General features: G+C 57.1%; 106 protein-coding genes, 5 tRNA genes and 1 pseudogene (2 of these 112 only partly in view). 67 read left to right on the top strand and 45 right to left on the bottom strand.

All coding sequences use genetic code 11. The annotated features are described in order from the left end of the window. The 6 genes from AC1DVE_RS03330 to gltX form a co-directional block, all read right to left on the bottom strand. Nucleotides 1–192, bottom strand: partial view of a TetR/AcrR family transcriptional regulator gene (locus AC1DVE_RS03330; RefSeq protein WP_008050839.1) — the 5' end (the start) only. The gene continues 348 nt to the left of window position 1, outside the view; 192 of the gene's 540 nt are visible here — the first part of the coding sequence; the start codon lies at nt 190–192; its stop codon lies beyond the left edge, outside the window. Nucleotides 193–376: 184 nt separating this feature from the next. Beyond that, nucleotides 377–452 (bottom strand) — tRNA-Glu (locus tag AC1DVE_RS03325). An 80-nt stretch (nt 453–532) separates the two neighbouring features. Next, a tRNA-Ala gene (locus tag AC1DVE_RS03320) sits at nt 533–608 on the bottom strand. Between the two features lie 53 nt (nt 609–661). Beyond that, nucleotides 662–737 (bottom strand) — tRNA-Glu (locus tag AC1DVE_RS03315). 79 nt (nt 738–816) lie between these two features. Next, nucleotides 817–892 (bottom strand) — tRNA-Ala (locus tag AC1DVE_RS03310). A gap of 202 nt (nt 893–1094) precedes the next feature. Then, complete coding sequence (gene gltX / locus AC1DVE_RS03305) at nt 1095–2576, bottom strand: glutamate--tRNA ligase (protein ID WP_223454270.1); 1482 nt, start codon at nt 2574–2576, stop codon at nt 1095–1097. Nucleotides 2577–2806: 230 nt separating this feature from the next. Between gltX and AC1DVE_RS03300 the strand changes: the two genes are divergently transcribed. Beyond that, a complete protein-coding gene (locus AC1DVE_RS03300) occupies nt 2807–3895 on the top strand; it encodes an HlyD family secretion protein (RefSeq protein WP_477783743.1) in 1089 nt (362 codons plus the stop codon). Continuing rightward, nucleotides 3885–5435 carry an MDR family MFS transporter gene (locus AC1DVE_RS03295; protein WP_263287350.1) on the top strand — a complete coding sequence of 517 codons (1551 nt, stop codon included), beginning with the start codon at nt 3885–3887 and terminating at the stop codon, nt 5433–5435. Before AC1DVE_RS03300 ends, AC1DVE_RS03295 begins: the two co-directional genes overlap by 11 nt. Nucleotides 5436–5620: 185 nt before the next feature. On the opposite strand, the gene uvrB is transcribed toward AC1DVE_RS03295, so the two are convergent. Continuing rightward, entirely contained in the window at nt 5621–7636 is a 2016-nt protein-coding gene (uvrB, locus tag AC1DVE_RS03290; RefSeq protein WP_223535176.1) for an excinuclease ABC subunit UvrB, read from the bottom strand. On the opposite strand from uvrB, the gene AC1DVE_RS03285 reads away from it, so the two are divergent. From AC1DVE_RS03285 to AC1DVE_RS03275, 3 genes are all read left to right on the top strand, one after another. Then, on the top strand, nt 7635–7811 hold the full coding sequence (locus AC1DVE_RS03285; protein ID WP_223454265.1) for a hypothetical protein: 177 nt from the start codon (nt 7635–7637) through the stop codon (nt 7809–7811). The two genes, uvrB and AC1DVE_RS03285, sit on opposite strands and share 2 nt — an antisense overlap. Nucleotides 7812–7972: 161 nt before the next feature. Further along, nucleotides 7973–9169, top strand: coding sequence for an amino acid aminotransferase (locus tag AC1DVE_RS03280; RefSeq protein ID WP_008050829.1), 1197 nt, complete (start codon nt 7973–7975; stop codon nt 9167–9169). Between the two features lie 134 nt (nt 9170–9303). Next, nucleotides 9304–9513 (top strand): hypothetical protein, encoded by a 210-nt coding sequence (locus AC1DVE_RS03275; protein WP_150672795.1) that lies wholly within the window; start codon nt 9304–9306, stop codon nt 9511–9513. On the opposite strand, the gene AC1DVE_RS03270 is transcribed toward AC1DVE_RS03275, so the two are convergent. Further along, nucleotides 9510–9740 carry a hypothetical protein gene (locus AC1DVE_RS03270; RefSeq protein WP_007978659.1) on the bottom strand — a complete coding sequence of 77 codons (231 nt, stop codon included), beginning with the start codon at nt 9738–9740 and terminating at the stop codon, nt 9510–9512. The genes AC1DVE_RS03275 and AC1DVE_RS03270 overlap by 4 nt on opposite strands. A 227-nt stretch (nt 9741–9967) precedes the next feature. On the opposite strand from AC1DVE_RS03270, the gene AC1DVE_RS03265 reads away from it, so the two are divergent. From AC1DVE_RS03265 to AC1DVE_RS03250, 4 genes and pseudogenes are all read left to right on the top strand, one after another. Further along, nucleotides 9968–10043: transfer RNA gene (locus AC1DVE_RS03265), tRNA-Asn, on the top strand. Nucleotides 10044–10205: 162 nt separating this feature from the next. Further along, complete coding sequence (locus AC1DVE_RS03260; RefSeq protein ID WP_477783742.1) at nt 10206–11528, top strand: tyrosine-type recombinase/integrase; 1323 nt, start codon at nt 10206–10208, stop codon at nt 11526–11528. Between the two features lie 908 nt (nt 11529–12436). Next, nucleotides 12437–12586: pseudogene (locus tag AC1DVE_RS03255) on the top strand (integrase domain-containing protein); the annotation flags it as partial. Nucleotides 12587–12703: 117 nt separating this feature from the next. Continuing rightward, the gene (locus tag AC1DVE_RS03250) at nt 12704–12889 is read left to right on the top strand and encodes a ribbon-helix-helix protein, CopG family (protein ID WP_077185744.1); all 186 of its coding nucleotides are present in this window, start codon (nt 12704–12706) and stop codon (nt 12887–12889) included. Between the two features lie 69 nt (nt 12890–12958). On the opposite strand, the gene AC1DVE_RS03245 is transcribed toward AC1DVE_RS03250, so the two are convergent. Then, nucleotides 12959–14614, bottom strand: coding sequence for a SulP family inorganic anion transporter (locus AC1DVE_RS03245; RefSeq protein WP_223454259.1), 1656 nt, complete (start codon nt 14612–14614; stop codon nt 12959–12961). 141 nt (nt 14615–14755) lie between these two features. Here AC1DVE_RS03245 and AC1DVE_RS03240 point away from each other — a divergent pair, with 141 nt between their 5' ends. From AC1DVE_RS03240 to AC1DVE_RS03215, 6 genes are all read left to right on the top strand, one after another. Then, nucleotides 14756–14986: a hypothetical protein gene (locus tag AC1DVE_RS03240; RefSeq protein WP_223454257.1), complete on the top strand. Its 231-nt coding sequence runs from the start codon at nt 14756–14758 to the stop codon at nt 14984–14986. Nucleotides 14987–15010: 24 nt separating this feature from the next. Continuing rightward, a complete protein-coding gene (locus tag AC1DVE_RS03235; RefSeq protein WP_223532615.1) occupies nt 15011–15196 on the top strand; it encodes a hypothetical protein in 186 nt (61 codons plus the stop codon). A 411-nt stretch (nt 15197–15607) separates the two neighbouring features. Beyond that, nucleotides 15608–16852 (top strand): malic enzyme-like NAD(P)-binding protein, encoded by a 1245-nt coding sequence (locus AC1DVE_RS03230; RefSeq protein WP_223454252.1) that lies wholly within the window; start codon nt 15608–15610, stop codon nt 16850–16852. 363 nt (nt 16853–17215) lie between these two features. Further along, nucleotides 17216–17977 carry a YoaK family protein gene (locus AC1DVE_RS03225; protein WP_223454251.1) on the top strand — a complete coding sequence of 254 codons (762 nt, stop codon included), beginning with the start codon at nt 17216–17218 and terminating at the stop codon, nt 17975–17977. A gap of 217 nt (nt 17978–18194) precedes the next feature. Beyond that, entirely contained in the window at nt 18195–19025 is an 831-nt protein-coding gene (locus tag AC1DVE_RS03220) for a universal stress protein (protein WP_477783741.1), read from the top strand. Between the two features lie 546 nt (nt 19026–19571). Continuing rightward, the gene (locus tag AC1DVE_RS03215) at nt 19572–20171 is read left to right on the top strand and encodes an isocitrate/isopropylmalate family dehydrogenase (RefSeq protein ID WP_223542945.1); all 600 of its coding nucleotides are present in this window, start codon (nt 19572–19574) and stop codon (nt 20169–20171) included. 116 nt (nt 20172–20287) lie between these two features. Here the strand turns inward: AC1DVE_RS03215 and map are convergent, their stop codons facing one another. Both map and AC1DVE_RS03205 read right to left on the bottom strand, forming a co-directional pair. Further along, nucleotides 20288–21046 (bottom strand): type I methionyl aminopeptidase, encoded by a 759-nt coding sequence (map, locus tag AC1DVE_RS03210; RefSeq protein WP_223454247.1) that lies wholly within the window; start codon nt 21044–21046, stop codon nt 20288–20290. Nucleotides 21047–21451: 405 nt separating this feature from the next. After that, nucleotides 21452–21682 carry a hypothetical protein gene (locus tag AC1DVE_RS03205; protein ID WP_150641276.1) on the bottom strand — a complete coding sequence of 77 codons (231 nt, stop codon included), beginning with the start codon at nt 21680–21682 and terminating at the stop codon, nt 21452–21454. 375 nt (nt 21683–22057) lie between these two features. Here AC1DVE_RS03205 and AC1DVE_RS03200 point away from each other — a divergent pair, with 375 nt between their 5' ends. Then, nucleotides 22058–22192: a hypothetical protein gene (locus tag AC1DVE_RS03200; RefSeq protein WP_263287630.1), complete on the top strand. Its 135-nt coding sequence runs from the start codon at nt 22058–22060 to the stop codon at nt 22190–22192. Between the two features lie 680 nt (nt 22193–22872). Here AC1DVE_RS03200 and AC1DVE_RS03195 read toward each other — a convergent pair. After that, nucleotides 22873–24390, bottom strand: a complete 1518-nt coding sequence (locus AC1DVE_RS03195; protein WP_223454245.1) for a nucleobase:cation symporter-2 family protein — start codon at nt 24388–24390, stop codon at nt 22873–22875. Nucleotides 24391–24645: 255 nt separating this feature from the next. Here AC1DVE_RS03195 and AC1DVE_RS03190 point away from each other — a divergent pair, with 255 nt between their 5' ends. Both AC1DVE_RS03190 and AC1DVE_RS03185 read left to right on the top strand, forming a co-directional pair. Further along, the gene (locus AC1DVE_RS03190; RefSeq protein ID WP_223454243.1) at nt 24646–24927 is read left to right on the top strand and encodes a BrnT family toxin; all 282 of its coding nucleotides are present in this window, start codon (nt 24646–24648) and stop codon (nt 24925–24927) included. Between the two features lie 3 nt (nt 24928–24930). Next, entirely contained in the window at nt 24931–25236 is a 306-nt protein-coding gene (locus AC1DVE_RS03185; RefSeq protein ID WP_223454242.1) for a BrnA antitoxin family protein, read from the top strand. A 55-nt stretch (nt 25237–25291) separates the two neighbouring features. Here AC1DVE_RS03185 and AC1DVE_RS03180 read toward each other — a convergent pair whose 3' ends face one another. Continuing rightward, the gene (locus tag AC1DVE_RS03180; protein ID WP_223454240.1) at nt 25292–26122 is read right to left on the bottom strand and encodes an arylamine N-acetyltransferase family protein; all 831 of its coding nucleotides are present in this window, start codon (nt 26120–26122) and stop codon (nt 25292–25294) included. Between the two features lie 273 nt (nt 26123–26395). On the opposite strand from AC1DVE_RS03180, the gene AC1DVE_RS03175 reads away from it, so the two are divergent. After that, complete coding sequence (locus AC1DVE_RS03175; RefSeq protein ID WP_223454238.1) at nt 26396–26734, top strand: hypothetical protein; 339 nt, start codon at nt 26396–26398, stop codon at nt 26732–26734. 35 nt (nt 26735–26769) lie between these two features. Here the strand turns inward: AC1DVE_RS03175 and AC1DVE_RS03170 are convergent, their stop codons facing one another. Together AC1DVE_RS03170 and AC1DVE_RS03165 are read right to left on the bottom strand one after the other, a co-directional pair. After that, nucleotides 26770–28176 carry a DUF1254 domain-containing protein gene (locus tag AC1DVE_RS03170; RefSeq protein WP_477783740.1) on the bottom strand — a complete coding sequence of 469 codons (1407 nt, stop codon included), beginning with the start codon at nt 28174–28176 and terminating at the stop codon, nt 26770–26772. 112 nt (nt 28177–28288) lie between these two features. Then, nucleotides 28289–29860, bottom strand: coding sequence for a sensor domain-containing diguanylate cyclase (locus AC1DVE_RS03165; protein WP_223454234.1), 1572 nt, complete (start codon nt 29858–29860; stop codon nt 28289–28291). Between the two features lie 213 nt (nt 29861–30073). Here AC1DVE_RS03165 and AC1DVE_RS03160 point away from each other — a divergent pair, with 213 nt between their 5' ends. Next, entirely contained in the window at nt 30074–30541 is a 468-nt protein-coding gene (locus AC1DVE_RS03160) for a hypothetical protein (RefSeq protein ID WP_223454232.1), read from the top strand. A 128-nt stretch (nt 30542–30669) separates the two neighbouring features. Here AC1DVE_RS03160 and AC1DVE_RS03155 read toward each other — a convergent pair whose 3' ends face one another. Beyond that, nucleotides 30670–32424, bottom strand: coding sequence for a L,D-transpeptidase family protein (locus AC1DVE_RS03155; RefSeq protein ID WP_477783739.1), 1755 nt, complete (start codon nt 32422–32424; stop codon nt 30670–30672). An 81-nt stretch (nt 32425–32505) separates the two neighbouring features. On the opposite strand from AC1DVE_RS03155, the gene AC1DVE_RS03150 reads away from it, so the two are divergent. The 6 genes from AC1DVE_RS03150 (at nt 32506) to AC1DVE_RS03125 (ending at nt 38161) form a co-directional block, all read left to right on the top strand. After that, the gene (locus AC1DVE_RS03150; protein WP_223533396.1) at nt 32506–33207 is read left to right on the top strand and encodes a murein L,D-transpeptidase catalytic domain family protein; all 702 of its coding nucleotides are present in this window, start codon (nt 32506–32508) and stop codon (nt 33205–33207) included. Between the two features lie 107 nt (nt 33208–33314). Further along, a complete protein-coding gene (locus tag AC1DVE_RS03145) occupies nt 33315–35021 on the top strand; it encodes a copper resistance system multicopper oxidase (protein ID WP_477783738.1) in 1707 nt (568 codons plus the stop codon). A 10-nt stretch (nt 35022–35031) separates the two neighbouring features. Further along, nucleotides 35032–35919 (top strand): copper resistance protein B, encoded by an 888-nt coding sequence (locus AC1DVE_RS03140; RefSeq protein WP_477783737.1) that lies wholly within the window; start codon nt 35032–35034, stop codon nt 35917–35919. Nucleotides 35920–35971: 52 nt separating this feature from the next. After that, a complete protein-coding gene (gene copC / locus AC1DVE_RS03135; RefSeq protein ID WP_477783736.1) occupies nt 35972–36355 on the top strand; it encodes a copper homeostasis periplasmic binding protein CopC in 384 nt (127 codons plus the stop codon). 3 nt (nt 36356–36358) lie between these two features. After that, nucleotides 36359–37294, top strand: coding sequence for a copper homeostasis membrane protein CopD (gene copD, locus AC1DVE_RS03130; RefSeq protein WP_477783735.1), 936 nt, complete (start codon nt 36359–36361; stop codon nt 37292–37294). A gap of 105 nt (nt 37295–37399) precedes the next feature. Beyond that, nucleotides 37400–38161, top strand: coding sequence for a transporter substrate-binding domain-containing protein (locus tag AC1DVE_RS03125; RefSeq protein ID WP_223538045.1), 762 nt, complete (start codon nt 37400–37402; stop codon nt 38159–38161). A 70-nt stretch (nt 38162–38231) separates the two neighbouring features. On the opposite strand, the gene AC1DVE_RS03120 is transcribed toward AC1DVE_RS03125, so the two are convergent. After that, nucleotides 38232–38453, bottom strand: coding sequence for a hypothetical protein (locus AC1DVE_RS03120; protein ID WP_477783734.1), 222 nt, complete (start codon nt 38451–38453; stop codon nt 38232–38234). 312 nt (nt 38454–38765) lie between these two features. Further along, nucleotides 38766–39248 carry a cupin domain-containing protein gene (locus AC1DVE_RS03115; RefSeq protein WP_223454527.1) on the bottom strand — a complete coding sequence of 161 codons (483 nt, stop codon included), beginning with the start codon at nt 39246–39248 and terminating at the stop codon, nt 38766–38768. A gap of 272 nt (nt 39249–39520) precedes the next feature. Between AC1DVE_RS03115 and dusA the strand changes: the two genes are divergently transcribed. Then, nucleotides 39521–40516 (top strand): tRNA dihydrouridine(20/20a) synthase DusA, encoded by a 996-nt coding sequence (dusA, locus tag AC1DVE_RS03110; protein WP_477783733.1) that lies wholly within the window; start codon nt 39521–39523, stop codon nt 40514–40516. Nucleotides 40517–40570: 54 nt separating this feature from the next. Here the strand turns inward: dusA and AC1DVE_RS03105 are convergent, their stop codons facing one another. Then, nucleotides 40571–41404: an undecaprenyl-diphosphate phosphatase gene (locus AC1DVE_RS03105; protein ID WP_477783732.1), complete on the bottom strand. Its 834-nt coding sequence runs from the start codon at nt 41402–41404 to the stop codon at nt 40571–40573. A gap of 525 nt (nt 41405–41929) precedes the next feature. On the opposite strand from AC1DVE_RS03105, the gene AC1DVE_RS03100 reads away from it, so the two are divergent. The 4 genes from AC1DVE_RS03100 (at nt 41930) to AC1DVE_RS03085 (ending at nt 45905) form a co-directional block, all read left to right on the top strand. After that, nucleotides 41930–42670, top strand: a complete 741-nt coding sequence (locus AC1DVE_RS03100; RefSeq protein ID WP_477783731.1) for a winged helix-turn-helix domain-containing protein — start codon at nt 41930–41932, stop codon at nt 42668–42670. 29 nt (nt 42671–42699) lie between these two features. Beyond that, nucleotides 42700–43443, top strand: a complete 744-nt coding sequence (locus tag AC1DVE_RS03095) for an EAL domain-containing protein (protein ID WP_477783730.1) — start codon at nt 42700–42702, stop codon at nt 43441–43443. Between the two features lie 34 nt (nt 43444–43477). Next, nucleotides 43478–44164 (top strand): winged helix-turn-helix domain-containing protein, encoded by a 687-nt coding sequence (locus tag AC1DVE_RS03090; RefSeq protein WP_477783729.1) that lies wholly within the window; start codon nt 43478–43480, stop codon nt 44162–44164. A 346-nt stretch (nt 44165–44510) separates the two neighbouring features. After that, nucleotides 44511–45905: an undecaprenyl-phosphate glucose phosphotransferase gene (locus AC1DVE_RS03085; RefSeq protein ID WP_477783728.1), complete on the top strand. Its 1395-nt coding sequence runs from the start codon at nt 44511–44513 to the stop codon at nt 45903–45905. Between the two features lie 676 nt (nt 45906–46581). Here AC1DVE_RS03085 and rfaH read toward each other — a convergent pair. After that, nucleotides 46582–47112, bottom strand: coding sequence for a transcription/translation regulatory transformer protein RfaH (gene rfaH / locus AC1DVE_RS03080; RefSeq protein ID WP_223535068.1), 531 nt, complete (start codon nt 47110–47112; stop codon nt 46582–46584). 629 nt (nt 47113–47741) lie between these two features. On the opposite strand from rfaH, the gene AC1DVE_RS03075 reads away from it, so the two are divergent. The 22 genes from AC1DVE_RS03075 to AC1DVE_RS02970 all read left to right on the top strand — a co-directional run bounded on the left by AC1DVE_RS03075 (nt 47742) and on the right by AC1DVE_RS02970 (nt 71154). Further along, complete coding sequence (locus tag AC1DVE_RS03075; RefSeq protein WP_223534905.1) at nt 47742–48182, top strand: low molecular weight protein-tyrosine-phosphatase; 441 nt, start codon at nt 47742–47744, stop codon at nt 48180–48182. 37 nt (nt 48183–48219) lie between these two features. Then, nucleotides 48220–50445, top strand: coding sequence for a polysaccharide biosynthesis tyrosine autokinase (locus tag AC1DVE_RS03070; protein ID WP_223534909.1), 2226 nt, complete (start codon nt 48220–48222; stop codon nt 50443–50445). Between the two features lie 511 nt (nt 50446–50956). Beyond that, nucleotides 50957–52291 carry a UDP-glucose dehydrogenase family protein gene (locus tag AC1DVE_RS03065; RefSeq protein ID WP_477783727.1) on the top strand — a complete coding sequence of 445 codons (1335 nt, stop codon included), beginning with the start codon at nt 50957–50959 and terminating at the stop codon, nt 52289–52291. Between the two features lie 110 nt (nt 52292–52401). After that, on the top strand, nt 52402–53700 hold the full coding sequence (locus tag AC1DVE_RS03060; RefSeq protein ID WP_477783726.1) for a lipopolysaccharide biosynthesis protein: 1299 nt from the start codon (nt 52402–52404) through the stop codon (nt 53698–53700). 685 nt (nt 53701–54385) lie between these two features. Further along, nucleotides 54386–55120 (top strand): hypothetical protein, encoded by a 735-nt coding sequence (locus tag AC1DVE_RS03055; RefSeq protein WP_477783725.1) that lies wholly within the window; start codon nt 54386–54388, stop codon nt 55118–55120. Nucleotides 55121–55252: 132 nt separating this feature from the next. Then, complete coding sequence (locus tag AC1DVE_RS03050; RefSeq protein ID WP_223534917.1) at nt 55253–56446, top strand: glycosyltransferase; 1194 nt, start codon at nt 55253–55255, stop codon at nt 56444–56446. Then, nucleotides 56443–56982 carry an acyltransferase gene (locus AC1DVE_RS03045; RefSeq protein WP_223534919.1) on the top strand — a complete coding sequence of 180 codons (540 nt, stop codon included), beginning with the start codon at nt 56443–56445 and terminating at the stop codon, nt 56980–56982. The genes AC1DVE_RS03050 and AC1DVE_RS03045 overlap by 4 nt, the downstream gene beginning before the upstream one ends. 22 nt (nt 56983–57004) lie before the next feature. Beyond that, nucleotides 57005–57559 carry an LbetaH domain-containing protein gene (locus AC1DVE_RS03040; protein WP_223534921.1) on the top strand — a complete coding sequence of 185 codons (555 nt, stop codon included), beginning with the start codon at nt 57005–57007 and terminating at the stop codon, nt 57557–57559. Continuing rightward, the gene (locus AC1DVE_RS03035) at nt 57559–58515 is read left to right on the top strand and encodes a glycosyltransferase family 2 protein (RefSeq protein ID WP_477783724.1); all 957 of its coding nucleotides are present in this window, start codon (nt 57559–57561) and stop codon (nt 58513–58515) included. The genes AC1DVE_RS03040 and AC1DVE_RS03035 overlap by 1 nt, the downstream gene beginning before the upstream one ends. A gap of 61 nt (nt 58516–58576) precedes the next feature. Further along, nucleotides 58577–59698 carry a GDP-mannose 4,6-dehydratase gene (gene gmd, locus AC1DVE_RS03030; RefSeq protein WP_223534928.1) on the top strand — a complete coding sequence of 374 codons (1122 nt, stop codon included), beginning with the start codon at nt 58577–58579 and terminating at the stop codon, nt 59696–59698. Nucleotides 59699–59700: 2 nt separating this feature from the next. After that, nucleotides 59701–60678: a GDP-L-fucose synthase gene (gene fcl / locus AC1DVE_RS03025; protein ID WP_477783723.1), complete on the top strand. Its 978-nt coding sequence runs from the start codon at nt 59701–59703 to the stop codon at nt 60676–60678. Further along, the gene (locus AC1DVE_RS03020) at nt 60678–61886 is read left to right on the top strand and encodes a WcaI family glycosyltransferase (protein WP_477783722.1); all 1209 of its coding nucleotides are present in this window, start codon (nt 60678–60680) and stop codon (nt 61884–61886) included. Before fcl ends, AC1DVE_RS03020 begins: the two co-directional genes overlap by 1 nt. 3 nt (nt 61887–61889) lie before the next feature. Next, entirely contained in the window at nt 61890–62360 is a 471-nt protein-coding gene (locus AC1DVE_RS03015) for a GDP-mannose mannosyl hydrolase (protein ID WP_223534934.1), read from the top strand. 28 nt (nt 62361–62388) lie between these two features. Beyond that, nucleotides 62389–63798, top strand: a complete 1410-nt coding sequence (locus AC1DVE_RS03010; protein WP_317848693.1) for a mannose-1-phosphate guanylyltransferase/mannose-6-phosphate isomerase — start codon at nt 62389–62391, stop codon at nt 63796–63798. A gap of 476 nt (nt 63799–64274) precedes the next feature. Next, nucleotides 64275–64568 (top strand): hypothetical protein, encoded by a 294-nt coding sequence (locus AC1DVE_RS03005; protein ID WP_477783721.1) that lies wholly within the window; start codon nt 64275–64277, stop codon nt 64566–64568. Between the two features lie 87 nt (nt 64569–64655). Continuing rightward, complete coding sequence (locus AC1DVE_RS03000; protein WP_477783720.1) at nt 64656–65768, top strand: polysaccharide biosynthesis/export family protein; 1113 nt, start codon at nt 64656–64658, stop codon at nt 65766–65768. A 13-nt stretch (nt 65769–65781) separates the two neighbouring features. Next, on the top strand, nt 65782–66441 hold the full coding sequence (locus AC1DVE_RS02995; protein ID WP_317848694.1) for a YjbF family lipoprotein: 660 nt from the start codon (nt 65782–65784) through the stop codon (nt 66439–66441). Beyond that, nucleotides 66438–67205 carry a capsule biosynthesis GfcC family protein gene (locus tag AC1DVE_RS02990; protein ID WP_411741676.1) on the top strand — a complete coding sequence of 256 codons (768 nt, stop codon included), beginning with the start codon at nt 66438–66440 and terminating at the stop codon, nt 67203–67205. Before AC1DVE_RS02995 ends, AC1DVE_RS02990 begins: the two co-directional genes overlap by 4 nt. Further along, nucleotides 67202–69280 carry a YjbH domain-containing protein gene (locus AC1DVE_RS02985; protein ID WP_477783719.1) on the top strand — a complete coding sequence of 693 codons (2079 nt, stop codon included), beginning with the start codon at nt 67202–67204 and terminating at the stop codon, nt 69278–69280. The genes AC1DVE_RS02990 and AC1DVE_RS02985 overlap by 4 nt, the downstream gene beginning before the upstream one ends. Continuing rightward, nucleotides 69277–69666, top strand: coding sequence for a VanZ family protein (locus AC1DVE_RS02980; protein ID WP_223534956.1), 390 nt, complete (start codon nt 69277–69279; stop codon nt 69664–69666). The genes AC1DVE_RS02985 and AC1DVE_RS02980 overlap by 4 nt, the downstream gene beginning before the upstream one ends. 122 nt (nt 69667–69788) lie before the next feature. Next, a complete protein-coding gene (galU, locus tag AC1DVE_RS02975) occupies nt 69789–70622 on the top strand; it encodes a UTP--glucose-1-phosphate uridylyltransferase GalU (protein ID WP_223462655.1) in 834 nt (277 codons plus the stop codon). 70 nt (nt 70623–70692) lie between these two features. Beyond that, on the top strand, nt 70693–71154 hold the full coding sequence (locus AC1DVE_RS02970) for a phosphohexomutase domain-containing protein (protein ID WP_223543411.1): 462 nt from the start codon (nt 70693–70695) through the stop codon (nt 71152–71154). Nucleotides 71155–71278: 124 nt separating this feature from the next. On the opposite strand, the gene AC1DVE_RS02965 is transcribed toward AC1DVE_RS02970, so the two are convergent. Next, on the bottom strand, nt 71279–71776 hold the full coding sequence (locus AC1DVE_RS02965) for a hypothetical protein (protein WP_477783718.1): 498 nt from the start codon (nt 71774–71776) through the stop codon (nt 71279–71281). A gap of 116 nt (nt 71777–71892) precedes the next feature. After that, the gene (locus tag AC1DVE_RS02960) at nt 71893–72267 is read right to left on the bottom strand and encodes a hypothetical protein (protein WP_223533367.1); all 375 of its coding nucleotides are present in this window, start codon (nt 72265–72267) and stop codon (nt 71893–71895) included. Between the two features lie 469 nt (nt 72268–72736). Between AC1DVE_RS02960 and tal the strand changes: the two genes are divergently transcribed. Further along, the gene (gene tal, locus AC1DVE_RS02955) at nt 72737–73663 is read left to right on the top strand and encodes a transaldolase (protein WP_150758837.1); all 927 of its coding nucleotides are present in this window, start codon (nt 72737–72739) and stop codon (nt 73661–73663) included. Nucleotides 73664–73909: 246 nt separating this feature from the next. Here tal and rssC read toward each other — a convergent pair whose 3' ends face one another. From rssC to AC1DVE_RS02940, 3 genes are all read right to left on the bottom strand, one after another. Beyond that, a complete protein-coding gene (rssC, locus tag AC1DVE_RS02950) occupies nt 73910–74392 on the bottom strand; it encodes an anti-sigma factor antagonist RssC (protein ID WP_008003418.1) in 483 nt (160 codons plus the stop codon). Next, on the bottom strand, nt 74392–75573 hold the full coding sequence (rssB, locus tag AC1DVE_RS02945; RefSeq protein WP_056722032.1) for a two-component system response regulator RssB: 1182 nt from the start codon (nt 75571–75573) through the stop codon (nt 74392–74394). The genes rssC and rssB overlap by 1 nt, the downstream gene beginning before the upstream one ends. A gap of 388 nt (nt 75574–75961) precedes the next feature. Next, nucleotides 75962–76651, bottom strand: a complete 690-nt coding sequence (locus AC1DVE_RS02940; RefSeq protein WP_223454447.1) for an MlaA family lipoprotein — start codon at nt 76649–76651, stop codon at nt 75962–75964. Between the two features lie 191 nt (nt 76652–76842). Between AC1DVE_RS02940 and AC1DVE_RS02935 the strand changes: the two genes are divergently transcribed. Together AC1DVE_RS02935 and AC1DVE_RS02930 are read left to right on the top strand one after the other, a co-directional pair. Next, nucleotides 76843–77463: an HAD superfamily inactivated hydrolase PcrP gene (locus AC1DVE_RS02935; RefSeq protein WP_223533366.1), complete on the top strand. Its 621-nt coding sequence runs from the start codon at nt 76843–76845 to the stop codon at nt 77461–77463. 112 nt (nt 77464–77575) lie between these two features. Then, nucleotides 77576–77839: a DUF4404 family protein gene (locus AC1DVE_RS02930; protein ID WP_008053327.1), complete on the top strand. Its 264-nt coding sequence runs from the start codon at nt 77576–77578 to the stop codon at nt 77837–77839. Nucleotides 77840–78026: 187 nt separating this feature from the next. Here the strand turns inward: AC1DVE_RS02930 and queF are convergent, their stop codons facing one another. Next, a complete protein-coding gene (gene queF / locus AC1DVE_RS02925) occupies nt 78027–78857 on the bottom strand; it encodes an NADPH-dependent 7-cyano-7-deazaguanine reductase QueF (protein WP_223534966.1) in 831 nt (276 codons plus the stop codon). A 61-nt stretch (nt 78858–78918) separates the two neighbouring features. Further along, a complete protein-coding gene (copI, locus tag AC1DVE_RS02920; protein WP_477783717.1) occupies nt 78919–79455 on the bottom strand; it encodes a copper-resistant cuproprotein CopI in 537 nt (178 codons plus the stop codon). 155 nt (nt 79456–79610) lie between these two features. Here copI and AC1DVE_RS02915 point away from each other — a divergent pair, with 155 nt between their 5' ends. Further along, complete coding sequence (locus AC1DVE_RS02915; protein ID WP_223534970.1) at nt 79611–80291, top strand: heavy metal response regulator transcription factor; 681 nt, start codon at nt 79611–79613, stop codon at nt 80289–80291. Then, nucleotides 80291–81640: a heavy metal sensor histidine kinase gene (locus AC1DVE_RS02910; RefSeq protein WP_477783716.1), complete on the top strand. Its 1350-nt coding sequence runs from the start codon at nt 80291–80293 to the stop codon at nt 81638–81640. Before AC1DVE_RS02915 ends, AC1DVE_RS02910 begins: the two co-directional genes overlap by 1 nt. A gap of 123 nt (nt 81641–81763) precedes the next feature. Here AC1DVE_RS02910 and AC1DVE_RS02905 read toward each other — a convergent pair whose 3' ends face one another. From AC1DVE_RS02905 to AC1DVE_RS02895, 3 genes are all read right to left on the bottom strand, one after another. Next, nucleotides 81764–83008 (bottom strand): lipoprotein-releasing ABC transporter permease subunit, encoded by a 1245-nt coding sequence (locus AC1DVE_RS02905; protein WP_223454458.1) that lies wholly within the window; start codon nt 83006–83008, stop codon nt 81764–81766. 63 nt (nt 83009–83071) lie between these two features. After that, nucleotides 83072–83755 (bottom strand): lipoprotein-releasing ABC transporter ATP-binding protein LolD, encoded by a 684-nt coding sequence (gene lolD, locus AC1DVE_RS02900; protein WP_173677889.1) that lies wholly within the window; start codon nt 83753–83755, stop codon nt 83072–83074. Nucleotides 83756–83762: 7 nt separating this feature from the next. Further along, nucleotides 83763–85013, bottom strand: coding sequence for a lipoprotein-releasing ABC transporter permease subunit (locus AC1DVE_RS02895; protein ID WP_223454460.1), 1251 nt, complete (start codon nt 85011–85013; stop codon nt 83763–83765). 94 nt (nt 85014–85107) lie between these two features. On the opposite strand from AC1DVE_RS02895, the gene AC1DVE_RS02890 reads away from it, so the two are divergent. Beyond that, a complete protein-coding gene (locus tag AC1DVE_RS02890; protein ID WP_223454462.1) occupies nt 85108–85689 on the top strand; it encodes a PilZ domain-containing protein in 582 nt (193 codons plus the stop codon). A 14-nt stretch (nt 85690–85703) separates the two neighbouring features. Then, nucleotides 85704–86426 (top strand): glycerophosphodiester phosphodiesterase, encoded by a 723-nt coding sequence (locus tag AC1DVE_RS02885; protein WP_223454464.1) that lies wholly within the window; start codon nt 85704–85706, stop codon nt 86424–86426. Nucleotides 86427–86468: 42 nt separating this feature from the next. Here AC1DVE_RS02885 and sthA read toward each other — a convergent pair whose 3' ends face one another. From sthA to AC1DVE_RS02870, 3 genes are all read right to left on the bottom strand, one after another. Further along, complete coding sequence (gene sthA / locus AC1DVE_RS02880; protein ID WP_223454466.1) at nt 86469–87863, bottom strand: Si-specific NAD(P)(+) transhydrogenase; 1395 nt, start codon at nt 87861–87863, stop codon at nt 86469–86471. 207 nt (nt 87864–88070) lie between these two features. After that, nucleotides 88071–89087 (bottom strand): FAD:protein FMN transferase, encoded by a 1017-nt coding sequence (locus AC1DVE_RS02875; protein ID WP_477783715.1) that lies wholly within the window; start codon nt 89085–89087, stop codon nt 88071–88073. Between the two features lie 193 nt (nt 89088–89280). After that, complete coding sequence (locus AC1DVE_RS02870; protein ID WP_223454470.1) at nt 89281–90744, bottom strand: glyceraldehyde-3-phosphate dehydrogenase; 1464 nt, start codon at nt 90742–90744, stop codon at nt 89281–89283. Nucleotides 90745–91108: 364 nt separating this feature from the next. Here AC1DVE_RS02870 and mfd point away from each other — a divergent pair, with 364 nt between their 5' ends. Genes mfd through AC1DVE_RS02855 form a run of 3 tightly spaced genes read left to right on the top strand, consistent with a single transcriptional unit; the run spans nt 91109 to nt 97852 of the window. Next, complete coding sequence (mfd, locus tag AC1DVE_RS02865) at nt 91109–94558, top strand: transcription-repair coupling factor (protein WP_477783714.1); 3450 nt, start codon at nt 91109–91111, stop codon at nt 94556–94558. Between the two features lie 10 nt (nt 94559–94568). Beyond that, nucleotides 94569–95147: a CsiV family protein gene (locus AC1DVE_RS02860; protein WP_223454474.1), complete on the top strand. Its 579-nt coding sequence runs from the start codon at nt 94569–94571 to the stop codon at nt 95145–95147. Nucleotides 95148–95158: 11 nt separating this feature from the next. Then, on the top strand, nt 95159–97852 hold the full coding sequence (locus tag AC1DVE_RS02855; RefSeq protein ID WP_477783713.1) for an SNF2-related protein: 2694 nt from the start codon (nt 95159–95161) through the stop codon (nt 97850–97852). Between the two features lie 144 nt (nt 97853–97996). Here the strand turns inward: AC1DVE_RS02855 and AC1DVE_RS02850 are convergent, their stop codons facing one another. From AC1DVE_RS02850 to AC1DVE_RS02840, 3 genes are all read right to left on the bottom strand, one after another. After that, nucleotides 97997–98734, bottom strand: a complete 738-nt coding sequence (locus AC1DVE_RS02850) for an S-methyl-5'-thioinosine phosphorylase (RefSeq protein ID WP_214381989.1) — start codon at nt 98732–98734, stop codon at nt 97997–97999. Between the two features lie 12 nt (nt 98735–98746). Further along, nucleotides 98747–99757, bottom strand: coding sequence for a beta-N-acetylhexosaminidase (gene nagZ / locus AC1DVE_RS02845; RefSeq protein ID WP_223454478.1), 1011 nt, complete (start codon nt 99755–99757; stop codon nt 98747–98749). 158 nt (nt 99758–99915) lie between these two features. After that, nucleotides 99916–100623: a TetR/AcrR family transcriptional regulator gene (locus AC1DVE_RS02840; RefSeq protein ID WP_150724705.1), complete on the bottom strand. Its 708-nt coding sequence runs from the start codon at nt 100621–100623 to the stop codon at nt 99916–99918. A 229-nt stretch (nt 100624–100852) separates the two neighbouring features. Between AC1DVE_RS02840 and lexA the strand changes: the two genes are divergently transcribed. Beyond that, nucleotides 100853–101461 (top strand): transcriptional repressor LexA, encoded by a 609-nt coding sequence (lexA, locus tag AC1DVE_RS02835; protein ID WP_223454480.1) that lies wholly within the window; start codon nt 100853–100855, stop codon nt 101459–101461. A gap of 10 nt (nt 101462–101471) precedes the next feature. Further along, complete coding sequence (gene sulA / locus AC1DVE_RS02830) at nt 101472–101948, top strand: SOS-induced cell division inhibitor SulA (protein WP_223454483.1); 477 nt, start codon at nt 101472–101474, stop codon at nt 101946–101948. 93 nt (nt 101949–102041) lie between these two features. Here sulA and AC1DVE_RS02825 read toward each other — a convergent pair whose 3' ends face one another. The 7 genes from AC1DVE_RS02825 to AC1DVE_RS02795 form a co-directional block, all read right to left on the bottom strand. Further along, on the bottom strand, nt 102042–102275 hold the full coding sequence (locus tag AC1DVE_RS02825; protein WP_223532593.1) for a hypothetical protein: 234 nt from the start codon (nt 102273–102275) through the stop codon (nt 102042–102044). A 94-nt stretch (nt 102276–102369) separates the two neighbouring features. Beyond that, a complete protein-coding gene (locus AC1DVE_RS02820) occupies nt 102370–102894 on the bottom strand; it encodes a DUF6586 family protein (protein ID WP_223454485.1) in 525 nt (174 codons plus the stop codon). Between the two features lie 158 nt (nt 102895–103052). Further along, on the bottom strand, nt 103053–105680 hold the full coding sequence (topA, locus tag AC1DVE_RS02815) for a type I DNA topoisomerase (protein WP_477783712.1): 2628 nt from the start codon (nt 105678–105680) through the stop codon (nt 103053–103055). 114 nt (nt 105681–105794) lie between these two features. Beyond that, nucleotides 105795–106031: a DUF1653 domain-containing protein gene (locus AC1DVE_RS02810; RefSeq protein ID WP_007986363.1), complete on the bottom strand. Its 237-nt coding sequence runs from the start codon at nt 106029–106031 to the stop codon at nt 105795–105797. A gap of 99 nt (nt 106032–106130) precedes the next feature. Then, entirely contained in the window at nt 106131–107306 is a 1176-nt protein-coding gene (gene fadA / locus AC1DVE_RS02805) for an acetyl-CoA C-acyltransferase FadA (protein ID WP_008023006.1), read from the bottom strand. Nucleotides 107307–107335: 29 nt separating this feature from the next. Beyond that, entirely contained in the window at nt 107336–109483 is a 2148-nt protein-coding gene (gene fadB / locus AC1DVE_RS02800; RefSeq protein WP_223454488.1) for a fatty acid oxidation complex subunit alpha FadB, read from the bottom strand. A gap of 624 nt (nt 109484–110107) precedes the next feature. Further along, nucleotides 110108–110545: a hypothetical protein gene (locus AC1DVE_RS02795; protein ID WP_223454490.1), complete on the bottom strand. Its 438-nt coding sequence runs from the start codon at nt 110543–110545 to the stop codon at nt 110108–110110. A gap of 104 nt (nt 110546–110649) precedes the next feature. Between AC1DVE_RS02795 and AC1DVE_RS02790 the strand changes: the two genes are divergently transcribed. Continuing rightward, nucleotides 110650–111093, top strand: a complete 444-nt coding sequence (locus tag AC1DVE_RS02790; protein WP_477783711.1) for a universal stress protein — start codon at nt 110650–110652, stop codon at nt 111091–111093. 119 nt (nt 111094–111212) lie between these two features. On the opposite strand, the gene AC1DVE_RS02785 is transcribed toward AC1DVE_RS02790, so the two are convergent. Further along, nucleotides 111213–113132 carry an ATP-binding cassette domain-containing protein gene (locus AC1DVE_RS02785; protein ID WP_223454493.1) on the bottom strand — a complete coding sequence of 640 codons (1920 nt, stop codon included), beginning with the start codon at nt 113130–113132 and terminating at the stop codon, nt 111213–111215. Between the two features lie 215 nt (nt 113133–113347). Here AC1DVE_RS02785 and AC1DVE_RS02780 point away from each other — a divergent pair, with 215 nt between their 5' ends. Further along, nucleotides 113348–115276 (top strand): transglycosylase SLT domain-containing protein, encoded by a 1929-nt coding sequence (locus tag AC1DVE_RS02780; protein WP_223454495.1) that lies wholly within the window; start codon nt 113348–113350, stop codon nt 115274–115276. Nucleotides 115277–115341: 65 nt separating this feature from the next. On the opposite strand, the gene AC1DVE_RS02775 is transcribed toward AC1DVE_RS02780, so the two are convergent. Next, nucleotides 115342–115343, bottom strand: partial view of a Fic family protein gene (locus tag AC1DVE_RS02775; RefSeq protein WP_477783783.1) — a 2-nt sliver only. It continues 1066 nt past the right edge of the window; only 2 of the gene's 1068 nt are visible here; its start codon lies beyond the right edge, outside the window — the gene reads right to left on this strand; only part of the stop codon is in view: it crosses the right edge, with 2 bases visible at nt 115342–115343.

Below are 115343 nucleotides of genomic sequence, written 5' to 3'. Positions count from 1 at the left end.
ACCGAGCAATTGCCTGAACGCCTCGAGCATCATCGCGTCCTTGCTTTCGAAGTGGGCGTAGAAGCCGCCGACCGTCAGGCCCGCTGCACCCATCACTTCGCCCACACTTGGCTCGGCCGGGCCGCGCTGAATCAGCGCTGCGCTGGCAGCCTTGAGGATGCGTTCGCGGGTTTGAGCTTTTTTATCGTTCATCGTTGCCTCCGAATATTACGACTGAAATATTATTCTCATAATAAATTTTAGCAAGTCATGGATGTGACCGCTGGTCTGAAGAACAGTTTTTTTGGAAATGGAGGAATTTGGCCAAACGCCAGACAAACAAAAGGGCCATTCAATAATTGAATGACCCTTATAAATCCCGCAGAGCGGGTAATCGTGGCGTCCCCTAGGGGACTCGAACCCCTGTTACCGCCGTGAAAGGGCGGTGTCCTAGGCCACTAGACGAAGGGGACACAAACCCTTCTATACAACTGATCAGTGCTGAGAGCTGATCGATTCAAGGCCGGTGTGGCCAGACCTTGAACTGTAAAATTGGTGGAGCTAAGCGGGATCGAACCGCTGACCTCCTGCATGCCATGCAGGCGCTCTCCCAGCTGAGCTATAGCCCCGGATTTTTCGCCTCGCGGCGGAGCGACATCTTGCAACATCGCTTCTGTAAAACTGGCGTCCCCTAGGGGACTCGAACCCCTGTTACCGCCGTGAAAGGGCGGTGTCCTAGGCCACTAGACGAAGGGGACGCAAACCCTTCTATACAACAGACCAACGCTGAGTGTTGATCGCTTCAAGGCCGGTGTGGCCAGACCTTGAAGTGTAATTTGGTGGAGCTAGACGGGATCGAACCGTCGACCTCTTGCATGCCATGCAAGCGCTCTCCCAGCTGAGCTATAGCCCCTCATCGTTGATGTCATCGCTGAGGACGGGGCGAATCTTAAGGGCGTATCGAAAGCCTGTCAAACTTATTTTTGAAAAATTTCAAAATTTTTTGTCGGCATAACAATCACTTACCGCCCTTCCCCCATAAATTCGGGGGAAAACGCCGGAGGACAGGAACAAAAGATCCCGGCCTCCGACGGCTACCGCAGAGTCAGGCGTGCTCAGGCGATAGCGCCCAGCAGCTTTTCCCACTCTTTGTTTTCTTTCTTCGACACGCCGCCCAGCAGGTCAATGGCCTGGCGCAGACGGAAACGGGTCAGGTCCGGCCCGAGGATTTCCATCGCATCGAGCACCGACACCGAACTGGCCTGGCCGGTGATCGCAGCGAACATCAGCGGCATGGCATCACGCAGCTTCAGCTCCAGGGATTCGACCACCGCCTGAATGGTCGCGGTGATGCTGTCCTTCTCCCACTGACGCAGGCTTTCGAGCTTCCACAGGATCAACTGCATCAACTGGCGGACCTGATCGCCCGAGAGCTTCTTGGATTCGAACAGCTTGGCATCGGGGTTCACGCCACCGGCAAAGAAGAACCCGGCCAGCGGTGCCACCTGGCTGAAGGTTTCGACGCGGCCCTGCACGTGCGGCGCGATCTTCATCATGTATTCGGAATTGAACGCCCACTTCTGCACGCGCGTGGCGAACTCTTCCACCGGCAGGTCACGCAGCCATTGGCCGTTGAGCCACGACAGTTTCTCGATGTCGAAGATCGGCCCGCCGAGGGACACGCGCTTGAGATCGAAGTTGTCGACCATTTCCTGCAACGAGAACTTCTCGCGCTCGTCCGGCATCGACCAGCCCATGCGGCCCAGGTAGTTGAGCATCGCTTCCGGCATGAAGCCCATGCGCTCGTAGAACGTCACCGAGGTCGGGTTCTTGCGCTTGGACAGCTTGCTCTTGTCCGGGTTACGCAGCAGCGGCATGTAGCACAGCTCCGGTTGCTCCCAGCCGAAGTACTCGTACAGCAGGATCAGCTTCGGTGCCGATGGCAGCCACTCTTCGCCGCGCAATACGTGGGTGATGCCCATCAGGTGGTCGTCGACCACGTTGGCCAGGAAGTACGTCGGCAGGCCGTCGGTCTTCATCAGGACTTGCATGTCCATGCGGTCCCACGGGATTTCAACGTCGCCACGCAGCATGTCCGGCACCACGCAGACGCCTTCGCTCGGTACTTTCATCCGGATGACGTGGGGCTCACCAGCCGCCAGGCGACGGGCAACTTCTTCCTTGGACAGCAGCAGCGCGCGGCCGTCGTAACGCGGGGTTTCACCGCGAGCCATCTGCTCGGCGCGCATCTGGTCCAGCTCTTCGGCGGTGCAGAAGCACGGGAAGGCATGGCCGAGCTCCACAAGCTGCTGGCAATACTTCTGATAAATATCGCCGCGCTCGCTTTGACGGTATGGACCGTGCGGGCCGCCGACGTCCGGGCCTTCGCTCCAGTCGATCCCCAGCCAGCGCAAGGCGTCGAAAATCTGCTGTTCGGACTCGCGGGTCGAACGCAGTTGGTCGGTGTCTTCAATCCGCAGGATGAACTCACCGCCGTGCTGCTTGGCAAAGCAGTAGTTGAACAAGGCAATGTAGGCGGTACCTACGTGGGGATCCCCGGTAGGCGATGGCGCGATGCGAGTGCGGACGGTGGTCATGGCATGTCTCGAAAAGAATAAAAGCGAAGTTCAAACAAGGCGCGAATGGTAACAGGCGACACCCGCCCGGCTCCAGTGAACAGGGCATTTAAGCCAAGGTTGCGTCTCTAACGCCCGTATGGCGCAGTGAATGGCCGAATATCAGCCGATGGCATTTACCGCTTATCAGCTGTATGACAGATTTGCCTGCTGATAACTTCTCTTACAATTTCTCGACTACAGTTTGCCTCATGCCTGCCCAACTCAAGCGTCGCCTGTCCTTTTTCCTGCTGATCATCCTGTTGATTGCCGGGGGCCTGTTCGCCCACTGGTTCTTCAAGGGGCGCTTTTATGAAAGCACCGACAACGCTTATGTCCAGGGCGAGATCACCCGTGTGTCGAGCCAATTGGGCGCGCGCATCGATCAGGTATTGGTGCAGGACAACCAGCATGTCGAGAGAGGCCAGTTGCTGGTCAAACTCGAAGGCGACGACTTCCGCCTCGCCGTCGACCGTGCCAACGCGACCCTCGCCACCCGCGAGGCCGAACGCCTGCAAGCCCAGAGCAAACTGACCCAGCAGGCCAGCCTGATTGCCGCCAGCGAAGCGCAAGTCGCGTCCAGCCAGGCCAGCCTCGGTCGCTCGCAGATCGACCTGACCCGCGCCGAGACCTTGCGCAAACCCGGCTATGTCTCGGAAGAACGCGTGACCACCCTCTCCGCCGAATCCCACATCGCCCGCTCGCAAGTGGCCAAGGCCCAGGCGGACGCGCAAAGTCAGCGTCAGCAAGTCAACGCACTGAACGCCGAGATCAAACGCCTTGACGCGCAGATCGCCAATGCCAAAACCGACCTGGCCCAGGCCGAACTGAACCTGACCCGCAGCGAAATCCACGCGCCAATCAGCGGTCTGATCGGCCAGCGAGCAGCCCGCGAAGGCCAATACGTGCAGGCCGGCGCTTACCTGTTGTCGATCGTGCCGGACGAAGACATCTGGATTCAGGCCAATTTCAAGGAAACCCAGATTGGCCACATGCAGCCCGGCCAGGAAGCCGAACTGACCTTCGACGCCTACAACGACACCCCGATCAAAGCCCGGGTCGACAGCCTGTTCGCCGCCTCGGGTGCGCAGTTCAGCCTGTTGCCGCCGGACAATGCCACGGGCAACTTCACCAAAGTCGTACAACGGATTCCGGTAAAACTGACCTTCGCCGCGGACAATCCGCTGCGCGGCAAGATCCGCCCGGGCATGTCGGTCACCGCCAAGGTGAACATCAAGGACGCCCCTGAAGATGTCATCCCCAAAGTGAGCCACAAAGACGCCCCTGACGATGGCCGGTGATCAACTGATCCGCCCGGTCGGCGAACCGACCCGGCGGGACTGGATTGCGGTGATGAGCGTGATGCTCGGTGCGTTCATGGCGGTGCTGGACATCCAGATCACCAACTCCTCGCTCAAGGACATCCAGGGTGCGCTGTCGGCGACCCTGGAAGAAGGCTCGTGGATTTCCACCTCGTACCTGGTGGCGGAAATCATCATGATCCCGCTCACCGCCTGGCTCGTGCAGTTGCTGTCGGCCCGGCGCCTGGCGGTGTGGGTGTCCCTCGGATTCCTGGCCGCGTCCCTGCTCTGCTCCATGGCGTGGAGCCTGGAAAGCATGATCATGTTCCGCGCCCTGCAAGGCTTTACCGGTGGCGCGCTGATTCCGCTGGCGTTCACCCTGACCCTGATCAAGCTCCCGGAACACCACCGCGCCAAAGGCATGGCCATGTTCGCCATGACCGCCACCTTCGCGCCCTCCATCGGCCCTACTCTTGGTGGCTGGCTGACCGAGAACTGGGGCTGGGAATACATTTTCTACATCAACATCCCGCCCGGCCTGATCATGATCGCCGGCCTGATGTACGGCCTGGAGAAAAAAGAAGCCCACTGGGAGTTGCTGAAAAGCACCGATTACGCCGGCATTCTCACCCTCGGCGTCGGGCTTGGTTGCTTGCAGGTGTTTCTGGAGGAAGGCCATCGCAAGGACTGGCTGGAGTCGAACCTGATCGTGACCCTGGGCAGCATCGCGCTGGTCAGCCTGATCAGCTTTGTGATCGTGCAGTTTTCCAAACCCAATCCACTGATCAATCTCGGCATCCTCGGCAACCGCAACTTCGGGTTATCCAGTATTTCCAGCGTCGGGATGGGGGTCGGGCTGTACGGCTCGATCTACCTGCTGCCGCTGTACCTGGCGCAGATCCAGAACTACAACGCCCTGCAGATCGGTGAAGTGATCATGTGGATGGGCGTGCCGCAACTTTTCCTGATCCCGCTGGTGCCCAAGTTGATGAAGTTCGTCTCGCCGAAATGGCTGTGCACGCTGGGCTTCGGGCTGTTCGGGTTGGCGAGTTTCTCTTCGGGCGTGCTGAACCCGGACTTTGCCGGGCCGCAGTTCAATCAGATCCAGATCATCCGCGCCCTGGGCCAACCGCTGATCATGGTGACCATCTCGCTGATCGCCACCGCCTACATCCTGCCCCAGGATGCGGGATCGGCCTCGAGCCTGTTCAACATCCTGCGCAACCTCGGCGGCGCCATCGGCATCGCCCTGCTCGCCACGCTGCTGGATGCACGGACCAAGGTTTACTTTGACTACTTGCGTGAATCCATCGTGCCGAGCAATCCGCAGGTGGCCGAACGGATCGCCTCACTGGCTGATCGGCTGGGCAATGAAACGGCAGCACTGGGCAAACTCAGCGAGATCGCCCACCAACAGGCGTCGATCATGGCCTATAACGATGCGTTTCATTTTGTCGGGATTGCGCTGGGGATCAGCATGGTGGCGGTGTTGCTGACCAGGAAGTTGCCGGAGGGGTTGAAGGCGGGTGAAGCACACTGATATCGAGTCATACACAACATTGTGGCGAGGGGGCTTGTCGGATCGCCGCACCGCCCCGCTCGGCTGCGCAGCAGTCGCAAATCCGGCACACTCGATAATCCTGATCGACCGAGCCAAATAGCCTTAGGGCCGCTTCGCAGCCCAACGGGGGCAAGCCCCCTCGCCACAGGGACCGCGTTTCAATTTCAGACCGTCAACAACCGCTCACGCAACTTGGCAACCTCGTCGCGCATCTGCGCCGCGGCCTCGAACTCCAGGTCTCGGGCGAGCTGGTACATCTTCTCTTCCAGGGCTTTAATGCGCTTGGCGATCTCGCCCGGCGAGCGCAGTTCGGCTTCGTACCGGGCGTTTTCCTCGGCGGCCTTGGCCATGCCTTTGCGCTTCTTGCTGCGCGAACCGGGCACGGTGGCGCCTTCCATGATGTCGGCAACGTCCTTGAACACGCCTTTGGGGGTGATGCCGTTGGCCAGGTTGAAGGCGATCTGCTTGTCGCGACGGCGCTCGGTTTCGCCGATCGCGCGTTCCATGGAACCGGTAATGCGGTCGGCATACAGAATCGCCCGGCCATTGAGGTTACGCGCCGCCCGACCGATGGTCTGGATCAGCGAGCGCTCGGAACGCAGGAAACCTTCCTTGTCGGCATCGAGGATCGCCACCAATGAGACCTCCGGCATGTCCAGGCCTTCGCGCAGCAGGTTGATCCCCACCAGCACATCGAAGGTGCCGAGGCGCAGGTCGCGGATGATCTCGACCCGCTCCACGGTGTCGATGTCCGAGTGCAGATAGCGCACACGCACGCCGTGATCCGCCAGATAGTCGGTCAAATCCTCGGCCATGCGCTTGGTCAACGTGGTGACGAGCACCCGCTCTTCCAGAGCGACGCGCTTGCTGATTTCCGACAGCAAATCGTCGACCTGGGTCAGTGCCGGGCGGATCTCGATTTGTGGGTCCACCAGCCCGGTCGGGCGCACCACCATGTCAATGACGCGCCCGGCGTGCTCGGCTTCGTAGTTGCCCGGGGTCGCCGAGACGAAAATCGTCTGCGGGCTGATGCTTTCCCACTCATCGAAACGCATCGGCCGGTTGTCCAGGGCCGAAGGCAGGCGGAAGCCGTATTCGACCAGGGTTTCCTTACGCGAGCGGTCGCCCTTGTACATGGCGCCAACCTGCGGAACGCTGACGTGGGACTCGTCGATCACCAGCAAGGCATCGGCCGGCAGGTAATCGTAAAGGGTTGGTGGCGCCGCGCCGGCTTCACGACCAGACAGATAGCGCGAGTAGTTTTCGATGCCGTTGCAGTAACCCAGTTCGAGGATCATCTCCAGATCGAAACGGGTGCGCTGCTCCAGGCGCTGGGCCTCCACCAGTTTGTTGTTGGAGCGCAGGTATTCCAGGCGCTCCTGCAATTCCACTTTGATGCCTTCGACCGCGCCCATCAGGGTTTCCCGTGGCGTCACGTAGTGGCTCTTCGGGTAGAAGGTGAAGCGCGGCAGTTTACGAATGACTTCGCCGGTCAGCGGATCGAACGCCGACAGGCTTTCCACTTCATCGTCGAACAGCTCGATGCGGATCGCCTCGAAATCGGATTCCGCCGGGTGGATATCGATCACATCGCCGCGCACGCGGAAGGTCGCACGGGCAAAATCCATGTCGTTGCGGGTGTACTGCAGGTCGGCCAGGCGGCGCAGCAATTCGCGCTGATCGAGCCGGTCGCCGCGATCCACGTGCAACACCATCTTCAAGTAGGTTTCCGGGCTGCCCAGACCGTAGATGCAGGACACCGTGGTGACGATGATCGCGTCCTTGCGCTCGAGCAATGCCTTGGTTGCGGACAATCGCATCTGTTCGATGTGGTCGTTGATCGAGGCGTCTTTCTCGATGAAGGTGTCCGAGGACGGCACATAGGCTTCCGGCTGGTAGTAGTCGTAGTAGGAAACGAAATATTCCACCGCGTTGTTCGGGAAGAATGCCTTGAACTCCCCGTACAACTGCGCCGCCAGGGTCTTGTTCGGCGCCAGCACCAGGGTCGGGCGCTGCACCTGGGCGATCACGTTGGCGATGCTGAAGGTCTTGCCCGAGCCGGTCACACCGAGCAGCGTCTGGTGCGCCAGCCCGGCTTCGATACCCTCGACCATCAGGCGGATGGCTTCCGGCTGATCGCCGGCGGGCTCGAAGCGGGTGACTAGCTGGAATTCAGACATGAAATACCTCTGGATCACTCTTGCCGGTAAAACCGGCACGAACGAGAAAGACCGCAAACGACCGACTGTCGCCCGAAGAAAAAACTGGATTGTGCTCAATGTGGAGCCGATTGCCAGCGCTTTCAAGGCAAACGTCCTACATCACGCAAAACCTTTGCCGACGCCATTCGACTAACGGTCGATAAATAATCGGAAAAACTTACCCGAAATGCTGATTCGCCTGTCGCCAGCCATCGCCGATGGCCTCTATACTAGCTCCCCGTTTGTGCACCGCTCTAGTGCATTCGGCTGGAGCGCGACACGTCCCTCCACTCTCCATTCAGAGCCGCCGCAATAATGAGCCTGTTCTCCGCTGTCGAAATGGCACCACGCGATCCAATCCTGGGCCTCAACGAAGCATTCAACGCCGATACCCGGACCAACAAAGTCAACCTGGGGGTCGGTGTTTACTGCAACGAGGAGGGGCGAATTCCACTCCTGCGCGCCGTTGTCGAAGCCGAAACCATTCGCGCCGCTCAACACGTATCCCGTGGCTACCTGCCAATCGACGGCATCGCCGCCTACGACCAGGCCGTGCAGAAATTGCTGTTCGGCAATGATTCGCCGCTGATCGCCGCTGGCCGCGTCATCACCACCCAGGCCGTTGGCGGTACTGGCGCACTGAAAATCGGTGCCGACTTCCTCAAGCAACTGCTGCCGAACGCCGTCGTGGCGATCAGCGACCCGAGCTGGGAAAACCACCGCGCACTGTTCGAAACTGCCGGTTTCCCGGTACAGAACTACCGTTACTACGACGCCGCGACCCACGACGTGAACCGTACCGGCATGCTGGAAGACCTGAATGCGCTGCCAAACGGCTCGATCATTGTGCTGCACGCCTGCTGCCACAACCCGACCGGCGTGGACCTGAGCCCGGCGGACTGGAAAAACGTCCTGGAAGTCGTTAAAGCCAAAGGCCACGTGCCATTCCTCGACATGGCGTATCAAGGTTTCGGCGATGGCATCGACGAAGACGCCGCTGCCGTACGCCTGTTTGCTGAATCGGGCCTGACTTTCTTCGCTTCCAGCTCGTTCTCCAAGTCGTTCTCGCTGTACGGCGAGCGCGTGGGTGCCCTGTCGATCGTCAGCGAATCGAAAGAAGAAAGCGCGCGCGTGCTGTCGCAAGTCAAACGCGTGATCCGCACCAACTACTCCAACCCGCCGACCCACGGTGCCAGCGTTGTCGCTGCCGTACTGAACAGCCCGGAACTGCGCGCCCAGTGGGAAGCCGAACTGGCCGAAATGCGCTTGCGCATTCGTGGCATGCGCACCCAGATGGTCGACCTGCTGGCACAAAAAGCGCCTCAGCGCGATTTCAGTTTCGTCGGTCGTCAGTGCGGCATGTTCTCCTACTCCGGCCTGACGGTTGAACAAGTTCACCGTCTGCGCAACGAGTTCGGCATCTACGCCCTGGACACCGGCCGCATCTGCGTGGCTGCGCTGAACCAGAGCAACATCAAGGTTGTGACGGACGCTATCGTCCAAGTCATCTGATTACGCCTTGACCTGAAAACGGGAAGCCACTGGCTTCCCGTTTTTTATTTGTTGCAGATTAATCTCAAAGCGCTGGCTCTGCCCTCTAAACTCCACAGGCTTGTATACACCCTGGAATTCCTGCGAGAACCCACATGAAAAACGATGACCTGCGCGCCGACCGCGATGACCTGGATGACCTGGATCACTTCACCCCCCGCGCCCCGACAAAACGCGGCAATAACCTGGTGATGCAGGTGGCCGCCGGTGTGTTTCTCGGCGGCCTGGCCCTGTGGCTGGTGCAATTGGGTGCCACAGCGCTCTACGCCAAACTGATGCTTGCCACGATTACCTTCGGCGGTTAGGCCAGTTCGGTCGCACGCTGGCTGGCAGCGTCGTCGTAGGCGACATACAGCGATTCAGCGACCTGGCTCTTGATCGCTTTAGTGCTTTCCAGGCCAAGGACAAAACCTTCGGCCTTGCCGCCAGCACGGTTCAATGCTTCAGCGGTGCCGGCCTGTGTGATGGCGTCGAACAACTTTTCGGCGTGGGGGCCGACACCTTTGGGCAGGCTGATCTGCGAGATGCTCATGGGTGCACCCCGTGGTGTCGAGGGGTGAGGGTCAAATGATTCATGGCGCGTACCTTTTCGGCGAATGGCCGGCAGCGCGTGTCACCACTTCCGGGCGGCCATGGTAGACCTCTGGGGCGATCCTGGTAACCGCCAATCGCCGCTAAACCACCGCCCGTCCCGATGATTCGCTCCAATTGTTATTCGGTGCTTGACTTCTCTTTTTGAATCAGTAAGATACGCGCCATTCCGCGATAGCTCAGTTGGTAGAGCAAGTGACTGTTAATCACTGGGTCCCTGGTTCGAGTCCAGGTCGTGGAGCCAGACAAGGTTCCAGAGAAGGCTTTCAAAATCTCTGAAACCCCCGAAAAACCCGCCTTCTGGCGGGTTTTTTCGTTTTGGCGTTCTCTCGGATTCCGGTGGGTACCAGCCATTTTAAGGGTAGAGTTTGGGATAAAGGTCAGTTCGATAAAAGGGAGTACCCTTATGTCGCGCACTACTGCTCCACTCTCCGACGCCGCTTGCCGTTCGGCCAAGCCCACCGACCGCGCCTACAAGCTTTTCGACGGCGACGGCCTTTACCTTCTAGTCCAACCCAATGGCCGCAAAGGCTGGCGTCTCAGATACGTCAAACCTGATGGCCGGGAAGGACTGACCTCGTTCGGCAACTACCCCATCGTTGGCCTCGCCGATGCGCGCCGCAAGCGCTTGGAGGTCAAGCGAATGCTGGCGGATGGCATTGACCCCATAGGAGCCAAGAACCAAGCCAAGACGGACGCTCTGATCAAAGGCCGCACCTTTGAAAGCGTTGCCCTCGGCTGGCACATGGAAATGTCAGCCAAGTGGGCACCGGACTATTCCAAGACAGTGATGAGTCGCCTCAAAACTCACCTCTTCCCGCTGATCGGCGCCCGCGCCATTGTCGATCTGGATACCCACGACCTTATGCGGCCCCTGGACGCGATTAAGAAGCGCGGCACGATAGACATTGCTTTAAGGGTACAAAACTATCTGCAGAGCATCATGCGCGAGGCAAAGCGCCTCCGGCTTATCACCGTAAACCCTGCTTACGACCTCGTAGGCTCGATCAAAGCCTCGCGGGTCGTCCACCGCCCCGCCTTATCCTTATCGCGCTTGCCTGAATTGCAGGAACGGATCGACACCTATAAAGGCCGCGCACTTACCCGGCTGACGGCCTTGCTGTCGCTGCACGTGTTTGTACGCTCCAGCGAGCTGCGCCTCGCCCGCTGGAGCGAGTTCGACCTCAAACGTGGCGTCTGGGAAATACCCGACACGCGACCAGCGTTGGAAGGCGTACCCTTTTCCACAAGGGGTACGAAGATGGCCGGCGATATCCATCTTGTACCCTTATCGCCGCAAGCGATCGCCCTGCTCGAGCAGATCCACGCAATCACAGGCAAATTTGACTTGGTGTTCGCAGGCGATACCAAATCTTGGAAACCAATGTCCGAAAACACGGTGAACAGCGCGCTTCGGAAGATGGGGTACGACACCAAATCCGAGATCTGTGGGCATGGGTTTCGTTCGATGGCCTGTAGCGCACTGATCGAGTCAGGTTTGTGGACGGACACAGCCATCGAGCGGCAGATGAGCCACAAGGAACGCAACAACGTCCGCGCCGCTTACATCCACAAGGCCGAGCTCATCGAGGAGCGCAGGCTGATCATGAACTGGTGGAGTCGCTACCTTGAGACTAATCAGGAGGAGCATGTCAGCCCACGCGAATTCGCCAATCAGACGGGTGCGAACGTCTCTCGACTAAAAGCAAAACGTGGCGCAACTGAGTAAGCGCTCGATCCTCATATCTCAGTGATCCGCTTGTCCACGCGGGTCCATCCAAACAGGGCTGCAAAGCCGCCCTGTTTGGATGGACCTCACTTAAAAAATCTAAAGCCCACGCAATTGTCTGTGGAGAACCACTGATTTCCATTAGTGGATAATTTCATCCACAGCCGCAGAACTCCCGAAAATTCGAGCCTTGACCCGAAATCTCCACAAGCATAGAAAAGGTCGGGCAAAGCGCTGTCGTTGACAGCAACCCAGGTAGCCAGAACCTTTAAGGCTACGCCACACCGTGGTGGTTCTCCCAAAGTGCGATTAGCGTCCGGCGGCTCGCACGATCACAGCGATGTGATGGATGCCTACTTCTAGCAGAGTGCCCACTGCGGCAATTCACACCCCTTCCTAGCTGTTCTGCAGCAACTTATCCACTTGGCCATTTCATGCCCCAATCTGCGCCCGTCTCTTTCTTCCGGAAAGAGACGGGCGCTCCTACCACTGCTGCAGCCCAACTCGTACAAGGCATTGCGGCAATCCCCCTCGTGACAATCGGCGTGACAAACACCGAAGTCACCAACAACAGCGATGCAGATGATGGTGCCGCAGCCCACGGAATGGACTGCACCTGACTGACAGTCAGGTATGCCCCGATCATCGCATCACTGCCTTCACCTGACTCAGGATCTCGCGGCGCCGGTCTCGTCAGCCAATGCAGCCTCCACCCGCCCACTTCTGCGGAAGTGTTCAGGAGGTCAGATCATGAGATGCCCAAGCTCCCGGTCGTAAAGAGCCGCCAGTCCCGCGTAGTGGACAACCCTCACAGGTCGCAGGGGCCTTGATCCCTGATAACACTCAACATTCTTGGCGGGCTGACGTGGGGAAGGTTTTAAAGGTTTGGCTTTGAGAGGAGTTTGATCATGGCATTGGTAGGTAAACGTGACGGGCGCAATTTAGGCTATGGCCAGCAACTGAGCTATGCCGGACCGCAGGCGTTGCGCGGTCTGTTTGGCGGCGGGCATTACGGCACGGTCAAGGCGCACAGTGATCGCTGGGAGGCGTTTGTTCAGTGCCACCTTTTGACCACGGCCAATCTAGCTAGCAGTAGCGAACCTAACCGGTGACAAATGAATGCCCGGCTATTATAATTTGATTATCATCGACCGATTTAGGGTACAGGCAATCCCATGGAAAATAAGACTGCACGATTAACTGTGCTCATTGATCCCGTCAAGAAAAAAGCACTTGAGGAGCTTTGTGCGTCTCAGGATCTGACGCCTTCTCAGGTTGTTCGTCAGCTTATTCGGGACTACCTAGAGACGCATGGCGTGTCCTACTCGACCAAAAGCAGAATTGCAGCCAATGGCAAGTGATTCGTCTGCGCATGAGCGGGCACGACGAATGCCTGCTCATCGCTCCTTCTTAGCCTACTGCCCCCCTCTCTAGCCTTGGGTCTTGTCGATGTCGACATAACTGCCCAGTGCGCCACTGAAGTCGGCATGATAATGCTCTGAGCCGAGCGCCTGAAGAATCCCTGCCCTGTCGAGCTTGCCGAGGACTTTCTCGTTGGCTTCACACAACTTCACGACGATGCTGCGCTTGCGCAGCTGCTCAATGACTTCGAGCAGCGTTTGTAAGCCAGTGATATCCATGAACGGCACTCGCTTTAGTCGAATAATCAAAGTCCCAGGATCGGTGTGTGTTTGAGCCAAAACGCGCTCAAAGGTTTCTGCTGCGCCAAAGAAGAGAGGCCCCTCAATGGTGTAAACCAAAATACCGGGGGGAAGATGTACATGCCCATTCATACGCAACTCTACCTCCAGCTCTTTTTCAACCATTAGCTGAATCTCCACAGAGGACGCCATCCGGCGCATAAATTGCAGCATGGCGAGAATGACCCCAATGTTCACCGCAATCGCCAGATCACTGAAAACAGTCAGGCTGAAGGTAATTAACAGGATGGCAACGTCGGCTTTTGGGGCTCGTTTGACCATGTGTTTGAAGTGCTTCAGTTCGCTCATGTTGTAAGCGACCACGAATAAGATCGCAGCCAACGCACACAGCGGGATATCCGCAGCCAAAGGCGCCAAGAAGACGATCAGTAGAATCAAAGTGAGGGCGTGTGCAAAACCCGCGATTGGACTGTTGCCACCATTGCGGATGTTGGTTGCTGTTCGAGCGATCGCGCCTGTTGCAGCAAAGCCACCAAACAGAGGAGTGACCAGGTTAGCAATGCCTTGTCCGATTAACTCCTGATTGGAGTCATGTTTGGTACCGGCCATCCCGTCGGCGACAATAGCAGACAATAGCGACTCGATAGCCCCAAGCATCGCGATTGCAAACGCAGGGCCAATCAACTCAATGACCTGCGGCAGCGTTATTTCGGGAAGGCCAATTTTGGGAAGTCCTTGGGGAATTCCTCCAAATGCATTCCCGATCGTGGCCACGCCGTCGAATTGAAAATAAGAATGCAACGCCGTCACAACGACCATAGCAATCAGGGGGCCTGGGACACGCCTTACGCCTGGTATTTTAGGTGCGAGTATCACCAACGCCAGGCTCAAGGCCGCTAACAGCGTCGTGGGCACATGTAGGCTGGGTAGGGCCTGAATGAGGTGCCACAGCCGCTCGTGGAAATGATCACCACTGATTTTCGGCAAGCCCAAAAAGTCTTTCCATTGCCCGACCCAAATGATCACCCCGATACCAGCGGTGAATCCCACAATCACGGGATCAGGGATGAACTTGATGAGTGCGCCAAGCTTGGTGATACCGAGCAGTAATAAAATGGCCCCGGCCATCATTGTTGCGATCTGCAAGCCATCCACACCGTACTTGGCCGTCACGCTGGCCAAAATGACGATGAACGCCCCAGTTGGGCCGGCAATCTGAAGCCGGCTTCCGCCGAACAGCGAAACCAGCAAGCCACCCACAATGGCTGTGTAGATCCCTTGTTCCGGTTTGACGCCTGAGGCGATGGCAAATGCCATGGCCAACGGCAGCGCCACGACGCCGACGATGACGCCTGAGACGATATTTCGAAGCCAATGCTCGCGCCCTAACAAGCCCGCTTTCCAAGCTTCTCGTATCGCAATCATGACTAGCCTCGCTCTGGTGGCATGTGCATACTATTTACACTTAGTGATAATAGCAAAGCAATTGACCTAGCCTCGGTACGACACCAGCGACGCTGTAGATTCGGTGCTCAGAGAGCTAAACCATATGCCCGGAGACCCCGCATGAAACGCGAAGACGTCAAAACCAAACACGGTGAAGGCATGCACTTCGACACGCATGTGATAGCCAACCCAGCCAACACGCACGAGTGGATCATTCTTTTCAAAAAGGATGCAGGAAGAAGCTATTTTCTGGTCAATGACCAAGAGGAGATTGAGTCATTTGGACGCCTCGATGAGCTGATCCATGAGCTTCGCGAGCTGGGTATCAAGTCCGCCGAAGTTCATTTCTGATAGTTGCATTCAGGGAGTTTGACCATGTCAGTAAAAATTGAGCATCTGTCCGGTCAAAGCGAAGAGCTTTGGTCTGTTTGTTTCGGTAGCCGCAGCATTCAATTTCGTACCGAGCAAGGGGTGAAGGACTATGCGGCCACACTTAAAGAAAGAATCGACGCACCGCATACCTTTCCGCGAGTTCACCACGCTCCCAACCCAGACCACTGATCAACGCTGATCTGGACTTAATGACCCACGCAGTGGCCCCTACGCAGCTGGGCCACGGACTCACGCAATTGTCGAAGCACGCGGATCAAATCCAAGAAGCGATGAGAAATCTCTGAGTTCCGATGTGCCGCGCTTAGGGCGTGGCACATCGGGGCATTCGAACGCGCAAAAAAATGGCCACACGAGGTGGCCTAAGACGGGTTCAAGCATAGGAGGATCTCTATTGACCAAGAAATACAGGCCCGCCCTGAAGTCTTAGGGCCAATAGAGTTGGTCCGCTGGCTGACAAACCCCTTCATCAGCAGCGTTCAAGCCGGCAATTTGACCCTGGTCTGTGGGTCAGGATCTCGTTGCCTTGCATTATAATAGTGTTAACATGGCATTGTAATCAACGTCTAATTAGGGGCTCGCATGACTACCGACTTCAAGAAGGCTGCACTGGATTACCACGAATTCCCAACCCCAGGGAAAATCAGCATTGAGCTGACCAAGCCCGCCGACACAGCCGCCCAACTCGCACTGGCGTACAGCCCAGGCGTAGCCGAGCCCGTTCGTGAAATCGCGAAGGATCCGGAGAACGCCTATCGCTTTACTGGAAAAGGGAATCTGGTGGCCGTGATCACCAACGGCACTGCCATTCTGGGCCTCGGCAATCTAGGCCCCTTGGCCAGTAAGCCGGTCATGGAAGGCAAAGCGTTGCTGTTCAAACGTTTTGCCGGCATCGACTCGATCGATATCGAAGTCAATGCTGAGGGTTCCCAGGCCTTTATCGATACAGTCGTGCGCATTGCCGACACCTTTGGTGGCATCAACCTGGAAGACATCAAAGCCCCTGAGTGCTTTGAAATCGAAGAAGCACTGATCGAACAGTGCAGCATCCCGGTCTTCCATGACGACCAACACGGTACTGCCATCGTCACCGCTGCCGGCATGCTCAATGCGCTGGAGATTCAGGGCAAAACCCTGGAGAGCGCGAGAATTGTTTGCCTCGGCGCCGGTGCCGCCGCCACTGCCTGCATGCGCCTGCTGCTTAGTCTCGGCGCCCAAAAAAGCAATCTGTACATGGTCGACCGCACCGGTGTCATCCACTCCGCTCGGGAAGACCTCAATCAATACAAAGCACAGTTCGTTAACGACGGTGGCCCTCGTACACTGATGGAGGCCATGAACGGTGCTGACGTGTTTGTCGGTCTGTCTGGAGCCAATCTCCTTCCGGCTGAAGCACTGGCAGCGATGGCACCCAATCCGATCGTGTTTGCCTGCTCGAACCCGGATCCTGAAATCAGCTACGAGCTGGCCATGGCCACACGTGATGACCTGATCATGGCGACCGGTCGTTCTGACTACCCGAACCAGGTTAATAACGTTCTGGGCTTTCCGTTCATCTTCCGCGGGACCTTGGATGTTCGGGCAACCCGGATCAACGAAGCGATGAAAATAGCGGCGGTGGAAGCACTGCGCCAATTGGCCAAAGAGCCAACCCCTGTGGAAGTGCTGCAAGCGTTCAACGTCGATAAGCTTGAGTTTGGGCGCGATTACATTCTTCCCAAAGCGCTCGATGCTCGCCTGCTCGGAGCAATAGCCGGCGCAGTGGCCAAGGCCGCTATCGACACCGGCGTTGCGAAGCTGCATTACCCAACGCACTACCCGCTCTAAGCTGACGTCAATCATGCTGATGTGCCGCAGTTGCACGACCTTTTGCACGGTTGGCAGCTGTCGCACTCGGGGATTATCCAGGCGCTGCACCTCCTGAATATCGACAGCCCGCCATTTGTAAGATCACCCGCTTTTGGCTGATCGCGGGGTCAAGCTTTCGGGATCGCCGTCTACCCCCAGCAGGTACTCACCACACAGGGTTGGCATCCCAGGCAATTCTGATCACCGATCAGAAGAAACGACAGTCAGCGGCTTCAACACTCAACGAGCAGACCCGTCTAGATCGCGAGGACCTGGTGATATCAGATGTGCATAATCGGTTGGCTTTCTTGCTCCTCCTACGCTTGGGACAGGGGTGAATGAATGCCGATCAAATATGTTAGGAGCCTCACCGGGCGAAGGCGTACCACAGCCGCAAACCGACACCTAGGGTTTGCCTTGGCCTTCGTAGCGGGAGCAATCAACGCTGGCGGTTTCCTGGCGGTGCATCAGTACACCTCACACATGACGGGCATCGTCTCCTTGATGGCAGACAACAGTGTGCTGGGAGCCTACGACCTGGTGCTCAGTGGCACCGGCGCTCTGTTGTCCTTTCTGATTGGGGCAGCATGCTCGGCGGTCATGGTCAATTATTCCCGCCGCAGACGCATGCACAGCGAGTTTGCAGTGCCCCTCTTGCTCGAAGCCTTTTTACTCATCTGCTTTGGCTTTCTGGGAGCCCAGCTATCCACCGTGGATGGTCTATTCGTGTCCGTCACCGTGATGCTGCTGTGTTTCATCATGGGGCTACAAAACGCGGTGATCACCAAAATTTCCAAAGCCGAAATCCGAACGACGCACATCACCGGCATCATTACGGATATCGGTATTGAGTTTGGAAAACTCTTTTATTGGAATGCCGTCAGCACATCGACGCATCCAAAAGTTCTCGCCAATCGGACCCGGCTCAAAATACTGATACTGCTCGCGCTGAATTTCTTCTTCGGCGGCGTGGTGGGTGCCTTTGGGTTCAAGCACATTGGTTATATCTCAACGGTACCGCTCGCGATGGTTCTGGTGACGCTGGCGATCGTGCCTGCCTTTGATGATCTCAGGCTGTTTGTCCGCCGCGTCATGCGAAAGTGAGCCAAAGACGTTTGAGGAGCGTGCCGGCGAAGGGCAATCCAGGCGTTGCTATACTGACAGCTGCCTACGTGGGTCTGTCTATTTGTAATGGGCTTGTCGTATATCGGGTAAACCCACTCATTGGCACGCCACAAGCGGTGCCCTCGCCGAGCGGGTATTTTTCGTTTATAGCCCGCGTGGTGATCAGCTCTTCAAGATCATCGAGATGAGGGTTGTGATGACCCACATATTGGCCTGTATCGACAGTTCAACTACATCTCCGGCCGTCTGCGACTACGCCGCTTGGGCCAGTCTCAACTTTGTATTGCCGTTAACCCTCCTGAATGTTGTAGACCGCCCCGCTGGCGTAGAGATACGGCCCGGCAGCCTGGCGCACGTGCTAGAAGCTATGTCGCTGGACGAAAAACGCCATGAGCAGGCGTTGAAGCAAGGCTTGATAATGCTGCAAAACGCTCGAGAAAGAGCGATTGCTGATGGCGTGATGCAGCCAGAGCTTCGTCAAAGCGATGGAGAACTGTTGGGTCGGTTACTCGAGATGGAAACTGACATGCGCTGGCTGGTCATGGGAAAACACAGCTCGTTCTGTCCCCGACTCAACCAGCTCGAAACCATCATCCATGCTTTGCACAAGCCGATCCTGGTCACACCTTGCTCCTTCAACCCACCACGAAGCCTGATGTTTGCTTATGACGGGAGCGAGGACACGCACATGGGGGTGGAAATGCTGGCAGCGAGTCCAGTCCTCACAAAGCTGCCCGTGCACCTGGTCATGGTCGCAGCCAACACGTCGAAGAATCTGGAACGACTCGATGCGGCAGGAGCCATTCTGCAATCAGCCGGGTGTGACGTGCGGACAGCCATCTGTGGCGGGAGAGTAGAGCTCGCCTTACAGTCCTATCAGACCGAACACGATATCGGTCTGATGATCATGGGCGCTTTTGGTCATTCGCGAGTCCGTCGATTTTGGCTTGGCAGTACGACGTCAAGAATGATCCGAGCCACAACTCGTCCTCTTCTATTCCTGCCCAAAAGCTACCTCAACATGTAACGCACAGACATTCAAACACCTTACCATCTCAGGATGAAAACGCTCCTAGCCAGCACATTCGATTAACATTATATGTTAATGCTGTGCGCATCTTCGATGGAGCAAATGACAGCATCCTTGATCCGGTAGCTCGCCCGTTACAGCCGCATCCTTGAGTAGTTTTGTGCGGCGAGAGAACTGACACCCACTCAGGTCGCCCGTCTATTGATTCGCGATGACCTGCGCAGTCACGGCGCGGAGGATGAAACACAGCACACTGGCGCGGTGAAAGCCACCAGACAGTCAATGCCAATCAGCAGACTCGTGACACCGGTCTCAATGACCCAATCAATACAGCGGCTGACAAAGCGCTGTTAAGGAAGAGACCATGAGCAAAACTATCGCAAATCATCAAGGGTGACGGCATCGGCCCTGAGATCATGCAGGCGACGCTACGCGTACTCGATGCCTGGACTTGCCCCTACAAAACCGGACACCAACTCCCTGTTAAATTGATGCTGCGGCCAAGCGCCTGAACTCCCTCGGTGAGCGATAGTTCAAGTCGCTTTGGCAAGTATTCGTGTAACACGCACTGCCTCCGAACGCATCGTGCGATATGCCTTCGAGCTGGCTCGTAGCAAAGGCCGTAAGAAAGTGACCGCGGTGCACAAGGCCAACATCATCAAGTCTTGCTCCGGCTTGTTCCTTGAGGTGGCGCGTGAGATCGCTGCGAATTATCCGGAAATCGAATTCCACGAGATGATCGTCGATAACGCTTGTATGCAGCTGGTGATGAATCCCCATCAATTTGATGTCATCGTCACCACCAACCTGTTTGGCGACATCCTTTCAGACTTGTGCGCAGGCCTGGTGGGTGGATTGGGCTTGGCGCCGGGGTCCAACATCGGCGCCGATGCGGCCATTTTCGAAGCGGTCCACGGCTCGGCACCGGACATCGCTGGCAAGAACATCGCGAACCCATGTGCATTGTTGTTGGCTGCCGCAGACATGCTTGATTACCTAGGCATGGTGGACAAAGGGACACGCATTCGTACAGCTATCCGCGTTATTCTGAAAAGCTCCTGCGATCAAGTGACACCCGATATGGGAGGGACCGGTACAACGGAGTCCTTCGCTGACGCCTTGGTGGCCTACTTGCGTGACTAAATAGAGAACCAACAAACACGCGCTCCGTCTGAGTCGCCAGCTCAGTACGAGCTGGCGATTTTCTACGTGTGCTCCACTCTGACCTACCAGTAGGACAGTCTGTTGGATTAAATCTTCTAATACTCCACGGGCTGATCCGGCCACGCAGTCAAAACCTCAAAGCCATCGCGGGTGACCAAGACCATATGTTCCCACTGGGCCGAGAGCGAAAGATCCTTGGTGATCACGGTCCAGCCATCCCCCAGCGTTCTAACACCGTGCTTTCCAGCATTGAGCATTGGCTCGATGGTGAAAATCATGCCCGGTTTCAGTCTCATGCCTTCACCAGGGTTACCATAATGACGGACCTGTGGCTCATCGTGGTAAACCATGCCAATGCCATGTCCACAGTAGTCACGCACTACGCTATAGCCTTCACGGTGCGCCACGGTTTGAATGGCGTGACCGACATCACCGAGCGTGGCACCGGGGCCTACTGCATGAATGCCGGCACACATCGCCTCATAGGTCGTGTCCACCAACCGACGAGCCTCTGCGCTTGGCTCGCCGACAAAATACATGCGGCTTGTATCACCGAACCAACCATCCTTGAGCACCGCGACATCAATATTGAGGATATCGCCATCCGAGAGCTCTTTATCTGACGGGATTCCGTGGCATACGACATGATTGATGGAGGTGCACAAGGTTTTGGGGAAACCGTGATAACCGATATTGGCTGGAGTGGCCTTCTGCACGTTGACAATATAGTCATGGCAGAGCTTATCAAGCTCATTGGTCGAAACCCCGGGTCTGACGTGAGGCGCTATCATGCTTAGAACCTCCGCAGCCAACTTTCCTGCAGTTCGTGACATAGCAATTAGTGCAGGTTTCATAGTCGTACTTTACCCTCATCATGAACATTAGGGACTGGTTGGGCGGGTGCTCATTCGCCGAATGTTGTGCAATTACAGGAACGCAGCATGAAAATTAATTCAACTTACTAAGTTACACAGCGTTCTGCAAAAGAAACAATGTTTTGTTACCGTAACTTTAGCGTTAATAGAAAGTCATTAACCATTATTACTTACTGCAACCGCGCTTGTAGGCGAACGGCAACGCACGAGGGTATGAGTGCGGAGCTTCAATACGCTCTTTTAGCTTTGCCGCGTAATCTTTTGCGCCCTGCTCATTACGGAATTGAATGCGCCTGGTTCCAATACACACGGACCATAGATCTTCACTCTGACTAGACAGATGCTCGATTCTGACGGACATGACGACACTCCAAGGAAAAGAATTCAAAAATGAATTTCAGCAACCTTGATACCGATTTCTCGCAGCTCATGAATCAAATCATCAAGGTACCGAAAGGGTTCGATTTCTTCGTTGTCATTGACCAGGAAGAAGCTTCTTCCTGCATCCTTTTTAAAGAAGGCGATCCACTCCTGGGTGTTGGCCGGGTTGGCAATCAAATGGGTATCAAACTGAATGCCTTCAGCGTGTTTGGTTTTTACGTCCTCACGTTTCATACGGGTCTCCAAGCGCTCACGTATTGCTGTTCTCATGCATGTCTTTGCCTCCCGACAATCGATCAAAAGACCTCGCCTCTGCCTGAAGCAAGGGCGAGTAGATTGCCTTTCAATTATCACTGCATGATAATATTATGCACATATGCCCCCTTGGAGGCTAGTCATGAGCAGGACTGTCGAAGCACCTCAGTCACGTGGGCCCGAGTCGGTCCGCCCAATGCCGTGGCTTTGAGGGCGCACGGCCATGCGGCCAGTTTCCCGCGATAACAGGATTTGCCGGCCAGATCGAGAACAAGTGGAACCAAAGGGCTCTCACAATAAGTAGCGAGCTATCAATTCCAGACCTTGAAGGTGATTGTCTGCACAGGCTCCGAAATGGCTTACTTGACCGTGATGATTACCACCTTGAAGAGCACATATGGCGCCATGCGTGAAGGCATCCAGATGCGTACCTCGCAGCAGCGGATCTCCCTTGCTTTTGATTCAACACGTACTGTTTCTGAATTTTAAGGACGACAGTCATCATGCGGAAAACAGAAATTGAGAAGCGCCTCCCGCTCAATGCTCCGACCCTGGAACCAGGGCAACGACTGTTGGTTTGCCTTGAGCAATGCGTCGTCGTCCAGCAGCGAGAAACGAGAATTTATCAAGTTGTATTCGACTGCAAATCACCCAAAACAATTCGAATTTTTTGGGCAGAAGATGAGTGGATTTTCATCGGCAGGCATAAGCAAAATGCTGAGAAAGATCCTTCATTGGAGACCTTTGTATCAACGCTAAGAACTGGGCTAAAGACTGTCTGGCGATAAATACGACTCTGATCTATAACACCCTGGGCCAAAAGCAGCCACTATGATGTGTTTTTCTGATCCAGCACAGACTGGCCTGCGTACGCCGCCTTCGGCAGCTTGCTGCTGCCGTGCTCATGGGGTATCGAAGAATTCTCATAAAATACGAGCTTAATTAGGATAATCGTAGAGATATATATTTTATAAATCAGCATAATTTCATTGTACAACAGATGCTTATTTTTCTATTCGAGTCCAGGTCGTGCCAGACAGCAACATCGAAAAGCCCCTGAATCGAAAGATCCAGGGGCTTTTTTGTGGCCGATTGAAAAGCCGTCTCTTGAAAAGCAAAAAGCCGATCTGTCTATTCGACAGATCGGCCCTTTTCAGTTGCCGTGAACGTCAGACATGCTCACTGCTTTTCGAGTGCACCGCCCGCGGCTCGGCCACGCCATGTTCCGATTCCAGCACCGGAATCTCCTTGCCGTCGCAATCATGCAGTTTACCGTCGCTGAAGTAGTCCCCTTCGCGCAACGCCGCCAGATCCTGATAACGCAGCACCCGCTCGGTACCGGCCGCAAACACCGATTGCTGGTCGGAGTTACCGGCGGTGAGGTGGTTGAAGGTCAGGTTCAGCACGATGGCCATGATCGCCGAGGAACTGATGCCCGAATGGAAAATGGTCGCGAACCAACTTGGGAAGTGATCGTAGAAGTTCGGTGCCGCGATCGGGATCATGCCGAAGCCAATCGAGGTCGCGACGATGATCAGGTTGACGTTGTTGCGGTAGTCGACCTTGGACAAGGTACGAATGCCGCTGGCTGCGACGGTGCCGAACAGCACGATGCCGGCGCCACCCAGTACCGAGGTCGGTACGGCGGCGATGACCCGGCCCATGAAGGGCAGCAGGCCGAGGATCACCAGGAACAGACCGCCAGTAGCCACCACGTAGCGGCTCTTGATGCCGGTGACCGCCACCAGCCCGACGTTCTGGGCGAAGGCGCTCTGGGTGAAGGAGCCGAAGATCGGCGCGAACATGCTCGACAGCATGTCGGCGCGCAGACCGTTGCCCAGGCGCTTGGAGTCAACCTTGGTGCCGATGATCTCACCGACGGCCAGAATGTCCGCCGAAGTCTCCACCAGCGTCACCATCACCACGATGCACATCGACAGGATCGCAGCGAAGTGGAAGGTCGGCATGCCGAAGTGGAACGGCGTCGGGAAGCCGAACATCGGGCCCTGGGTTACGGACGAGAAATCCGCCATGCCGAGGAACACCGCGATGATCGTGCCGATCACCATGGCCAGCAGAATCGACAGGCGAGAGATGGTCGCACTGCCGATTTTGCTCAGCAGCAGCACCAGCACCAGCGTTACCGCCGCCAGACCGATGTTCGCCATGCTGCCGAAGTCCGGCGCATGACTGTTGCCACCCATGGCCCAGCGCGCGGCTACCGGCATCAGCGTCAAGCCGATGGTGGTAATCACGATGCCGGTCACCAGCGGCGGGAAGAACCTGGTGATACGCGAGAACACCGGGGTTATCAGCAACCCGATCAGGGACGCCGCTATCACCGCACCTAACACCGACTGAAACCCGCCCTCCCCACCACTGCTGACAATCGCCACCATGGTCGCGACGCCGGAGAAGGACACGCCCTGTACCAGCGGCAATTGACAACCAAAAAACGGTAAACCCAGGGTTTGCAGCAGCGTTGCCAGCCCCCCCGCAAACAATGAAGCAGCAATCAACAAACCGATGTCCGCCGGCGAGAGCCCGGCCGCCTGGCCGATGATCAATGGCACCGCGACGATACCGCCATACATGGTCAGAACATGTTGCAGGCCATAAGCCATATTCGCGCCGATCCCAAGATTTTCGTCCTCGGGCCGTTGGTGTGAAACATGGGGCGTTTTCATGGAGGGGGTTCCCTGGTTTTTGTTATTCGCACACTGTATGCAATAGTCAGGACAAATGTCTATAGAGTTGTATACAACTTATCAGTCACAAAATGGATACTTGTCCATTTCCGCCTGCCACCCACCCTCCTGGCCCCGCCAAAAATCTTGAAATACATCCCTCGCTGCCCACCCCCGGGGTGCTGACTAGTCTTTTGAATTCCTGGCGACCATCGGTAAGGCCCGCCCCTTCTATATACATATAAAGTATGCATAATGAAGTCATTCGAAATTCAGTTCCACAAGGCAAAGAACGCAGCCAACAAACTCAAGCACCAAGGCATCAGCCTCGCAGAGACTGAACCGGTATTCCATGACGAACGAGCGCTGACCATCGAGGACAACCACCATGATGAACAACGCTGGATCACCCTGGGGCTGGATGCCAAAGGCCGGTTGCTGGTCGTCGCGTACACCCATCGCGATCCGAATTTCGTTCGAATCATTTCCGCGCGCATCGCCACCAAAAGCGAGCGCCGTCAGTATCTGGAGGTATGACCGATGAAAGACGAATACGATTTCAGCAACGCCAGGCGCGGGGCCGTGGTGCCCGCCAAAGGCAAGACCCGCATTACCATCATGCTCGATGACGCTGTCATCGAAGCCGCCCGGACCCTGGCAGAAAACGAGGGGTACGGCTACCAGACGGCGATCAACAATACGTTGCGCCGAGCCCTGCTCAACGAAGGCAAGAGCGCACACCTGAAACAAACCCTCACCCCTGCCGAACTCAAGGGCCTGGAGCAGAAACTGGCAGAGGCCTTGCGCGAAATCCAACGGGTGATGGAGCCGGGTGTTCGGCCCTGAAACACCAAGGGCCGATCTATCGGATCAGCCCTTGGTGATGTCTACGATCAGCCAGCTATTGCGGCGCTGCGATCAATCGTTCCAGAGTCCGCGCCAATTGCGCCTGTTCCGGTACGCGAATGCCGAACTCGCTGCCCAGCAGGCCAATCAATTCCTGAACATCCGTCACCTCCCGTCTCTCGCTGTCATGGCCAATCCGGTGAATCGCGAAGCTGCCATTGTTGAGCGTACGCCGCCAGCCCTCCCCGGTGCGCGCCACCATCAACTGCATGACGAAAGACGACTCGGGGTGGGTCGAGACGTACCAGTTGCCCACAGCGAAATCGATATCTTCCTGGCGTTGCAGGTCGAAGATGTACATCGCTCGCCACTCACCCGCAACGTTGGCGCGCAGGGTAAAACCGTCGACGTGCAGGTCGATGCGATACGGCTCGTGAGGGGTGAGTTGTTCGGCGCGGGAATCGAGCAACAGGGGCGCGGTCGGTACCATGCCGCCGAAGCCGACGTCGGTGATGTAGCGCACGTCATCGATGATGACCAGGCTCAGGCGATGGGTCCGGGCAGTCCAGGCACCCTCCGGCTGGCCCATCACCACCCGGCCGCTGATGGCACGGGCGTCGAAACCCAATTCCTGAAGCAAGGCCAGGAACAGGTTGTTGAGTTCGTAGCAGTAACCGCCACGACCGCCATGCAGGACTTTCTGCTCGATGGACGGCAAGTCGATCAGCACCGGTTCGCCGGATAATGTGGTGAGGTTTTCAAACGGGAAAGCGCCGGTATGGCGCAGTTGTAGTTGGCGCAAGGTTTCCAGGGTCGGTGCCGGAGGTGCATCGAAGCCCAGGCGTCGCAGATACAATGCACGGTCGGTCAGGCGTGGCTCGCTCATCGTTCAATCCTTTTGCACGCAAGCGGCGGATTGCTCCGCCAGTGGCCGCTATGTATACGGGATCAAGCACTGCCGCCGACAATTGATTTAGCCAATCGCAAACTCAGTGCGCTTCAGCATCATCGATGACGAGTGGTCGTGGGTGCGGCAGAACCTAGAGTGCAAGCTCGACGATGATGGCCTGCGCTGAGACAGCCACTCGTCATCCGGTCGGCACCAACCGCGCGACCCTTCACACCAACATCAGGTAACGACTCATCCCTGGAGACGACCATGATGAACATCAGAATGACTTCGCTGCTCTTGGCGGGATTGTTGTCGACAACGCCCCTGGCTACGTTTGCGGCGTCCGGCGATGGCGCTGGCGCTGGCGCTGGCGCGACCGGTACGGCACCCAGTGCAACCCGCAACTCAAACATGCTGCCAGGCAACAACAGACCCAGTGAACCCTCCGGTGACTACAGCCGCAGTCATGGCCCCAGCTCGTCAAGCGGCAGCACCGGCGTCAATGGTCCGGGCAGTGGCGCGGGCGGCGGCACCGGTGCGCCCGGTGGCGGAACCGGCGGTGCTGGCGGCGGGACGGGCAGTTGGACAGGCAAAAGCCGCCAATGACGTGCAGTCATTGGCGGCTTTTTGTTGCCTGAGGCTTACATCGGCTTGACCGCCGGCGGGTTCCATTTGCCATTCAGCACCTCGGCTTTCGGGCCGTACAAACGCATGGTCAGGTTGAACGGCCCTTTGGGTGCCGGCAGCCAGTTGGCCTCCAGGTCCTTGCCGGGGCTTTCGTTCTGGAAGTAGAGGTCCAGCGAGCCATCGGCGTTGGCCTTGAACGGCATCCAGCTACTGACCGCAAAACGATTGAGTGAGTTGGCGACCTGGAACCCCTCCGGGTCATACAGGGTGATCGACCAGAAGGCGTTCACCGGCGGCGCCTCGCCCTTGTTGAAATGCAGCACGTACTTGCTTGCCCCCTCAAGCGGCTTGCCGTTGCTGTCGCCGATGTTCAGCGGATAAATCGCATCCTCGGGCAGGTTGGCACCGAGCCCCATCTGCGTGACGATGGCGCGCTTGAGGTAGTAGTTGCCGTAGACGCCCATGGTGTCGGTGTTCATCGACCAGCCATTGACCTCCCGCGCCAGGGTCGGCACTTTCCAGGTCATCAAGGCCTGCGCATCCTGGGGCACCGTTTGCAACGCTGCCTGGATTTTTGGGTCCAGTGCGTCCATGTTGAACGGCTTGCCGGCTTCGATGCCGATCCGTTTGAGCTGCGCCAGCATGGGCTGGTCGGTGCTGTGCGGCGGGTTCACCTTCAGCAGTTCGGCAGCGTAAGTGAAATAATGGGCAGCCGACATGGAATCGACCTGAATCTTCGGTGGCGTTTTCATGTCCACCGCCGGGTCGATTTTCACGGCGACGGCCTCAGGCTCTTTGCCCAACCGGGACAACGGCGTCACCGTGTATCCGGCCTGGATCTTGTGCACCGCCGCGTAATCCGCCGCGCCATCAGTCTTGGTCCGGCCGATAATCCAGACAAAGGGGGTGGGCGCCGGCAGGTGACTCATCCCGGCGGGCACCGTGCCGGTCCACCCCGGTGGCGTCACCAGAAATTGCCCGGCCTCGGTGCCCGTGGTGCGCCAGCCCGGCGAAGCGAACACGTCAGTCCACATATCCAGCATCGGCAACAGGTAGAAACGCCCGTCGGTATCGGGCGCGGCGATCACCAGCGGTTCCTTGGTCAAGTCCAGCCAGGCAATCGAATACAAGGTGTCGAAATTGGAACGCACCACCCCTTTGAAGTCGGCAGGTGGGTACTGCGGCACACTCACAAACATGTTCATCGGGCCTTTGCCGAATTCCTTGCCCGGCTCGATGTTGGTGAACTGCTTGCGAGTGAGGTCCATGCTCAGCAGCGGGTAAAAATAGATGTAGGCATCCACGCCGATCGCGTGAGCTTCTTCGGCAGTGATTTTCGATTGCGCGTGGCTGGCCAGCGGGAAGATGGCAGCGGCTGCGACGGTCAGAGCAACGGCTGTCAATGTTGGAGGTAGCAACATGTTGGCGATCGTCCGTGCGAGGGGGAGCCTGCCGGGTTCGGCAGCGCTAACGGAACTCTAGACGATCAATTCCGCCAGGCCCGGGAGACAGACCACCGGCAGCAAAAGCACTTCAACGGTCGGAACGCATCAACGCCTCGACACCGCCGGCCAACGACAACGTTGCCACGCGGTTTCGCCCCGAATGCTTGGCCTGATACAACGCTGCATCCGCCCGCTCGACAAACACGTCCATGCTGTCACGCCCCGACGGCACAAACGAATAGCAACCCAGACTGACCGTCACGTATCCGTTGGGCGAGCCGGTGTGATTGATGTGTTTGTCGATGACGCTGCGGCGGATCTGCTCGGCAATCGTCATGGCACCGTGGATGTCGGTGTCCGGCAGCAGCACCGCAAACTCTTCACCGCCGTAACGCACCGCCAGATCGGCCTTGCGGTGGCAGCAACTCTTCAGCGCGCGTGCCACTTCGGCCAGGCAGTGATCCCCCACCACGTGGCCGTAGGTGTCGTTGTAGCGCTTGAAGTAATCGATATCGAGCATGATCAGGCTCAAAGGGCTGGCCTGCCGGGCGCCGCGCCCGAACTCGATGCCCAGCGCCCGCTCGAACAGTCGGCGGTTGGCCAGCCCGGTCAGGCTGTCGTGGGTGGCGATCAGCTCCAGTGCTTGCTGGGCCCTGCGCAAATCCGACTCGACCCGCTCGCCAACACGCACCTGATGCAGGAACACCCACCCGAACAACCCCACGACCAGCAACACCAGGGCAACGATGAGGCTGGAGCGAAACGCCGTGTCGTACCAGCCCGCGAGAATGGTCTCCGTGGACGACGCAGCGGCGACCACCAACGGATACGCCTCCAGCTGGCGGTAACCGTACATGCGTGTCACACCGTCGATGATGGACGTGAACATCGCATTGCCGGAGGTGGCCAGTGGCAGGAACTTCTGGAAAATTTCGCCCTGGGCCAGCGACACGCCGATCTGCGCCTCTACAAAAGGTCGACGCGCCAACAACGTGCCATCGGTCAAGCCGAGAAACATCGAGCCATTGTCGTCGAGGCTGAAGCTTTTGAAGAACTGGTCGAAGTACGACATCTTGATACCGGCCAGCAACACACCCTGGAAATGCCCGTTCCTGTCGTTGACCCGTTTGGAAATCGGAATGATCCACTCACCGTTTTCCCGACTGCGGATGGCCGGGCCGATATGCGCCACCGACGATACGTTCTGTTGGTGGTACTTGAAGTACTCGCGATCCGCGACCCCGGCCCCCCGGGGCAGGTTCTCAAACGAGGTCACCACCCACTGGCCCTTCTGGTCGAACAGCAGGATGCCGTGCAACTGATCCAGCGCCAGCACCCGCCGGGCGAAGGTCTGCTGCAAGCGTGGCCGCTGGTCCGGGCCGAAACCGTCGACCTGAATCCAGTCCACCAGGCTGGTCAGCACCAGGTCGGCCTTCATGAAGGTGTCTTCGGCTTGCTGCGCCATGGCCCGCGTCAGGTTCGAAGACGCCACTTGCGCCAGGCTCAGGTCGTGGCGACGGGACTGCTCCAGTTGCAGGTAGAGCAAACCGCACAGGCACAGACACACCGTGGCAATGAACAATACCCCGGCCTTGCGCAGCGGTATGCGTTTCAATGCGACGCCAGGGGCGTGGTCCGGGTCGTTAAAGCGAGTGGGCAAAAGGTCATCCTGTCGGGGGGCAAGGCATGGGTAACAACCCAAAGCCCTCAGTCTTCGTGGGGCGTAGTTTACGGGGTTATCCATGCTAAATGGGTGGCCACTTGCCCAGCGGTATCACACCTGCCCTGCCTGAGCTGCAAACATGATCCAGGGCAAGCGCTGCCTGCGCGTCAACGAGCTACGATTAGACTGACCTCAATACAGGGAATCGACATGAGCAAGGCAGACGAACTCGCCGCAAAATTGAAACAGACACGGCTGACCAGCGCGGATCAGGCGATCGATGGCTGGCCGGGCCAGGTCTACGAACTGTATCAACGGATAGAGGCCTGGCTGCTGCCCTTGACCGAAGCGGGTCTGGTCCTGCGGCGCAACCCCACCCATGTGTTCGAGAGTCACCCCAATGGCGACGCTTACAACTACGCCATCGACCAGTTGGTGGTCACCGGCAACGAGCACAGCATTACCTTTGACCCGGTTGCACGCTTCACCGCCGATGGCGAGGGGCGGGTCGAGATCCACACAACAGGCAACGAACTCGCCCTGTTGCGCACCGTGGACGAACACGGTGAAACACACTGGTGGCTACAAACGATCGAGCAGGCCACCGCGCAGCCGGATGCGGTGGCGCTGACTGAAACCGATCTGCTTGTGGTGGTGCAACAAGGATTGGCGCTGTAAAAAGGGCACCCACCGCAAATCCTGTGGGAGCGGGCTTGCTCGCGAAGGCGTCGTGTCAATCGCCTCAGGGTGCGCTGACACACCGCTTTCGCGAGCAAGCCCGCTCCCACAATGCCCGGTGTTATTCGTTACTGTTGGTTCTGCCCCGTCACCACCAGCGGTATCTCTGTGCGACGCAAGTCCAGAGCCGGCAACTTCGTAGGCTGACTCAAGCCCTGCAGCACCCTGGCATCGTAATCATAAATGTCGGGCTTGAACGTCACCCGCCCGTCTTTGCTCAGGTCCACGGTCCAGTAAGCCAACAGCACCGGCACTTTCACCGGCAGCAGGACGTTCTCGGTCCGGCCATTGGCCAACTGCTTCTGAATGCCGGCGCTGTTCCAGCGCACCGGGTCGTTGAACAACAGCTCGACCAGTTGCAAGGGGTTTTCCACGCGGATGCAGCCTGAACTGGTGGCCCGGACCGTTTTGGCAAACAGCTCGCGGTGCGGCGTGTCATGCAGGTAAATCGCATAGTCGTTGGGGAAGCGGATCACCACCTGCCCCAGCGAACTGTCGGGCCCGGCATCCTGACGCAGGTGGATGCCTCGCGGGTTGCTCCAGTCAACGCTCGACGGATCGAGCACATTGCCTTCGCGATCAAGCACGCGAATCCGGTTGGCCGCCAGATAGCCCGGATCGTTCTGGACTTTTGGAATCACGTCCTGCTTGAGGATGGTCGGTGGCACGGTCCAGGTCGGGTTGAACGTGATGTAGGTGATTTCGGCCTGGAACACCGGCGTACTGCGCACCGGTTTACCGACTTGCACCCGCGAACGCCAGATCGGCAGACCGTCGCGGTACATCGCCACCTTGTATCCGGCGATATCGACGATCACGAACGTGCCCTGAAGCTTGTACAACAGCCACCGGGCGCGCTCCATGTTGACCCGCACCTGATCGATCCGCGCCTCGACCGGCACGTTCAGCGCCGCCAGCGTCGCCGCCCCCGCCACGCCATCGACCCCCAGGTATTGCTCGGCCTGATACTTCTTCACCGCGGCAATGACCTTGTCGTCGTAACCGGCTTTTTTCGACAGGTGCGCATCCAGGTACCCGCCCGCCACCAGACGCGCGCGCAATTGTGCAACCGCCGCCCCGTCCATGCCGGGCTTGAGCGATTGCCCTTCGGTGACTTTCGGCCAGCCGCCCGCAGCGTGAACCTGGCGCAACCGGGCCAGGCCTTCACGCAAGTTGCGGTAAATCTCTTCCTGAGGCGGTGCATCGACGAATGCACGCGCCACGTCGTGGGCATCGAGGGCGACAAACAGTTTGTTCAAGTCCTCGCGGGCATTGCCGCCGGCAGGATCGAAATTCCAGTGAATGTCCAGCCGCGACGGATCGACTTTACCCCGCCGCAGTTGCAGCAGCGCGGTAATGAACGTGCGGGTCGCCGCCATGTCGAACATCGCCCGTTGCGCCGTGGAAGGCATGGCCGCTACCAGCGATTCATGGGCCTGAGCCAGTTCGGCGATGCGGAAATCCGCCGGATTCAGGCCGTCGATCCGGGTGCTTTCAAGGCTCTTGAGTAACTGGGCCACGTCACGCTCATCCGTCCACGCGGCGCGATAGTTGCGATGCATATAGAAATCCAGCACCACCCGGCTGACATCCACACGCTGATGGCGCCTGGAGGTGAGCAACGGTGGAAAGGCCGAGTGCAGCGGTTCCAGCGTCGCCTGAATCGCCTGCCCGACCGCGTCGTCGGGCGCCGCGGCATCGATTGCGCTGCTCGCCGCAGATACCGGCTCAATCGGCGAAGTTTGCCCAAACGCCGCACCGCTGATCAGAAAGCCCATAAAAAACATGCGGCTTATGACGAATGACCTTGTTAATTGCACCATGGATAATCCTTAATCCCCCGTTTTAAACGGCTAGTTTTCCACTCGCTGCTAGACTCGAAATTATCATGATGAGACCCGACTATGGCGCTAAACCGCTTTGGCCTTTTATTTGCCATTTTACTGACGTGCCTTTCAGTAACGTCAGCCTACGCCGATTCGCTTGAAAACGCGCTGGTCAAAGCAGCACCCGGTGCCGACGCCAAAGTGATTGCCTTGGCCGTTCGCGCCACCCAATGTAGCCGCGCCCAGGGTGTCGCCCCCGCCCAAAGACTGGCGGTGATCGATTACTCCCTGCCCTCGACCGAACAACGCCTGTGGGTCTTCGATCTTAAACGGCGCAAGTTGCTGTTTCACGAACTGGTCGCCCATGGCCGCAACAGCGGTGAAAACATGGCCACGCTGTTCTCCAACCGCAACGAAAGCCACGCCACCAGCCTCGGCCTGTTCCGCACCCAGGAAAGCTACCTCGGCCAGAACGGTTACTCGTTGCGCATGGAAGGCCTGGAGCCCGGCTTCAACGATAACGCCTATGACCGGGCCATCGTCATTCACGGCGCGCCCTATGTCAGCCCGGTGCTGGCCCGCGCCAATGGCCGCATCGGCCGCAGCCTGGGTTGCCCGGCCGTCAGACCGGCGATTGCCCATCGGCTGATCGATTCGATGAAGGACGGGCAGTTGTTGTTTTCCTACTACCCGGACCAACGCTGGTTGAAGTCGTCTTCCTACATCAACTGCGGGGGCGACACGGTGGCCTCAAGGGAAAAGTCCACTTCACGCCAGTAAGCGACGCCCAACCTGTCAAAACTGTAATCCCCGCCTCAGCCTGCTGAAAGGCACCGCCCGCTAGCCTCGTCGACAAGTTCAACAGGCTGACGGGCGGAACACACGGCATGCACTCCCACACTTCAAGACGCACCTTCGTCAAAGGCCTGGCTATCGGCGGGCTCTGCGGCGGCCTCGGGTTATGGCGCACGCCGGTCTGGGCGATCAGCAGTCCCGGCGAACCGCAGGTGTTGGCCGGTCACGATTTCGACCTGTACATCGGCGAATCCCCGGTCAACTTCACCGGCAGCCCACGCACCGCAATGACCATCAACGGCGGCATTCCCGGCCCGCTGCTGCGCTGGCGTGAAGGCGATACGGTGACGCTGCGGGTACGCAACAGACTCAAGGACAGCACCTCCATTCACTGGCACGGCATCTTGCTGCCGGCCAACATGGACGGCGTGCCGGGGCTGAGCTTCAAGGGCATCGAGCCCGGCGGCATGTACGTCTACCAGTTCACCGTGCGGCAGAACGGCACCTACTGGTATCACAGCCATTCGGGGTTTCAGGAACAATCCGGCGTCTACGGCCCGCTGGTGATCGACGCCAAGGACCCGGAGCCGTTCCAGTACGACCGCGACTACGTGGTGATGCTCAGCGACTGGACCGACGAAGACCCGGTCGGCCTGATGAAGACGCTGAAAAAACAGTCCGATTACTACAACTTCAACAAACGCACCGTGGGCGACTTCATCCACGACGTCAGCGAAAAAGGCTGGGGGCCGACCGTCGCCGATCGCAAAATGTGGGCCGAGATGAAGATGAACCCCACCGACCTGGCGGACGTCGGCGGCGCCACTTACACCTACCTGTTGAACGGCCAGGCGCCGGATTCGAACTGGACCGGGGTGTTCCGCCCGGGGGAAAAGCTGCGGCTGCGTTTCATCAACGGCTCGGCCATGAGCTACTTCGACGTGCGCATCCCCGGCCTGAAAATGACCGTGGTCGCCGCCGATGGCCTGCACGTCAAACCGGTGAGCGTCGACGAATTTCGCATTGCCGTGGCGGAAACCTTCGACGTCATCGTCGAACCGACCGAAGCGGCCTACACCCTGTTCGCCCAGGCGATGGATCGCACCGGCTACGCCCGCGGCACCCTCACAATGAAGGCCGGACTGGTTGCGCCGCTGCCGCCACTGGACCCGCGCCCGCTGGTGACCATGGATGACATGGGCATGGGCGGCATGGACCACGGCAGCATGGCGGGCATGGATCACAGCAACATGGCCATGGGCGACATGCCCGGCATGCAGTCCCACCCGGCCTCGGAAACCGACAACCCGCTGGTGGACATGCAAGCCATGTCCACATCACCGAAACTCGACGATCCCGGCATGGGCCTGCGCAACAACGGGCGCCGCGTGCTCACCTACTCCGACCTGCGCAGCACCTTCGAAGACCCGGACGGCCGCGAGCCCGGCCGCACCATTGAGCTGCACCTGACCGGCCACATGGAAAAATTCGCCTGGTCGTTCAACGGCGTGAAGTTCTCTGATGCAGAGCCGCTGCGCCTCAAGTACGGCGAACGCCTGCGGATCGTGCTGGTCAACGACACGATGATGATGCACCCCATCCACCTGCATGGAATGTGGAGCGACCTCGAAGACGAGAACGGCCAGTTCATGGTGCGCAAACACACCATCGACATGCCACCCGGCTCCCGGCGCAGCTATCGGGTCACAGCCGACGCGCTCGGCCGTTGGGCCTATCACTGCCATCTCCTGTACCACATGGAAATGGGCATGTTCCGTGAAGTTCGCGTGGAAGAATGAGGCGCACCCCATGATTCGATTCACCCCGTTTTTTTTGGCACTCGCGACCTCGACGGCGATGGCCGCCAGCGATGACATGCAAGGCATGGATCACAGCCAGATGGACCACGGCCAGATGCAAGGCATGGACGAAGGTCAGATGCAAGGCATGGAAGACGGCCAGATGCAGCCCGCCGCGCCCAGCGAAAGCCGCACGCCGATCCCGGTGCTGACCGATGCCGATCGCGCTGCGGTGTATGCCGATCCCGCCGGTCACCATGTACACGACAGCAGGCTCAATTCATTTTTCCTCGCCGACAAACTCGAGTGGCAGGACGCCGATGACGGCAGCACCCTGGCCTGGGATTTGTCCGGCTGGGTCGGCGGTGACATTGATCGCCTGTGGCTGCGCTCTGAAGGCGAACGCAGCAACGGCGTGACCGAGGACGCGGAAATCCAGGCCCTGTGGGGCCACGCCATTTCCCCCTGGTGGGACGTCGTCAGCGGCGTGCGCCAGGACTTCAAACCCGGCGCCCCGCAAACCTGGGCCGCGTTCGGCGTGCAAGGCATGGCGCTGTACAACTTCGAGGCCGAAGCCACGGCCTTCATCGGCGAAGGCGGCCAGAGCGCCGTGCGGCTGGAAGGCGACTACGACATCCTGCTGACCAATCGGCTGATCCTGCAGCCGACCGTCGAACTCAACGCCTACGGCAAAAACGATCCGCAACGGGGCATCGGCGCGGGGCTGTCCAACACCGAAGCCGGTTTGCGCCTGCGCTACGAAATCCGCCGGGAATTCGCGCCCTACCTCGGCGTGACCTGGAACCGCACCTACGGCAACACCGCCGACTACGCCAACGACGAAGGCGAGGACCGCAGCGAAACCCGCCTCGTGCTCGGTATTCGGATGTGGTTCTGAACAGACTCACCTCAAACCAACAACAACCGCTTCAAGCGGTAAAGGACCTTGCATGCGCATCATCAAACCCACCGCCGTCGCAATCGCGTTGCTCAGCGGCCTGCTTATCAGCACCCTCGCTCAAGCGCACCCCAAACTGCTCGCCTCCACCCCAGCGCAAGGCGCAGAAGGTACGCCGCCCGACAAGATCGAACTGCACTTTTCCGAAACCCTCGTCACCCAGTTTTCCGGCGCCAAACTGCTGATGACCGAAATGGCCGGCATGGCCCACGCCCCGATGCCGGTCAAGGCCAAAGTCAGCGGCGGCAGTGACCCGAAGAGCATGTTCATCACCCCGACAACACCCCTGACTGCCGGCACCTACAAGGTCGAATGGCGCGCGGTGTCATCGGACACCCACCCGATCACCGGCAACGTCACCTTCAAAGTGAAATGATCGATGAGCGACTCGGCCAACGTCGTGCTGCGGTTTGTGTTGTATATGGATTTGATGCTGTTGTTTGGCGTGGCGCTGTTCGGGCTTTACAGCTTCAAAGGACAGGAACGGCTATCCGGGACGGTGCTGCCCTTGCGCCGATTGTTGACGGCAACAGCCGGGCTCGGCGCGCTGCTGTCCGTCGCGGGCATGGTGCTGATGGTCCGCGCCATGAGCGGCGAATCAGACGTTACCGAGCTGCGCCCTCACCTCGAGATGATGCTGTTCGAGACAGACGTCGGGTTGGCCTGGGCTGTGCGGATGATTGCGTTAGCAGTCGCGGGTTTGGCGTTGATGCTCAACCCACGCGCACCCGGCATCAGCCTGGTGATCGCCGCCACGGCCGGCGGCATCGCCCTCGCCAGCCTGGCCTGGAGCGGGCATGGCGCCATGGACGAAGGCAGTCGCCGTTTCTGGCACTTTACGGCGGACATCCTGCACCTGTTGGCGGCGAGTGCCTGGCTCGGCGCGTTGCTGGCGTTTGCCTTGATGGCGCAAACACGGGCCCTGCAAACCGAAGCACACATACGTTTGCTGGCTCGCGCGGTCAAGCGATTCGAAGGTGTCGGTGCGCTGATCGTTGTGATCATCACCGTGACGGGCGTAGTGAACTACCTGTTCATCATCGGGCCGAAGCTCGATGAGGTCTTACTCAGCCATTACGGAATTTTGCTGGCGATCAAGGTGCTGTTGTTTGCCGGGATGCTGGTGTTGGCGGCGTTGAACCGCTTTCATCTTGGGCCCTTGCTGGAGCGGTCATTGCGAGAGGGCCAATATGGCGTGGCGGCTAACGCACTTCGGCGCAGTGTGGTGCTGGAAATGGCCGCGGCGGTTTTGATTGTGGGGTTGGTGGCGTGGTTGGGGACCTTGAGCCCGGAAGTGGAAATGAGCAATCTTTAGGCGGCGTTGATTTTTCACACCTGTGAAAGTTTCACTACACTCCCCACTTGAAAACCACTCCAGCACAAAAGCCCGATAACAATGAAGAAAATCAACAGAGCAATGATGCTCGGCGGCTTGCTCGCACTCGCCCTTGGCGCCCAGGCAGAACCTTCGCACCTGGACAGCGTCATGCAACAGGGACAACTGCGGGTTTGCACCACCGGCGACTACAAGCCCTACACCCTCAAAGCCGAGGACGGCGAGCATTCCGGCATCGACATCGCCATGGCCCGCGCCCTGGCCGACAGCCTTGGCGTCAAGGTCGAGTGGGTGCCCACCACCTGGAAAACCCTGATGCCCGACATGCTCGCCGGTAAGTGCGACATCGCCATGGGCGGCATCTCGGTCACCCTGGAACGCCAGAAAAAAGCCTTCTTCAGCAACATCCTGGACGTCGACGGCAAAATCCCGCTGGTGCGCTGCGAAGACCAGGCGCTGTACCAGACCGTCGAACAGATCAACCAGCCCTCGGTTCGCCTGGTCGAACCGGCCGGCGGCACCAACGAAGCGTTCGTCCACGCCTACCTGCCCAAGGCGCAATTGCAACTGCACGACAACGTAAGCATCTTTCAGGATCTGCTGGATAAAAAAGCCGACGTAATGATCACCGACGCATCGGAGGCGCTGTATCAGCAGAAGCTCAAACCAGGCCTGTGCGCAGTCAACCCCACGCACTACCTGCAATACGGCGAAAAAGCCTACCTGCTGCCCCGCGACGACATCACCTGGAAGCTATACGTCGATCAATGGCTGCACCTGGCCAAGGCGACGGGTAGTTACCAGAAGATCCTGCGCCAGTGGCTGGCGGTGCCTGACGCCAGGTAACGGACCGCTTTTTTTCGCACAAAAAAGGGCGCCCCCAAAAGGAGCGCCCTTCTTCATTGCGGACCGCATATCAATCGTCGTGCAGCAAACCTGAACCGTATTCGCCGAAGCTATTGCCGAGTGCGCTGCCATGGAAGTTCATCTTACCGGGGTTGCTATTGGTCGGCCCCGGGCCAAAGCCGGCCGGCTGCACCGAGTCAGTCGAATAATCGCTATGGGAGCTCACACCCGAACAGGCGCTCAACAACAAAGCACCGGCCATCAGCGAGACTTTGACGAGGTTTGCGATCATTTTTTGATTCCTGTGGGTTGAGGCGCGGGGGACATGACCTTTAGCGGTCATCCTATGCCTCGTCTGTGCCGGGCATCATGAAACTTTTTTTTTGGGGGGGGGGTGACAGCGTTGGTTCAGGAACCGTGCGTACCTGGCGAGTGATGACGTCGATCTTTCGTCCCGAGCAGTTCGACGGAGCCAACTGGGAAGATGCTGCCAAGGCCCTCTACGATAGCCGCAAGTAGGTGCCTTCGGTCTGCCCCTTAGTAGGTGAAAACGGAGCTAACGGGAGGCAGGCACGATTGAGTCGTTCTACATGGTTGTCGCTCGCTACATCTTGCTGTTCCTGGGGTCGTCCGCCGGGTTGAGGTAGGTGATCCCCCAAGGCCCCGTGCCGTGGAGTTGGAGCACAGTTTCCTGTTCTCGACTGGCGCCGTACATCGACATGCCGACGGGAATGATCAGGGTGTCCCCCGGGTAATAGGCTTTGGCCCGTGCCGAATCGAATTTGTCTCCGGTGGCGAAGTAGAAGGTGCCCGAGATAACGGTTACGCGCTCGGTCACGGGATGGGTATGCACGCCGATTTTCGTATTTGCCGGCAGCTTCAAGCGCATGGTGAAGGGCTCGGCGGCTTTCAGGTCACCTTCAATCACTGCAATCATCACACCGGGCCCCACCGACGACGCAGCTGTCCACTTGAGTTCGGATGGGGTGGCGGTAATCAAACCCGCTCCCTCGGCTTGGGCGGCAGATGCCAGGAAGGCTGCGCTAAGCAAGGCCAGAAAAACAGCGACAGCTTTGTGGGAGCGCATCATAGTTTTCTCGTGTTTGGGGGCTGTGGGTGTATCGCAGCAGAGGCAAACATAGCTTCAATACACGGTATTAATGATGACGGTAGCCGAATGTTGAAGAGCGGATATAACCATTGTGAACAGCCCTATAACGCAATGGTCTGGACTGTGAGCTGTACGTAGGATGGGTTGAGCGCAGCGATACCTCTGATTCGACTCGTGCTCGCCAAGCCCCACCAGCCCATTCCTGATAAACTCCCCCACCTCCCAGCCTCACCGATTCCAGATCCCCCATGTCCGTAACCACCGCCATACCCGCCCTGCTCTCCCGCCGTTTCTCCGTCGCGCCGATGATGGATTGGACTGACCGCCACTGCCGTTTTTTCCTACGCCTATTGTCGAAAAACGCCCTGCTCTACACCGAAATGGTCACCACTGGCGCGCTTCTCAACGGCGACCACGAACGCTTCCTGCGTCACAACGAAGCCGAACACCCGCTCGCCTTACAACTCGGCGGCAGTGTCCCGCTGGACCTGGCCGCGTGCGCGCGGATGGCGCAGGAGCATGGTTACGACGAGGTGAACCTGAATGTCGGCTGCCCGAGTGATCGGGTGCAGAACAATATGATCGGTGCGTGCCTGATGGGGCATCCGCAGTTGGTGGCCGATTGTGTGAAGGCGATGCGTGATGCGGTGTCGATTCCGGTGACGGTCAAGCACCGTATCGGCATTAATGGGCGCGACAGCTACGAAGAACTGTGTGATTTCGTCGGTACGGTTCGCGAGGCCGGCTGCACCAGTTTTACCGTGCACGCGCGGATTGCGATTCTGGAGGGGTTGTCGCCGAAGGAGAACCGGGACATTCCGCCCCTGCGTTACGACGTGGCGGCGCGGTTGAAGGCGGACTTTCCTGAGCTGGAGATTATCCTCAATGGCGGGATCAAGACGCTGGAGGCCTGCCACGAACATTTGCAGACGTTCGACGGCGTGATGTTGGGCCGCGAGGCGTATCACAACCCTTATGTGATGGCCGAGGTGGATCAGCAGCTGTTCGGCAGCACCGCGCCAGTGATCAGCCGCGCCGAGGCGCTGGCGCAGTTGCGACCGTATATCGCTGCACACATCGACGCGGGCGGTTCGATGCACCACGTCACCCGGCATGTGCTCGGGCTGGGCACCGGGTTTCCGGGAGCACGCAAGTTTCGGCAGTTACTGTCGGTGGATATTCACAAGGCCAAAGAGCCTTTGGCCTTGCTGGATCAAGCGGCGGAGCTGCTTGAGGGGCGTTAACGGTTAGCCGCTTCCCTGCGACCAGGCTGCACGTCCTGCAGCCTGGTGCGAGCGTCAGGGCGCTGCAGCCCCGGCCCAGTCAACCCAACCGAATACCCACGTTGCCAGAATCAGCAAACCGAATCCGATCCGGTACCAGGCGAACACGGCGTAACTGTGGCCGGCGATGAACTTGAGCAAACCACGCACGGCGATCATGGCGAAAAAGAACGCCGTCACGAAACCCAGCGCAAACACTGGCAGGTCGCCAGCCTGGAACAGATCCCGATATTTATAGCCTGAATACACGGCGGCACCGACCATGGTCGGCATCGCCAGAAAGAACGAAAACTCCGTGGCAGCCTTACGCGACAGACCAAACAGCAACCCACCGATAATGGTCGATCCAGAGCGCGAAGTGCCCGGAATCATCGCCAGGCATTGCGCGAAACCGACCTTAAGGGCGTCGGTCCAGCGCATATCGTCAACATGGTCGACATACACCACATGTTCCCGTTGCTCGGCCCACAACATGATGATGCCACCCACCACTAATGCCACTGCTACAGTGATCGGGTTAAACAGATACTCATGGATCTTATTGGCGAACAACACTCCCAAGACCACTGCCGGAAGAAAACCGATTAATAGATTCAAGGTGAAACGTTGCGCATTACGTTGGGTCGGTAAGCCGGTAACGATCTCGAGAATCTTGCGACGGAACTCCCAGACAACCGCCAGTATCGCGCCCAATTGAATGATGATGTTAAAGGCCATGGCTCGCTCGCCGCCGAAGCTGAGCAAGTCCGCGACAACAATCTGGTGCCCTGTACTTGATATAGGCAAAAACTCCGTCAGACCTTCGACCATCCCTAAAATCAACACCGTTATGGTTGTCCAAAGATCCATCAATCCCCCCATCAACGACAAATACCAATGCGTCGGTTTCGCTCTAACTCAACGCCAACACGACAGTAAAGCGCATCAGGCCGATTAATAAAACTCGATGTTATGAAATGTCCATGAGCACCAGCACCAACACGAACGTTAGATAACAGTTAATATTGGAGAGTGCTGAGCCAGACAAGTGCAACAACTCGTACTTAAAACAACAAAGTCCTGCAGCCTCATGCCCCCCAAACAAAAAAAATCAGGCAGCTGCAACTTTAGCGAGATTCACGGTCATATGGGGGCGAAAATGCGGGACATTGAGACAATAGATGGCACAATGCTATGCCGCGCAAAGCCATGAGATTGCCATCAATGATTAGGCATCTCGAACCACCGACAGGCAAACGATCACGCCAGAATCACCGGCGATGTTAAAAAAACGAGACGACCGTCTGAAAAAACAGTGAAATGTTACCAATTGTCAGTCACAAGCGAGAATTGGTGCTTTAACATTCAAATGCCCGCACCCATCCGAGTCAAAGCATGATGCTTACAGGGAAAATAACGACTACAGGCCACAGCGACGTGAAGGAGGAGACAGGTGTTCTCACCATTGGGCGAACCCATACGCTAGCTGAGGGTTTCAGGGAATTAGTCGCAAGCCACGTAGGCAAGGATATTGCCGTTGATGCAACGTGCTATAGCAACTCATTCAAAAGAAACAAGAATACCCATTCATACCGTGCCATTTTTATCGTTATCGACAGCCCTCAAGCGTTTGTTGAAAGCCTTACTCTGGTAGAAAATATTCGCGCCGATAATTTGGCGTCAATAATTTTTGTAGCCATCACCGGTAAAGGCACCTACAACAAGATGAAATATTATCTGGCTGGGGCCGACTACTGTATTAATTGCGACACTGCTGCAGACGAAAATACTGACGTACTGAGCGAGTTTTTTGACAGCCCGGAATGGCAAAAAAAGCATAATCTGCTTTTGGACCCCACGCGCATGTGCCTTATTGGCGACTACAAAAAACTGGATGTATCGTTTGCGGAAATGAAAATTCTTGAGGCTTTTTCCCAAACCAAAAACCAAATATTGAGCCATGATGAAATCGCCAGGATCATGGGGCTGAATATAAATTTTTATGACCCAAGAGCCTTGGAAAAGTCGATCAGTCGCCTTCGCGGCAAAATAAAAGGCATGTATGGCAGTAACGCCATTCAAAGTATCCGTGGGCATGGATATCGTTTAATCAGGGGTCTGATCTCGACAACCTGATTCTTAATGTAGAAGGGAGTTTCTGTTTTATGAACGCAACAGGGAGCGTGCGACTCTACGATCACGCAGAGCATTACCTGTCTCGACAATTGATCCTCACTCGGGATGATTGCCCGTTTGGCAGCGAGATCAGAATACATTTTGACGACTGTGCTTCCGCGCCCTGCGCGCCAGAGGCGCATCAGATGAGTGGGATCTACAGTGAAGTACTGATGCAAACCCGGCTGATTGCATTTTCGCTGAAAGATCACAACACCACCAACGGAAATAAATACTTAAGCCGTAGATTTGTTTGCGTAGGACAGTCAGATCTCGTCAACTCTGCGCTCACGGAAGAGCTGATACAGACCGGCGCTGCTCTGCGCGAATTTGGCCAGACACTGGTTATCGTGCTCAATGAGCTCCCTCTCTCTGCAGTCAGCTTCGCAGAAAAAAAGAAAATCCTTCACAACGTATATCTGTTGAAAGATCACGGCATAGAAATCGCACTCGACGACTACAACATCGACGATGAAAGTATCGAAATCTTTACAACCCTGAATCTATTCGACTATATAAAGATTTCCACCTCCTCTCTAGACTTGAGCCTCAAGCTCAGTGGCAACCCAGAGTTATTCAATCGTCTCCACGAGCGTATGACCATGCTCACTCACAACACAAAAGTCGCCTTTATAGCGGACAGAGTCGAGCATGCTGCTAGCCATATACTGGCACGCGCACTGCCCTTTGATTACTTTCAAGGGAGTCATTACTCCCCTGCCGACAACCTTTAAACCAAGACCCAGACGCGCAACTCAGGAGAGAGCCATGGATAGCAGCATAAACCTCCCCAGAAAATACTTTGTCGTGGTTACTCACAACCCCGCACTACAACTGGAGCTTGAGGCATTACTGTCCAGCAAGCGATATAACACTTACGGCACGTCACAGGCAAAGATGTTTTTTGAGGGCGTTGCCCCACCCACTTCTGCCCCCAAGCTTATGGAATTTATTTCCCCGCATGTGGCCAAAATGGCGCCTCCGGTTATCAAGCATGATACGCAGCGCATACTTTCGACGTTCAAGTCCGAATGGCAAGCTGCGCAATCCGTGTCGAAATTTACTCATTTCACATCAACTGCAGACAACTCCAGGAATGACACCAGGGAATGTGTCCCCCAGCCGGCCAAACCGCACGTGCCGCCGACTGAAACCTGGCGACTGAGCGATGTCAGTGGCGCGTTGATCAAAGATGACGTGGAGATTGCCTTGACTGGCCTGGAGGCCACGCTGCTTAAAAAAATGCTGCACCATGATGATCGCGTGGTCAGCAAGGACGACCTTATCCGTAGCATCGGCAGAGAACCCGAACATTATCGGGGTCTCGAAATGTGCCTAAGCCGACTGCAGGAAAAGTTTAAAAACGCCAGTAAAGGCGAACGCCTTTTTCGTGCAGTAAGGAATCGTGGGTACTGCGTAATACAAAAAATCGTACGCGTAAAAAATCTGGCCTGAACAATTCAGATTTTCGCCCTGGTCGTGCAATACAACAATAAAAAAGCACGCCATTCCCCCGCACCTCCCTCACCGCCCCCCTCTATAAAGCCGTGTTAAAAACCCGAACCCAGACCATTTCTAACGCCATTCTCGCCCAGATATATCAACCAGTTACACCAACCTCTCGTTAAAAGTCGTCAGACAGTACTCGCGTCAATAAATTATTCTATTCACTGATGAGAGCGCCGCTCGTTGGCGTTTCGCTCGTCAATGCAACGCCATCTTATAAAAACAATAACTCTTGCTTCATCAACTTTGGCTGTTGTCTGTCGAAACGCGAATGGACGTATTTTGGGGATATCGCATGGTTAACAATCTTCGTATCAGTCGAAATACCAACCTCAAAGGATTGACCTTCTGGGGTCAGTGGGTACTGGGTCAGGGCTTTGCTGTCGCCCTGTTACTTCTATTGGTTTACTACCAGACTGGAACGGTAGAGTTCTATTATCGAGTGTGTGCAACGCTTACTGTACTAGCATCGGTTCCAGCCTATACCTGGTGCGGCGCCTATGCAAAGAAGGACAATTACCTGGAGGGCTTGCTGAGACTTCTGATGGGTTGGTCAATGACACTGGCAGCGCTAGCTATTGTCGCCTTCCTCTGTAAGGCCAACGAACTGTTTTCTCGTCAAATCATCCTGGTATGGGCTTTCTGCAGCTACATCGGGCAGGCGTTGTTGTACGTCCCACTGCATGGTTTTTCGAAGTACTACCAACGGGCGCTGCAAATTGAGCGTAGAACGCTGATTGTGGGTACTGGCGAGCTGGCACTGGGCTTGGCTAACAAGCTTCGTGCCCTCGAGCACTTCCCGTTGGTCGGCCTGGTAAGCTCCGACACCACTCCCTTGCCGGAGACGGGTATGCCACCTGTCGTAGGCCCGCAAGAGGAACTGCTCGAACTGATCAAGACCCATGACATCCGACGCCTGTACATCACACTGCCCCTGAGCGAAGCGGCACAAATCGAAGAAATGTATGTCGACTTGCTGGATGCCAACGTCGATGTGGTCTGGGTCCCGGACTTGAACAGCCTGACGCTGCTCAATCACTCGGTCAGTGATGTGGATGGCATGCCGGCAATCCATTTGATTGAATGCCCGCTGACCAGCCAACCCACTGCCGCCCTGAGTAAAAGCCTGTTCGATAAAAGCGTGGCGCTGATGGCCATTGTCGCCCTAAGCCCGTTACTGCTGATCATTGGCCTGGCCGTCAAATTCACCTCCCATGGCCCAGTGTTTTTCAAACAGGACCGCCATGGCTGGAACGGGAAGGTCATCAAGGTCTGGAAGTTTCGCTCGATGCGCGTGCATGACGATCACGAGGTCAAGCAAGCCAGTCGTAACGACTCGCGGATCACCCCGATCGGGCGCTTTATCCGCCGCACCTCCATCGATGAGCTACCGCAATTGTTCAACGTCTTGCAGGGCCATATGGCGCTGGTCGGGCCACGTCCTCATGCCGTTGCGCACAATAACTACTACTCCGGCAAGATTCTCGCCTACATGGCGCGCCACCGAATCAAACCGGGGATCACCGGGCTGGCTCAAATCAACGGTTGCCGCGGCGAGACCGACACCATCGACAAGATGCAGAAGCGCGTCGAGATCGACCTCAAGTACATCAATAACTGGTCGTTGTGGCTGGACGTGAAAATCCTGGTGAAGACGCCGTTCACCTTGCTGTCAAAAGACATTTATTGATGGTGTGCCTGCAGGCTAACCAGGGGACGCAAGCCATTTGCGCAGTGCGTTAGCCTCGTCACCCGTGGCTGGACCTTCACCAGCCACGCCTGCAACTGCACCAACACCGGCAGACTGTTCTGCTGCCAACTTTCGTGGCGATGCTCATCGCCGACTTCTTTTAAATCCCCGCTATATCTATATACCGTACAGCTTGTTGACCAGATTCAGGGCGATATCGGCACGCCCGGGCTTACTTTCAGACTGAACCCTTTGCACCTCAACAAGCTTGCGTCAGGCAGGCACAACGGCAGCAGTCGGTCGTTAAAAAAGTGGATACCGGGCAATCGCGTCACGACAAAAACCGTATTCGCGAGTTGGAACGCCAGCTACGCCGCAAAGATGCGGCCTTGGCTGAGACCGCTGCTTTCCAGGTGCTGCGAAAAAAGCACAATGCCTACTGGGAGGGGAAGCGAAGATGAGGGCAACTGACCTTGTTGCCAGAACGGTATCTGCTCGTTGATTGGCTGGCCGAGCGCATTGTGACGGGCACCCACAAACATCCTGACGGATGCACGGACGACAACCGCCAGGTCCATACCCTGAAAGGCGCCTGGCGAATCAGAGCGGCATGGCATCGACCTTGAAAGACGCTGCAAGGAAGATTGCGATGATGACAAGTGAGCAATGCGCCGTATCAATGCTTACTGATATCAGCCAAGGGGACGCTAATTCTTTGCTCACGCTGCAGTAGTGTCATCAGGAGCAACACTCGCTGCTCTCCCACCATCGCCAGGAAGATCGCCTCCACATCGACAAAAGGCCCCTCATTGATACGCACCCTCTCTCCACAGGCAAACCGAGCCTCCACAGGGGCTCCGCTATCGCGCTCATAAAGCTGGGCGATCAAGTCATCACCCACGGGCAGCGGCTTGCCCCCAAAACTGACAATTCGCAATACACCGCGGGTAGAACGCAAAGGCGCCCAGCTCTCACCCGAGCCGAGCTGGATAAACAGATAACCCGGGAACAGCGATTCACGAACAGCCCTCCTGCGCCCCTGTAAAACACGCTCGCGCAGGTGCGCAGGGCGAAAACAGGTATATCCCTGGTTAACCAGATTGATCTCTGCACGCTCGTCCTGGCTCGCCTTGCATTGAACCAAATACCATGCACTGGCGGTGAGACTCTCAGGCAAGGCCGTTTGAACAGCCGAAGCACTATGGATGGACACAATCAGCCCCTTCTGCGCCTATATGGTCAAGTAGCTCCGTGGTTTTCTCCCCGACCTTGCGTCGGAATTCTCCCAAGGATGGAAACGCACCTGGAAAACGGAGTTGGCCGATCATGGAAACTTCGCCCTTTAAAAACACGCGAAACTTATTGGCAATAAACGAATGCCAGGGAACGCATTACCCAATGCAACCGCCTTACACTTATCATCAAACTACACCCGCGATATTTAACACAGCCCAATACAGGACAACACAAAAAAACCGAAAACGTTATAAATCGTCCGATAACAGACAGAAATGTTATTTAATATCTGGATTTGTATGTGGATATTTTTTTTGCTGTATGGCATTCAATAATCACATGGCATTTAATGGTTGATGTTGTCGTGGGTTGCCAGTTATGATTTTTACCATAGCAACTGTTAAGCACGCTCCCAGTCCGGATTCCAGCAGACCAGAGTCTTCGCAGTGAAAAGCTTCATCCAGTACGGTAACTCCTCACGGAAAGAGGCACACACCCAATAGCTGCAAACCGTCAAAAAAGTGCCATTGAAGAAAAGTAGAATTTCAGTCTTTCCAATTGCACCATCACCGTAAGTGTGGAATTTCCAGGGAGGTTGCCTTGTTTAACAAGATTCTAATCGTTTGCATTGGCAACATTTGCCGAAGTCCTACTGCAGAACATTTGTTGCGAGAAGCACTGGTCCGGTCCGACATCGAAGTCAGCTCCGCCGGTCTTGGCGCGCTACAAGACCACCCTATCGAGCCCACCGCCCGGATCGTCCTGGAAGAACATGGCCATCTGCCAAAAGAGCACAAAGCCAATCAACTGACCCCTGCCGCCATCAGCGAATCGGATCTGATCCTGGTGATGGAGCAGTCGCACATAGACCGTGTTCTCAAGATCGCACCTGAAGCGCGTGGAAAGGTCTTCTTGCTGGGCAAGTGGCAGGAAAACCGTGAAATCAGCGACCCCTACCGTCAAGGCAAACCCGCTTTTGTGCATGCATACGCGTTGATTGAAGAAGCAGTAGCCGCCTGGGCAACGCGTCTCGCACGCTAAACCATTCCTCGAACACCTGTTAAAAAAGAACCCACTTATGCAGCAAACTCCAGCATTAACCTCACATGACGATGATGAAATCGACTTGATGGGCCTACTTGGGACACTGGTCGATCATAAATGGTTGATTGCCGGGATCACTGCTGCCTCCATGGTCGTTGGAACGGCCTATGCGGTGTTGGCCACTCCTGTTTACCAGGCAACTGCCTTGATACAGGTGGAGGCCAAAAAAAATGACATGCTCGGCTTCTCCGATATCAACAGCATGCTGGGTAAAGAGTCGCCTTCAGCCACAGAAATTGAATTAATCAAGTCGCGCGCCATCATCGGCAAGGTTGTCGACAATCTATCGCTCGATATCACTGTCGAGCCGAACCGTTTTCCGGTGATCGGCGACTTTATTGCTCGTCGGTTCAAGCCAGACGCTGTTAATACGGTCGCGACGCCATGGTTTGGCATGAACAGTTTTGCCTGGGGTGGCGAAACCCTGAAAATATTTCAGCTCAAACTCCCACAAGAGCTCCTGAGTAAGACGCTCACGTTGGTCACCGGTGAAAACGATCATTTTACGTTGCTGGATGAAGACGACAATGTTCTGGTCCAAAGCCAAGTGGGACAAGCCTATGACCAAGACGGCATTCAACTGCAGGTCGAAGTGTTGCGGGCGAATCCGGGTACAACGTTCAGCATTGTGCGTGACCCACGCCTGACCAGTATTTTGAAGTACCAAAAGGTACTTGATGTATCGGAGCGCGGTAAAGAATCCGGCATGATCGGACTGGCTCTTGAAAGCGAGAAACCGGCCGAAGCCATTCAAATCCTCAATGAAATCGCCAAGCTCTATGTACGGCAAAATGTCGAGCGGACGTCGGCCGAAGCCGCTCAAAGCCTGGAGTTTCTAAAAGATCAGCTACCTCAGGTCCGTAAAGATCTGGAAAAAGCCGAAAACGCCCTGAACAAGTATCAAATTCGTAGTAAATCCATCGATATCAGCCTGGAAGCCAAAGCCATTCTCGATCAGATCGTGGCGCTTGATACCAGCATCTCCGCACTGAAAATGCAGCAAGCGGAAATGGATCGCAAGTTTACCCGTCAGCACCCCGCCTATCGGGCCTTGCTCAGCCAATTAGGCGAGCTGACAGCCAAGCAGGATGGCTTGGCCAAAAAAGTCGAGGGCCTGCCGTCAACGCAGCAAGAACTGCTTAGCCTCACCCGCGATGTAAAAGTCAGCACCGAAATTTATACCCAGCTCCTGAATAAATCCCAGGAACTGGATGTGATGCGTGCCGGCACCGTGGGCAATGTGCGCTTGATCGATACCGCCGACGTGGATCTGCGCAAGCCCGTTAAGCCCAAGAAGGCCCTCATCGTACTCATTGCCACCCTGTTCGGGGCTCTCCTGGCGATTGCAGTGGTGCTTTTTCGCAAAGCCCTTAACCGCGGCGTGGAAAGTCCGGATCAAATTGAACAGTTGGGGTTGCCGGTGTATGCAACCATTCCTTTCAGCACGCTGCAGAAAGGTGAAGAAAACAAAATCCCCCGTAGTAGCCGGGGCCGCGCCAACAAAGTCGCTCCCATACTGGCCAGTAGTCACCCCACCGACCTGGCCATAGAAGGATTGCGCAGCCTGCGCACCAGCCTGCACTTCGCCATGCTCGAAGCCAGCAATAATCGCCTGATGATCTCCGGCCCGAGCCCCAAGGTAGGTAAAACGTTCATTTCCGCCAACCTCGCCGCAGTCGTCGCTCAGACCGGCCAGCGTGTATTGCTCATCGACGTGGATATGCGCAAAGGGTATCTGCATAAAGTATTCGGAGTCCCCGCTGAGAACGGGCTTTCTGATTTACTGGTTAAGCGCTGCGACCTTGCAACCGCGATTAATAAAACTGAAATCCAGAACCTTGACGTTATCGGCCGCGGCCAAATACCGCCCAATCCTTCAGAACTGCTAATGCACTCGAACTTCAGTGCCTTTCTGGAGCAAGTCAGCGCTCAATACGACCTGGTGATTCTGGATACCCCGCCGTTGCTGGCGGTGACGGATGCGGCCATTGTCGGCCGCCAGTCGGGCACCAGCTTGATTGTGACGCGTTTTGCGCTTAACCCGGTTCGTGAAATCGAATTGACCATGCGTCGCTTTGCTCAAAATGGCATTGATTTGAAAGGCGCCATTTTCAATGGCGTCGAAAAACGCGCCTCCGCCAAATACGGCTATGGCGACTATGGTTATTACAACTACGAATATAAGTCGGACAGCGTTTAATTTGCACACCATTTTTAATGATAGCCGAGCGCGTCTGAGACTCTAAGGGCGCTCATTTACTGCATCTGCAACATAGAATGTGAACATCTGAATAAATCAAGCTGCTTTCAGGGACTTGCATGTAATCCTGGGGCGGTAGCATGCCTGATCACCACCCTGGCTAATGTATAAGTTGAATGGCTCACCTATTCGTGGGCCAACTCAGTGACTGCTGATGCCATGCACGACACAAGAGCACATCCTCGATGTGCCAATTCCAGGTCAACCCACGCAGTTGAAAGTAGTTCTGCGCCGCGTCAGTTGCCGCACCTGCGGCAAAAAAACGGAACCGGTTAGCTGGCGGGACCGGTATGCCCGATTGGCCCTGCGCTTGGTCGATGCGGCCATTAAAGCCTGAGAGCGTGTTCCAGCATGTAGCGCAGACGTTCTGCCTTGCATTTAGACACCGTCCGGCAATTAACTTAGACCTATTTACTTTTCACCACACGCCACACGCTCAAAGGGAATCGACATGAAAGTCACAGTTTTTGGCATCGGTTATGTTGGCCTGGTGCAAGGCGCCGTCCTCGCTGAGGTCGGCCACGACGTAGTCTGTATTGATATCGATGCCAACAAGGTCGAACGCCTGAAGCAGGGTCATATCCCCATCTACGAGCCTGGCCTGGAAGCACTGGTAAAAGAAAACCATGCCGCTGGCCGCCTGAACTTCACCACCGACGCAGCAGCAGGCGTGAAGCATGGCGAAGTGCAATTTATCGCTGTGGGCACCCCCCCAGACGAAGATGGCTCCGCAGACCTTAAATATGTACTGGCCGTTGCCGAAACCATTGCCCAGCATATGGAAGGCCATCAGATCATTATCGACAAGTCCACAGTGCCCGTAGGTACCGCCGATAAGGTTAGTGCCAAAATTGCGCAAGTTCTGGCGGCGCGTCAACGTGAAGACCTGGGCTTTGATGTGGTATCCAACCCTGAGTTTCTCAAGGAAGGTTCCGCTGTCGCTGACTGTATGCGCCCGGACCGTATCGTCATCGGTAGCAATAGCAAAACTGCTGAAGATGTCATGCGCGAGCTGTACGCCCCCTTCAACCGCAATCACGAAAAAATCATCGTGATGGACGTGCGCAGCGCCGAGCTGACCAAATACGCCGCCAATTGCATGCTGGCTACAAAAATCAGCTTTATGAACGAGATGGCCAACCTGGCAGAAATGCTCGGAGCCGATATTGAAATGGTTCGCCAGGGTATTGGCTCCGACCCACGTATCGGCTACCAGTTTTTATATGCAGGTGTTGGCTACGGCGGCTCGTGTTTCCCGAAAGATGTGCAGGCACTTATCCGTACTGCTGACAGCATCGATTTTGATGCCAAAGTGCTAAAGGCCGTGGAAAACCGAAATGATGAACAGAAATCCGTGTTGTTCAAGAAAATATCAAAACACTTCAATGGTGATTTGCATAACAAGATTTTTGCTTTGTGGGGCCTGAGCTTTAAACCTAACACAGATGATATGCGCGAAGCTCCAAGTAGAATCTTAATGGAAGCGCTTTGGCAAGCAGGTGCAAAAGTACAAGCTTATGACCCAGAAGCTATGGAAGAAACTCAGCGCATTTATGGCAGCAGAGATGACCTTAGCTTGTGTGGCACAAAAGAAGCGGCACTGAAAGGCGCAGAAGCATTGGTAATTGTCACGGAATGGCAGGCATTTAAAGCTCCAGATTTCGAGCTAATAAAAAAGCATCTTCGACAGCCTGTGGTCTTTGACGGTAGAAACTTATTCAATCCCGTAAAACTCCACAATAAGGGTATTGCATGCTATTCAATAGGAAGAAAAAACCCGCTTTAAGCCAACATTAAGCCCCCCCTTTGAGCCAGTGCGATTAATTTATGCTTAGTTTCAAAAACCCTACACTTAATAGGCTTGCCCGTGGCTTGGGCGCAAATGGACTAATGCAAATGTCGCAGCTTTTTATGAGGCTGGCAGAAATTCCATTACTGCTCAGCTTCTGGGGGGCGCAAGGTTATGGGGAGTGGTTGATGATTACTGCCTTACCCACTGCATTAGCACTGAGTGATGGTGGACTAACCAAAACCGCACAGCGTCAAATGACCATGCAGATAGCTGGCCAAAATGAAGAGGGGGCCATCACGACTTATCAGAGCACATGGATCACTCTCCTATTAGTCTCTGTCGTGATGCTCGCAGGGGTTGCAACGGCAACATATTTGTTTCCACTAGCTGAATTATTCAAATTCACCACAGTAAATAACAGCACACTATTTTACGCAACTGTTCTTCTAACAACCCAAATAGCAATTATGTTTCAATGTGGCTTGCTACGCGGCGCCTTTACCTGCCGAGGCAACTACGCCACTGGAGAGATGTATCAAGTACTAATATACATACTGTCATTTACTGGAATGAGCGCCGCAATATTATTCGGAGGCAATGTGACAACCGCAGCAGCGGGCATGGTCATCGGCACATCCATTGGCGCACTATGCATGTGGTTTAACCTAATATCTCGAGAAAAAAAAATTCGCCACGGAATGAAAAAAGCGTCATTTACAGAGATGAAGAAACTTTTTTTGCCTTCCATATCCAACCTTTCCTTTCCGCTAGGCGATGCAATAAACATACAAGGTTCAAGAATATTAATAGGCTTGATATTGGGACCTTCTTTTGTAGCGGGCTTCTCCTCTCTGCGCACACTATGCAGAGTTGCGCTTCAACCACTCCTTGCAATATCAAGAACAATCGAGCCTGAGATGGCAACTGCTTACGGCGCAAGCAATCATGAAGCTATTAAAATACTCTTAATCAAAGGTAGCCAAGTAATATTCTGGCTATCACTTATCGCATGTGTGGTATTGATAGTCTTAGGACCCACAGCTTTCAATTTATGGACTCATGGAGAACTAGCATTTAACTGGCCAGTATTTCTACTTCTAACAGCATCGTCTTTCGCCGGGGCTTTTTGGAGTGTTGGCATAATGGTCCCGTGCGCAACTAATAGACACATGCACATATCAAAGCTTTACTTAGCAATTCAGATTGCAGGTTGTGGAGCTCTGATATATCTAATACCAAACCTGGGCGAAGCAGGAGCAGCATTAGGCCTCTTAGCAGTTGAAGTAATCATTTGCATTGCCGTCATGATCACAACATCCCGAATGTTGGACTTATCCATCACTAATTGGCTCAAAAAAACAGCAACACCAGTAATTGGTGATCTTGCAAAGCTCATGAAATAAAAAACGCAGAACATCAAATAATGCAAACCATATTAAACTTCGCTTTCTGCCTCATCATCTCAATAACTTCAATTTCCCTATCCATACATATACTTAAAAAGGTCGTTTCGACCCAGCTAGTGGATTTGTGCTAGGCTTTTGTTACTTCATTGGCGCCCCTATCACACAACTGCTTCTGTTGGGGGAGATCAATGATGCCCAAATTGGACTGCCGGCACTTACCATCTCTAGCAAGACGTACCTTTTTGCATATCTATTTTTAGGCTGCCTCGCAACAGTGGCAATCTACTATTTCCCCTATCACAAAAAGAAACTCGCCTCACGATTCTTGGCCGTAACAGACAAAAACCTTGCCAGCTATTACAAGTTCATCTTATTTACATATGTTACTCTCGCAACCTTTACGTTTATCAGTTCCGGCAAAGCTGCAGGCGGGCATTGGATGGAAAACAATCACGAACTTTACTCTTCGAGCACAGCCGCCGTTATCTCGGGAAACTTTTATAATGTTCTACGCGTTATAATTCCCGGAATAATCCTCTACTGCCACTCAAAATCTATCGTATCAAAAAAAACCGCGACTATTATATTAATCATCTTCTCTGCACTCGAACTAGTCATCTCATCGAACAGAATAATATTGCTCTTTTCTTTGATCGCTCTTGCGGGCACTTACAGAGTTCAGATGAAAAGATTCATACTCATCGCTGTTCTTATGGCCCCACTACTTCTTGAGTTCAACGCGCTATTCCCTATGATACGCGGCTTGATGTGGAGCGAAGGTGCGAGTTTAGAGCAAACCAAATACGCTATTGAAACCGGCTACAGCACTGAAGACACGTCGGAAAGTAAAATTGGAAAGACATTCAACTCTGCCTTTGAGTCTTCAAACATACTGGTAATGCGTTATGCCTTGGAGAAATACCAGAGGAGTGAAAACTACCTTCTAGGAGAAACAATATACATTAAATCTCTAATTTTTTTCTTACCGAAAACATTATGGGAAAACAAACCCAGCAGTTTCAATGCGCGCATGGGTTACGACATATCAGGCTCAAACGTTTTATCTTTAAATTCGACACTACTAGGAGAAGCCTTCGGCAACTTCTCTTGGTTCGGCGCTTTTGTTTATTTATTTAACGCCATTGTATTTTGCTCTGTATTGCTACTTCCCAAGGGACGTATATTAACATACGCAGGTTTTTTTGTAGCATTTGCCTCATGGCGATTCGAGTTCTCATTCCTTGCGATTTCAATCTTCTCAATTGTTTGCATTACAGTTGCATTCAACGCATATCAATCTTTAGCAAAGCGCTTGATTATCAGGAAGAAGCAGCAAACAATTAATTTTATCAGTAAGCGTGAAAAAACGAGTCATCGATCTCAAACATCAGAAAGCAACCCGGTTCTACACGATTAGCCACAAGCACGCTAACCTGATTAATATTTCAACCTAGAGATCTATGCTTGCTCATAGGCAAGCACTAGAGTACTAACTATCTAAATATTGCTGGCCATCCACCTCCTCTTACAGTACATAGTCGATTATAATATGCCAGACCTAAAACAATCACAAACACACAACAAAGACAACTCCAGCAGAGTAGCCTTTTGCTATCACTTCTTTCCACACTACAGGAAAGGCATCATTGAGAAAATCTACAAAGAGCTCCCAGCAACATTTATTGGAGACTCAACTGGTGTCGAAGGCATTAAAATATTTCCGTTTCCAAGTAATGTACACTTCATTCCGGCCAAGTGTTTTTACATCGGCAAACTAATGATTCAGCCGAGGCTATTATGGGACTCGCTGACCGGCAATTACTCTACCTATGTGTTTTTAGCTAACCCAAATCACCTCACCACGTGGTTAGCCGCAGGCATTTGCCGCCTAAGAAAAAAAAGAGTTGTTTTTTGGGGACATGGCTTTAAATCTTCGGAGCCGAACAAAAGTAACATAATCAGAAAATACTTTTTCTCACTAGCTCATGCTTTTTACACATATGGTTTCAACGCAAAAAAAAATGCGATCAGCCTTGGCTTTAATGCGAAGAACATATACGTAGGTTTCAACTCACTCGATTACGAATCGCAACTGGTCGTCAGAAATAAACTGACTTCCACACCAATTAAATATAGCGCATCACCAAACAACTTAACTATTTCATGTATATCACGCCTTACATACACATGCCGTTATGACATTCTTTTTGACGCTATTGTCCAAGCAAGAAATTCGTCCAATATCATTTTCAACGTAGTCATTATTGGTGACGGACCAGAACGCTCCACACTTGAAGCCAAAGCTAAAGAGCTATCATTGAGCGTTAATTTTCTAGGATCCATTTACGAAGAACAAAAAATTGCAGAAGTTCTCTACCAATCAGATGTAACAATTTCTCCAGGCAAAATCGGGCTTACAGCAATGCATAGTCTAATGTACGGGACGCCGGTTATTAGCCACGACGACATCGTTAGCCAAATGCCAGAGGTTGAAGCCGTAGTTACAGGTTTTACTGGAGAGCTTTTCAAAACAGGTGACACTGAACATCTCGCCGAAATCTTAGCTTCTTTCCCATCTCGTTTTCCCAACAGAGATCAAACACGTAAGAACTGTTTCGCTATGGTCGACCGCATTTACAACCCTTCAAAACAGATCGAGATCTTGAAAATGGCCATAAATAATGTTCCAGCTTCAAATGGAGACGAAGCATTTACATTATTCGAAGAAGGTGCAACCAAATGAAACTCCGCGAGACAATACGTTTTTTACGTAGAATCTACTGCCGGCTAAGATTCGGTTTACGCTCAGTTCATCCGACTTTTCTGGCATGCACTAACTCGTCAATTTCAAAAGATTTAGTTGCAGGCGCATTCAGCTTTATAGGGCCAAACTGCGAGGTCGGCCCCGGAGTATCCCTCGGAGCATATACTATGCTCGGCCCCTCAGTAAAAATTATTGGAAATGATCACGTATTCGACATACCAGGAACTCCAGTGATTTTCAGTGGCCGTCCCGAATTCAAAGAAACCTGTATAGGTCGGGATGTATGGATTGGCGCAAACGTTATAGTGTTGTCTGGAACTACGATTGGTGACGGGGCTATCGTAGCAGCTGGTTCCATCGTCACAAAAGACGTGAAAGCATTTACCGTTGTTGCTGGTGTACCAGCCAAACTCATCAAAGACAGATTCAAATCGACTGAAGATGAAGTTTTCCATCTAAAGCAACTAAATAGCGAAATCTACCACGGTAATTATGCTGATAAACTCGGCATATAATACAGTTAAAAAGAGCTTTAGCATGATTATAAAAGGTAACGATCCTTATACGTCAGCATCATTTTCTCTAATGCATCGCGTAAAGCGTCAAATCTGGAACATGGTTTGCCTACTACTTTTTAAACCTAGCCCTCGCCCACTACATGCATGGCGCGCGGCCCTGCTTCGAATCTTCGGCGCGAAGATTGGGAAAGGTGTACATATTTATCCTGGCGCTAAAATATGGGCCCCTTGGAATCTAGTAGTTGCAGACCATGTTGGTGTCGCTGATGGTGTAACCATTTATAATATGGATATAATTCGTATTGGCAGTTACAGCGTGATTTCTCAAGGTGCACACCTGTGTGGAGGGTCCCACGACTACAACAGTCCAAATTTCCAACTTTATGCAAAACCTATCACTTTAGGTGCGCATGTCTGGATTTGCGCTGAAGCGTTCGTCTCACTGGGCGTCAACATCCCGGATGGCGTAGTTGTAGGAGCCCGCTCTCTAGTAACCAAAAGTATTCTAGAACCGTGGACCGTTTGTGCGGGTCACCCAGCCAAGCAAATTGGCCAGCGCACAAGGAATAAGTAATGAAAGCGGAATCTGAACATCGACAATACCCGGACCTATCTGCAATCATTCTGACATTCAATGAAGAACTGCATCTTGAACGTGCTTTAGCGTCAATTAGCGGAATTACAAAAGAAATTTTTGTTATCGACTCGTTTTCTACTGATCGCACGACCGAGATTGCTCGCGCCCATGGTGCAATTGTACTGCAAAATAAATTCATCAATCAGGCTAAACAATTCCAGTGGGCGCTGGATAACGCACCGATTTCAGGTGAATGGATACTACGTCTGGATGCAGACGAGATAATCGAATCTGATCTGGCAGCCGAGATAGTACAAAAGCTTCCAGCACTCGCCCCGGATGTTGTCGGCATTAATCTCAAGCGCAAACATATATTTATGGATCGCTGGGTCAAGCATGGTGGCCGCTACCCCTTGGTCATGTTGCGTATTTGGCGTAAAGGGCACGGTCGTATTGAGAATCGCTGGATGGATGAGCATATTGTTATCTGGGGCGGACGGACCGTGACCTTCGAGGGTGGCTTTGCAGATCACAACCTCAATGATTTGACTTTTTTTACTGACAAACACAATAAATATGCCACGCGTGAAGCTATTGAAATCCTGAATCAACGTTTGAACTTTTACCCTCGCGATCATTCAGTGACAACAGAGAGCACATCATTACAAACAGCGGCAAAATTTTTTATTAAAGAACACATATACAATCACATACCTTTTACCATCAGTGCCTTGATGTACTTTGTATGGCGATATATTTTCCAACTAGGATTTCTTGATGGCCGTTCAGGTCTTATATACCACTTCCTCCAGGGGTATTGGTATCGATTCCTAGTAGGTGCAAAAGTGATGGAGCTGGAACGCGCCATCTCTCACTTAACAAACAAACAAGCAATTACTGAAGAACTCTCTCGATTAACTGGTCATTCGTTAATTCCAGAGCAACCGATTTAAGCATTGTAATGAACTCTTTCCGCACCATTTCCAAATTATTGAACACACAGGATATATCACTATGAAAAAGCGCGCTCTAATCACCGGTATCACAGGCCAGGACGGCTCCTACCTTGCAGAGCTTCTGCTGGAAAAGGGTTATGAAGTTCACGGTATCAAACGCCGCGCTTCCTCATTCAACACCCAGCGCGTAGACCATATCTATCAAGACCCGCATGTCAATAACCGTAACTTCGTTCTGCACTATGGCGATTTGACTGACTCTTCCAACCTGACCCGCATCATCCAGGAAGTACAGCCGGACGAGGTTTACAACCTTGGTGCGCAATCCCATGTAGCCGTCAGTTTCGAGTCGCCGGAATACACCGCAGATGTGGATGCCATGGGTACATTGCGTATTCTGGAAGCAATCCGCTTGCTGGGTCTGGAAAAGAAAACCCGCTTCTACCAGGCCTCGACTTCCGAACTGTACGGCCTGGTGCAGGAAACGCCGCAAAAGGAAACAACACCTTTTCACCCGCGTTCGCCCTATGCCGTAGCCAAAATGTACGCTTACTGGATTACCGTTAACTACCGCGAAGCCTACGGTATGTACGCTTGCAACGGCATCCTGTTTAACCACGAGTCGCCGCGCCGTGGCGAGACCTTCGTAACCCGCAAGATCACTCGCGCCCTGGCCAATATCGGTCAAGGCCTGGAGCAGTGCCTGTTCCTCGGCAATATGGATGCACTGCGTGACTGGGGCCATGCCAAAGACTACGTGCGCATGCAGTGGATGATGCTGCAACAGGACGAGCCGGAAGACTTTGTGATTGCCACCGGCGTGCAGTATTCGGTACGTGACTTCGTACGCTGGTCCGCCGCAGAACTGGGCATCAACCTGGAATTCGTCGGCGAAGGTGTGGATGAGCACGCGATTATTGCCAGCATCGAGGGCGACAAGGCTCCGGCGCTCAAGGTTGGCGACATTATTGTCAAAGTAGACCCGCGCTACTTCCGCCCTGCCGAAGTTGAAACCTTGCTGGGCGACCCGACCAAGGCCAAGCAAAAGCTGGGCTGGACCCCGGAAATCACCGTGCAGGAAATGTGCGCAGAAATGGTTCGCGAAGACCTCAAGGTCGCGCAGCGCCATGCCCTGCTCAAAGAGCACGGCCATGACTTGCCGGTGGCTACGGAGAACTGAGTATGGCCCGTGAGTTGAACCAGAATATCTTTGTCGCCGGCCATCGCGGGATGGTCGGCTCGGCCATCGTCCGCCGCCTGCAGGCACTGGGTTATACCCGTATTGTGACTGCCGGGCGCGACACCCTGAATCTGCTGGATCAACAGGCCGTGCAGGCCTTTTTCCAGGAGCACAAGATCGATCAGGTGTATCTGGCGGCGGCAAAGGTGGGCGGTATTCAGGCGAATAACACCTACCCGGCTGACTTTATTTACGAAAACCTGATGATCCAGGCCAATATCATTCAGGCAGCGCACCTGAACGATGTACACAAGCTGTTATTCCTCGGTTCGTCATGCATTTACCCCAAGCATGCCGAGCAGCCGATGCGCGAAAAGGCCTTGCTCACCGGTACGCTGGAGCCCACCAATGAGCCCTATGCGATTGCCAAGATCGCCGGGATCAAGCTGTGTGAAAGCTATAACCGTCAGCATGGCCGTGATTACCGCAGCGTAATGCCGACCAACCTGTATGGCCCGCATGATAACTATCACCCGCAGAACAGCCATGTGATCCCTGCCCTGCTGCGTCGCTTCCACGAAGCGGTACAGCGCGGCGACGAAGAACTGGTGATCTGGGGTACCGGTACGCCGATGCGCGAGTTCTTGCATGTGGACGATATGGCCGCGGCCAGCATCCATGTGATGGAACTGGACGATGCCACTTATCAGGCCAATACCCAGCCGATGTTGTCGCATATCAACGTTGGCACCGGGGTTGACTGCACTATTGGTCAACTGGCTAAAACCATTGCCGAGGTGACCGGTTTTACAGGCAAGCTGACCTTCGATACCAGTAAACCGGATGGCGCTCCACGCAAGCTGATGGATGTGTCACGCCTCAAGTCACTGGGCTGGCAGGCCAGCATCAGTCTGGAAGACGGGCTCAAAGATGCCTATGACTGGTATGTCACTAACGTGCAACAGGCGCGGACACACTGATGAAGATCCTGCTCTACGGCATCAACTACAGCCCCGAGCTGACCGGTATCGGCAAGTACAGCGGTGAAATGGCTGCCTGGCTGGCCGCCCAGGGGCATGAGGTGCGGGTCGTTACAGCCCCGCCTTACTACCCGGACTGGAAGGTCTGGCAGGGCTTCAGCTCCTGGCGTTTTAACAAACGCCAGGAGGCTGGTGTCACCGTCATTCGTTGCCCGCTGTATGTTCCGGCCAAGCCGACAGCTATTAAACGCTTGCTGCATTTGGCCAGTTTTTCGCTGTCGTCGACCTTAGCCATGCTGGCCCAGTTACGCTGGAAGCCTGAATTGGTGATCCTGGTCGTGCCAACGCTGTTTTGCGCCCCCCAGGCACTGGCGCTGGCCAAGCTGACGGGCGCCACTTCGGTGCTGCATATTCAGGATTACGAAGTGGATGCCCTGTTCGGGCTATCCATTGCCAAGGGCGAGCGCCTCAAGCGCTGGGCGTTTGCTGTTGAGCGGGCGGCGCTACGGGCATTTGATCGCGTGTCGACCATCTCCAGTGGCATGTTGCAGCGGGCGGCAGAAAAAGGCGTTGCCAAAGAGCGGTTGAGGTTCTTTCCCAACTGGTCCGAAACCGCCCGTTTCCGCAATGTGCCACGTGATGCAGCACTGCTACGCAGGCTTGGCGTCGATCCTGACAAGCGCGTACTGCTTTACTCCGGCAACATTGGTGAAAAGCAAGGCCTTGAATGCGTGATCGAAGCGGCACAACGCCTGTCAGCGCGAGCCGACCTGGTGTTTTTGGTGGTGGGGGAAGGTGCAGGTAAAGCCCGATTACTGGAGCTAAGCCAGCAGTACAACCTGCACAATATTGTGTTTGCGCCCCTTCAGCCCTATGACCATCTGCCTGCCTTGCTGGCTTCGGCCGACTGTCATCTGGTGATCCAGAAACGCGGGGCAGCGGATGCCGTATTACCGTCCAAGCTCACCAATATCCTGGCGGTAGGTGGCAATGCCTTGATTACCGCTGATCCTGACACCAGCCTGGGGTTGCTGTGCTCGGAGTACCCGGGTATCGCCACCCTGGTGGAGCCTGAATCGGTCGAAGCCTTGATCAAGGGTATCGAGACCGTTTTAGCCATGCCGACACCCAATGTGATTGCTACTGGCTATGCCTGCGAGTTTCTGGATAAAGACCAGATATTGAACCGTTTCCTGACCGAGATTTAAATCATGTGGCTCAGCAACGAACTGTTTCGCAGCGTTGTCGATTCAACACCCTTGATCTCCATCGATCTGGTGGTTCTAAACAGCAAAGGCGAATGCCTGTTGGGGCAACGGCTTAATCGGCCAGCCCAGGGCAACTGGTTTGTACCCGGCGGACGCATCCTTAAAAATGAAACCCTGGATGCGGCCTTCAACAGGCTGACCCTGGAAGAGTTGGGCGCGGCCAGTCAGCGGAGCGACGCCCGCTTGTTGGGGGTGTATGAACACTTTTACGCTGACAGCGTGTTTGCGGCGCCCGGGCAAGGTCCGGACACCCACTACGTAGTACTCGCTTACCAGCTGGTTCTGGGTGTAGACGATATATTGCACCCCCCTTACGCTCAGCATGATGCCTATCACTGGTGGTCTCAGGCCGAGATGCAGACCTGTGAGCAAGTACATGCCAACACACGTGCTTATCTCGATGCACTGCGATAACTTTTAAAGCATACAAAGGAATATGAACATGCTCTTTCCGATCATCATGGCCGGGGGGTCGGGCTCCCGTTTGTGGCCGTTGTCACGACAGCTCAATCCCAAACAGTTTCTGCCGCTGGCCGATGCTGATTTTTCGATGCTGCAGGCCACTATTCAGCGCCTTGAAGGGCTGGGCGCCGAATTGCCGCGGCTGATCTGCAATGAACAGCACCGCTTTCTCGCTGCCGAGCAATTGCGCCTGTTGGGGCTAGAGAAAGCTGGCATTTTGCTGGAGCCGGTCGGCCGCAATACGGCACCCGCCATTGCTCTGGCAGCCTTGCAGGCCTGCAGCGAAGCCCAGGATCCGATCCTGCTGGTACTCGCGGCTGATCACCTGATCAAGGACGTGGGCGCTTTCCAGGCCTGTATCCAGACTGCCTTGCCCTTGGCGCAAGATGGCAAGCTGGTGACGTTCGGTATTGTTCCGACCCATGCGGAAACAGGCTACGGCTATATCGAGCAAGGCGCCGACGTGGGTATTGGCGGTTTCAGGGTAAACCGTTTTGTTGAAAAACCCGATCTGGTAACAGCACAAGAGTATCTGGCCAGCGGCAGTTACTTCTGGAACAGCGGCATGTTTATGTTCCGCGCCAGTCGCTACCTGGAAGAACTGGAAAGTTATCGCCCGGATATTCTGGCCGCTTGCCGTGCCGCGCTGGCCGGTGGCTCGCAGGATATGCACTTTACCCGTGTCGACGAAGCCGCCTTTGCCGCCTGCCCGGATGACTCGGTGGACTACGCCGTGATGGAAAAAACCGCCGATGCGGTGATGGTGCCACTGGATGCAGGCTGGAGCGATATCGGCTCCTGGACTGCGCTCTGGGATGTCAGTGACAAGGACCAACAAGGCAATGTGTTCAAGGGTGATGTGCTCAACCAGCAGTCACGCAACACCTATGTGCATGCGGACAGCCGTCTGGTTGCCACTGTCGGCCTGGATGACTTGGTGATTGTAGAAACCAAGGATGCGGTACTGGTCGCTCACAAGGACCATGTACAGGATGTGAAGAAGATCGTTGAGCAATTGAAAAGCGGCTCGCGCACTGAACATATCAACCATCGCGAGGTCTATCGTCCATGGGGCGTCTATGACTCCGTGGACAACGGCCATCGCTATCAGGTCAAACGTATCACCGTAAAACCGGGCGCCAAACTGTCGGTACAGATGCATCACCATCGTGCCGAGCACTGGATCGTTGTCAGCGGTACTGCCAAAGTGACCAATGGCGACAAGACCTATCTGGTCTCGGAAAACCAGTCCACCTACATCCCCATTGGCCAGGTCCACGCCTTGGAAAATCCAGGCGTCATCCCCCTGGAACTGATTGAGGTGCAATCCGGCTCTTACCTCGGTGAGGATGATATCGTGCGCTTTGAAGACAAATATGGCAGGGCGTGAAGCCATTACTGCATGGGTGACTTCCATGAGGTAGAAACGCTGTGAACATTCGAATGGCGCTGGTCCAGCTCTATTCAAACAGTTCTCGCTGCAATACATATTGCAAAAAAAGACGTGACCTAAGCTTCAATTTTGGCGCTGGCAGGCAGGCAATCCGCAAGGTTATAGCCAATAATTCTATTGATCACTCCCTGGGTGAAAGATCAAGCGAATCATGAGATCTGCACTACATAACCAATAACCACAGCAGGTCAGTGGAGATGTTAGAAAACGTCGGCAACTTCAGGTGCCCTGCGCAGGTATTCTAAAAGTGATATTGCAAAGATGAATGCCGATAAAGTGATCACTGGAGTGTCACGCTCGGTGCGCCCTGCTTCATCACGGTGCTTCATGCCGAATGCTCAACGTTCGTAACCTCGCACTTACGCGCTCGAGTTTTACCGCCGATACAGACGATCTATCAAAAGGAATTTCCCATGAGCAAATTATTTGTTTCCGCGCTAATGCTTTCTTTAAGTGCCTCCGTATTAGCCGCTGAGCCTCCCGCAGCGTCTTCTGCTCCAGGCACACCTGCAAAACCCGCAGAAAACGCTCCATTGAATCTGAACACCCCTCTCGTGGGCAGTCTGACCACAGGGACTGCTCTCGGCATCGGCGCTGCGGTTATAGCCGGAGCCGCTGCGCTGTCATCCAGTGGTGGCGGAAGCAACAATGACGGCGGCACTACTGGCACTACTGGCACTACCGGGACCACCGGCACCACCCGCTAAGCCCACTGCCAGATCGATCGCCCTCAACCCCCCGGAGTAATCCAGGGGGTTGGTTTTGATGTGTTCCCTCCACAAGTGTCCTCAATCATGATTCGTAGTTTGTCGCTCGCTGTGCTTGCAGGTGTTGCCCTGCAAGGCTGTATGTTCTCACCCGGTCAACACCTGGATACCAGCCAGATCGGCCGTGATGGCTCACCGGAAAGCAGTCGGATCGAGTTGATTCCGATAACGCCCAAACTGATTGCCCAGAACGCGGCGACAAAAGTGCAAGCCTCGGTGCCCGCCGAGTTGTTGGCGTACAAGCCGGGGGCTTACCGGATTGGCGCCAATGATGTGTTGTACATCACCGTGTGGGACCATCCTGAGTTGACTGCGCCATCGGGTCCGCAACAGCAAATTGATGCGAACGGTCGCCTGGTACGCCCGGACGGCACCATGTTTTACCCCTATATCGGCAATATTCAGGCCGCCGGTAAAACCATCGAGGAGCTGCGCGGTTTTATTGCCGAGCGCCTGACACAATACGTCGACAGCCCCCAGGTTGACTTGAGTGTTTTGCGGTTTGCCAGTCAAAAAGTCGTTATTTCCGGTGCCATTTTGAAAGCCGGTCAACAACCCATTACCACTTCGCCGCTCAGTGTCGTCGAAGCCATGGGTACTGCTACTGTCGATCCATTGAATGCCGACCTTGCCGGCCTGACACTGACCCGGGACGGACGTGAGTATCCGCTCGACCTGGACTCGCTTAACAGCAAAGGCTCGCAGTTGCATAACGTCTATTTGAAAGACGGCGATCAGTTGTACCTGCCCTACAACGACCGGAAAAAGATCTACGTCATGGGTGAGGTCAGCCAGCCTCGGGCGCTCACGTTCAAAATCAATCGGATGAATCTGGCGGATGCGATCGGAACGGTCGGTGGACTGAACCAGGCCACATCCAATGGCAATGCGCTGTATGTCATTCGAGGTGCCGAGAACCTTGAAACCGAGCCGGCAAAAGTCTTTCAACTGGACGCCGAATCGCCTACCGCGTTTGCTATCGCCAGCCGCTTCGATCTGCAACCCCAGGACATTGTCTACGTCGGCCCTGCAGGCGTGACCCGCTGGAACCGCTTGATCAGCCAGTTGCTACCTTCGGCCGTTATCCTGGGTACCGGAGCAGCGGCCACAAACAATCTCAGTGAAGCCAGCAGTCGATAAGGTTTGAGCCGCTTTGAAAACTTTGCGTAACAGCTCATGCCTGGCGGTGGGATTACTGCTGTGTGGCTGTAATCCCTTGATGCAGGCGTCCCTGGATACCTTTAAAGCCGCCACACTGGGCACCCAGCCGCTGGAAGTGACTGCGGCGCAAGTGGAGGCCGTGCCCTATGCGCAGATCAAGGTCACCACCGACGCCAGCGAAGGTGTATTGGCCAAGCTACGCCAGCAGGGCGACCTGGAGTTCTGGGTCGCCTCCGGCAAACAGGTGTTGTTGATGCGCGACGGTCTGGTCGTGCGCAGCGTCGGCCTGGGCATCAATCTCGATGGCACGCGCTTCGACGGCGAGTCGCCGTTCAAGCTTGGCTTGCAGCGATTGCCCGATGGTTACAGCAGTACCCGCTGGATAGATGTCTATCAGGGGCCGCGGGTCGGAATGGTTGTTAACAGTCGTTTCAGTCGCAAGGCCATCGAAACCGTCACCATCCTGGACAAGGACTATGCGCTGCTGCGCATAGACGAACGCGTCGACATACCCGAGCTGGGATTCAAGGCCACCAACCGTTTTTGGGTCAGGCCTGACGATGGCTTGATCCTGCAGAGCGAACAACACCTTACGCCGGAACTTTTCTTGAAGATTGTGCAATTGCGCCCTGACCGGGAGACGGCTCGGTGAGATATTCGAAAACGCTGTCGGCTTGCCTGTTGCTGGCAAGTTCTGCGATGACTCAGGCCGCTGTCACGGTCACGGGTGATGTAAAAAACGCCGGATCCTTCGCGTTCGTGCCAGGTGCACGCTTGCTCGATGCCGTCAGCCAGGGACGCCCGAACGCCGAAAGTTACTGGCTGGCCGCCGCCTGGCTGCACCAGCCACTGTTGGAGCAGCAAGTCCGCCTTAAAGCCGGTGTGCTGTTCGATCTGAAATTGCTGCAACGTGGGGCCTTGCTTGAAGAAAAAAGCAGCCTTGCGGCCCTGGCTGCGCGCCTGTTTGAAGAGGTCAGCCGACTACCCGTTACCGGCCGGAAAGTCGCGGTGCTCGACCCCGTGGCGCTGGAGGTTGCGTTCGCCCGCAATTACTCGCTCAGTGACGGCGACCGGCTGATTTACCCTCTACGCCCGACTACGGTCACTGTCCTGGGCGCAGTTGAACAGCCCTGCACGCTGCCTTATCGCGCCCTGCAGCCAGTCCAGGAATACCTCAACAGCTGTCTGCCGGTGACCGACGCAGATGCCGATTACCTGTGGTTGATTCAGCCCGATGGCCAGGTCAAGCGAGTCGGCAACGCCGCCTGGAACCGCGAAGACGGGGTGTTTGCCGCCGCAGGCAGCACAATTCTGGTGCCCGTGCGCAACGATGATCCGGACCTGCCCACACCCGACTTGAACGAGCAGCTTGCCCAGTTTCTCGCCACCCAACCGCTGCCCGAGGTGGCCCCTTGAAGTTACGTTTCGCCGCCGTAGTGTTGTTGCCCTACAGCTTGGCTCATGCTGAGCCGCGTTTTACCCAGAATGATTTCGGTGGCGTGGGTTTGTTGCAAACCCCCACCGCACGGATGGCACCCGCCGGCGAATTCAGCCTGAACGCCAACCGGACAGACCCATATTCGCGCTATAGCATTTCAATACAGCCCCTTGATTGGCTGGAAGGCAGTTTTCGTTATACCTCTATCAGCAACCGTAAATACGGGCCCGAATCATTCAGTGGCGGCCAGAGCTATAAAGACAAAGCTGTCGATGTCAAAGCCCGCCTCTGGCAAGAAAGCCACTGGTTGCCCGAGGTCGCGCTCGGTTTTCGGGATGTCGGGGGCACCGGCCTGTTTTCCAGCGAATACTTTGTGGCGAACAAACGTTACTACGATCTGGATCTCAGCCTGGGCGTTGCTTGGGGCTACATCGGTAACCGCGGGGATTTCGAGAACCCGCTGGGGTACCTCGATGAGCGCTTTGATACACGCCCGGGAGGCACGACCGCGGGCGACGTCAATACCGGCTCGTATTTTCGAGGCTCGCCCGCGTTGTTTGGCGGTGTGGCCTATCAGACGCCCTGGGCGCCCTTGAGCTTGAAACTCGAGTTCGACGGTAACGACTACAAGCACGAGCCGCAAAACAATAACCAGGAGCAGGACTCGCCCATAAACATCGGGGCGGTCTTCAAGCTAACTGACTCTGTCGATTTGACCGCAGGTTGGGAGCGCGGCAACACCGCGTTGTTCGGCATCACCTTTCATACCAATTTCGCCAGCCGCAAGGCGCCAGCCAAGCGCTACGACCCCGCTGTCGAAGCGCTGCCGGCACACGAGCCAGCCACGCCGCTCGATCAGGTCGACTGGGCGGGGGTTTCCAAACGGCTGGAAAACAACGCAGGTTATAAGGTCGAGCGTATTGCTCAGCGCGATTCCGAGCTGATTGTGTATGGCGAGCAGTCGCGCTATTTCTACTCAGCCAAAGGCGTGGGCCGGGCCAGCCGGATTCTGGACAACAGCGCGAATGACGACATCGACTGGTTCACGATGGTGAACAAGCGTTACGACATGCCTGTGGATGAAGTCAGTGTGCCGCGCGACACCTTCCGGGCCGTGGTGAACAACCAACAAGACCTTACAGACCTGCACCGCACCACCGAATTGAACCGGGCCACGCCACACATTGAAAACACGCTGTACTCCCAGGCCCTCGAGCGTTTCACCTATGGTATCGGCTTGGGTTACAAGCAAAACATTGGCGGCCCCGACGGCTTGCTGTACCAACTGACTGCTGATGTGGACGCAGAATACCGCTTTACCCGCAATACGTGGACGAGCGGGGTCATCAGCACCAATCTGCTGAACAACTTTGACAAGTTCACGTACGACGCGCCGAGCAATCTGCCCCGAGTGCGGACCGATTTGCGCAAGTACGTCATCACCTCTGACGTAACAATGCCGACATTTCAGCTCAATCATGCCAAGCAACTGGATCAAGACTTGTTTGGCATGGTGTATGGCGGTTATCTGGAGTCAATGTTCGCCGGGGTCGGCGGTGAATTGCTGTACCGCCCCATGGGCGAGCGCTGGGCCTTGGGTGCTGATTTGAACTATGTACGCCAGCGTGACTTTGACCAGGGTTTTGGTCTGCGCGATTACAAGACCGCGACCGGTCACATCACCACCTATACCGAACTGCCTTTCGAATTGYAGGCGGCGGTCAGTGTCGGACGTTACCTGGCGCGCGATTGGGGTGCCACGTTCGATCTGTCGCATGAGTTCACTAACGGCGTGAAGTTCGGTGGCTGGGTCACCCGCACCACGGCCTCCACAGAAGAGTTCGGCGAGGGTAGCTTCGACAAAGGTATCTATATCTCGGTCCCCTTCGACGAGTTGATGAGCGTTTCCACGATGCGTCGCGCCAACCTGGTCTGGGCTCCGCTGACCCGCGATGGTGGCGCGCGTCTTAACCGCCAATATTCGCTGTACACAATGACCAATGGCCGCGACAAAGATGCGTTCTATAAGAACTTTGAGAAAATCACCGAATGAGTTCGTTATTCCTGGGTGTCACACAACTTTCCCAATGGATACGCACGCTGTTTTTCATCAGCGTTAGTCTGGTTTTGCTGACAGCCGCTTTGCGAGCGCAACCGATTCCCGAAGCCTTTGCCCAGGAAGACAAGCTGCATCACCTGGTTGGTTTTTTCGCGTTGTCTTTTAGTTGCCGGCTGGCCTTCCTGCGGGTCAAGGCGCACTGGATCGCCTTGGGCTGTCTGCTGACGGGGATCCTGATCGAATATGCACAAGCACTGATGCCGCTGCGCACGGCATCACCTTACGACGCCTTGGCCAATGCCGTCGGTGTGTTGATCGGCTTGATTGCGTGGCGTTGGGTGCAGCCCGTCAAACAGTCCGCCGGGTTCCCAGGCACTTAAGACCATGGCTTCGTTCGTGCGCATAGCGAGAGTTGGGGGGCTCTGCCTATTGGCGGGGGCATCTTAGTGCTGTCCGCAGTAAATGACGGTTTCTCTTATACATTGGAATAAAGGACGCTTCTATGATCCGTAAATGTCTGTTCCCTGCTGCCGGCTATGGCACGCGCTTTCTGCCTGCCACAAAGGCCATGCCCAAGGAAATGCTGCCGGTTGTGAATAAACCTCTGATCCAGTACGGCGTAGAGGAAGCGCGGGATGCAGGTCTTCAGCATATGGCGATCGTTACCGGTCGAGGCAAGCGGGCCCTGGAAGACCACTTCGATATCAGCTACGAGCTGGAACATCAGATTCGCGGTACCGAAAAAGAGAAGTTCCTGTTGGGCACTCGGGAGCTGATGGAGACATGCACGTTCTCTTACACCCGCCAGGTAGAAATGAAGGGGCTTGGACACGCCATTCTCTCTGGCCAGCCGTTGATCGGTGACGAACCCTTTGCAGTGGTGTTGGCTGACGACCTGTGTTTGAACCTGGAAGGCGATGGTGTGCTGTCGCAGATGATCGCGCTCTATAAGCAGTTCCGTTGCTCGATCGTGGCCATCCAGGAAGTACCCAACGACCAGACACACAAGTACGGCATCATCGCTGGCGAGCAGATTCGCGAAGGTGTTTACCGGGTCACCAACATGGTTGAAAAGCCTAAACCGGAAGATGCTCCGTCCAATCTGGCCATTATTGGTCGTTACATTCTGACGGCCGATATCTTTGACTTGATTGCTGATACCGAGCCTGGCAAGGGCGGTGAAATCCAGATCACTGATGCGTTGATGAAGCAGGCACAAAGCGGCTGTGTATTGGCATACAAGTTCGAAGGTCACCGCTTTGACTGCGGCGGCGCGGAAGGTTATATCGACGCGACCAATTTCTGTTATGAAAACTTGTATAAGAAAGGCCTGTAAACGGTAATTCTTAGCTCTTGGGCGCCGCGTTTTTTGAGCGGCCATAAACCTTTTGCAAGGCAGACCAACCATGAACGCTTCCAGATCACCGATCGACTCTGTCTATAAATCGCTGGACCCTTTTGCACCGGGCAATATGGTTTTGGGGCAGAAGTTCACCGAGGGCAACAGTGGGTTGATGGCCTGGTTGCGGACATACGAAAGCGCACCCCCCTCGTCTGCCACTCAACCCAGGTTGCTGGTGGAACGCATCGGGCTTTTCCCCTCCTCCGGGGACATTCGATGTGCAGTCGGTAATCCGATTGCCGTACTGGCGCATCTTCGGTCGTTGTATGCCAGTAAAGCGCTGGATGTAGACGAGAGCGATGGCCTAAGCCTGACGTTCGCCGAATGGCGCTTCAAGATCCACCTCTCGCAGACCGAGCCCGAAATCGTGTTGAACGTTGAGAGTCGTGGTGATGTTGCACTGATGCAGTTGAAAACAGCAGAGCTGCTGGCCCGGATTGATGAGAAAAGCAGTATTGAGTCCTAGCCCCGCCCTCTTGTCAGGACTCAAAATCAAGCCAATCTCTATAACCGTGACGGCCCGTTAGAAGTGCGCCAATGAGGCTGCATAAAAGCCTTTTCCGCCCCTGACAGGGTCACTGCTAGCGAGCTCAATACCCCTCAGCGGTATACTTGGGAATGCTCGTACTCAGTAGAATTACCGCCAGCCCCTGCGCCAGGGCCGCGCGGGGAATTTTGCGGATTTCCTTTCTCTCCAGCCTGAAAAGAAATAAGCACGCCGCGGCTGAGCCCACAACCGCCCCGGCAATCGCTTCCGGCAGAGGATGAATCGTCTGCCCGACATACTCGACGCTGAACCACCAGGTCGACAGTAGCCCCGCACCCAGTGCCAGCCATCGAAGCCGATGATCCAGTTGGCGCAACAGCAAACTCAGGACAACGGTCGACACCAGGCAGGCATTCATCGCGTGGCCGCTGATGACCGCGATATCCAGGCTTTCCAGGCCGATTCCCCAGCCCTTGAACAGCACTTTACTGAGACCGACGACGCAATAGGCTGCGAACAGTACGCCTAGCCATAGGAGGGCGAGTTTTCTGGATGCCATGCACCATAACCAACCAGCGACGACCATGGCCGCAGGAAGCATGACGGTGATTCCGGCGTATTGTGCGATGTACAGTTTTGACACCAATCTACTTTCTCACGTCTCATGCAGTTTCCCAGTGTAATGAATACTGGGCGTGTGTTCAGTAGGTACAACGTTCATCGATCAACAAAGCACTTCAGACGATTCTCTACGACAGCCACCGAATAACTGGCGATGTGCATTGCCAGTCCGTCCTCTACCAGCGCATCCAGCAAAGCAGCTTGTGCGGCGAAGCGCAGGTCGAGGTTGAGTTTTCGAGAGGCGTGCATCTGATCGATCAGCACATGGGTCACTTGATAAGGGGTGTTGCCCCTCAGACGTCCCAGCCAGACGGGAATTTTTTTTGCGGTTTTGGATGGCCTGATACCCAGCACGCCCGTTGCCTTGTCCGAAGCGGTGTTTTTCGAAACCTCCACGATTTCTTCAAACACGCCGGTCAACTTTTTTAGTGCGTAGCCAAGCATCAGATCATCAAACGCATCCAAAAACATATACCTCTTCACGTTGTGAAGTTATTTCTACAAACACACATTCTCACTATCACATTACACTTTATTCCATATATGTACTGGACGTATTCTAACGATCAAAACCTCTTCCAAATAACATTACACTTGTTAACAGGGAGATAACTTTGTCGGGGTATTAATTGACCTTTTATAACAATTATTGAGCCCGCAACCGAACTATATAGACTTCAACGATATCGGTAATTACACGTAAGGCGCCGCGAGAGTTATCAGGGGACTCGGGAGTCGGATGATCCGATTGCCAGGCGCTAACCGTCAGGTCAGTTGAACCTGTGAGCCCGCCTGGCATCCTATTCCTCTATACGGCGCCCGACCTTTCAAACACCTGTTTTCAGGTTGTTGCCGCAGGGACCATCGATACACGTACACGCCCTTGAGTGGCTGTCAGCGCTCGGGTAATGTCATCAGACCCATAGGACAGAGCACGCCCATGACTTCCAAGCTGGAACAACTTAAGCAAATGACCACCGTGGTTGCCGACACCGGCGACTTCGAAGCTATCGCTCGCGTTAAACCCGTGGACGCCACCACCAACCCTTCCCTGCTGCTCAAGGCCGCGGCCATTCCTGCGTATGCCGGGCTGCTGAACGCCAGCGTCAATGACTGCAAGGGCGATGTGGGCCTGGCCAGCGACCGTTTTGGCGTGGCCGTGGGGCAAGAAATCCTCAAAGTGATCCCGGGCCGTATTTCCACCGAAGTGGATGCGCGCCTGTCGTTCGACACGGATGCCATGTTGAAGCGTGCGCATCGCCTGATCGAGCTGTACGACAAGGCCGGTATTGGCCGCGACCGCGTGCTGATCAAGATCGCGTCCACCTGGGAAGGCATCCGCGCTGCCGAGATCCTGGAAAAGGAAGGCATCCAGACCAACCTGACCCTGCTGTTCTCCTTCGCCCAGGCAGCCGCCTGTGCCGACGCCGGGGTGTTCCTGATTTCGCCGTTCGTGGGCCGTATCTACGACTGGTACAAGAAGGCCAACGGCAACGACTACACCGGCGCGGATGATCCGGGCGTGCAGTCGGTGACGCGCATCTACAACTACTACAAGGCCAATGACTACAAGACCGTGGTCATGGGCGCGAGCTTCCGCAATCTGGGCCAGATCGAACAACTGGCCGGCTGCGACCGCCTGACCATCAGCCCGGACCTGATCGACAAGCTGGCCGCGGATACCGGCAAGCTGGAGCGCAAACTGGCGCCAGGCCATGCCGGTGAAGCGCGCCTGAGCCTCAACGAATCGCAGTTCCGCTGGCAGTCCAACGAAGATGCGATGGCGACCGAGAAACTGGCTGAAGGCATTCGTCAGTTCGCGCGGGATCAGGAGAAGCTCGAGGCGTTGTTGCAGGCCAAGCTGTGATCTGAGTTGGTGTAATGCAAAAAGGGCGAATCCTCACAGGTTCGCCCTTTTTTGTGTCGCTCGATTATGTGCCAGATGATGGTTTAGAGAAAATGATCATTTGTGGCGAGGGGGCTTGCCCCCGTTCGGCTGCGCAGCAGCCGCAAATCTTGCTGATCGGATGCTACTGACACTATGAGGTGAATGGCCTTGGGGCCGCTTCGCAGCCCAACGGGGGCAAGCCCCCTCGCCACAGGTATATCTCAATCAATGGCGTTCGAGCGCATTCACCAGGTCATGGAAGGCTTCACGATTGGTGTCGTTCAGGCCCATGAGGATCTTGTGCGCTTCGAGCACTTTGATCCGCACCACTTCTTCGGACTGATCCTGGTCTGGCAGGTCGTCCAGGCATTCCGGGCATGGCACTGGCTGGTCAACGATGTTGAACACCTGCTCGAAGCCCATGGACTGCAGCAGACGGGTGATGTCTTCGTGGGTGGTGACGACGGTCGGCAGCAGGCCGACCTTCTGCCGCGACAGGATCGACAGCTTGGCCAGCAAGCCAAGCGTGGTGCTGTCGATGCTGCGGGTTTCGGTCAGATCGATCACGATCGTGTTGAAATTCAACGCGCTGAAGATCCGCTCAATAGTCGCATCCAACGCCGAACACAGGGTCAGGCGAACTTCACCGACGAACTTCAGGACGAAGGTGCCATCCTGCTCGGCGAACTGGATTCTACCGGTACTCATCAAAGATTCCTGCTCAACACCAACAGGGCGATATCATCCGGCATCTCCCCTAGCGTGGCCAATCCAAAAACCTGCCGCAGCCCATCCAGGGTGCCGCCCGCAGCCTTGACCCGTTGGGGCAACGCCGCCTCTTTTTCTTTGAGTGTGGGTTCTGGCAAAAGGTCCAGAATACCGTCAGACATCAGCGTCAGGCTGAACGTCGGTGGCAGTTCCAGCACGTGGTCTTCGTAGGTGGCTTCGTTGAAGAGGCCCACCGGCAGACCACGCCCTTCCAGATAACGAACACTGTCTGGCGTGTACAACACTGGCAACGGCAGATGACCGCCGATGCTATAGGTCAACAAACCGGTCTCCTCGTCGATGACTCCACCGACCATTGTGACGTGTTTACCCAGCTTACAACTGATCAGGCCCCGGTTGATATGACCAAGCACCTCTGAAGGCTTGAACTCCGGCAATGTGCCGCTGCGCTTGGATTCGAACAGCAAGCGCGTGGTCATGAACTTCAACAGCACGGTGACGAAGGCTGAAGAGGCGCCGTGACCGGAAACGTCCGCCAGGTAAAAGGCGACCCGGCGCTCGTCGACCCGGAAGTAGTCGACGAAATCACCCGACAGGTACAGCGACGGGATGATCTGGTGAGCGAATTTGAACTCGTCGATGGTCCAGGGGCTGACCGGCAGCATGTTCATCTGCACCTGGCGACCGGCGTTCTGGTCCTCCTGGAGCAGGTTCAGGCTGGCTTCGAGCTCGCGGTTGGCCTTCTCCAGCTTCTCGCGGTAGCGCTGGTTCTCCAGCAGCAGGCGCGCACGATCCAGGGCCCGGCGCACGGAGTGCTCGAGCACGGCCAGATCTTCGAGAGGCTTGATCAGGTAGTCCGCTGCGCCCAGGCGCAGGGCTTCGACCGCGTCGTTCATCACGCCCGCACCCGACACCACGATCACCGGCGTTTGCGGCGAACGTTCGGTCACCTGGCGAATGAGTTCGAGTCCGCCCATCTGCGGCATGCGCAGATCGCAGATGACCAAGTCGGGCTTGTCTTGCTCGAATACCTGAAGACCCTGCTGACCATTGCTGGCCTGCAAGACGCTGAAACCACTGTCTTCCAAATAGGCGGCGAGGCTCGCGCGCACTACTTCGTCATCATCGATTATCAGCAGCGTGGCACTGGTTTTTGGCATGTGGGCAAACGGCGCCAGAATTAGGTTGGCGTAGCAGGCGGGGACTTTGGCCCGGCACTGACTACTGGATTCGCTTTCTAGCCTCTCTGTCGCACCGCTTTCGGGCATTTGCCCTACACACATGTACGCCAGAGGTGCCCTTCTAAGGCGCAGACGGTACTCCCATCCGCGGGGCGTTTCAAGCTCACGCCGATGGTCGCTTGCCGTCTTTATTTGTCAAATCACTGAGAGTTATAAGAACAGGCAAATCCGTAACCCAATGGAAGGTTCCAACCCATGAGTCAAACCGCTCGGGACTGCAGCGAAAAGCGCGATTTTATCCGCCTGCAGGTCTTCACAGACAAAAAAGGCGGCCTTGATGGCCGCCTTCTCAATTTACCGCTCGAGGTTAAAAATCGTCTTCAACCTTACCGTCTTTTACCTTGAATTCACGGTTCTGCAAGTACGCATTGCGGATGAAGGTGTACTTGTCGCCGGTGATCAGCTTCTCGCTCGACAGCAGGTTGGCACGGGTATCGACGACGTCCAGCGCGAAGAACGAGTTACGCACCGGAATGTCGTTTACGTAACGATAAGCGCCGGTGTAGCTGTCGACGTACTTGGACGGCGCATCACGCAAGGTGCTTGGCCCCAGGAATGGCAGCATCACGTAAGGGCCGCTGCCGACACCCCAGTAACCCAGCGTCTGACCGAAGTCTTCGTCATTGCGCTGCAGGCCCATTTTGGTGCCGACATCAATGACACCCAGCAAGCCGAAGGTGGTGTTGAAAATGATTCGTGCGGTATCAACGCCTGCGGCGCGAGGTTTGACCTGCAGGATATCGTTGGCCAGGTTGCGCACATCGCCGATGTTGCGGAAGAAGTTGTGAACGCCGTCTTCGACAAACTGCGGCGTCACGTACCGGTAGCCCTGGGCCAGGGGTTTGAGCGCATAGGTGTCGATCACGTCGTTGAACTTGTAAATCGGGCGGTTGACGCTTTCCCAAGGATCATCTTCCGTGGCTGCCTGGGCAACGAACGGAACCAGCATCGCACTGGCGCATACACAAATCCTGGCTAGATGATTGCTCCAGCGCATAGAAAAAAACTCCTTGGTTTGTACTGGCTCGGGCGCCTGGCCCGGGCAATAAGTTGGCAAGTATAAGACGTAAACGCCGTTTAAGGCACTTTGCACGAAATCCACATGTGCCAAATGTGAGCGATTCACATCCATGTCACTCAACTGTCACCGTCGCCCGCTAGCCTTCAGGCTATTTCAGGGACGTCCACATGCCGCTCGCCGAAGCCTTGCCCCAAACCGCACCCCGCCTGACCGCCGTACTGTTCGGCCTGAGTGGCTGCCTGGTGGATTTCGGCGCACACACGCACCGGCATGGTAGCCACTCGGCTGAACATGCCGAGGCCACACCCGGCGCACTGGACAGCCTGCGCAGCTTGCAGCGCCAGCAAATCCCCTGTGCCTGGCTCGATGAACTGCCCCCTGCCCTCAGCCAATCCCTGGCCGCGGCGCTGCCGGAATGGATCAAACCTTCGCAACATCCAGCAACAAACACCCCATGGCCCGCCCCGAATGCCTGCTGGCAAGCCTTGATGACCCTGAACGTCGAGCGACTCGACGGCTGCGTACTGGTGAGCGGCGAACCCCGTTTGCTGCAAGCGGGGCTCAATGCCGGGTTGTGGACCATCGGCCTGGCGTCCTGCGGCTCGCTGTGCGGGCTGGCGCCCGAGCAATGGCAAGCGTTGCCCCCGCAGGAGCGCGACATCAAACGCGGCAAGGCGACGATGCAACTGTTCGGCCTGGGCGTGCATTCGGTGATCGATCACCTCGGTGAACTCGACACCTGCCTGGCCGATATCAGCTTGCGTCGGCTCAAGGGCGAAAAGCCCTGATCGAGATCATGCACGTTGCGCGCGAGTGGATTAATCTAAAGGTCAGGCATCGACCTTTGGCCCGCCGCCATGGTCTATGCCAGTGCCTATCGATTAAAGAAGGAAGAACGCCATGCCTGCCCGCGAACTGCAAGAACAGCTCAATGCCCTGCGCGAGCAATTGGAACAGAATCCTCCATTGTCCGAAGCCGAACGCGCCGAGCTACACGAACTGATGCAACAGATCGAGTTGAAGCTTGAGCTCGAAACCAAAACCCAGGATTCCAGCCTCGCCGATGGCGTCAACCTGGCCGTGGAACGCTTCGAACTCGAACACCCTACCCTTGCCGGCACCCTGCGCAACATCGGGCAGGCCTTGGCCAACATGGGGATCTGAACCCTCCTGATGCAAAAAAGCCCTGCTATCGCCAGCAGGGCTTTTTCATTTCTACGACTGGCAATGCAAATCCCCTGTGGGAGCGGGCTTGCTCCGGGCGGCGTTCCGACGAAGGCGGTTTCACATTCAACGATGATGTTGACTGACCCACCGCCTTCGCGAGCAAGCCCGCTCCCACATTAGATCTTCATTGACGGACCAGGCGATGGTTCGGCAGCTGCACCTCTTCAGTACTGCGGTACGGGTTGATATCCAGCCCGCCACGGCGCACATAACGCGCATACACCGTCAGTTTCTCCGGCTTCAGCAACCGCTGCAGGTCGAGGAAGATCCGCTCTACACACTGCTCATGGAAGTCCGAGTGCTGGCGGAAGCTGACGATGTACTCGAGCAGGCTCGCGTGATCCAGCGCCGCGCCACGGTACTCCACCGCCACGCTGCCCCAGTCCGGCTGGCTGGTGACCGGGCAGTTGGACTTGAGCAAATGGCTGTGCACGCTCTCCTCGACAATGCGCGAATCATCGCAACGCAGCAGTTCCGGCCGTGGATGCTCGTAGTTGCTGACGCTGATATCCAGTTCATCGATGCACACACCCGGCAAGGCCACGACGCCTTCGCTCTCGACATCCTTGAGACTGCGAATGCGCACCCCCACCGGCTTGCCGGCAGCCGCCGACAAGTCCTTGGCCAGCGTCGCCTCAAGGCTCGCGGTATCGGTAAACGGCGTCTGGTTCAGGGAGTTGAGGTACAGCTTGAACGACTTCGACTCGATGATGTTCGGCGAATCCGCCGGAATGCTGAATTCGCCGATCGCCACCACCGGCTTGCCCGACGGCAGCAGCCAGGACAGTTCGAAGCAGTTCCAGAAGTCCACGCCTTTATACGGCAGGGTTTGCGCCGTCAGGCCCAGTTCCGCCCACTTCGCGGTGCGCGGGATCGGGAACAGCAAGGACGGCGTGTAGGTGGCGATGTATTCGCTGGACTTGCCCAGCGGCGAGTGTTCGGCTGCGGGATGCATGGCGGAAACCTGACTGAAGAATCAGCGGATTCTATCAGCCTTTGCTCCCGCCTTTGAGTGCTTACTGACTGACAGTCAATTTGCCGACCATGCCGGCCTGATAATGACTGGGAATGTTGCAGGCAAACTCAAGGCTGGTGGCCTTGCTGAAAGTCCAGGTCAGCTCGGCGGTCTTGCCCGGCTCCACCAGCACGCTGTTCGGGTCGTCATGCTTCATGCCGTGGTCCATTTTGCTGTGATCCATGCCGGCCATGTTGCCGTGATCCATGGCCTTCATGCCAGTGGGCGTCAGCATGCCGCTCTGTTGCATCTGCAACATTTCCTGCTGGTGTTTGGCGTGCATCGCCGCATCCCCCAGGTTGAATTCATGCAACAACTGGCCTTTGTTTATCAGCACGAAGCGCACGGTTTCTCCGGCCTTGATGTCGATGGCCTGCGGCGTGAAGGACATGTCACCCATCACCACCTCGACGCTGCGGGTCGCCTTGGCCGCCGGGGCCGGCTGACCGAAATCATAGGTATGCCCGCCGTCGGCCCACACCGGCGAACTCAGCGCCAGCAAACACAGGATTTGCGCCACGGTTTTTCGTAAAAACATCGTCATACTCCAACAAGATAAGGCTCAGCATGGGCAAAACTCTAAACTGCTGCCACTGCCCGTAACCTGACAGCCAGATTACAACTTTGTCAGGTTGACCTGTACGAATGCTGCCCACGGTATAAAGCCTTCGTTCCATTTGCCATGAGTCGCCCATGAAACTGCTGATTGTCGAAGACCAACCGAAAACCGGCCATTACCTGCGCCAGGGCCTGGCCGAGGCCGGGTTCAACACCGAACTGGTGGCCGACGGCAACACCGGCCAGCAATTGGCCCTCAGCGGCGAATATGCCCTGCTGATTCTCGATGTAATGCTGCCGGGTCGTGATGGCTGGCAGATTCTTCAAGCGGTGCGCAGCGCCGGTCTGGACACGCCGGTACTTTTTCTGACCGCGCGTGACGCCGTGGAGGACAGGGTTCACGGCCTCGAACTGGGCGCCGATGACTATCTGGTCAAGCCGTTTGCCTTCTCCGAACTGCTGGCCCGGGTCCGCAGCCTGTTGCGTCGCGGCAGCGCCACAACCCAGGAAACCAGCCTGCAACTGGCCGATTTGCGCCTGGACCTAATCCGGCGCCGGGTCGAACGCAGCGGCCAGCGTATCGACCTGACCGCCAAGGAGTTCGCCCTGCTGGAAATGCTCCTGCGCCGCCAGGGCGAAGTCTTGCCCAAGTCGCTGATTGCGTCCCAGGTCTGGGACATGAATTTCGACAGCGACACCAATGTTATCGAGGTGGCGATCCGTCGCCTGCGCCTGAAGATCGACGATGAATTCCCCAACAAGCTGATTCACACCGTGCGCGGCATGGGTTACGTCCTTGAAGAGCGCCCTGTCTGATGCGCCAGCTGTCCTTGAGCAGCCGCCTGGCACTGCTGTTTGCGGCATGCACAGCGGTGGTGTCGTTGTTCGCCGGGGTGCTGTTCAGCCGTGCCAGTGAGGCGCACTTCGTTGAGCTCGACCAGCAACTGCTGGACGGCAAGCTGATTGGCTTGCGTCGGGCCTTGCACGACCTTCAGTCGAGTGACAGCGAAACGAAGCTGGCGGAGGAATTGAGCCGGCAGGCTGACCTGTCCCTGCGAATCACCGGCAGCGACGGCCAGCGCTGGTATGACAGCTCGACCAACATTCCCCAGGCATTGCCGCGCCAGCCCGGATTGTCGACGGTGAGCCATGAAGGCATGGATTACCGCGTCCTGAATGCGCCGCTTTTCGCGGGCAAACCCGATTCACCGCAACTGACCTTGCTGCTGGACATCACCCACCACCAGCACTTTCTGCAACGCATGCAGCATTTGATCTGGCTGACCGTCGGTCTGTCAGCCCTGGCCACCGCACTGCTGGGCGCCTGGGCGGCACGCAGCGGTTTGCGCCCGTTACGGCGGATCAGTGCGGTGGCCAGCGGTGTTTCCGCGCAATCGCTGAACTCGCGATTGCCTGAAGAAAACATGCCGCCGGAACTGGCGGAAATGGCCCACAACTTCAACGCCATGCTCGAACGTCTCGACGACTCGTTTCAGCGCCTGTCGGCGTTCTCCGCCGACATTGCCCATGAACTGCGCACACCATTGTCGAACCTGCTGACCCACACCCAGGTCACCCTCACCCGCCCGCGTCCCATCGAGGACTACCGCGAAGCCCTGCACAGCAACCTCGAAGAGCTGCAATGGATGGCGCAACTGGTCAATGACATGCTCTATCTGGCGAAAGCTGATCACGGCTTGTTAATGCCCAAATGCGAGCCACTGGAACTGGCGGAGGAAGCGGATCTGCTGCTGGAGTTCTTTGCCCCATTGGCCGAAGACGCGCAGGTAAAACTGAGTCGTGACGGCAATGCCCGCATCGAAGGTGACCGCAGCATGTTGCGACGGGCGTTGTCGAACCTGCTGGACAATGCGCTGCGGTTCACGCCGGCCGATGGAGAGGTTCGGGTGCGAATCGTCGATCAGCCAAAAGAATTGCGCCTGACCGTTGAAAATACGGGCCAACAGATTGCCGAAGATCTATTACCGCGCCTGTTTGACCGGTTTTACCGGGCCGATCCTGCTCGTCGTGAAGGCAGTAGCGAACATGCGGGACTGGGACTGGCGATCACCCAGTCGATCATCCGGGCCCATGGCGGGCAGATTCGTTGCGAATCGGAGAAGGGGTGGACGCGGTTTGTGATCGAGTTGCCAAGGGGGGAATGAGGCCGGCAGTTCCGGCCCCTTCGCGAGCAAGCCCGCTCCCACAGTGTTTTGTGGCGTTCACATAATCTGTGTACACGCAGATCCCTGTGGGAGCGGGCTTGCTCGCGAAGGCGGTGTAGCGGCTTACGAATACCGAAGAGCGTCAGCCGGCTCGATCTTCGCCGCCCGCCATGCCGGGTAAACCGTGGCCAGGAAGCTCATGACGAAGCCCGCCGTGCAGATCAACGCCACATCCCCGCCTTGCAGCTCAGACGGCAGGTTGCTGACGAAATACACGTCGGAACTGAAGATGTGCTGCCCGCTGACCCGCTCGATCCAGCCCACGATCTGGCTGACGTTCAGGGCGGCAATCACACCCAACACGCCGCCGATCAAGGTGCCGACGATGCCGATCACCGTGCCCTGCACCATGAAGATCGCCATGATCTCCCGTGGCGTGGCGCCGATGGTGCGCAGGATCGCGATGTCCGCGCCCTTGTCGTTCACCACCATGATCAGGGTTGCGATGATGTTGAACGCCGCCACCGCGACGATCATCAGCAACAGCAGGCCGATCATGGTTTTTTCCATTTTCATTGCGCTGAACAGGCTGCCCTGGGTGTGGGTCCAGTCGTCAGCCTTGTAGGCGGCGCCCAGCCCCGTGGCGATGTCGCTCGACACTTGCGGCGCGGCATACAGGTCCTTCACCGCCAGGCGCACGCTCTGCACCTGATTCGGCTCCCAGTGCTGCATCTGCGCGGCATCGGCCATGTGGATCAGCGCCATGGTGCCATCCAATTCGGCACCGACCTTGAACACGCCGACCACATTCAGCCGTTGCATGCGCGGGGTGATGCCGCCCGGCGCATTGCTGACTTCCGGCACGATCAGAGTGATCTTGTCGCCGACGTTCAAGCGGAAGCGGCGCGCCGTGATTTCACCGATCACCACGCCGAATTCGCCCGGTTTCAGGGCTTCGAGGCTGCCCTGAACGATGTGCTTGGCGACGATCGACACCTGGCCTTCCAGCGCCGGGTCGACACCGCTGACCTGGATTGGCTGCATCGTGCCCTTGTAGGACAGCATGCCTTCCATCTCGGTGAACGGCACCGCCGCCGTCACTTCCGGGTTTTTCATCGCCGCCGCTGCCACGGGCTTCCAGTCATCAATCGGATTGACGCCGACGATGGTGGCGTGCGGCACCATGCCGAGGATGCGCGAGCTCATTTCGCGCTGGAAGCCGTTCATCACCGACAGCACCACGATCATCGCCAGCACGCCGAGGGCGAGGCCGATCATCGAGGTCATCGAGATGAAGGAAACAAAGCGATTGCGGCGCTTGGCGCGGGTATAGCGCATGCCGATAAAGATCGATAACGGTCTGAACATTCGCTGGGGCACCGTATGGAAATAAAAGACCCGACGCCTTTTCAGACATCGGGTTTCAGCCAATCAGATAGGAGTGAGGCAGCCTTCCTGCAAATGCAGGACGCGATCCATCTGGCGGGCCAGGTTCATGTCGTGGGTCACCACCAGGAACGCCGTGCGCATCGAGGTGCTGAGTTCCAGCATCAAGTCCTGGATCCCCTGGGCGGTGTGGGAATCGAGGTTGCCGGTCGGCTCGTCGAGCATCACCAGGCCCGGATTGTTCACCAGGGCGCGGGCGATGGCCACGCGCTGACGCTCACCACCGGACAATTCGGCCGGCTTGTGCTCCAGGCGATGGCCCAGCCCTACCCTCTCCAGCAACGCCGTGGCACGCTGGCGCGCTTCGGGGATCGCGGTCTTGCCGATCAGCAGCGGCATGCAGACGTTTTCCAGGGCGGTGAATTCCGGCAGCAGGTGGTGGAACTGGTACACGAAGCCGAGGGCGCGATTACGCAGCAGGCCGCGTTTTTTCTCGCTCAGCGCCGACAGTTCTTCGCCGTCGAGCCAGACGCTGCCCTTGGTCGGTGTATCGAGGCCACCCAGCAGATTGAGCAAGGTACTTTTGCCCGAGCCCGACTTGCCGACAATCGCCACACGCTCTCCCGGGTGCAACTCCAGTTGCAGGCCGGCCAACACTTCCACCGATTCCGGGCCTTCCTCGTAGGATTTGCCCAGGCTGCGGCAGCTCAAGATTGCTTTATCACTCATGCCCGACTCACTCATAACGTAGCGCCTCCGCAGGCTGGGTGCGCGCGGCACGCCAAGCTGGATACAGGGTGGCGAGGAAACTCAGGACCAACGCCGCAGAACAGACCATCACCACGTCCTGGCTCTGCACTTGCGACGGCAGGTAATCGATGAAGTACACGTCGGCGTTGAGGAACTTGTGGCCGATCAGGCCTTCGAGGGCCGAGATCGCGGCGCTGACGTTCAGCGCGGCGAAGATCCCGACCACGGCGCCAATGGCCGTGCCGACCACGCCAATCACCGTGCCTTGCACCATGAACGTGCGCATGATCGTGCCCGGCGTGGCGCCCAGTGTACGCAGGATCGCGATGTCGCCCTTCTTGTCGTTCACCACCATCACCAGCGTGGAAATGATGTTGAACGCCGCGACCGCGACAATCAGCAGCAGCAACAGGCCGATCATGGCTTTTTCCATGCGGATCGCCTGGTACAGGTTGCCGTGGGTGCGGGTCCAGTCGCGGGCGTAGTAGCGGTCTTCGCCGAGGTCGCGGGCGATGCTCCACGCGGTGCGCGGTGCCTGGAACAGATCGTCGAACTTCAGGCGCAGGCCCTGGACCTGATCCGGCTTCCAGCGGTGCAGCCGGGCCAGATCCTGCAGGTTGGTGACGCCAAGATAGCCGTCGAGCTCACCGGCGCCGACATGGAAGATGCCGACCACGGTAAAGCGCTTCATGCGCGGGAACATCCCGGCCGGGGTCACGGTGACTTCCGGTGCCACGAAGGTCAGCTTGTCGCCAATCGCGGCACCGAGCTTGGCCGCGGCCTTGTCGCCGATGACGATGCCGAACTCGCCCGGCACCAGGTCGTCGAGTTTTCCCTGGGTCATGAAGTGATCGATGATCGACACCTGGCGCTCTTGCGCCGGATCGATGGCATTGAGCAGGACTTTCGAGACCTTGCCGTTGTTGGTCAGCAAACCCTGCATTTGCGTAAACGGCGCCACGGCCGTCACCTGCGGGTTCTGCTTGACCTTCGCCGCCAGGCTTTGCCAATCGCTGATCGGCTCGCCGGACTCGATGGTCGCGTGGGGCACCATGCCCAGCACGCGGGTGCGCATCTCATGATCGAAGCCGTTCATCACCGACAGCACCACGATCATCACGACCACGCCAAGGGCGAGCCCGATCATCGATGTCAGGGAAATGAATGACACAAAATGATTGCGACGCTTTGCACGGGTGTAACGCGTGCCGATAAATACGAAGAGAGGTCTGAACATGTCGGGGCTTGTTCGGAGGGAAAAGGAACGTCCTTGTGGCGGGGGTCGATAACCAGCTTTACACTCAGACCACCGCCGCTACCATGGGTTCGCCATGTCGACATTAGATGAAGAAGATCGCCGCGAATACTACCGTATCGAGGATACGATCGCACTGGAAATTCGGCCCCTGTCCGCTCCCGAAGCCGCCGGCCAGGAAGTGTTGCAGGATGCGTCCCCTCTCTTCAACTTGCTCAGCGAACTGCACCTGAGCGAATTCGAGTCGCAACACCTGTTGCGCCAGATCAGCGAACGCGACCGCACGACCGCCGCATTCCTCAAATCCCAGAACAAACGCATCGATTTGCTGAGTCAGGTCGTCGCTCTGACAGTGCTGGGGCAGATCGGCGAACCGCAGCCGGTGATCATCTCCGAAGGCGGCATCGACTTTCAGCATCCATCGCCCATCGCCGCCGGCGCACGCCTGTCGGTCAAGCTGGTGCTGATGCCGCAAGCCCTGGGCCTGCTGCTGCGCGCTCGCGTCACCCATTGCGACCGCAAGGGCGACGGGTATGACGTTGGCACCGAGTTCGAACACCTGACCGACGCCCAGCGCCAACTGTTGGCCCGCCACATCTTGCAAAAGCAGGCCCAGGAACGACGTCTGGCCCGCGACCAACTCGAATCAGGCAATTAATTTAAGGAAGAACCGTGACCCTCATCTACGGCCATCGCGGCGCCAAGGGCGAAGCACCGGAAAACACCCTGATCAGCTTTCAGGAATGTCTCAAGCACGGCGTGCGTCGCTGCGAACTGGACCTGCACCTGTCCATGGACGGCGAGTTGATGGTCATCCACGACCCGACCCTCAAGCGCACCACCGACCGTCGCGGCAAGGTCGTCGAACACACGGCGGCCGAGCTTGTGACGTATGACGCACGCATGGGTGGCCCGGGCTGGATCAAGCCGTGCCCGATTCCGACGCTGGAAGAACTGTTCGAGAAATGCGACCTCGATCACTGGCAGCTGGAAGTCAAAAGCGCATCAAGGATGCGTGCCGCGACCACCGTGCTGGCGATTCGTGAAATGGTGCAGCGTCATGGCCTGATGGACAAGGTGACCATCACCTCGAGCTCCCGTGAAGTGCTCAAGGCTGCGCTGGAGTTGGTGCCGGACGTGTCCCGCGGACTGGTGGCCGAGTATGCCTGGCTCGACCCGCTGAAGGTCGCGGCCAGCTATGGCTGTGAGATCCTGGCGCTGAACTGGACCCTGTGCACGCCGGAACGCCTGCAAAGGGCGCAGCGTCAGGGGCTGCATGTGTCGGTGTGGACCGTCAACGAGCCTGCGCTGATGCGCAGACTCGCCGACTTCGGCGTTGACAGCCTGATTACAGACTTTCCCGGTTTGGCCACTGCCACGCTCGAGAATTGCTGAAATCGGTCTCCCCGGCCGGCTCAGGCCACCGGCCGGAGCCCGTCAAAAAAGCCGGTTGAGGCCGTCGTACGCGGCTACCCGATAGGCTTCGGCCATGGTCGGGTAGTTGAACGTGGTGTTGACGAAGTACTTCAACGTGTTCAGCTCGCCCGGCTGGTTCATGATCGCCTGACCGATGTGCACGATCTCCGACGCCTGATAACCGAAGCAGTGAACGCCCAGGACTTCCAGGGTTTCACGGTGGAACAGGATCTTCAGCATGCCTTGCGGCTCGCCGGCGATCTGCGCCCGCGCCATGCTCTTGAAGAAGGCCTTGCCCACTTCGTACGGCACCTTGGCCTGGGTCAGCTCCTGCTCGTTCTTGCCGATCGAGCTGATCTCCGGAATGGTGTAGATGCCGGTCGGCACGTCATTCACAAAGCGCCAGCTACCGTTATCCACAATGCTGCCGGCGGCCGAACGGCCCTGGTCGTGGGCGGCACTGGCCAGGCTCGGCCAGCCGATCACGTCACCGGCGCCGTAGATATTCGGCACGCAGGTGCGGTACGCCTCGTCGATTTCGATCTGGCCACGGCTGTTGACCTTCACGCCGATGTTTTCCAGACCCAACTGATCGGTGTTGCCGGTACGACCGTTGCACCAGAGCAAGGCGTCGGCCTTGATCTTCTTGCCGGACTTGAGGTGCAGGATCACGCCGTTGTCCACGCCTTCGACGCGGTCGTAGTCTTCGTTGTGGCGAACCGTGATGTTGTTGTTGCTGAAGTGATAACTCAACGCCTGGGAGATTTCCGAGTCGAGGAAGCTCAGCAGTTGCCCACGGTTGTCCACCAGTTCAACCAGCACACCCAGGCCACTGAAGATCGAGGCGTATTCGCAACCGATCACGCCGGCGCCGTAAACAATGAGTTTGCGCGGGGTGTGGCCGAGGCTGAGGATGGTGTCGCTATCGTAGATACGCGGGTGGTGGAAATCGATGTCGGCCGGGCGATAAGGACGCGAACCGGTGGCGATGATGATGTGCTTGGCCACCAGCTTCTCGACCACGCCGTTGGCGCAGACCACTTCGATGGTTTGCTCGTCGGCGAAGCTGCCGGTGCCGAAGAACACGTCGACGCGGTTACGGGCGTAGTAGCCGGTACGCGAAGCGACTTGTTTGGAGATGACTTTCTCGGCGCTTTTCAACACATCCGGGAAGGAGAACCAGCGTGGCTCACCAATGGCCCGGAACATCGGGTTGGTGTTGAATTGCATGATCTGCCGCACCGAGTGACGCAGTGCCTTGGACGGGATGGTGCCCAAGTGAGTGCAGTTGCCGCCGACCTGACGACGGCTATCGACCATCGCCACCTTGCGCCCTGCCTTGGCGGCGTTCATTGCCGCGCCTTCCCCCGCCGGGCCGGAACCCAACACCACCACGTCGTAGTTGTAGACAGCCATGCGTACTCCTCAGAACAGGCCGCGGCACCCTCGGCACCTGCGGCTAAATCACGCCAATGCGTGGCATGAAGGAACAATTTGGGGCCAGTGCAGAACCCGGACACAGTCTATAGAAGCGTCAACGCCGCGCACATTAACCCTTGGTCGCGTCGTAGGCTACTTTTGCCTGCGCTACAACGCCAGTTTTCAATGCTCAAATCGCCACAATCACTCGGTTTTTTGGCCACTGAGGCGTTCAAAAGCGTGACTGCTGCGTGTGACGAAACCTGTATCGGCACGAATCACAAAAAATGCGCCGATATCGTGTTTTTCTGCGTAGTCCCAAGCACGCTCCGGGCCGAGAATCAGCAACAGCGTCGATAAGCCATCGGCCATCAACGCTGAAGGATGAATCACCGTCACCGATGCCAGGTTGTGTGAGACCGGCGCACCGGTGCGGGCATCGAAGGTGTGGGAAAAACGCTGGCCGTCCTGCTCGAAGTAATTACGATAGTCGCCGGAGGTGGACAGACCATAGCCGTCGACAACAATGACGCGCTCGGCCACCTGCCGATCATCCCGCGGCTCTTCCAGGGCGATGCGCCATGGCGAGCCGTCGGCCTTCCTGCCGGACGCCTTGAGCTCACCCGTGGCCTCGGCGAGGTAGTCATGGATGCCCATCGCCTCGAGTCTTGCGGCAATCGTGTCCACCGCATAACCGGCGGCGATGCTGTTGAAGTCGACCTCGACAGCGGCGTCCTTGCACAACTGGTCGCCGTCGATGCGCAAGTGTTCATGGCCGACGCGCTTGCGGGCTTCGGCGAGCGCTTCGGCAGTCGGGACTTTTTCCCCGCGGGCCTGCGGACCAAATCCCCAGAGATTGAGCGACGGCTCCACCGTCAGATCGTAGGAGCCGTCGCTCTGCACTGACAGTTGCTCGCCCACGCGGACCAGTTCGAGGATCGACGCCGGCATTGCCTGACAGCCGTTGGCCGGTAATACATTGAAGCGCTCGATGTCCGAGTCGCTGCGGTAGGTCGACATTTGCCGATCAATGTCAGCGAGAATCTGCTCGACCTGGACACGGACTTCGTCCGGCGCCGGAAGGCCGGCATGGCGCACATACTTGATCGAATAAGCGCTGCCCATGGTCGGGCCGCCAAAGCTTTCCAGAGTGTCGCCGTTGCCGCAGCCTGATAGTGCGCCGAGCAGCAAAAATGCCACCCCCCGCCACCTGATCAACAATTCCCGAGCTCCCCCGAAACATCCCCTGACACACCGCCAGGGCCAGCCATTATGCGATAGAACTGTGGGAGCGGGCTTGGTCCGGGCGGCGATCCGACGAAGAGGCCGGCGCAGGCAACATATTTCCGACTGACAAACACACAAACAAAAACGCCCCGACCAAGGTCGGGGCGTTTCATGTGCAGCTAAAGGCTTAGCGCGGGAATGCTGGCGGGTTTACACCGGCCATGTCTTCCATCACGCGAACCACCTGGCAGCTGTAACCGAACTCGTTGTCGTACCAAACGTACAGAACAACGCGGTTATCCTGGGTGATGGTCGCTTCCGCGTCCACTACGCCTGCGTGGCGCGAGCCAACGAAGTCGGTGGAAACCACTTCCTGGGAGCTCACGTAGTCGATCTGCTTGTGCAGATCCGAGTGCATGGCCATCTGGCGCAGGTACTCGTTGATCTCTTCGCGAGTGGTGGCCTTTTCCAGGTTCAGGTTCAGGATAGCCATCGACACGTTCGGCGTAGGAACGCGAATCGCGTTGCCGGTCAGCTTGCCCTTGAGCACTGGCAGCGCCTTGGCGGCTGCGGTGGCGGCACCGGTCTCGGTGATTACCATGTTCAGCGGCGCGGCGCGGCCACGACGGCTGCCCTTGTGGAAGTTGTCGATCAGGTTCTGGTCGTTGGTGAACGAGTGAACGGTTTCGACGTGGCCGTTGATGATGCCGTACTTGTCGTTGACTGCCTTGAGCACCGGCACGATGGCGTTGGTGGTGCAGGAAGCCGCCGAAATGATCTTGTCGTCAGGGGTGATATCGCCATGGTTGATGCCGTGCACGATGTTCTTCAGCGCGCCCTTGCCAGGTGCGGTGAGGATCACACGGGCAGCGCCCGGGCAGGCCAGGTGCTGGCCCAGGCCGTCAGCGTCACGCCATACACCGGTGTTGTCGACGATCAGAGCGTTTTCGATGCCGTACTGGGTGTAGTCGACTTCGGCCGGGCTCTTGGCGTAGATAACCTGGATCAGGTTGCCGTTGGCGGTGATGGTGTTGTTGGCTTCATCGATGGTGATGGTGCCATCGAACGGGCCATGGACCGAGTCGCGGCGCAGCAGGCTGGCGCGCTTGACCAGGTCGTTCTCGGCGCCCTTGCGGACAACGATGGCGCGCAGGCGCAGGCCGTCGCCACCACCGGTTTTCTCGATCAGGATGCGCGCCAGCAGACGGCCGATACGACCGAAGCCGTAGAGGACAACGTCGGTGCCTTTGCGGGCGGATGCGTTTTGCTGGCCAACCACGTCAGCCAGTTCTTCACGGACGAACTGCTCGGCAGTACGACCATTGCCTTCGGCCTTGAATTTGGCCGCCAGCTTGCCCAGGTCCACCGAAGCGGCGCCGAGCTTGAGCTCGCTCATCGCCTTGATCAGCGGGAATGTTTCGTGGACGGACAGCTCGCTTTCGTCGGACTGACGGTGACGAGCAAAGCGGTGAGCTTTGAGAATCGCAATGACTGAACGATTGATCAGGCTGCGGCCATAGATCGAGCTCACCACGTTGTTATTGCGGTAGAGCTGACCGATAAGCGGAATCATCGCTTCTGCGAGTGCTTCACGGTCGATCCATTCACCAAGACACTGGTCGGGCTTCTGAGTCACGGGAACCTTCCACATGTAGGGGCAGAAAAAAGGGGCTACATTATGCCGCCGAGTGGCCGCCGTAGCAATGCGCGCCCGTCGTACTTTACGTAACAAATCCTCGTTCAAAAAAATCACGCATCGCGCCAGCCCAATAAAACCGGGGCTTTCAGCGCAGTCAATTTTTTGGTGGTCACGCCTCCTTGTCCGTAACCCTCCGTAACACTCGTTGTTTTTGCCACTACATATTCAGTAATTTTCGGTAAAAAACCGCCGAATTTTGTCTTTACCACTACATTTTGCCCCACCCGCGCTTTTAGACGCAGTCAGCAACTGACAGGCGGCATCGTAGACCGCTACAATTACCGACTTTGTCGCAACGCTTGGAGCTCAACCTTCCGTGCCCGTTCTGCGTCTACCGCTTCTCCCTGCCGCGGCAGGTAAACAGCACTGGGGCAACCTGCCCGGTGCCGCCCTGAGCCTGGCCATCGCCGAGGCCGCCAGCGCTGCCAAGCGCTTTACCCTGCTGCTGACCGCCGATAGCCAAAGTGCCGAACGGCTGGAACAGGAGCTGGGTTTCTTCGCCCCGGATTTGCCCGTATTGCACTTTCCCGACTGGGAAACCCTGCCCTACGACCTGTTCTCGCCGCACCAGGACATCATTTCCCAGCGCATCGCCAGCCTGTACCGGCTGCCGGAGCTGAGCCATGGCGTGCTGGTGGTGCCGATCACGACCGCCCTGCATCGCCTCGCACCGACCAAATTCCTGCTCGGCAGCAGCCTGGTGCTGGATATCGGCCAGAAGCTCGACGTCGAGCAAATGCGCACCCGGCTTGAAGCCACGGGCTATCGCTACGTCGATACGGTGTATGAACACGGCGAGTTCACCGTACGCGGTTCGCTGATCGATCTGTTCCCGATGGGCAGCAAGCTGCCGTATCGCATCGATCTGTTCGACGACGAAATCGAAACCCTGCGCACCTTCGACCCGGAGAACCAGCGCTCGATCGACAAAGTCGACTCGGTCAAGCTGTTGCCGGCCAGGGAATTCCCGCTGCAGAAAGAAGCGGTCACCCGTTTCAAGGCGCGCTTCCGCGAGCGTTTTGACGTCGACTTCCGCCGCTGCCCGATCTTCCAGGACTTGAGCAGCGGGATTACTCCAGCCGGCATCGAGTACTACCTGCCGCTGTTCTTCGAAGAGACCTCGACGCTGTTCGATTACCTGCCCCAGGACACGCAAGTGTTTTCCCTGCCGGGCATCGAACAAGCGGCGGAAAACTTCTGGAACGACGTGCGCAATCGCTATGAAGAACGCCGCGTCGATCCGTCCCGCCCTCTATTACCGCCCGCCGAACTGTTCCTGCCGGTGGAAGACTGCTTCGCGCGCCTGAAGAACTGGCCGCGTGTGGTGGCCAGTCAACAGGACGTGGAAAGCGGTAGCGGTCGCGAGCGCTTCCCCGCTCGGGAGCTGCCGAACCTGGCCATCGAAGCCAAGGCCACTCAGCCGATGGCGGCACTGGCCGAATTCCTCGACCAGTTCCCCGGTCGCGTGTTGTTTACCGCCGAATCGGCAGGCCGCCGCGAAGTGTTGCTGGAACTGCTGGAACGCCTGAAGCTGCGACCGAAAACCGTCGACAGCTGGCCGGACTTTGTCGCCGGCAAGGATCGCCTGGCGATCACCATCGCTCCGCTCGACGAAGGCTTGCTGCTTGACGACCCGGCCCTGGCCCTCGTCGCGGAAAGCCCGTTGTTCGGCCAGCGCGTGATGCAGCGCCGTCGCCGTGAAAAGCGCGCCGATGCCAACAACGATGCCGTGATCAAGAACCTCACCGAGCTGCGCGAGGGTGCGCCGGTGGTGCACATCGACCACGGCGTCGGCCGCTACCTGGGCCTGGCGACCCTGGAAATCGACAGCCAGGCCGCTGAATTCCTCGCCCTGGAATACGCCGAAGGCGCCAAGCTTTATGTGCCGGTGGCCAACCTGCACCTGATCGCCCGCTACACCGGCAGCGACGATGCCCTGGCCCCGCTGCACCGCCTCGGCTCCGAGACCTGGCAGAAAGCCAAGCGCAAAGCCGCCGAACAGGTGCGTGACGTGGCCGCCGAGTTGCTCGACATCTATGCCCGTCGTGCCGCCCGCGAAGGCTACGCTTTCGCCGATCCGAAGGCCGACTACGCCACCTTCAGCGCCGGTTTCCCGTTCGAAGAAACCCCGGACCAGCAAACCACCATCGAAGCGGTGCGCGAAGACATGCTCGCGCCCAAACCGATGGACCGCCTGGTGTGCGGCGACGTCGGCTTCGGCAAGACCGAAGTGGCGATGCGCGCCGCGTTCATTGCCGTGCACGGCGGTCGCCAGGTGGCGATCCTGGTGCCGACCACCCTGCTCGCCCAGCAGCACTACAACAGCTTCCGCGACCGCTTTGCCGACTGGCCGGTGACCGTGGAAGTGATGAGCCGCTTCAAGTCGGCCAAGGAAGTGAATGCGGCGGTCGCGAACCTGGCCGAAGGCAAGATCGACATCGTCATCGGCACTCACAAGTTGCTGCAGGACGACGTGAAGATCAAAAACCTTGGCCTTGTGATCATCGACGAGGAACACCGTTTCGGCGTGCGCCAGAAAGAACAGCTCAAGGCCCTGCGCAGCGAAGTCGACATCCTGACCCTGACCGCCACGCCGATTCCGCGCACGCTGAACATGGCGGTGTCGGGCATGCGCGACCTGTCGATCATCGCCACGCCACCGGCCCGTCGCCTGTCGGTCCGCACCTTCGTCATGGAACAGAACAAGAGCACGGTCAAAGAGGCCCTGCTGCGTGAGTTGCTGCGTGGCGGTCAGGTCTATTACCTGCACAACGACGTGAAGACCATCGAGAAATGTGCCGCCGACCTCGCCGAGCTGGTACCGGAAGCACGGATCGGCATCGGTCACGGGCAGATGCGCGAACGCGATCTCGAACAGGTGATGAGCGATTTCTATCACAAGCGCTTCAACGTACTGATCGCCTCGACCATCATCGAGACCGGCATCGACGTACCAAGCGCCAACACCATCATCATCGAGCGTGCCGACAAGTTCGGCCTGGCACAGTTGCACCAGTTGCGCGGCCGGGTCGGACGCAGCCACCACCAGGCGTACGCCTACCTCCTGACGCCGCCGCGCCAGCAAATCACCCCGGACGCGGAAAAGCGCCTGGAAGCGATTGCCAATACCCAGGACCTCGGCGCGGGCTTCGTGCTTGCCACCAACGACCTGGAAATCCGTGGCGCCGGCGAACTGCTCGGTGACGGTCAGAGCGGGCAGATCCAGGCCGTCGGCTTCACGCTGTACATGGAAATGCTCGAGCGCGCGGTGAAGTCGATCCGCAAGGGCGAGCAGCCGAACCTCGACCAACCGCTCGGCGGCGGTCCGGAAGTCAACTTGCGCGTGCCGGCGTTGATTCCCGAGGACTACCTGCCGGATGTCCACGCCCGCCTGATTCTCTACAAACGCATTGCCTCGGCCACCGACGAGGACGGCCTCAAGGATTTGCAGGTGGAGATGATCGACCGTTTCGGCCTGTTGCCGGAACCGACCAAGAACCTGATCCGCATCACTGCATTGAAATTGCAGGCCGAGCAACTGGGCATCAAGAAAGTCGATGGCGGCCCCCAAGGCGGTCGCGTCGAGTTCGCGGCACAGACGCCGGTCGACCCGCTGACCCTGATCAAACTGATCCAGAGCCAGCCAAAACGCTACAAATTCGAAGGCGCCACGATGTTCAAGTTCATGGTTCCGATGGAGCGCCCGGAAGAGCGCTTTAATACTGTAGAGGCGCTGTTCGAGCGCCTCGTTCCGAAAACTGCTTGAAGGACGCCGCATGCGCCTGTTTCGCTCACTGACCTTGCTGACCCTGCTGATGCCAGCACTGGTCGCACCCACGGCATTTGCCGATGACCTGTATCAGGTCGAAATGATTCTGGTCCGTCAAAACGCCGTGCCGGCGATTGTCAGCCGCGCTGCGCCGGAAGACTGGGCGGCGGGTGCCCAACCCGTCAGCCCCGACAGCCTGCGCACGCCAAGCCTGAATGGCGAGGTGGAAAAACTCACCAGCAGCGCCGACTACACGGTGTTGCTGCACAAGGCCTGGCAACAGCCCCTCGGCGAAACTGCCAGCAAAGTGGCGATCAGCGACGGCAAGGAACAGTATGGTCAGTTCCCGATCGAGGGCACATTGAACATGACGCTGGGACGCTTTACCGACGTCGACGCCGATTTCTGGGTCAATCAGATCGATGCCAATGGCATGGTGACTGCCAGCGAGCGCTTGAAACAGGAAAGCCACACCAAGAACGGCCAGTTGAACTTCCTCGACAACGGTCACCTCGGCCTGCTGATCAAGATCACCTCGCTGACCGCTCCCGCACCCCGAGCAGCTCCCGAAGAAATTCCGGACTGATTGAAGTCTCTATGTCCGCGACCCTGAGCAAACCCCTGGCACCGTCCTGGGTCAGCCGATTCAAAGAACAGAGCCTGGAGCGTGGTCGTCGTTACGCGCTGGAGAACCGCGTCAGGATCGTCGAGGCCGGCGACGCCACGATCATCGCCGCCTGCGAGGGCTCGGGCGGCAATGTCTACCGTCAGACCATTCGCCTGCGCGAGTCAGCCAAAGGCACTTTGCTGATGGTCGATGCAACTTGCTCGTGCCCGGTCCACAACAACTGCAAACACTGCGCAGCAGTGCTCCTGCAAGTGCAGGAAACCCTCGACTACCCCGCTGCCGCCAAAGACGCTGAACTCCTGGAAAAACTCCAGGCAGTCCTGGAAAACCGCAGCCCGAAAGCCCCGCCGCAAGTGCTGGTGGACAATGTGCAACCGGTACCGCGCCTGTGGCTGGCCAGCATCGAGTTCAGCGCGTTCGAACCGCGCAACGGTCGAATGCAGCGTTACATCCAGCATCGCGCGGCGCTGTCTTTCAGTTATCTGGACGAGTACGTTTCCGGGCAGAAAAACACCGATATTCTGATTCGCCAGGAAACCCAAACGCTGCGAATAAAACGCCACCCGGAAGTGGAACAGTCCTACCGGGAACAATTGCGAATCCTCGGCTTCAAAGTCGCCACCCGGCAAAGCAAGGCCTTGCCGGAAAGTGCCGGCGAGCTGTTCGAGATGGTCAATGACAGCGCCTGGCTGACCTTTACCCTCAATGAACTGCCGAAGCTGCGCACCCAGGGCTGGGAACTACAGATCGACGAGGACTTCGGTTTCGACCTGACCGCGGTAGACGACTGGTACGCCACGGTCGAACAGGCTCCGGAGCGGGACTGGTTCGATCTGGAACTGGGGATCATCGTCAATGGCGAACGCCTGAGCCTGTTGCCGATCCTGCTCAATCTGATGCGCTCGCACACCGAAATCCTCAACCCGGAACGCCTGGCCCGACGACGCGACGACGAGCTGATCCTGGTCAACATCCCCAACCGCCCGAACTCCGAGTACGGCCCGTTGCAAGTCGCCCTGCCCTTCGGCCGCCTGAAGCCGGTGCTGGCCACCCTCGGCGAGTTCTACCTGCAGGAACCCGGCGACACCACGCTGCGCCTGAGCAAGGCCGATGCCACGCGCCTGAACCCGCTGGAAGACATGCCACTGCTCTGGGAGGGTGGCGAACAGATCCGCACCCTTGCCCAGCGCCTGCGTGACATCAAGGACCACACGGCCACCGCCCCGGACGGCCTGAATGCGACGCTGCGGCCGTATCAGCTCGAAGGCTTGAGCTGGATGCAATCGCTGCGGCAACTGGAAGTGGGTGGAATTCTCGCGGACGACATGGGCCTGGGCAAAACCCTGCAGACACTGGCGCACGTGCTCAGCGAGAAAAACGCCGGCCGCCTCGATCGGCCGTGCATGGTCGTAATGCCGACCAGCCTGATCCCCAACTGGCTCGACGAAGCGGCGCACTTTACGCCGCAGCTCAAGGTACTGGCGCTATACGGTGCCAGCCGCAAAAAGCACTTCGACAAGTTGGCCGATTACGACCTGATCCTGACCACCTATGCGTTGCTGCCCAAGGATGTCGAACGCCTGGCGGCGCAGCCCTTGCACATACTGGTGCTGGACGAAGCGCAATACATCAAGAACCCGACCAGCAAGGCCGCCCAGGCTGCCCGCGAACTGAATGCCCGGCAGCGCCTGTGCCTGAGCGGCACGCCGCTGGAAAACCATCTCGGTGAACTGTGGTCGCTGTTTCACTTCCTCTTGCCTGGCTGGCTGGGCGACGTCAAAAGCTTCAACCGCGATTACCGCGTACCGATTGAAAAACGCACCAGCGAGGTCAGGCTCCAGCACCTCAACGGCCGGATCAAACCTTTCCTGCTGCGCCGCACCAAGGAACAGGTGGCCACCGAGTTGCCGCCGAAAACCGAGATCATCCACTGGGTCGAACTCAACGAAGCCCAGCGCGACGTGTACGAAACCATGCGCCTGGCCATGGACAAGAAAGTCCGCGACGAGATCACCCGTAAAGGCGTGGCCCGCAGCCAGATCATCATTCTCGAAGCACTGCTCAAGCTGCGCCAGGTGTGCTGCGACTTGCGCCTGGTCAACGAGGCAACCCTGCCAAACCGTGGCAGCACGTCGGGCAAGCTCGACAGCCTGATGGAAATGCTCGAGGAGTTGTTCGAGGAAGGTCGGCGGATCCTGCTGTTCTCGCAGTTCACCTCGATGCTGTCGCTGATCGAAGACGAACTGAACAAACGCGGCGTGGCCTACGCCCTGCTGACCGGCCAGACCCGCGACCGCCGCACACCGGTGAAGGAATTCCAGAGCGGCAAGCGTCAGATTTTTCTGATCAGTCTGAAGGCCGGTGGCGTTGGCCTGAACCTGACCGAAGCAGACACGGTGATTCATTACGACCCGTGGTGGAACCCGGCGACGGAAAACCAGGCGACCGACCGGGCGTATCGCATCGGCCAGGAGAAGCCGGTGTTCGTTTATAAATTGATTGCGCGCGGCACGGTGGAAGAAAAGATTCAGCACCTGCAAAAGGAAAAATCCGACCTCGCGGCCGGCGTGCTGGATGGCCGCAAGGCCGGGGACTGGAAACTGCAGAGCGATGATATTGAAGCGCTGTTTGCGCCGCTGCCGGAAAACCTCGAAAAACGCTGAGACTTTCGGCGCCAGAACCGGCGTCTTCGCGAGCAAGCCCGCTCCCACAGTGTTTTTGTGTTGCCTCCACTGTTGAGGTTAAACACAAATCAAATGTGGGAGCGGGCTTGCTCGCGAAGGGAGCGACTCGGTATAGGGCCTGGCTCAGCCCTTGAGCACCCGCGCCAATGTCGATTTCACCTTGCCCATGCCGTCATGCAACGCCTGCTCGATCTCGGCCATGGTGATCACCGCCGTCGACTTGCCCGCCGCCGGGTTCACCACCAGCGCCAGACAGGCGTAATCCAGTTCCAGTTCGCGGGCCAGGGCCGCTTCCGGCATACCGGTCATGCCGACGATGTCGCAGCCGTCGCGCTCCAGCCGGGCGATTTCAGCTACTGTCTCCAGGCGCGGCCCTTGAGTGCAGGCATACACGCCATGACTGCTGTAGCCCACACCTTCCGCTGCCAATGCCGCAATCAATTGCTGGCGCAACGGTTCGCTGTAGGGGTAGCTGAAGTCGATATGGGTGACCTGCTCCAGGTCATCGGCAAAGTAGGTGTGCTCACGACCGCTGGTGTAGTCGATCAACTGATGCGGCACGCAGAAATGCCCGGTGCCCATGGCAGCATGGATGCCGCCCACGGCGTTGACCGCCAGAATGGCTTCGGCACCGGCCTGCTTCAGCGCCCAGAGGTTGGCGCGGTAGTTGACCTGATGCGGCGGAAAACGATGCGGATGACCGTGACGTGCGAGGAACAGCACTTCCTTGCCGGCATACTCGCCGATCTGCACGTCGGCCGAAGGTGCGCCATAAGGCGTGTCCACCGCCAAGGATTGACGAATGCTCAGGCCTTCGAGTTGAGTCAGGCCAGTGCCACCGATAATCGCGTAAACCGTCATAACGAACAGTCCTTAATCAATCAATTGAGCTTCTTTGAGCGCGCCGACAGCGGCCAGCCAGCGCGGGTCTTGACGGTATTCGACGTTGGCAAACGACTGGCCGCGCATCCGCGCAATACGCTCGGACGGCTTGACCTTCAGGCGTTGCGCAGCGCTCAGGGCCAGTTCGGCGGCAGCGCGGTCGTTGCACACCAGGCCCATGTCGCAACCGGCAGTCAGCGCCGCTTCGATACGACTGGCGGCATCGCCGACCACGTGAGCGCCCGCCATGGACAGGTCATCACTGAAAATCACCCCGTCGAACTGCAACTCGCCGCGCAGGATGTCCTGCAACCAGCGGCGGGAGAAACCGGCGGGCTGCGAATCGACTTGTGGATAAATAACGTGGGCCGGCATGACGGCGGCCAGTTGCTTGCTCAGTTTGGCAAACGGCACCAGGTCATTGGCGCGGATCTCGTCGAGGCTGCGTTCGTCGTTGGGAATCGCGACGTGGGAGTCAGCCTCGGCCCAGCCATGGCCAGGGAAATGCTTGCCGGTGGCGGCCATCCCGGCGCTGTTCATGCCGCGGATGAATGCACCCGCGAGCAAGGCAGCGCGCTCGGGATCACCTTCGAACGAACGGGTGCCAACTACGGCGCTGCGCTGGTAATCCAGGTCGAGCACCGGGGCGAAACTCAGGTCCAGGCCAACGGCCAACACTTCGGTCGCCATGATCCAGCCGCACTGCTCGGCCAGGTATTCGGCGTTCGGGTTGTCGGCAATGGCGCGCATGGCGGGCAAGCGCACGAAACCCTGGCGCAGGCGCTGCACGCGGCCGCCCTCTTGATCCACCGCCAACAGCAGATCGGGACGAACGGCTCTGATTGCCGCACTCAATTCACGCACCTGACGTGGATGCTCGATGTTACGGGCAAAGATGATCAGGCCACCCACTTCGGGCTGGCGCAACAATTGGCGATCTTCAGCCGTCAGCCAGGTACCGGCGACGTCCACCATCAACGAGCCTTGCAAGACAGCAGTCATAAAAATTCCTTGATAACAGATAACCCGGCCCACACGGATTCGCCGCCAGGCGCTGTGCCCGGCAGATCGGCGATATCAGTGGGAAACGGGTTCAGAACGAGAGTCGGCATGGGCGGCTAGCTTAGCGGATGTCAGCTGCCGCGCCCACCCGTGTGCGGTTAAACCTTGGCGGCAACCGGTGTCGATTTGCTGCGTGGACGCAACTGGGCAGTTGCCATGGCCGCATCCGTCACACCGGACTCGGCACGCATGCCGGCAGCCAGGAATGGCACCATCAGGCGCATGACCTGCTCGATAGAGGTGTTCACGCCGAAATCGGTTTCGGCAATCGCCCGCAAGGCCTTGATACCGGACATGCTGAACGCCGCCGCACCCAGCATGAAGTGCACGCGCCAGAACAGTTCGATGGGTGGAATGCGTGGCGCCGCTTCGTTGACCAGCATCATGTAGCGGCGAAACACCTTGCCGTACATGTCTTCCAGATAACGACGCAAGTGCCCCTGGCTCTGACTGAACGCCAGTCCCAGCAAACGCATGAAGATAGACAGGTCGTTGCCACTGCGCGGCTGCACCACCAGTGCCTGTTCAACGAGGATCTCCAGCAACTCTTCGAGAGTAGGCTTGATGTCGGGCTTGGCCTGACGCCGCTCCAGCTCTTTATCGAGACTGATGCAGAACGGCCCGAGGAACCGCGAGAAAACCGCCTGAATCAACGCCTTCTTGGAACCGAAGTGATAGTTCACCGCCGCCAGGTTGACACCCGCCTTGCTGGTGATCAGGCGCAACGAGGTTTCGGCGAAACCTTTTTCCGCGAACAACTGCTCGGCTGCATCAAGAATGCGTTCAACGGTTTCCGACTGGGCCATGGCTACTCCGCCTGACAAACACTTGTTTGAAACATACGTTTCAGCCTGTGCATTGTCAAGTCTGGCAGTTCGTTTCGGGAATGGTCGGTCAGACATTTAACCACACAACGGCGAAGCTTCAATCCACTGACTGATTGACCGTCCGGCGGCGACTGAAAAATGGAGCATTGCCAAGACCGTCTCACTGTATATAATCCCAGTCACTGTATAAAAAAACAGAGCGATCAATATGCTAAAGCTGACGCCACGACAAGCAGAGATTCTGGCTTTCATCAAACGCTGCCTGGAAGACAACGGATATCCACCCACCCGTGCGGAAATCGCTCAGGAACTGGGTTTCAAGTCACCCAATGCGGCGGAAGAACACCTCAAGGCACTGGCCCGCAAGGGTGCAATCGAGATGACGCCTGGCGCCTCCCGTGGCATCCGCATCCCCGGCTTCGAAGCCAAGGCCGACGACGCCACCCTGCCGATCATTGGCCGGGTCGCAGCCGGCGCCCCGATTCTTGCGCAGCAACACATCGAAGAGTCCTGCAACATCAATCCTGCCTTCTTCCATCCGCGCGCCGACTACCTGCTGCGCGTCCATGGGATGAGCATGAAGGATATCGGCATTTTCGACGGCGACCTGCTGGCGGTCCACACCACCCGCGAAGCCCGTAACGGCCAGATCGTGGTGGCGCGAATCGGCGACGAAGTGACCGTCAAGCGCTTCAAGCGTGACGGCAGCAAAGTCTGGCTGATCGCCGAGAACCCCGAGTTCGCCCCCATTGAAGTGAACCTTCAAGACCAGGAACTGGTGATCGAAGGCTTGAGTGTCGGCGTCATTCGCCGCTAAAGGAGGCTCCATGCAGTTCCCACAGCCATCACCACAGCAAACCCAACTGCCTTTGTTCGAAGCGTTCATGGCACAGCCATTGGCGCCGATCCTGAAAGACGTAGTCGAGTCCCCCTGGAGCGCCGAACCTGACGTTTTCAGCGAGCTGTCACTGCGTGGTGCAGCCGGGAACTGCCTGAGCCTTCTGGCACCGATCCTCAGGGAATTGAGCCAGGACCAGGACGCACGCTGGCTGACACTGATCGCGCCGCCCGCCAGCCTGACTCAAGCCTGGTTGCGCGATGCTGGCCTCAACCGCGAGCGCATTCTGTTGCTGCAACCGCGGGGTACCCAGAGCGCCCAGCAACTGACCTGCGAAGCCCTGCGCCTGGGTCGTAGCCACACTGTGGTCAGCTGGATCAACCCGTTGAGCCCCCAATCGCGGCAACAACTGATCAGCGCCGCCCGCACCGGGGACGCTCAGAGCCTGAATATTCGACTGGGTTAACCGGCGGACAAAACGCGTGATTCACCGCGTGAGGCTTCTCCAGGGACAGAGAAGCCGATGAGTAGCGATATCAAGAAAAACGACAGACGGGGATCAATGAAGCACCCGCGCCCCCTCTTCCTTGTCGAACTCGCCTTCAGCCAAGCGACCGGCCATCTGTACACCGACGCTCAACATCGCCTTGGCGACTTCCACGTGCTGCCCTTGCAGAAATGCCTTGGCGTCCTCGGAGAAATCCAAAGTAACCAGAGAACCCTCGTCCTCAGCCCTGCGCAGCTCGATACGGCCGTCTGGCAACTCGACAATTTCTAGAAAGGACGTTGGCATAAAGGACTGTTCTCCACGAAAGGCGGGGATTATATAGGCATCGCGCGGGCTTCGCTTGGGATCTTGACCAGATGTCATCCCAAAACTGTTTCTGTCAGCACTCGTTCAGGCCTTCGCGAAAGCGGATCGCCAACCCCTTCAGATTCTGGCGCCAGCTCTCCAGCTCCTCACGACTCAGCTCCTGCGGCGCCTCCTCTTCATCCAGATTGACAGCCTGAATCAGCGGCTGGGTCACGTCCCCTTTCGGCTTGTGGGGCGCGCGCGGCGGCTGAAACAGCGCAGCATGGGCTGCCAACAGCTTGGCCAGCCAGGTCTCCGGGTTACTGGCCAACTCGACCAGCTCAGCCATTTCCGGAATGGCGATGGTTTCCAGCACCTCGCGAGTCAGCAACAACTCTGCACGGGGCGCATTGGCCTGAGGCAAGCGATAGAAGCCGGCGATTTCGTGACACAGACCCAACAGCGCGCCGTACAGGTGAAACAGCGCGGATTCGCGTCCAGCCTGGATCAGCGCCAGCGAATTCATCGCCCGCCCTTCTTCAGTGCGGGCCAGCGCTTCGAGCGACAAGCCGGCGAAGTAAATCTTCTGATTGGTGCGGGTATACAGTTCGTGGGCCATGACGGCAGCCTCCACAACGAAATAATTGCTTCATGCAGGTTGGACAGTGTCGTGGATCAGCCGATCCAACCGCAAGCCCCCCTTTTTTTGCAGGAGCACAATAAAGGCCGCATGAAAACCCGAAGGTTCTCATGCGGCCTTTTCAGTGCTGCGACGCTTTACGCCTTCGCAGCCGGACGCTTGTCTTCGACCGTCCACTTGCCGCCGTCGTAGAACGCCTTCCAGCCAGTCGGCTTACCGTCAACCTCAGTCTGCACGTACTGTTCCTTGGTCTTGCGGCTGTAACGAATCACAGTCGGGAGGCCATCCGGATCTTTCTTCGGTGCTTCGCAGAGGAAGTGATACTTCGGATCGATCTCATCCTTGTGCGGGACGATTTCCATCACCAGCGGAGCACGGGTCTCGCGGTTTTTCGGGAACTGGCTGGCCGCCAGGAACAGGCCGGACGCACCGTCGCGCAGAATATAGGTGTCGTTGACCTTTTCGCATTTCAGCTCAGGCATCTTCACCGGATCCATCTTCGGCGGCGCCGCATCACCGCTCTTCAGCAGTTTGCGGGTGTTCTTGCAGGTGGCATTGGTGCAACCGAAGAACTTGCCGAAACGGCCGGTCTTGAGTTGCATCTCGCTGCCACACTTGTCGCACTCCAGGCTCGGACCTTCATAGCCCTTGATGCGATAAGTGCCCTCTTCGATTTCGTAGCCATCGCAATCCGGGTTGTTACCGCAGATGTGCAGCTTGCGCTTTTCATCGAGCAGGTAGGCATCCATCGCCGTGCTGCAGATCGGGCAACGATGCTTGCCACGCAACACCAGCGATTCCGATTCACCCTCGTCGTCCGCAGCGATCTCGTCGCCCGGCACCAGGTTGACGGTGGCCTTGCAGCGCTCTTTCGGCGGCAGGCTGTAGCCCGAGCAACCGAGGAACACACCAGTCGATGCGGTACGAATCTGCATCGGCCGGCCGCAAGTGGTGCACGGAATGTCAGTCATGACAGGCTGATTGGCACGCATGCCGTGTTCCGGGCTTTCGGCCACTTCGAGTTTCTTCTTGAAGTCACCGTAGAACTCGTCGAGCACGTTTTTCCAGTCACGTTCGCCCTGGGCCACGTCATCGAGGTGCTCTTCCATGCCGGCGGTGAAGCCGTAGTCCATCAGGTTGGAGAAGCTCTCAGCCAGACGCTCGGTGACGATGTCGCCCATCTTTTCCGAGTAGAAACGACGGTTGTGCAGCGCCACATAGCCGCGGTCCTGGATGGTCGAAATGATCGCCGCATAGGTCGAAGGACGACCGATGCCGCGTTTTTCCATTTCTTTTACCAGGCTGGCTTCCGAGTAACGTGCCGGCGGCTTGGTGAAGTGCTGGGTCGGATCAAGCTTGATCAGCTTCATCGCGTCGCCCTGGGCCATGTCCGGCAGTACGTCGTCATCGCCTGGCTTGGCGATTTGCGGCATGACGCGGGTGTAACCGTCGAACTTCAGGATGCGGCCCTTGGCGCGCAGCTCGAAGTCGCCGGCGCCCACAGTGACCGTGGTCGACAGGTATTGCGCCGGCAGCATCTGGCAAGCGAGGAACTGGCGCCAGATGAGCTCGTAGAGGCGCTCAGCGTCACGCTCCATGCCCGACAGCTTGCTTGGCTCGGTATTGGCGTCGGACGGACGAATCGCTTCGTGAGCCTCTTGTGCGCCTTCCTTGCTGCTGTAGACGTTCGGGGTTTCCGGCAGGTACTTCTTGCCGAACTCGCCTTCAATATAGGTACGCGCCATCGCCACGGCATCAACCGAAAGGTTGGTGGAGTCGGTACGCATGTAGGTGATGTAGCCGGCTTCGTACAAACGCTGGGCCATCATCATGGTTTTCTTCACACCGAAGCCCAGGCGGTTACTCGCGGCCTGTTGCAGGGTGGAGGTGATGAACGGCGCCGACGGCTTGCTGCTGGTCGGTTTGTCTTCGCGCTTGACGATGCTGTAGCTGGAAGACTTGAGCTTCTCCAGCGCAGCCATCGCCTGGGTTTCGTTGAGCGGCTTGAAGGCTTCGCCTTTCTCGCGGGCCACATCGAAACGCACGGTCGCGCCTTTGGCGGTGCCGAGGTCGGCGTGAACTTCCCAGTACTCTTCCGGGATGAACGCGCGGATTTCACGTTCGCGCTCGACCACCAGCTTCACCGCAACCGATTGCACGCGACCGGCGGACAAGCCACGAGCGATCTTGGCCCACAGCAGCGGCGAAACCATGTAGCCCACGACGCGGTCGAGGAAGCRACGCGCCTGCTGGGCGTTGACGCGGTCGATATCCAGCTCGCCTGGCTTCGAGAAGGCTTCCTGAATCGCCTTCTTGGTAATTTCGTTGAACACCACGCGCTTGTAGCGGGTGTCGTCACCACCGATGGCTTCGCGCAGGTGCCAGGCAATGGCTTCCCCCTCGCGGTCCAAGTCGGTTGCGAGATAGATGGTGTCAGCATCTTTGGCGAGCCGGCGCAGCTCTTCGATGACTTTTTCCTTGCCCGGGAGGATCTCGTACTTGGCTTTCCAGCCGTGATCCGGATCGACACCCATGCGCGCGACCAGCTGCTTGCGCGCTTTTTCTTTCGGCGACAGTGCCGGCACTTCACCCGCAGCAGCCTTGCCGCGCTTGGCGGCTGGCTCTTTGCTGGCGCTAGCCGAACCGCTGGTGGGCAGGTCTCGGATATGGCCGATACTCGACTTCACCACGTATTCGTTGCCCAAATACTTGTTGATGGTCTTGGCCTTAGCCGGGGATTCCACAATGACCAGCGATTTGCCCATGGATCAGAAAATTCCTGAATTCGAGAAGTGAAAGGCGATTGGCGCCTGACGCGGCACCGCTATATATAGTGGCAACAAGGTGAGGTCAAGCGCAGGGTTTTGCGCGAACTCAGCTTATGGCTTGGTAAAAAGGCTTTCTTCGGCCTGCACCAAAGCAAAGCGTGGCACCTGTTCGCCGTCAACCTCGACGGACTCCAGGAACATGCTCAAGGGACGCACCCAAAAGCCGTAATCGCCATACAGGGCTTGATAGAAGACCACTTCTTCTTCGGTTTCCGAATGCCGCGCAACACTGAATACGCGGTACTGCGGACCTTTGTAATGTTGGTAGAGCCCAGGTTGTATCGGCATGCTTTGGCCCTCACTGAAATTTTTTCAAAATAAAAACAAAAATAAATCCGGAAAAACAAAAACCGGGGCACTTGGCCCCGGCTTCCATCAACGAGACGCTTAAACGCGTTCGAAGACGGTGGAGATGCCTTGGCCGAGACCAATGCACATGGTGGCTACCCCGAAGGTACCGCCATTCTGCTTCATCACATTGAGCAAAGTGCCGGAGATACGCGCACCAGAGCAACCGAACGGGTGGCCCAGGGCGATCGCGCCGCCGTGCAGGTTAACCTTCTCGTTCATCTTGTCGAGCACTTTCAGATCTTTCAGCACTGGCAGGGCCTGTGCGGCGAAAGCTTCGTTGAGCTCGAAGAAGTCGATGTCGGAGATGCCCAGACCCGCGCGCTTCAGTGCTTTTTGTGTGGCCGGTACTGGACCATAGCCCATGATTGCCGGATCCACACCTGCCACCGCCATCGAGCGAATCACCGCCAGAGGCTGAATGCCCAGGTCCTGTGCACGCTGCGCCGACATCACGATCATGCACGAGGCACCATCGGTGATCTGCGACGAGGTACCGGCTGTCACGGTGCCGCCCTTTGGATTGAACGCTGGCTTGAGAGCCGCCAGGCTTTCCAGGGTGGTTTCCGGACGAATGGTTTCGTCGTAGTCGAAGGTTTTCAGGAAACCGTTCTCGTCGTAGCCCTGCATCGGGATGATTTCGTCTTTGAACTTGCCTTCCACGGTCGCCTTGTGGGCGAGTTGGTGGGAGCGCACGCCGAAAGCGTCCTGTTGCTCGCGAGTGATGCCGTGCATCTTGCCCAGCATTTCCGCGGTCAGGCCCATCATGCCCGAGGCTTTCGCCGCGTACAGCGACATGTGCGGGTTCGGATCGACACCGTGCATCATGCTCACGTGACCCATATGCTCGACGCCACCAACCACGAAAACGTCACCGTTGCCGGTCATGATCGCTTGTGCAGCAGTGTGCAGAGCACTCATGGACGAGCCACACAGGCGGCTGACAGTCTGGCCGGCCGAAGTGTGCGGGATCTGGGTCATCAGCGACGCCATGCGCGCGATGTTCCAGCCCTGCTCCAGGGTCTGGTTCACACAGCCCCAGATCACGTCTTCGACTTCGTTCGGGTCGACCTTGACGTTACGTTCCAGCAGTTTGCTGATCAGGTGCGCCGACATGTCTTCGGCGCGGGTGTTGCGGTGCATGCCGCCCTTGGAGCGGCCCATCGGAGTACGACCGAAGTCAACAATCACGACGTCTCTAGGATTCAAGCTCATAAGTTCACTCTCACTCTAGTTGGGGGCGCTTAACCGAAGAAGCTCTGGCCGTTCTTGGCCATTTCGCGCAGCTTCGCGGTCGGGTGGTACAGCGCGCCCAAATCAGCGTACTGGTCAGCCAGGGCAACGAACTCTGCCACACCGAGCGAGTCGATGTAACGCAGTGCACCGCCACGGAATGGAGGGAAACCAATACCGTAGACCAGACCCATGTCGGCTTCGGCAGCGGTTTCGACGATGCTGTCTTCCAGGCAACGCACGGTTTCCAGGCACAGCGGGATCATCATCCAGTTGATGATGTCTTCGTCGGTGACTTCGCGCTGCTCGTAAACGATCGGCTTGAGCACTTCCAGTACCGAAGGATCGACCACTTTTTTCTGCTTGCCGCGCTTGTCGGTCTCGTAGGCGTAGAAGCCCTTGCCGTTCTTCTGGCCCAGGCGCTTGGCTTCATAGAGCACGTCGACGGCCGAGCGACGGTCGTCCTTCATGCGGTCCGGGAAGCCTTCAGCCATCACGTCACGACCGTGGTGACCGGTGTCGATGCCGACCACGTCCATCAGGTAGGCCGGGCCCATCGGCCAGCCGAATTTTTCCATGATCTTGTCGATACGGACGAAGTCCACACCGGCGCTGACCAGCTTGGCGAAACCGCCGAAGTACGGGAACAGGACGCGGTTGACCAGGAAGCCCGGGCAGTCGTTGACGACGATCGGGTTCTTGCCCATTTTCTTGGCGTAGGCAACGGTAGTCGCTACGGCCAGTTCGCTGGACTTCTCGCCACGGATCACTTCAACCAGCGGCATCATGTGCACCGGGTTGAAGAAGTGCATGCCGACGAAGTTTTCCGGACGCTTGAGGGCTTTGGCCAGCAAGGTGATGGAAATGGTCGAGGTGTTGGACGCCAGGATGGTGTCCTCCTTGACCTGGTCTTCAACTTCAGCCAGTACCGCTTGTTTGACCTTCGGGTTCTCGACGACAGCTTCCACCACCAGGTCCACGTGACCGAAATCACCGTAGGACAGGGTTGGACGAATGCCGTTGAGCACTTCAGCCATTTTCGCGGCGGTCATGCGACCTTTATCAACGCGGCCAACCAGCAGTTTGGCGGCTTCGGCCAGACCCTGCTCGATACCGTGCTCGTTGATGTCCTTCATCAGGATCGGCGTGCCTTTGGAAGCCGACTGATAGGCGATACCACCACCCATGATGCCGGCGCCCAGTACGGCGGCCTGCTTCACGTCCTTGGCGATTTCGTCGTAGGCCTTGGCCTTTTTCTTCAGTTCCTGATCGTTCAGGAACAAGCCGATCAAGCTCTGCGCAGCAGAGGTCTTGGCCAGCTTGACGAAACCGGCAGCTTCAATTTCCAGCGCCTTGTCGCGACCGAAGTTCGCAGCTTTCTGGATGGTCTTGATCGCTTCAACCGGCGCCGGGTAGTTCGGGCCAGCCTGGCCGGCCACGAAACCCTTGGCGGTTTCGAAAGCCATCATTTGTTCGATGGCGTTCAGCTTGAGCTTTTCCAGCTTCGGCTGGCGCTTGGCCTTGAAGTCGAACTCGCCAGAGATGGCGCGCTTGATCAGTTCCAGCGCGGCATCCTGCAGCTGCTCAGGAGCAACCACTGCGTCGACGGCGCCGACTTTCAGCGCATCTTCAGGACGGTTTTCCTTGCCGGCGGCAATCCACTCGATGGCGTTGTCGGCACCGATCAGGCGCGGCAGGCGCACAGTACCGCCGAAGCCCGGGTAGATGCCCAGCTTGACTTCCGGCAGACCGATCTTGGCATTGGTGGACATGACGCGGTAGTCCGCCGCCAGGCACATTTCCAGACCGCCACCCAACGCGATGCCGTTGATCGCGGCTACGGTCGGGACGTTGAGGTCTTCGAAATCGCTGAAAATCTTGTTGGCTTCGAGGTTGCCAGCAACAAGTTCTGCATCCGGCAGCTTGAAGTTGTCGACAAATTCGGTGATGTCGGCGCCGACGATGAATACGTCCTTGCCACTGCTGACGATCACGCCCTTGATCGAAGCATCTGCCTTGATGGTGTCTACAGCCTGACGCAGTTCGTTCAGGGTTAGACGGTTGAACTTGTTGACGGACTCACCCTTGAGGTCGAACTTGAGTTCGACGATGCCACTTTCAAGAGCCTTAACCGTGATGGCTTTACCTTCGTAAATCATCAACTGATCTCCACGATATGGAAGCTGAACAGTACACGTCGGACGCAGGCGAATGGCTTGGCAGGGACGTTGATCGTCAATGCTACGCCCATTCCCCCGGCACACCCGCCAACGCGATAGTCGGGATTCTGTAGGAGCGGTCTGAAATACAAACGCTCAATTCATACGCCCGTTTGATTTGGGTACGTCACCTTCACGGAATTTCCGACAATTGTCAATCGCCTGAAAAACGGGTTGAAACGCGACTTTCCGGTCATTTCCGTACTGCGAAGACCTTAAACACGCCGAAGCATGCAAGGTCATTCATAGAATCAATTGTTAGAAAAGTCGCCCTAATTCGCTGCAGCCCGTGTTTAACAAGCTACGCTGGCGGAACCGAGGGAAAAAGTTGAACGCTTTGGCGAATGCCCAGCGTAAGATCAGCCCACACCATTTTACCGGCCTGCCTGGCCAACCCCGCCCGATGATTTTGTCGGGCTTTTTATTGCCTGATGATTCCTGTAGGAGCGAGCTTGCTCGCGATGAACGTCAACGATGACGCTGTTAGCCTGACACCCCGCGGAGCCCTCAGGTTTATCGCGAGCAATCGAGCGTCGACCGGCTGCTCCTACAGAGGGTGGGGTGTCAGGCGAGTGCCTTGAGGGTGGCATCGATCTGTTGCAACACCTCGGCCTCGCCCTTCTCGCCCCAATACAAGGCGATTATTTGCTTGTCAGCCTCGACCTTGAAGACATTGCCCGGCAACTTTTCGAAATGATCGAGCAGCGACCGATCTTCACAGATTTCCTGCCATTGATTGACCCAGACACCCGGTGATTTTTGCCAGTAACTCCAGCACGCCGGCTGATTGCCACGCCGCGGGCGATGGTACTGGGCGCAGGGGCTCGGCGGCTCCTGGCTCAGCCAGTGCGGCCACTCCTGAGGTGCCAGTTGCATGGCCAGGCCAATGCGCCGGGCCTCCATCCGCAAGGCTATGCGCCCGCTCTGAACTCGCGACGGTCGCAACCATGCCAGCGGACTCAGCACCACCAGCAGGATTGACACCACTATCCAGACCGTCATATCTGTACTCCCGAATTTGAATGAGCCCATTGTGTCACTTTGGAACCAATGCGCTTGAAACCAGCCATACTTACCAATATTGCATCCCTCAGGAGGAGCACCTCATGCCCTACAACCATATTCTGGTCGCTGTAGATCTGACCGAAGAGTGCGACCCTGTGATTCACCGCGCTCGCGAACTGTCGGTGAGCAACGGCGCGAAATTGTCGCTGGTGCACATTGTCGAGCCGATGGCCATGGCCTTCGGCGGCGACGTGCCAATGGACCTGTCACAACTGCAACAACAGCAGTTCGATCAGGCCAAGGAGCGCCTTGAACGCCTGAAGCACAAATACTCAGAGCTTGAGAGCTCCAATTGCCACCTCACCTACGGCCAGCCACGCCAGGAAATCCATCACTTCGCCAAGGAACAGCAATGCGATCTGATCGTGGTGGGCAGCCATGGCCGGCACGGCCTGGCACTGCTGCTGGGCTCCACCGCCAATGACGTGCTGCATGGCGCGCCTTGCGATGTGCTTGCGGCAGTCGACCCATTCGTTGAACGTTAAACCGCCTTCGCGAGCAAGCCCGCTCCCACATTGGATCTACAGCAATCCGCAGATTGTGTTGCATATGAAAAGCCCGGCGCTCATCACTGAACGCCGGGCTTTTTTTGTTACCGGATCAATCAGGCATCCAGCTCGGCCCAACGCTCGACCATGATGTCGAGTTCAGCCTGCAACTGCTCCAGCTGAGCAATCACCGCAGCGGTTTCCGCAGCTGGACGCTGATAGAAGCCGGCATCGGCCATCTGTGCCTCAACGGCGGCAATCTGCTGTTCCATGGCTTCGATCTGCCCCGGCAACGCTTCCAGCTCGCGCTGCAACTTGTAGCTGAGCTTTTTCTTCGCCACTGGCGCTTCGACGACTGCCGCAACCGGCGCAGGTTCAGCCTTGACAACCGCGGAGTTCAGGTCGGCCTTGCCGGACTTGCTCTCGGTCACGCCCAGCAGGCGCGGCGAGCCGCCCTGACGCAGCCAATCCTGATAGCCACCGACGTACTCGCGAACCTTGCCTTCACCTTCGAAGACCAGGGTGCTGGTGACCACGTTGTCGAGGAATGCCCGGTCGTGGCTGACCATCAATACGGTGCCGTTGAAGGTCAGCAAAACCTCTTCGAGCAATTCGAGGGTTTCGACGTCGAGGTCGTTGGTCGGTTCGTCGAGTACCAGCAGGTTCGCCGGCTTGCTGAACAGCTTGGCCAGCAACAGACGGGCACGCTCACCACCGGATAGCGCCTTGACCGGCGTGCGGGCACGCTGCGGGCTGAACAGGAAGTCGCCGAGGTAGCTCAGCACGTGGCGGCTCTGGCCGTCGATATCGATGAAGTCGCGACCTTCGGCCACGTTGTCGATCACGGTTTTTTCCAGGTCCAGCTGATGGCGCAACTGGTCGAAGTAGGCGACATCGATCCTGGTGCCCTCTTCCACTTTGCCGCTGGTCGGTTGCAGGCCGCTGAGCATCAGCTTCAGCAACGTGGTCTTGCCGGTACCGTTGGCGCCGAGCAGACCGATACGGTCGCCGCGCTGCAGCACCATGGAGAAATCCTTGATCAGGAACGGGCCGCCCGGGTGAGCGAAGCTCACATTCTCGAGCACCATGACCTGCTTGCCGGACTTGTCAGCGGTATCCAGCTGAATGTTGGCCTTGCCGGTACGCTCACGACGCTCGCTGCGCTCGACGCGCAAGGCTTTCAGTGCACGGACACGACCTTCGTTACGGGTACGACGGGCCTTGATGCCCTGGCGAATCCATACTTCTTCCTGGGCCAGGCGTTTGTCGAACAGCGCGTTAGCAGTGGCTTCGGCAGCGAGTTCAGCTTCCTTGTGCACCAGGAAACTGGCGTAGTCGCCATTCCAGTCGATCAGGCCGCCGCGATCCAGTTCGAGGATGCGGGTTGCCAGGTTCTGCAGGAAAGAACGGTCGTGCGTGATGAACAGCACGGCACCCTGGAAATCCTTCAGCGCTTCTTCAAGCCAGGCGATGGCACCGATGTCCAGGTGGTTGGTCGGTTCGTCGAGCAGCAGCAGGTCCGGCTCGGACACCAGGGCCTGGGCCAGCAAGACGCGACGACGCCAGCCGCCGGACAACTCGGCGAGGGTCTTGTCGGCCGGCAGTTGCAGGCGGCTCAAGGTGCTGTCGACGAGGGTCTGCAAGCGCCAGCCATCGCGGGCTTCGAGGTCGTGCTGGACGTGCATCAGCTTGTCCAGATCGGCGTCGGTGACGATGTTCTGGCTCAGGTGGTGATATTCGGCGAGCAAGGCGCCAACGCCGTCCAGGCCTTCGGCCACCACGTCGAATACTGTCCGCTCGTCGGCCACCGGCAATTCTTGCGGCAATTCGCCAATCTTGAGCCCTGGTGCGCGCCAAACGGAGCCGTCATCGGGCTTCTGGTCGCCCTTGACGAGCTTCATCATGCTGGACTTGCCAGTGCCATTGCGGCCGATGATGCACACCCGCTCACCACGGGCGATCTGCCAGGACACCTTGTCCAACAACGGCATAGCGCCGAAAGCAAGGGACACATCGCTGAATTTGAGCAGGGTCATGAGCTTCTCCAAAAACCGGGCGCGCATTCTACCTGACTTGAGCCTTCAGAAGGCCGGCAATTTCACTCTCGTAGCACTCTGCATGACAAATGTTGCGAACTGACGCGGGAAGACCCGCAAAGCTTTCACCGGCTGCTGGCAAAAGGCTAAGCTACAGACAATTCAGCGCGGGCCTGGCCCGCGCTTGTCATGATTTTTCTCTGCCCGGACGTCTCATGCGCAGTCGCCTTTTCAATCTTTTATCTGCTTTTTTACTGTCTGCCGCTGCCGTCCAATCCGCCCAGGCGGTGGACCTGTCCACCCAACGCCAGTATTACGATGAAGCCAAACGCGCCTTGGCCAAGGGCGATAGCGGCCCGTATTTCCGTTACAGCCAGGCCCTCGCCGATTATCCGCTGGAACCCTACCTGGCTTACGACGAGTTGACCGCGCGGCTTAAATCCGCGAGCAACGCCGAAATCGAGAAGTTCCTCGCCGAACACGGCGACCTGCCCCAAGCCAACTGGATGAAACTACGCTGGTTACGCTGGCTGGCGGACCGGGGCGACTGGGCGACCTTCGTCAAGTACTACGACCCGAAAATGAACTTTACCGAACTGGACTGCCTGAACGCGCAGTACCAGATCAGCCACAACCTCAAAGCCGAAGGTTATGCCAACGCTGAAAAGCTCTGGTTGACCGGGAAATCCCAGCCCGACGCCTGCGATGCCTTGTTCGGCATGTGGGCCGCCGATGGCCAGTTGACCGAGCAAAAACGCTGGGAACGCGCCAAACTCGCCGCCCAGGCGCGCAACTATCCGCTGGCCAACAGCCTGGTCAACGGCATGACCACCCTCGCCCCTCGCGGTCGCTTGCTGGTGGACGTGGCACAGAAACCGGAACTGCTCAACCAGCCATCACGCTTCACCCCGGCCGATGAAGCCATGTCCGACGTGGTCAGCCTCGGCCTGCGCCGCCTGGCTCGCCAGGACCCGGACAAGGCCATGGACCTGCTCGACGGCTACGCCAGCAGCATGCATTTCTCCCGGGATGAAAAAGTGGCGATCGCCCGGGAAATCGGGCTGACCCTCGCCAAACGTTTCGACGGCCGCGCACTGGACGTCATGACCAAATACGACCCGGAACTGCGTGACAACACAGTTTCCGAATGGCGCTTGCGCCTACTCCTGCGCCTGGCGCGCTGGGAGGATGCCTACCAGTTGACCCGCCGCCTGCCCCAGGACCTGGCCACCACCAACCGCTGGCGTTACTGGCAGGCTCGTAGCCTGGAACTGGCGCAACCGCAGAATCCGGAAGCGCAGACGCTCTATAAAAGCCTGGCCCGCGAACGCGACTTCTATGGTTTCCTCGCCGCCGATCGCTCACAGTCGCCCTACTCGCTGCTCAACAAACCGCTGGTACTCAGCCAGGCCACCATCAACAAGGTGCGCAACACGCCCGGCGTGCGCCGTGCCCTGGAGCTGCACGCCCGCGGGCAGATCGTCGATGGTCGGCGCGAGTGGTACTACGTCAGCCGTCACTTCAGCCGCGACGAAATGGTCGCCCAGGCCAAACTGGCCTACGACCTGAAATGGTACTTCCCGGCGATCCGCACCATCAGTCAGGCGCAGTATTGGGATGACCTGGATATCCGCTTCCCGATGGCTCACCGCAACACCCTGGTGCGTGAAGCGAAGAATCGCGGCCTGCATCCGAGCTGGGCGTTCGCCATCACCCGCCAGGAAAGTGCGTTCATGGACGACGCCCGCTCCGGGGTCGGCGCCTCGGGCCTGATGCAACTGATGCCCGCCACCGCCAAGGAAACCGCACGCAAGTTCAGCATTCCCTATAGCTCGCCACAGCAACTGTTCGACCCGGACAAGAACATCCAGCTCGGCGCTGCGTACCTGAGCCAGGTGCACAGCCAGTTCAACGGCAACCGCGTCCTAGCCTCCGCCGCCTACAACGCCGGCCCGGGCCGCGTGCGCCAATGGCTGCGCGGTGCGGATCACTTGAGTTTTGACGTGTGGGTAGAAAGCATTCCGTTCGACGAAACCCGCCAGTACGTGCAAAACGTGCTGTCGTATTCGGTGATCTATGGCGCGAAGCTCAACTCACCGCAGCCGATCGTGGATTGGCATGAGCGGTATTTTGATGATCAATAATGTAGTGATTTAACTCGCCGACAAAAATGCCCGCATCGATTGATGCGGGCATTTTTATTGACGGGTC

The sequence above is a fragment of the Pseudomonas sp. P4_B4 genome (assembly GCF_056402255.1).
The sequence above is the reverse complement of the archived record's forward strand: the minus strand, read 5'-3'. Positions and strand labels throughout refer to the sequence as shown.

Coding starts and splice junctions, on each gene's coding strand:
- AC1DVE_RS02870 (WP_223454470.1), bottom strand. CDS start 90,744: ATGTGGAAGGTTCCCGTGACTCAGAAGCCCGACCAGTGTCTTGGTGAA.
- AC1DVE_RS02940 (WP_223454447.1), bottom strand. CDS start 76,651: ATGCGCTGGAGCAATCATCTAGCCAGGATTTGTGTATGCGCCAGTGCG.
- AC1DVE_RS02970 (WP_223543411.1), top strand. CDS start 70,693: ATGAACGCTTCCAGATCACCGATCGACTCTGTCTATAAATCGCTGGAC.
- AC1DVE_RS03060 (WP_477783726.1), top strand. CDS start 52,402: ATGTCGCAGCTTTTTATGAGGCTGGCAGAAATTCCATTACTGCTCAGC.
- AC1DVE_RS03205 (WP_150641276.1), bottom strand. CDS start 21,682: ATGAAACGTGAGGACGTAAAAACCAAACACGCTGAAGGCATTCAGTTT.
- copD (WP_477783735.1), top strand. CDS start 36,359: ATGAGCGACTCGGCCAACGTCGTGCTGCGGTTTGTGTTGTATATGGAT.
- AC1DVE_RS03280 (WP_008050829.1), top strand. CDS start 7,973: ATGAGCCTGTTCTCCGCTGTCGAAATGGCACCACGCGATCCAATCCTG.
- AC1DVE_RS02825 (WP_223532593.1), bottom strand. CDS start 102,275: ATGCCAACGTCCTTTCTAGAAATTGTCGAGTTGCCAGACGGCCGTATC.
- AC1DVE_RS03225 (WP_223454251.1), top strand. CDS start 17,216: ATGCCGATCAAATATGTTAGGAGCCTCACCGGGCGAAGGCGTACCACA.
- gmd (WP_223534928.1), top strand. CDS start 58,577: ATGAAAAAGCGCGCTCTAATCACCGGTATCACAGGCCAGGACGGCTCC.
- AC1DVE_RS02785 (WP_223454493.1), bottom strand. CDS start 113,132: ATGACCCTGCTCAAATTCAGCGATGTGTCCCTTGCTTTCGGCGCTATG.
- AC1DVE_RS03230 (WP_223454252.1), top strand. CDS start 15,608: ATGACTACCGACTTCAAGAAGGCTGCACTGGATTACCACGAATTCCCA.
- sulA (WP_223454483.1), top strand. CDS start 101,472: ATGCAGTTCCCACAGCCATCACCACAGCAAACCCAACTGCCTTTGTTC.
- AC1DVE_RS02910 (WP_477783716.1), top strand. CDS start 80,291: ATGCGCCAGCTGTCCTTGAGCAGCCGCCTGGCACTGCTGTTTGCGGCA.
- AC1DVE_RS03010 (WP_317848693.1), top strand. CDS start 62,389: ATGCTCTTTCCGATCATCATGGCCGGGGGGTCGGGCTCCCGTTTGTGG.
- fcl (WP_477783723.1), top strand. CDS start 59,701: ATGGCCCGTGAGTTGAACCAGAATATCTTTGTCGCCGGCCATCGCGGG.
- AC1DVE_RS03035 (WP_477783724.1), top strand. CDS start 57,559: ATGAAAGCGGAATCTGAACATCGACAATACCCGGACCTATCTGCAATC.
- AC1DVE_RS03175 (WP_223454238.1), top strand. CDS start 26,396: ATGATGAACATCAGAATGACTTCGCTGCTCTTGGCGGGATTGTTGTCG.
- AC1DVE_RS02790 (WP_477783711.1), top strand. CDS start 110,650: ATGCCCTACAACCATATTCTGGTCGCTGTAGATCTGACCGAAGAGTGC.
- fadB (WP_223454488.1), bottom strand. CDS start 109,483: ATGATTTACGAAGGTAAAGCCATCACGGTTAAGGCTCTTGAAAGTGGC.
- tal (WP_150758837.1), top strand. CDS start 72,737: ATGACTTCCAAGCTGGAACAACTTAAGCAAATGACCACCGTGGTTGCC.
- sthA (WP_223454466.1), bottom strand. CDS start 87,863: ATGGCTGTCTACAACTACGACGTGGTGGTGTTGGGTTCCGGCCCGGCG.
- AC1DVE_RS03085 (WP_477783728.1), top strand. CDS start 44,511: ATGGTTAACAATCTTCGTATCAGTCGAAATACCAACCTCAAAGGATTG.
- AC1DVE_RS03245 (WP_223454259.1), bottom strand. CDS start 14,614: ATGATTGCGATACGAGAAGCTTGGAAAGCGGGCTTGTTAGGGCGCGAG.
- AC1DVE_RS02905 (WP_223454458.1), bottom strand. CDS start 83,008: ATGTTCAGACCGTTATCGATCTTTATCGGCATGCGCTATACCCGCGCC.
- AC1DVE_RS02980 (WP_223534956.1), top strand. CDS start 69,277: ATGAGTTCGTTATTCCTGGGTGTCACACAACTTTCCCAATGGATACGC.
- AC1DVE_RS02935 (WP_223533366.1), top strand. CDS start 76,843: ATGCCGCTCGCCGAAGCCTTGCCCCAAACCGCACCCCGCCTGACCGCC.
- AC1DVE_RS03235 (WP_223532615.1), top strand. CDS start 15,011: ATGTCAGTAAAAATTGAGCATCTGTCCGGTCAAAGCGAAGAGCTTTGG.
- AC1DVE_RS02930 (WP_008053327.1), top strand. CDS start 77,576: ATGCCTGCCCGCGAACTGCAAGAACAGCTCAATGCCCTGCGCGAGCAA.
- AC1DVE_RS03050 (WP_223534917.1), top strand. CDS start 55,253: ATGCCAGACCTAAAACAATCACAAACACACAACAAAGACAACTCCAGC.
- AC1DVE_RS03100 (WP_477783731.1), top strand. CDS start 41,930: ATGATGCTTACAGGGAAAATAACGACTACAGGCCACAGCGACGTGAAG.
- AC1DVE_RS03015 (WP_223534934.1), top strand. CDS start 61,890: ATGTGGCTCAGCAACGAACTGTTTCGCAGCGTTGTCGATTCAACACCC.
- AC1DVE_RS03145 (WP_477783738.1), top strand. CDS start 33,315: ATGCACTCCCACACTTCAAGACGCACCTTCGTCAAAGGCCTGGCTATC.
- AC1DVE_RS02890 (WP_223454462.1), top strand. CDS start 85,108: ATGTCGACATTAGATGAAGAAGATCGCCGCGAATACTACCGTATCGAG.
- AC1DVE_RS03180 (WP_223454240.1), bottom strand. CDS start 26,122: ATGAGCGAGCCACGCCTGACCGACCGTGCATTGTATCTGCGACGCCTG.
- AC1DVE_RS02915 (WP_223534970.1), top strand. CDS start 79,611: ATGAAACTGCTGATTGTCGAAGACCAACCGAAAACCGGCCATTACCTG.
- AC1DVE_RS02840 (WP_150724705.1), bottom strand. CDS start 100,623: ATGGCCCAGTCGGAAACCGTTGAACGCATTCTTGATGCAGCCGAGCAG.
- AC1DVE_RS03065 (WP_477783727.1), top strand. CDS start 50,957: ATGAAAGTCACAGTTTTTGGCATCGGTTATGTTGGCCTGGTGCAAGGC.
- lolD (WP_173677889.1), bottom strand. CDS start 83,755: ATGAGTGATAAAGCAATCTTGAGCTGCCGCAGCCTGGGCAAATCCTAC.
- copI (WP_477783717.1), bottom strand. CDS start 79,455: ATGTTTTTACGAAAAACCGTGGCGCAAATCCTGTGTTTGCTGGCGCTG.
- dusA (WP_477783733.1), top strand. CDS start 39,521: ATGTCCGTAACCACCGCCATACCCGCCCTGCTCTCCCGCCGTTTCTCC.
- AC1DVE_RS02810 (WP_007986363.1), bottom strand. CDS start 106,031: ATGCCGATACAACCTGGGCTCTACCAACATTACAAAGGTCCGCAGTAC.
- AC1DVE_RS03070 (WP_223534909.1), top strand. CDS start 48,220: ATGCAGCAAACTCCAGCATTAACCTCACATGACGATGATGAAATCGAC.
- AC1DVE_RS03220 (WP_477783741.1), top strand. CDS start 18,195: ATGACCCACATATTGGCCTGTATCGACAGTTCAACTACATCTCCGGCC.
- AC1DVE_RS02860 (WP_223454474.1), top strand. CDS start 94,569: ATGCGCCTGTTTCGCTCACTGACCTTGCTGACCCTGCTGATGCCAGCA.
- AC1DVE_RS03055 (WP_477783725.1), top strand. CDS start 54,386: ATGAAAAGATTCATACTCATCGCTGTTCTTATGGCCCCACTACTTCTT.
- AC1DVE_RS03300 (WP_477783743.1), top strand. CDS start 2,807: ATGCCTGCCCAACTCAAGCGTCGCCTGTCCTTTTTCCTGCTGATCATC.
- AC1DVE_RS03155 (WP_477783739.1), bottom strand. CDS start 32,424: ATGGTGCAATTAACAAGGTCATTCGTCATAAGCCGCATGTTTTTTATG.
- copC (WP_477783736.1), top strand. CDS start 35,972: ATGCGCATCATCAAACCCACCGCCGTCGCAATCGCGTTGCTCAGCGGC.
- AC1DVE_RS03200 (WP_263287630.1), top strand. CDS start 22,058: ATGGCTTACTTGACCGTGATGATTACCACCTTGAAGAGCACATATGGC.
- AC1DVE_RS03090 (WP_477783729.1), top strand. CDS start 43,478: ATGGATAGCAGCATAAACCTCCCCAGAAAATACTTTGTCGTGGTTACT.
- map (WP_223454247.1), bottom strand. CDS start 21,046: ATGAAACCTGCACTAATTGCTATGTCACGAACTGCAGGAAAGTTGGCT.
- AC1DVE_RS03170 (WP_477783740.1), bottom strand. CDS start 28,176: ATGTTGCTACCTCCAACATTGACAGCCGTTGCTCTGACCGTCGCAGCC.
- queF (WP_223534966.1), bottom strand. CDS start 78,857: ATGCATCCCGCAGCCGAACACTCGCCGCTGGGCAAGTCCAGCGAATAC.
- uvrB (WP_223535176.1), bottom strand. CDS start 7,636: ATGTCTGAATTCCAGCTAGTCACCCGCTTCGAGCCCGCCGGCGATCAG.
- galU (WP_223462655.1), top strand. CDS start 69,789: ATGATCCGTAAATGTCTGTTCCCTGCTGCCGGCTATGGCACGCGCTTT.
- AC1DVE_RS03295 (WP_263287350.1), top strand. CDS start 3,885: ATGGCCGGTGATCAACTGATCCGCCCGGTCGGCGAACCGACCCGGCGG.
- AC1DVE_RS03250 (WP_077185744.1), top strand. CDS start 12,704: ATGGAAAATAAGACTGCACGATTAACTGTGCTCATTGATCCCGTCAAG.
- AC1DVE_RS03020 (WP_477783722.1), top strand. CDS start 60,678: ATGAAGATCCTGCTCTACGGCATCAACTACAGCCCCGAGCTGACCGGT.
- AC1DVE_RS02895 (WP_223454460.1), bottom strand. CDS start 85,013: ATGTTCAGACCTCTCTTCGTATTTATCGGCACGCGTTACACCCGTGCA.
- AC1DVE_RS03040 (WP_223534921.1), top strand. CDS start 57,005: ATGATTATAAAAGGTAACGATCCTTATACGTCAGCATCATTTTCTCTA.
- AC1DVE_RS03005 (WP_477783721.1), top strand. CDS start 64,275: ATGAGCAAATTATTTGTTTCCGCGCTAATGCTTTCTTTAAGTGCCTCC.
- AC1DVE_RS03240 (WP_223454257.1), top strand. CDS start 14,756: ATGAAACGCGAAGACGTCAAAACCAAACACGGTGAAGGCATGCACTTC.
- AC1DVE_RS03125 (WP_223538045.1), top strand. CDS start 37,400: ATGCTCGGCGGCTTGCTCGCACTCGCCCTTGGCGCCCAGGCAGAACCT.
- nagZ (WP_223454478.1), bottom strand. CDS start 99,757: ATGACTGCTGTCTTGCAAGGCTCGTTGATGGTGGACGTCGCCGGTACC.
- AC1DVE_RS03000 (WP_477783720.1), top strand. CDS start 64,656: ATGATTCGTAGTTTGTCGCTCGCTGTGCTTGCAGGTGTTGCCCTGCAA.
- AC1DVE_RS03115 (WP_223454527.1), bottom strand. CDS start 39,248: ATGCGCTCCCACAAAGCTGTCGCTGTTTTTCTGGCCTTGCTTAGCGCA.
- AC1DVE_RS03150 (WP_223533396.1), top strand. CDS start 32,506: ATGGCGCTAAACCGCTTTGGCCTTTTATTTGCCATTTTACTGACGTGC.
- lexA (WP_223454480.1), top strand. CDS start 100,853: ATGCTAAAGCTGACGCCACGACAAGCAGAGATTCTGGCTTTCATCAAA.
- AC1DVE_RS03045 (WP_223534919.1), top strand. CDS start 56,443: ATGAAACTCCGCGAGACAATACGTTTTTTACGTAGAATCTACTGCCGG.
- AC1DVE_RS03275 (WP_150672795.1), top strand. CDS start 9,304: ATGAAAAACGATGACCTGCGCGCCGACCGCGATGACCTGGATGACCTG.
- AC1DVE_RS03105 (WP_477783732.1), bottom strand. CDS start 41,404: ATGGATCTTTGGACAACCATAACGGTGTTGATTTTAGGGATGGTCGAA.
- AC1DVE_RS02820 (WP_223454485.1), bottom strand. CDS start 102,894: ATGGCCCACGAACTGTATACCCGCACCAATCAGAAGATTTACTTCGCC.
- AC1DVE_RS02965 (WP_477783718.1), bottom strand. CDS start 71,776: ATGCTTCCTGCGGCCATGGTCGTCGCTGGTTGGTTATGGTGCATGGCA.
- rssC (WP_008003418.1), bottom strand. CDS start 74,392: ATGAGTACCGGTAGAATCCAGTTCGCCGAGCAGGATGGCACCTTCGTC.
- fadA (WP_008023006.1), bottom strand. CDS start 107,306: ATGAGCTTGAATCCTAGAGACGTCGTGATTGTTGACTTCGGTCGTACT.
- AC1DVE_RS03270 (WP_007978659.1), bottom strand. CDS start 9,740: ATGAGCATCTCGCAGATCAGCCTGCCCAAAGGTGTCGGCCCCCACGCC.
- AC1DVE_RS03190 (WP_223454243.1), top strand. CDS start 24,646: ATGAAGTCATTCGAAATTCAGTTCCACAAGGCAAAGAACGCAGCCAAC.
- AC1DVE_RS03260 (WP_477783742.1), top strand. CDS start 10,206: ATGTCGCGCACTACTGCTCCACTCTCCGACGCCGCTTGCCGTTCGGCC.
- AC1DVE_RS03120 (WP_477783734.1), bottom strand. CDS start 38,453: ATGATCGCAAACCTCGTCAAAGTCTCGCTGATGGCCGGTGCTTTGTTG.
- AC1DVE_RS03140 (WP_477783737.1), top strand. CDS start 35,032: ATGATTCGATTCACCCCGTTTTTTTTGGCACTCGCGACCTCGACGGCG.
- AC1DVE_RS03185 (WP_223454242.1), top strand. CDS start 24,931: ATGAAAGACGAATACGATTTCAGCAACGCCAGGCGCGGGGCCGTGGTG.
- AC1DVE_RS02855 (WP_477783713.1), top strand. CDS start 95,159: ATGTCCGCGACCCTGAGCAAACCCCTGGCACCGTCCTGGGTCAGCCGA.
- rssB (WP_056722032.1), bottom strand. CDS start 75,573: ATGCCAAAAACCAGTGCCACGCTGCTGATAATCGATGATGACGAAGTA.
- AC1DVE_RS03160 (WP_223454232.1), top strand. CDS start 30,074: ATGAGCAAGGCAGACGAACTCGCCGCAAAATTGAAACAGACACGGCTG.
- AC1DVE_RS02780 (WP_223454495.1), top strand. CDS start 113,348: ATGCGCAGTCGCCTTTTCAATCTTTTATCTGCTTTTTTACTGTCTGCC.
- AC1DVE_RS03195 (WP_223454245.1), bottom strand. CDS start 24,390: ATGAAAACGCCCCATGTTTCACACCAACGGCCCGAGGACGAAAATCTT.
- AC1DVE_RS02795 (WP_223454490.1), bottom strand. CDS start 110,545: ATGACGGTCTGGATAGTGGTGTCAATCCTGCTGGTGGTGCTGAGTCCG.
- AC1DVE_RS03285 (WP_223454265.1), top strand. CDS start 7,635: ATGAAATACCTCTGGATCACTCTTGCCGGTAAAACCGGCACGAACGAG.
- AC1DVE_RS02960 (WP_223533367.1), bottom strand. CDS start 72,267: ATGTTTTTGGATGCGTTTGATGATCTGATGCTTGGCTACGCACTAAAA.
- AC1DVE_RS03095 (WP_477783730.1), top strand. CDS start 42,700: ATGAACGCAACAGGGAGCGTGCGACTCTACGATCACGCAGAGCATTAC.
- gltX (WP_223454270.1), bottom strand. CDS start 2,576: ATGACCACCGTCCGCACTCGCATCGCGCCATCGCCTACCGGGGATCCC.
- AC1DVE_RS02850 (WP_214381989.1), bottom strand. CDS start 98,734: ATGACGGTTTACGCGATTATCGGTGGCACTGGCCTGACTCAACTCGAA.